Consider the following 113,528-nt stretch of genomic DNA (forward strand, 5'->3'; position numbering starts at 1 on the left):
ACTGAAACCGCAGATCATACTGGTAGGCAGCAGCTTCGTCAATTTTACAGTACACCGCGGCGGCAGCGGCAGAAGCGTAGGAGATGGCCGGCAGCGTCAAATGTGTATAGGCGACCGCGACTGGGGAGGGCAGCGGCCCCAAAAAAACGATGAGCGCTGCGCACTCAAGCGGGAGCAAGCTCCCTCGCCACAAAAGCTTTCCCAGCCATCACGGCACAGATTGATCCACGGTAAACACTGTGGAGCAAGCCCGCTCCCACAGGGTTTTGTGTTGTTCGGATGTTAGAGGTCGAGGACCAACACCGGTGTCTTCGACCTGGAGCAACACGGGGTGAACTGGTCGTTGCAGGCCTGCTCAGCTTCGGTCAGAAACATGTCCCGATGTTCCGGCACACCTTCCAGCACCCGCGTCAGGCAGGTGCCACACACCCCTTGTTCGCAAGAGATCGGGATCTCGATGCCGTGGCTTTCCAGCACCTGCACCACGCTGCGGTCCGCCGGTACATCAAACACCTGGCCACTGCGGGCGAGCTTGACCGAAAAGCTGCCATCGGCGCGGGTATCGGTGGGGGCGGCGGCGAAGTACTCGCGGTGCAGGCAGTCTTCCTGCCAGCCCTGGCTCTTGGCGGTGTCGAGGACGTGCTGCATGAACCCCCCAGGGCCGCACACGTAGAGGTGCAGGTCGCTATGGGGGGCGGCCAGCGCTTTGGCGGCGTCCAGCAGGGTTTCGGGTTCTTCATCGAAATGCAGGAACACCCGGTCGGCATAAGGTGCTTGGCGCAGGCGTTCGATAAAGGCCGCACGGTCCCGGGAACGGGTGCAGTAATGCAACTCGAACACCGCGCCGCTCTGGGCCAAGTGCTCGGCCATGCACAGGATCGGCGTGATGCCGATGCCGCCAGCAAACAGTAGGCTGCGCCGGGCGTGGGGAGCCAGCGAAAACAGGTTGCGCGGTTCGCTGATGTGCAAACGCATGCCGGGCTGGATCAGCTCATGCAAGCTGCGTGAGCCACCCCGGGATGCCGGATCCTTGAGCACGCCAATAAGGTAGCGATGCCGTTCCTCGGGATGGTTGCACAGCGAGTACTGGCGAATCAGCCCGCCGGGCAAGTGCACATCGATATGGGCACCGGCGGTAAAGGCGGGCAATGGCTCGCCGTCGACCCGGGTCAACTCGTAGCTGCAAATATCGAGGGCTTCGCTGTTTCGCGCCGTGACCTGGACTTCGATCATGGCCGTTGCTCCGCCAGTTGCGGCTGATGAGTGCTGGCGATCAACCCGGCTGGAGCCTCGCGCTCCCGTGCGATCCAGCGCTCCAGCACCCGCCGGGACTGCACGCCACCGGCGTCGATGTTGAGCTTGAGCAGGTTGCGCTGCGGATGGTCCAGCAGGTTGCGCTGTTGGCGTTCGAGCATCTCCAGGTCTTCGCTGAAAATCTTGCCTTGGCCTTCGCGAATGGACGCGGTGAGGGCTTCATCCTGCGGCTGGAAGTGCCGGGCCATGCCCCAGAAGTACCAGATCGAGGTCTCGGTTTCAGGCGTGATGAAATCCACCACGATGCTTGACGCCTTGAATTGCGGCGCGGCTTGATAACCGCCGTTGCCGGCATGGGCCACGCCCACTTCGATCAGCACGTGGCTGGGTGGGGTGAAACGGCAGATCTGCCAGCGGTCCACCGGCACATCATCGGCCAGGTTGTTGCCGCGCAAGGCCATGCGCCAGAACGGCGGGGCCATGATGTTTTCCATATGCCGGGCGGTGACCACTTCATCGCCCTCGACGGTGGTGACCGGCGGCGCTTCGTCGATTTCCTTTTGACCGATGCTCGACGCATGGACGTAGGTTTCGTGGGTCAGGTCCATCAGGTTGTCGATCATCAGGCGATAGTCGCACTGGATGTGGAACAAGCCGCCACCGTAGGCCCATTCGTCGCTTTCGGCCCATTCCAGATGATGGATCTGCGCCGGATCGGCCAGCGCCTGGTCACCGGGCCAGACCCAAATGAAGCCATAGCGTTCCTGCACCGCATAGGTCTTGTTGCAGGGAAATCCCCGTACCCGTTGCCCTGGCATCTCGACGGTCTTGCCATCACTGCCCATCACCAGGCCGTGATAGCCGCACACCAGGTTGCCGTTTTCGACGTAGCCCAAGGAGAGCGGGGCGCCGCGATGGGGGCAGAAGTCTTCCACGGCTGCGACCTTGCCTTCATGCCCTCGGTAGAAAACCATCTTTTCACCACAGATCTGGCGACCCAGGGGTTTGTCGGCGATTTCATCGGGGGTGCAGGCAACGTACCAGGCGTTCTTGGGGTACATGACGGATCTCCAGGCGGATGTTGTTCTTATCTGTGGATCCATTAACTCTCTTAACTAATTTCTTTGTCAATGATTTTGATGTGTGAGCGGACGATTGACTCGATCAGTGGATCCATTGGGGTCTGGAGTGAGCCGTTCAGAATCGGTAGGCCGCCGGCACCTGTGCTTCGATGAAACGCTGCATGTGCTCCAGAAAACTGGCTTGCAGCCGGGAAACCGGCCCTTGAATGGGCAGGAGCATGCTGAAGTCCATTTCTATCGCCGGCTCGAAGGCCCGGAAGACGATGCCGTGGCCGCGATATTCGACAGCGCTGATGGCGTCCACCAGCGCCACGCCCAGGCCTTGTTCGACCAGCACGCACATGGGCAGCGAGAGTTGGGTTTCAAGGCGCAGTTCGCGATCTACGCCATGGGCGGCGAAAATCGCATCGATCTGCTGGCGCGAGGCAATCGATTGCGGGTAGGAAATGAACGGTTCGCCCCGCAAGTCTTCCGGGCGGATCGTCTCCAGGTCTTGCAAGCGATGGCCGGCGGGCAGGGCGCAAAGCATGCGCGTCGCCAACAGCTTTTCGGCGCGGGGGCTGGGGTAGGTGTTGGGCAGCACGATCAGGCCCAGGTCGCAGCGTTGGCCCACCACCAAGTCCACCACCTCCCTGGACGAATGCACCACCAGCGATATCTGCACCTGATCGTGTTCGGCCATGAACGCGGCAATCGCCCGGGGCACGAATGACAGGCCCATGGCCGGTGCACAGGCAATGTGCAGCGAGCCGCGCTTGAGGGTGCGGATGTCCTGTGCGGTCCGCGCAATGCGTTCCACGCCCAACAGCGAACGCTGCACTTCCTGATACAGGGTCATGGCCTCGGCGGTGGGTTGCAGTCGCCCCTTGACCCGGTCGAACAGACTGAAACCGATGTCCTCTTCCAGGCTGGCGATCAACCGGGTCGCCGCCGGTTGCGAGATGTGCAGCATTTCGGCAGCGCGGGTCACGGTCTGGCCCAGGATCACGGCGCGAAAGGCTTCCAACTGACGGAGGTTCATGGTGCGGACCCATCCATAACAAAAAGACATGAGGTTGCCAAAATAAAGCATTTTTCAAGGTGTTGTCAGCGCCCTAGGATCGATCGAAACCAATTGATCCAGCCATGGGCTGGCGCCTGATTGAACGGTCGGCGTCAAAAACAGCGATAACAAATCCATGCAAAAAACTGATGTCATTGTCGTAGGGGGTGGCCTGGTGGGGATGTCCATCGCCTATGGGCTGGCCTTGCTCGGGCGCCAGGTGAGCGTACTCGACGAAGGCGACGACGCCATTCGCGCCGCCCGGGGTAACTTCGGTTTGCTCTGGGTCCAGGGCAAGGGCTACCGCATGAGCCCGTATGCGCAATGGACGCGAGAGTCGGTGGCCCTCTGGCCGCGGTTCGCCGCGGCGTTGCAAGCCGATACCGGCATCGACATTCATCTGCGCCAACAGGGTGGTTTCCAGCTGTGCCTGAGCGACGCGGAAATGGCCGAGGAAAGCCATCGGTTGGGTTGGCTGCGCGAAGCCTTTGCTGGCAACTACCCTTTTGAACGGCTGGACAACGCGCAACTGCGCACTCGTTTGCCCGGCATTGGACCGGATGTGGTCGGCGGCTGTTTTTCGCCCATGGACGGCCACGTCAATCCGCTCAAGCTGCTGCGCTCGCTCTACGCCGGCTGTCAGTCGCGCGGAGTCAGGCTCATCAACGGTCATCACGTCGACGCTATCGACACGGGTGCCACGGGCTTCGAATTGCGGGCTCGCGACCAGCGCTGGTCCGCCCGCCAGGTCGTGCTGGCCGCCGGCCTCGGCAATCGGGCGTTGGGGGCCCTGGTCGGGTTGGACGTGCCGGTGCAACCGAATCGCGGGCAGATCCTCATCACAGAGCGGCTCGAACCCTTTTTGCAATACCCCACTACCTATGTGCGCCAGACCGACGAGGGCACCCTGCAACTGGGGGATTCCCACGAGTCAGCCGGCTTCGATGACGGCACCGGCAGCCAGGTCATGGCCACCATTGCCCGGCGCGCGGTGCAGTGTTTCCCACGGTTGGGCCAGGTCCGACTGGTGCGGGCCTGGGGCGCGCTGCGGGTGATGAGCGCCGACGGCTTTCCAATCTACGAAACGCCTCAAGGTTGCCCGGGGCTGTCGATTGTCAGCTGCCACAGCGGCGTGACCCTGGCCGCCGCCCATGCCTTGCGCCTGGCGCCGTGGATCGTCGGCGAGTTCGATGATCCGGCGGTGAAGCTGTTCGGGCTGCAACGTTTCAACCGGCATGCCGAGGTGCGCCATGTCGGCTGACCGTCTATTCCGGCCGCTGGCCCTGGGAGACCGCACTGTGCAAATCGAGTTCGAAGGTACGCCGCTGACGGTGCCCGCCGAGATATCCCTGGCGGCGGCCTTGCTGGGCTGCGGTATCCTTCACACCCGCGAGAGCGCTATCAACGCTCGTCCCGGCGCACCTTACTGCATGATGGGCGTGTGCTTCGAGTGCCTGGTGGAGGTGGACGGCCAAGCCAATGCCCAGGCGTGCCTGGTGCCGGTGCGTGCCGGCATGCGCGTACGTCGCCAACGCGGGGCCGCTTGCCTGGCACCGTGGGGGGAGGGTGGCGATGAGTAACGCAGCCATCGACCTGATTATCATCGGTGCTGGCCCGGCGGGGATGAGCGCTGCCCTTGAAGCCAGGACCCATGGCCTGTCCGTGGTTGTGCTGGATGAGCAGGCCAGCCCGGGCGGGCAGATTTATCGCCAAGTGCTCCAGGCGGACCCGCGCAGCCGCGCCGTGCTGGGTGACGACTACGCGGCCGGGGCGAAGTTGGCCGCCAACTTTCTGCAATGCGGTGCCCGCTATCTGCCCAACGCAGCCATCTGGCAGGTGACGCCGCGATGCGAGGTGCATTACCTGATCGACGGCCGCGCCGAAGTCTTGCAAGGGCGACACTTGTTGATCGCCACGGGGGCTTTCGAGCGGCCGATGCCGATTCCCGGCTGGACCTTGCCGGGCGTCATGACCGCAGGCGCCGGGCAGATATTGCTCAAGAGCGCGGCCATGGTGCCGGCCACCCCAGTCGTCTTGGCCGGCTGTGGTCCATTGCTTTACCTGTTGGCGGTGCAATACCTGCGTGCCGGGATCGTCCTTGAGGCGCTGGTGGACACCAGCCATCGAAGCGATCTGCTGCGAGCCTGGCGGCACATTCCCGCGGCGCTGCGCGGCTGGCGCGACCTGCTCAAAGGGCTGGGGCTGCTGGCGGAACTCAAGCGGGCCGGCGTCCGGCATTTTCGCGGTGCGTGCAACCTGCGGGTGGAAGGCACGGATCGGGTCCGCGCCTTGTGCTTCGACAGCCAAGGCGGCCCCCAGCGCATTCGCGCCGAGTTGATTCTGCTGCACCAAGGCGTGGTGCCGAACACCCAGGTCAGTTGGTCGTTGCGCCTGGCCCACGACTGGAGCGAACAACAACTGTGCTGGGTGACGCGCCGCAATCAATGGGGGGAAAGCAGCGCGCCGGGCATTTTCATTGCCGGTGACGGTGGTGCCATCGGCGGTGCCCAGGTGGCGCAACTTGAGGGGCGGCTGGCTGCGCTGGCCATCGCCGGTCAGCAGGGCAAAGCCGGGCGGCTGCAACAAGCCTTGCGCCGCGCTCGCGCCGCACGACCACTGCTCGACGCCCTGTATCGCCCCCGGACACAGAATCGCATCCCCGCCGACGACGTCACGGTGTGTCGCTGCGAAGAAGTCAGCGCCGGCGACATCCGTCGGTACGTCGACCTGGGTTGCCTGGGCCCCAACCAGACCAAGGCCTTCGGCCGTTGCGGCATGGGCCCGTGCCAGGGGCGCCAGTGCGGTCTGAGCGTCACCGAGATCATCGCCGAACGCCGCCACGTCGCGCCCGCCGAGGTGGGTTATTACCGCATCCGTTCCCCCCTCAAACCCATCACGCTCGCCCAATTGGCCGGCGAGCATCTCTCTGTCGAGGAACCTTCATGAGTATTCAACGCATCGAAAGCAACCCACGCCTGAGCCGCAGCGTCGTGCATAACGGCGTGGCCTGGCTCAGTGGTGTCGTCGCCGCCGACTGCAGCCAGGACATCCAGGGCCAGACCCGCCAGGTGCTGCAACGGATCGATGAACTGCTGGCTGCGTCCGGCAGTGACAAGCACCGGCTGCTCAGCGTGCAGATCTGGATGAAAGACATGAGCCGGGATTTCGCGGCCATGAACGCGCTGTGGAGCGAGTGGATCGATGCCGCGCAGACGCCAGCGCGGGCCACGGCCCAAGTGGCCTTCGACGACCCGGAGATTCTGCTGGAGTTGATTGTCACCGCGGCCGTCTGAGGCCGCTGGCCGGATCACCGTTGTGCCGTCACCGGGCAGGCGACCACCAGAGTCATCGCCCGGGCTTGTTCACATTTCTGCTGCCATAACGGACGACTTCTGTGGAGCGTCCGAAATCAATAACATCGCACTTGGAGCAAATGAATGAACGTTAAACGCATCGCCCTGAAACTGGGTCTCGTCTCGCTGCTGGCTTTCGGCGCGAACCTGCAGGCCGCCGAAACATCGCTGCGCATCGGCATTGAGGCCGCTTACCCACCCTTTGCCTCGAAAACCCCGGACAACGCCATCGTCGGCTTCGACTACGACATCGGCCAAGCGTTGTGCGCCGAAATGAAAGTCCGTTGCGTCTGGCAGGAACAGGAGTTCGACGGCTTGATCCCCGCGCTCAAGGTGAAGAAAGTCGACGCGGTGATTTCCTCCATGTCGATCACGCCCGAGCGCTTGAAGTCGGTGGACTTCACCAATCGCTACTACCGGATCCCGGCGCGCCTGGTGTTTCGCAAGGGCAGCGGCATCAACGATATTCCGGCACAGCTCAAAGGCAAGCGGATCGGCGTGCAGCGGGCGACCAACTTCGATCGTTATGTCACCGATCACTTTGCCCCGGCGGGCGCCGAGGTCGTGCGCTATGGTTCGCAGAACGAAATTTTTCTCGACCTGCTGGGCGGGCGCCTGGACGCGACCATGGCCAGCTCAGTGGTGATCGACGAGAGCTTGCTCAAGCGCCCCGAGGGAACGGAATTCGAATTTGTCGGGCCTAACTTCACCGAGGAGCAATACTTCGGCACGGGCATCGGCATTGCGGTACGCAAGAACGATCCGTTGGCGAGCCGCTTCAATCAGGCGCTGGCGACCATTCGCGCCAACGGCACTTACGACAGGATTCGCCAAAAGTACTTTGATTTTGATATCTACGGCGAATAATCCTCGGCCCGTGGGGTTTATCTCGCGGGCTTGTTGTTGCACAACACGGAGTGATTCATGAAAACCAAAGCGGTACTCACTGAGCAGGACGTTGCACAATTGCTGGTGGCGGCAAAAGAACTGGCTCACCAGCGTCAATGGGCAGTGTCGGTGTGTGTGGTGGACGACGGTGGTCATCCCCTCGGGCTGTTGCGCCTGGACGATGCCTCGCCGCTCTCCGCCTATATCGCCACTGAAAAAGCGCGCACGGCCGCTATGGGGCGGCGTGACAGCAAGGTTTTCGAGGACATGATCAACGGCGGTCGTTACGCGTTCCTCAGCGCTCCGCACTTGCAGGGCATGCTTGAAGGTGGGGTGACCATTCGTCATGACGGCCAGTGCATTGGTGCTATTGGCGTGTCAGGAGTCAAGGCTGAGCAGGATGCTGAGTTGGCTCGTTTGGCGGTTGAGACCGTGTTGCCGGTGATTACGCCGGATGCCTGAAGCGGTCATGATGCTATGAAATTTCCCTGTGGGAGCAAAAGCCTGCTCGCGAAGGCGGCACATTCAGCATTGATTCAAGCAGGCCCACCACCATCGCGAGCAAGCTCGGCTCCCATAGGGCTTGCACAAATCTTCCAGACACCCGCCTCTCCAGCAGTTAATCTGCCAAGAGCACATTCACTAGACGGGACAGGGCATGACGGCGCGCAACTGGATCGATCTCAAGCAGGACGCCACGTCCGGTATCGAGACCGTGCGCGCGCATTTCGAGGGTCATGCCTATGATCCCCATTGGCATGATACTTATCTGGTGGGCGTGACCGAGCAGGGGGTGCAGCAGTTTCATTGTCGCCGCCAGCAGCACAACAGTACGCCGGGCAAGGTGTTCCTGCTCGAACCCGGTGAGTTGCATGACGGCAACGCGCCCCACGATCACGGGTTTACCTATCGCACGTTGTACCTGGAGCCCCAATGGCTGGAGCGCGAGCTGCGTTCTTTGTTCGATGTGGCGCCGGACAACGCCCAGCTGGGATTCGCCGCCACCCTGACCGACGATGCGCGATTGGCGAGTGCCACGGCGCTGGCGTTCCAGAGCCTGCATGAGCAAGAGATCCGCATCGTGCGCCAGACGGCCCTCGATACTCTGTTAGCCAACCTGACCCAACACCTGCACTGGCGCACGCGGATCAACCCGGATCCGCGGCTGCCATTGGTGGCGCAGCAGGCCAGGGATTATCTGCACAGTCACCTGAGCGAAGACATCGGCCTGGATGACCTGGCACGGGTCACCGGCGTGGATCGTTTCCGCCTGACTCGTGCCTTCAAGGCCGCTTTCGGCCTGGCGCCCCATGCTTATCTGATCCAGTTGCGCCTGGCCCGTGCCCGGCGTCTGCTGGCCGGTGGCGAGAGCGCCGTGGCGGTGGCGGCCATGCTCGGTTTTGCCGACCAAAGCCACCTGGGTCGCTGGTTCCAGCGTGCCTATCGCCTGAGCCCGGCGGACTACCGCAAGCGCTGCTCAATTGTTCCAGACTGAGCCCGGCAACATCGGGATGATCAGTTCTACGATCATTCACCGAGACGTTGCGTCATGGACCAGTTGTTGCCGTTTGCCTTGTTTGCCTTTGTCGCCTCCATCACCCCGGGCCCGACCAATATTCTGGTGCTGAGCCATAGCTCGCGCTTCGGCCTGGCAACCACCATGCCGATCATCCTCGGTGCCTGTGCGGCAGCGGCCTTGCTGGTGCTTCTGGTCGGCACCGGATTAGGCGATGTACTGGCGCGCCATGCCACGATTCAGACGCTGCTCTCATGGGCGGGCATCGCCTGGCTGAGCTGGATGGCTTGGCAGATTTTCCGCGCACCGGCTGAGGCCATCGACCCGGACCGTCCGGTCGAGGGGCCGCGCCTGGGCCTGGCGGGGGCGGCCGGGTTGCAGTTGGTGAACCCCAAGACCTGGATGATGGCGTTGGCGGTGGTGAGCGTATTCGCCGGTGCCGAGGCGGACCGTACGCAGAGGGTGCTCTGGTTGTCCCTCGCATTCTTTGCGATTTCGATTCCCTGCATGACCGCTTGGGCCTACCTGGGGCGCGGCGCCGCAAGGTTCTGTCGTTCCGCCGCGGCGATGGGGCGCTTCAACCGCGTCATGGCGGTATTGCTGTTGGTGTCGGCATGGCTGACGCTGGTGGTCTGAGCGGCTGACAAAATTGTAATTATTCTCCCGAAACCTCCGGATTGACGGCCGAGTCGGACCTTATACCGCCCCTGTTTTCATGTGCGGTACCCCCATCGACCTTTGCAACAGGAGATTCCCATGAACAGTCGTTACGAGGCCTGTATAGCCGAATGCACCGCCTGCGCCCTGGCCTGTGAAGCCTGCGCTGCAGCCTGCCTGCGTGAGCAGAACGTGCAAATGATGGCTAAGTGCATAGAGCTGGACCGTGACTGCGCTGACCTATGTCGGCTCGCTGCCACGCTCATGAAGCGCGACAGCAGCGTCGCCGCCCAACTGTGCAATGTGTGCGCGGCAATTTGCCGAGCGTGTGGCGAGGAGTGTGGCAAACACGAACCGGCGCACTGCCAGGCGTGTGCAAAAGCTTGCCGGTCATGCGCCGAGGCGTGTGAGCGAATGGCCGCCTGATTGGCGTGGCGTGGCGTGGCGTGGCGTGGCTTGGCCAAGTGCTGGTCCTGGAGGACTGGCGCTTGGCCGGTCGCGATGCAGGTGCAGGCTTCTGCTCGAAAGCGGCCTAATGGCTGATGGACGCAGCCTGTTTGAATACCAGTACCTTCAATCCGCAAGTCACATCGGCGTCTGGGAACTCCGGAGGGTTCGCCAGCCGCTGTTCGAATTCGAGGCCTGGCGCCTCACGCATGACGCCGTCGATAAGGAAATCCGGGCCGGTGGCCGGGTCGTTGCTGCACGCCAGCACCGTGCCGTGGGCGGCCAGCAGTTCCGGCAGGCGGCGCAGTACTCGTTGATAGTCCTTGGTCAGCAGGAAGCTGCCTTTTTGGAACGTCGGCGGGTCGATAATGACCAGATCATATGGACCGCTGTTGATCACCTTGCCCCAGGACTTGAACAAATCGTGGCCGAGGAAACTCACCTGGCTCAGGTCATGGCCGTTCAGCCGATGGTTGTCACGACCGCGGCTCAGGGCCGCCCGGGACATGTCCAAGTTGACCACATGCTGCGCGCCCCCGGCGATCGCCGCCACGGAGAAACCACAGGTATAGGCGAACAGGTTCAGGACACGTTTACCCTGGGCGTTGGCTCGCACCCAGTCGCGACCGTAGCGCATGTCGAGGAACAGGCCGTTGTTCTGCTTTTTGCCCAAGTCGATCCGGTAAAACAGGCCGCCTTCGGTCAGGGTCCATTCGTCAATGGGTTCGCCCACCAGCCATTGGGTGAGGCTCTGCGGCATGTAACGGTGTTGTACGGCAAGCGTATGGGCGTTGCTGTGTTGCCAGGCCGGCGACGTGGTCAGCGCCAGCAGCATTGCGCTCAAATCGTCCAGATGCTTGGAGTCCGGTTCCTTGAACAGCGAAACCAGCAGCACCCCTTGCAACCAATCGACGGTGATCTGCTCCAGCCCTGGCCAGCAGCGCCCACGGCCATGGAACAGACGACGGGTTTCTTCCGGCGCCGATTCCAGGGCTGTCAGCAAATGGTCGTGAAGGGTTTGAAGGACTACGCAATTCATTCAGGCAACGCCAGGGATTCGAAAGGCCGGCATTTTAACCGCAGGCGAACCCGACGCAATCCCTATGGCGAGGGAGCTTGCTCCCGCTTGAGTGCGAAGCACTCACATGCTTGGGGCTGCTACGCAGCTCAGCGGGAGCAAGCTCCCTCGCCACAGAGATGCTGTTAACCGCCGCTGGTAGCCAAGATGCTGGCAACCTGTTGCGGCTGGCAGTTGAGATAGGCCGAACGCTTGAGCCAGCTTGGGTCGGGGTACCAGGAAAACATGAATTGACCGCCCTTGAGCTTGTCGATCACCTGGCGCGCCACCTGCGGACGTACGGCAGGGCAGCCCTGGCTGCGCCCGATGCGTCCCTGGCGCACGCTCCACAACGGGTTCACGTAGTCGGCGGCATGGATCACGATCGCCCGATCACGGGCCAGGTCATTGAAGCCCGGCTCCAGGCCGTCCATGCGCAGCGAATAACCGTGGGCGCCCTGGTAGCTTTCCTGGGTACGAAACAGGCCCAGGCTGGATTGGTAGCTGCCCAGACGATTGGAAAATTGCGTCGCGAAGTTTTCTCCGGACCTTTGCCCGTGGGCCACCAGGTCGCGTAGCACCAGCTTCTTCTGGCGCAGGTCGAAGATCCACAAGCGCCGGGCCGTGGAGGGTTGTGAGTAGTCGATGACCGCCAGGTGGCGAGCCTGGCCGGCACCATTGGCGACCGCGCATTGCATGGCGCTCAAGGCACTTTTGAGCGCCAGGGGATTGAGTTCCGGCGCTGCCTGGGCGAGGCTGTGGTAAAGCGTTTTCGACTTTGCCTTTTTTTCCGCCAATGCCGGGCTGCAAATGACACCCAGGCCCAGCATGACCAGGCAGAATAGGCGCAAAAAGCCCGATACAGGCGAAGCGGTTCCAGCGTAGTGTTCGTTCGCGGCATCCCGTCCGATTTCGTTTGTTTGCATGATGGCGGGTCGTACCTGTCGCAAAATTCACCGTCAACGAGACGGCCATGGATTGGAGTAAAGCAGTTGTTCAAAAAGTCCGCATGTTACCTGAGCCTTTTATTGCTCACTGCGCCATTGGTCGCCACAGCTGAAGACAGCGACCCGGCTCTCGTGCAGGCCGCACTGACGCAACTGGCGATCGCGTGCCCGGACGTCGCGGTGGGTGTCGACTTTCCGACGTTGCTCGACTTGCAGGCGTTCTATCAGCAAAACGCAGGCCAGGATGTCTGGTCGGACGATGAACGACGACAGGCGTTGCACGATCAGTTACAGCTACTGGCGGATGACGGCCTGGATCCGACCCACTACAACCTGCCGGCCGAGGGCTCGCCCCAAGGTGCTCGTTGCGCCGACATCGCCATCAGCCAACGTTACCTGCGAGCCTTGCATGACCTGCGTTTCGGTTATCTGTCTCAAGACCGACTGGAACCGGTATGGAGGGCCAACCCGTCGCCCCAGGATCACCAGGCCGTGGTGCTGGCCATCGCCGGGCGGGGCCTGCAGAACGTGGCGGATGCCTTCGATCAGGCCCGACCGAACCTGGACCTTTATCGCAACCTGCGCAGCCTTTATGCCCGGTTACGGCAACAGCCTCTGGCCGAATGGCAAGCGGTGCCGGGCGGGCCGTTGCTGCAACCGGACAAACAGGACGCCCGCGTGCCGGCCCTGGCCCAGCGGCTGTTCAACGAGGGTTACCTGAGTGCGCCGCCGCCAGTGAGCGACGAGCACTACAGCCCGATGCTGGTGGACGCCATGAAGAGCTTTCAGGCCCAGCATTCGTTGCAGGCCGATGGCGTGGTCGGACCGTGGACCGTCACCGAGCTGAACATCAGCCCGGCCATGCGCCGCGAGCAGTTGCGCATCAACCTGGAACGCATGCGCTGGCTGGCCCAGGATGTGGAAACCGACAGCATCTTGGTCAACGTGGCGGCAGCGCAGTTGACGGTTTACCAGGGCGGCGCGCCGATCTGGCAAACCCGCACCCAGGTGGGCCGTGCGCAACGGCAGACACCGTTGCTCAAATCCCATGTCACCCGCCTGACGCTCAATCCGACCTGGACCATTCCGCCGACCATCATGCGTGAGGACAAACTGCCCGAGATTCGCCGTGATCCGGAGTTTCTCACCCGCCATAACCTGCGGATCCTCGACAGTGAAGGCCTGCCGTTGCTGGCGGAGGACATTGACTGGGAGCACCCTGGCAATCTCATGCTGCGCCAGGACCCAGGCCCGAAGAACCCGTTGGGCAAAATGGCGATCCGCTTTCCCAATCCGTTCTCGGTGTACCTGCATGACACACCGAGCCAGTCTTTGTTCAGCAAAGGCCCGCGGGCGTTCAGCTCAGGCTGCGTGCGGATCGAGCAGGTGATGCACCTGCGCGACCTGCTGGTCAGCCCGGCCGAACGGGTCCGCACCGACACCTTGCTGGCCAGTGAGTCGACCCATGAATTCAGGCTGACCCGGCCCGTGCCGATTCTGCTGGGTTACTGGACGGCACAGGCGGACAGCCAGGGCCAGGCGGTGTACATCCCGGACATCTACGGGCGTGACACGCCACTGTCGGCCGCCCATGGTCGCGCGCTCTGAGCGCTGGGTCCTGGGCGAATGCCGTCGCGGGCGCGGGTCACGTCGAGCGTTGAGAACAACCGCTGGCCAATCACGCTGGCGGCTTGTAAATGCATCTGCGGATCGGCGGTTTCCGAGTCGAGTAAACGCTGGGAACTGACCACTTGGGCACCGCAATAACCGAAAATGCCATGATCGATCTGGGTGACCATCGCCTCGTCGTAGCCGTGGCGCTGGAAGCTGTCGGCATCGGCGCCACCGACGCCCACCAGATGAACGCGCATGTGTTGCAGCTTCTGGATAAATGGCTTGTCCAGGCTGAAATCGAATGCCCAACCGTTGGAAAACACCCGGTCGATCCAGCCTTTGAGCAGCGCTGGCATCGACCACCAATAAATCGGATAGACCAAAACCAGTGCGTCGGCACGGTCGATTCGGGCTTGCTCGGCCAGCACATCGGCAGGCGGCGGGGCCTCGCGATGGTGCACCGCATGGTCGGCAAAGCCGAAGCGTGGATCGAAGCTTTCGGCAGCCAGGTCGGCGATCTCGAACGTATCGGCGGGGTTGGCGCGGGTGACGCCCTCGGCGATTTTTCGGGCCAGGCTGTGGGTGAGGGAGCGCGGATCGTGGTGAGCCACGACGATAAGTGCATGCATGGCGAAACTCCTTCTGGTCACGGGGTCTTGAACACAGGTATGCTTAAGTTACGCTTAGTAAGTTACGGTTGGTAAAGTTAGCATGTCAAGCACTGACGAACATTCACAGCCTTCACCTCGTCGTCGTTTATCCCGGCACGACCGGCAGCGCCAATTGTTGGAGGTCGCCTGGCGGCTGGTGCGCGAGGAGGGCAGCGATGCCCTGACGTTGGCTCGACTGGCAGACCAGGCCGGGGTGACCAAGCCCATCGTCTACGATCACTTCATTACCCGGTCCGGGCTGCTGGCGGCGCTGTACCAGGATTTCGATGCGCGCCAGACCGCGCTGATGGACGCTGCCCTGGATGCCAGCGACAACACCTTGCAGAGCCGGTCGGCGGTGATCGCTTCTTCCTACGTCGAATGCGTGCAGTTGCAAGGTCGGGAAATTCCCGGGGTGATCGCAGCGCTGACCAGTTCGCCGGAGCTGGAGCGCATCAAGCGCGACTACGAGGGCATTTTCCTCGACAAGTGCCGCGCGGTGCTGGAGCCGTTCGCGGGCCCGAAGGGCATCGGTCAGGCGGGTTTGCGGGCGATGCTGGGGGCGGCGGAGGCGCTGTCCAACGCCGCAGCTAGCGGCGAAATCAGCGCTGACGAGGCGAAGGACGAGCTGATGGTCAGTATCGTTGCGATGGTGAACAGGACCGTCGACATCTCCTCAAGCTGAGCCGCCGCAATCGCGAGCAAGCTTTGCTCCCACGGTTGTTTTGTGCTGCGCCAGCCCCAATCCCCGCTGTGGGGGCATCTGGGGACCTTATAGCCGGCTTGGCTTTGCGGTCATACCCCGATCCATTTGTGGGAGCAAAGCTTGCTCGCGAAGCGGTGTCACAACCGACCCATCTCTGCGACCTGCCCCGATCCATTGTGAGAGTGAGCCTGCTCGCGATAGCGACAGCCTATTCCTTTCGGTCCTGCCGGGCCTCCCTCAAGAAAAAAACGAACCCCGAGCGCGTTATCCGGTTCTTAATTTATGTTCCGCAACAAAGGAACATCCGGCGGGGCTGCGGTCTTGCCCACCAAACACCGCGATCAAAGGAGGCGACATGCCCAACTCCTTCCCTTCGCCCTGGTGGAAGAACGCTGTGATCTACCAGGTTTATCCACGTTCCTTTGCCGATGCCAACGGCGATGGCATCGGCGATCTTCCCGGCTTGACCGCACGCTTGGATCACCTGCAACGCCTGGGCGTCGATGCGTTGTGGCTGTCTCCCGTCTTTCGTTCCCCCATGTGTGACGCGGGCTATGACATCTGCGACTACACCGAGGTCGACCCGCTGTTCGGCACCCTGGCTCATCTGGACGAGCTGATCGCCCAAGCCCACGCGCGCGACCTCAAGGTATTGCTGGATTTCGTGCCCAACCACACTTCGGACCAACATCCCTGGTTCATCGAGTCGCGCGCAAGCCGCGACAACCCCAAGCGCGACTGGTACATCTGGCGCGACCAGCCGAACAACTGGCGTGCCTCGATCGATGGCGGCAGTGCCTGGACTTGGGACGAGACCAGCCAGCAGTACTACCTGCATTTTTTCCTGCCGCAGCAACCCGACCTCAACTGGCACAACCCCGACGTGGTGGCGGCCATGCACCAGGTGTTGCATTTCTGGCTGGAGCGAGGCGTGGACGGGTTTCGCGTCGATGTCGTGCATTGCGTCGGCAAGGACCCAAGCTTCGCCGACGATCCGCGGTGCATGGCCGGCGAAACCATGGTCAAGATCAACGACCAACCGTACAGCCATGAAGTGTTGCGCGGCTTGCGTCGGTTGGTGGACAGCTACCCCGGCGAGCGGGTGTTGATCGGCGAGGTGAACATTCGCTCCACGGCCCAGGTGGCGGCCTATTACGGTGCCAGCGACGAGCTGCACATGTCGTTCAACTTTCCGCCTCTGGACGCCCCTTGGGACCCGGTGGTGTTCCGCATGTGCATACGCGAGGTGGAGAACGACCTTGGCCCGTTGCAGGCCTGGCCAACCTGGGTGCTGTCCAATCACGACAATAGCCGACACCGCAGCCGCTACGGCGGTTCGTTGCGCCGGGCCCAGGCCGCTGCGGTCCTGCTGCTGACGCTGCGCGGCACGCCGTTTATCTATCAAGGCGAAGAACTGGGCCTGGAAGACACCGTGGTCACGGCCCAGACCCGCGTCGACCCGGGCGGCCGGGATGGCAGTCGGGCGCCGTTGCCCTGGACTGTCCAGGCGCCCCATGGCTGGGCCGGGGCGGCGCCATGGTTGCCCTTTGCGCCACAGGCCGGCGTGTTGGCTGTCGAGGCGCAGGAACGAACCCCCGATTCCACCCTGGCGCTGTACCGGCGCCTGCTGGCCTGTCGTCGCGCCAGTCTGGCGTTGCGCCTGGGCGCCTGGGAGGAACTGCCATCGCACCCGCAAGTACTGGCCTATCGTCGCCACTGCGATGGCGATGAGCGGCTGGTCTGCATCAACTTCGCCGACAGCGAACATACGTTCCCCCTGGCCGACGCCTGGCAGGTCGAAATCGCCAGCGACGGGGTGGACGAGGGTCGAGTGTTCAGCGGCCGGCTGGCCGCCGAGCAGGCTGTGATCCTGTGCCGATGAGGAGTGACCGATGAAAGCCAACTGGCACCGAAACACCCTGATTTACCAGATTGATCCATCCTTGTTTTCCGACAGCAATGGCGACGGACGCGGCGACCTGAAGGGCATCATCCAGCGCTTGGATTATCTGAAGGCACTGGGTGTTGGCGCGCTCTGGCTGATGCCGGTGTACCGCTCGCCATTCAAGGACGCGGGTTATGACGTCAGCGATTTCATGGCCCTGGACCCACGTTTCGGCAGTGAAGAGGACCTGCGCCAGTTAATCGTCCAGGCCGGGGAGCGTGGCATGCGCGTCATCCTGGAACTGGTGGCGCAACACACCAGCGATCAACATCCCTGGTTCCAGAGGGCGCGGCGCGACAGGGAGAGTGTCTACCGGGATTATTACGTGTGGTCCGACACACCAGTGGATGATGGCAACCAGCCGATTTTTCCGTCGGTGGAAGACAGTATCTGGCAATGGGACGAACAGGCCGGGCAGTACTATCGACATCTGTTCTATCGTCATGAGCCGGACCTCAACCTGGCGAACCCGCGTGTGGTCGAGGAAATGGAGCGCATCATGGTCCATTGGCTCGAACTCGGCATCGCCGGTTTTCGCCTGGATGCCGCTTCGCACTTGGTGGAACAGGCCGGTGGCGAAAATGAAGAGCGGGGTGTCTGGGTACTGGACCGGCTGTTCAAGTGCATGACCGCCATCAATCCCGAAGGCGTGTTGCTGGGGGAGGTCGACGTCGAACCGGAGCGCTACAGCCATTACTTCGGAAACGGCGAGCGCTTGGGGTTGGTGCTGGATTTCTGGGTCAACAACCATATGTTCCTGGCGTTGGCCCGCGGCCAGGCCGAACCCCTACAGCGTGCCATCACCCGCCGTCCCGCTCCGCCGGACGGTGCCAACTATGCCGTGTGGCTGCGCAACCACGACGAACTCGACCTGGAGCGCTTGAGCGAAGAGGAGCGTGAGGAAGTGATGCAAGTGTTCGCCCCAGAGCCGGACATGCGCCTGTATGGCCGGGGCATTCGCCGACGCTTGGCGCCAATGCTGGAGGGTGATGTGCGCCATCAGGCGTTGGCCCAGGCGCTGTTGTTGTCGCTGCCGGGCACGCCCATCGTGCGTTACGGTGAGGAGATTGGCATGGGCGACGATTTGTCCCGTCCCGAGCGTCTCTCGGTGCGCACGCCCATGCAATGGAACACCCAGGCCAACGCTGGCTTTTCATCGGCCCAGCGCCTCGTCGCGCCAGTGATCGATCAAGGAGCCTTTGCCTACACGCAGGTGAACGTCGAGGACCAGCTGAATGCCCCTGAATCGTTGTTGGGGCGGGTGCGGCCCCTGCTGCTGGCCCGGGCCGGCCTGGCGGAAGTGGGGGACGGCGAAGTCCGGCTGCTGACGGTCGATCATCCGGCGGTATTCGCCATAGCCCATGAGGGCGAGGCTACTTCAGTGATGTTGGCCAACCTGAGCAACGACACGCTGAATGTGAAGCTGGCCGGCCTGGACTTGCAAGGCTTCAAGGAAATCATCTCGGACAGCCAATATCCGACTGCGCACGATCTGCAACTGACCTTGAATGGCTATGGCTATCGATGGTGGCGCCGCACCGGTTCAGAACAATAGGAGCACCACGGCCAGCAGACCTCCGGTCACCAGCAGCAACGTCGAGACCTGGGTGGAACTGAGGGCCAGCGCCGAATTCCGCGAGCGGCCAGTGAAGCGCCCGCGGGTGCGGTGCGAGAGCTCCTGCGATTCGTACAGGTTGTCCGGCCGTTGGCTGTTATCGTCCTCCTGGGTCATTTGCCCGGTATAGGCGCTGCGGGCCATCAGGCGATCGAGCAGTCCCGGCATCAAGCAGGTGCCGACGATGGCCTTCACGGAGGCGGCGCCGAGCCACAGCTCCCGGGGTGTGCGCTTGACCACGCTGAAAATCGCCCGGGCGGCCACGTCCGGGTCATGAATGGGCGGCACGGGTTGCACGCGCTTGCTCAACTTATTGCGCGCCCAATCGAACTGCGGTGTGTTGATCGCCGGCAGTTGCACCATGCACACCCGGATGTCGCTGTGGTCGTGGAGCAGTTCGCAGCGCAGTGAATCGGTGAAGCCCCGCACCGCGAACTTGGCCGCGCAATAGGCCGCTTGCAGCGGAATAGCGCGGTAGGCCAGGGCGGAACCGACCTGGATGATCACCCCGCGATTGCGCCGGGCCATGAGGTCCAGCGCCGCCAGGGTGCCGTGCACGGTGCCCAGGTAAGTCACCTCGGTGACTCGGTGGATCTCCTCGGCACTCAGTTGGCGAATGGGAGAGAACACAGTGACCATGGCGCAATTGACCCAGACACCGAGCGGGCCGAGTTCTCGCTCCATTCGCTGTGCCGCGTCGGCTACCGCCTGGGCATCGGCGACGTCGACGCTGATCGCCAGGCAGGTCGCCCCCAATTGCGTCAACTCTTCTGCCGTGGCCGCCAGCGCCTGTTCGCCCCGGGCCAGCAGCCCCACCCGGTAGCCGGCGACGGCAAACCGATGTGCCGTGGCGCGGCCAACGCCGGCGGTGGAACCACAGATGACCACGACAGGAGGGCTTTGCTCATCCATTGCGCTCGCTCCACAACTCCTTGGGAGGGATCAGTGTGGCCGTGCGACGCCGCGCAGCAGGTTGGCGCTGAGCTTGTCGGCATTGCAACTGGCGACATTGGCCAGCGAGACCATGCCTACCAGACGTTTGTCGCGATTGACCACCGGCAGGCGGCGTTTTTCGATCTGGGCCATGTTCTTGGCCACATGGTCGATCTCTTCGTCGTCGAAGCAGTAACGCACCTCATCGCTCATGATCCGGCTGACCGGGGTGTTCAGGTCCATGCCGTCGGCCATGGCCCGGACCACCAGGTCGCGGTCGGTGATCATCCCGGCCATGCGGTCGTCCTGATTGATGATCAGCGCGCCGATGTCGGCCTGGCGCATGATCTGCGCCACTTCGCTCAGGGGCGTATCGGGGGAGATCGTGCGTACTTCCCGACTCATGATTTCATTGATTTTCATCTTTGAATCTCCTTTCTCTCGGGTTTGACAGCAAGCCACGGCCCTGGCGTCGTGATTGGCTTTACAGCGACCGGACGGGCTCCTCACTTATTGTGAAAATCGGGGTTGGCGATGGTTCAGGATTTTTGCTGGAGGGGTTGAAAGGCTGCACTTTTATGAAGCCGCTCGTGCAGGCTCGCACCATCGCAAGGCAGTTGTTGGCGCTAGCGAGACCGAAGCGAATACCGCTCGGCTTGCGGTGACTGGGCGGGCGTCTTCGCGGGCAAGCCCGCTCCCACAGGGGATTGTCGGTGGAGGGGAGGGCGTGGATAGGGTTGCCGATGAGGTTTGGCACGCTCGCTGCAAGAGGCTATCCAGGCCCACCGCGAACACAGTCGAGTGGGCAGCCCCGTCGGTCAACGAAGATCGAGTGCCAGCAGGCCGGGGGATAACGGTAGGTCAGGGCGCAGTCGCCGGACCGATACCGCACAGAACAGGCAAAGACGCCTGGAACCGCAAGGTTTCAGGCGTCTTTTTTTTGCTTCCAAAATCGTGATGGGCTTTTGTCGGGTGCTTTTTATGAATTCCAACGTTGCTTCTCTGAACAAGCTGCAAACGCTGATCGTGATCGGCAATGGCATGGTCGGCCATCACTGTGTCGAGCAATTGATCGAGCGCGGTGCCCTCAATCATTACCGCGTGCATGTGTTCAGCGAAGAGCCGATGCGTGCCTACGACCGCGTGCATCTGTCCGAGTATTTCTCCGGGCGTGATGCCGAGTCCCTGGCCTTGGGCGAAGCGTCGTTGTACCAGACCCCGGGCGTCACGTTGCACCTGGGTGTACCTGTGTTGGAAATCGACCGCCAGGCCCGTGAAGTCGTGACTGTCCGCGAGCGTCTCAGCTACGACAAGCTGGTGCTCGCCACGGGTTCCTATCCCTTCGTGCCGCCGATCCAGGGCGCTGAAGGCGATTCCTGCCTGGTCTATCGCACCCTGGAAGACTTGGACGCGATCCGCGCCGCCGCCAGCAACGCCCGCCGTGGCGTGGTGGTCGGTGGAGGTCTGCTGGGCCTGGAAGCGGCCAACGCCCTCAAGACCCTCGGCCTGGAAGCCCACGTGGTGGAATTCGCCCCACGGCTGATGCCGGTGCAGTTGGACCCGCAGGGTGGTTTGGCCCTCAAGGCGCGCATCGAAAGCCTGGGCGTCGGCGTGCACCTGTCCAAGGGCACCCAGTCCATCAGTGCCGGTGAGCAGTACCGCTATCGGATGAATTTTGGTGACGACGATTTCCTGGAAACCGACCTTATCGTGTTTTCCGCCGGCATCCGCGCCCAGGATGCCTTGGCTCGTCAGAGCGACCTGCAGATCGGCCCACGCGGTGGCGTGGTGATCGACGATCATTGCCAGAGCAGCGATCCGGACATCTACGCCATCGGCGAATGCGCGGCCTGGAACGGCAGCATTTTCGGCTTGGTCGCACCGGGCTACCAAATGGCCCGCAACGTCGCGGCCCGCCTGTGCGGCGAAAGCTCGGAGGCCTTCACTGGCGCCGACATGTCCACCAAGCTCAAGTTGCTCGGTGTGGACGTCGGCTCCATCGGCGATGCCCATGGCAACACCCCGGGTTCGCGCAGCTTCCAATTCATCGACGAAACCAGCGCCAGCTACCGGCGCCTGGTGGTGGATGCCGCCGGCAAGCGCGTGATCGGCGCAGTGCTGGTGGGTGACAACAGCTACTACGACACCTTGCTGCAATACATGCAGAACGGCATCGCCTTGCCCAAGGATGCCGCCAGCCTGATCTTGCCATCATCCGAAGGTGCTCCGACCCTGGGCCCGGCGGCGCTCCCCGAAACCGCCACGATCTGCTCGTGCCACAACGTCACCAAGGGTTCGATCTGCTCGGCCATCGACGGCGGTTGCACCGATCTCGGCCAGCTCAAATGCGACACCAAGGCCGGTACCGGTTGCGGTGGCTGCGCGGCCCTGGTCAAGCAGGTGTTCGAGCATGAATTGATTGCCCGTGGCGTCAGCGTCGACAAGAGCCTGTGCGAGCATTTCGCCTACACCCGCCAGGAGTTGTATGCACTGGTGCGGGTGGAAGGCATCATCAGTTTCGAAGAACTGTTGGCCAAGCACGGCCGTGGCCACACCGGCTGCGACCTGTGCAAACCGGCGGTGGGCTCGATCCTGGCGTCGTGCTGGAACCAGCCAATCATGGACCCGTCCCTGGTGCCGTTGCAGGACACCAACGACACCTTCATGGCGAACATGCAGAAAAACGGCACCTACTCGGTGGTGCCGCGGATTGCCGGTGGGGAGATCACCGCCGACAAACTGATCGCCATCGGTGTGGTCGCCAAGAAATACGACCTCTACACCAAGATCACCGGCGGCCAGCGCATCGACCTGTTCGGCGCCCAGTTGCACCAGTTGCCGGACATCTGGGCCGAGCTGATCGAGGCCGGTTTCGAAACCGGCCACGCCTACGGCAAATCCACGCGCACGGTGAAATCCTGCGTGGGCAGCACCTGGTGCCGCTACGGCGTGCAAGACAGCGTGCAAATGGCGCTGACCATCGAGGACCGCTACAAAGGATTGCGCTCGCCGCACAAGCTCAAGTTCGCGGTGTCCGGTTGCACCCGCGAGTGCGCCGAGGCCCAGAGCAAGGATGTCGGCGTGATCGCCACCGAGAAGGGCTGGAACCTCTACGTGGCCGGCAACGGCGGCATGCGTCCACGCCACGCCGAACTGTTCGCCACCGACTTGGACGACGCCACGCTGATCCGCTACATCGACCGTTTCCTGATGTTCTACATCCGCACCGCCGACAAGTTGCAACGCACATCGGTCTGGCGCGAAAGCCTGGAGGGCGGCCTGGATTACCTCAAGGACGTGGTCATCCACGACAGCCTGGGCCTGGGCGCCGAGCTCGAAGCGCAGATGCAACTGGTGGTCGACCGCTACGAATGCGAATGGGCCAACGCCTTGAAGGATCCGGAGAAGCTCAAGCGTTTCCGCACCTTCGTCAACGACAAGCGCGGCGATCCGGACGTCCATTTCGTCCGCGAGCGCGGCCAGCGTCGGCCGGTGCATGCCCATGAACTCCACTTGATTCCCGTTACCGAGGAGGTGCTCTGATGAGCCAGTCAAACGTCGTTCGTATCGCTCAAGAATCCTTGCAATGGCGCGTCCTGTGCAGTCGCGAGGATCTCGTGCCCAACTCCGGCGTGGTCGCCTGGCACGATGGCAGCCAAGTGGCGTTGCTCTATCTGCCGGAGCATGAGGACAAGCCGCTGTACGCCATCGACAACCGCGACCCGAAGTCCGGCGCGAACGTCATCGGCCGCGGCTTGCTCGGCAGCATCAAGGGCGACCTGGTGATTGCCTCGCCGATGTACAAGCAGCATTTCCGCCTGGAAGACGGCCATTGCCTGGAATACCCGGAACAAAGCCTGCGGGTGTGGCCGGTGCGGCTCAACGGTGATGTGGTGGAGATTGGCGAAGACTGATCCGCGCAATGGCTGCGTTTATGGGTGCTTTTGTGGCGAGGGAGCTTGCTCCCGCTGGGCTGCGTAGCGGCCCCAAGCTTTTGCGGTCACTGCGCAACCGAGCGGGAGCAAGCTCCCTCGCCACGACAGCGGGTCACATGTTATTGAAATTCGGGGATGAACAATGAAAACCGCCGCCCAACTGGTGAGACTCAAGAGTGTGCAGAACCAGCAGGTGCATAGCATCGCCCCCGAGCAGACGGTGCTCGAAGCCCTGCAGATCATGGCCGAGAAAAATGTCGGCGCATTGCCGGTGATAGAAGACGGCCAGGTGGTGGGTGTGTTCAGCGAGCGGGACTACGCACGCAAGATGGTGCTCAAGGGACGCTCATCGGTGGGCACGACCGTACGGACCATCATGAGCGCCCCGGTGATCACCGCCGACAGCCAGCAGAGCATCGACCGCTGCATGGAAGTCATGACCGACAGCCACTTGCGGCACCTGCCGGTATTGGATAACGGGCAATTGATCGGCCTGTTGTCCATTGGAGACCTGGTGAAAGAGGCGATTGTCGAGCAGGCGGACTTGATCCGACAGTTAGAGCATTACATTCGCGGGCATTGAACCCATAGCGAGTTTATCTGTGGGAGCAAGGCTTGCCCGCGATGCAGACAACGCGGTCCTTGGTGAACCGAGGCGCCTGCATCGCGGGCAAGCCTTGCTCCCACAGTTCAGCCCAACATCAGCAATTGCCGGACCAGATTCGGCGTACTGCCAGTCCAGCGCTTGAACGAGCGGCGGAAATTCGCCGTATCGTTGAAGCGCAAGTACTGCGCCACTTCCTCGTTGCTGAACCCCTTGACCTGATACAGATACAAGGCCACATGGGTGTGCACCCGGTCCACCTGTTGCTGGAATCCGGTGTGGTGCTTGTGCAACTTGCGCTTGAGGGTCGCCGGGCTCATGGCGAAGGCCTGGGCGGTCTGTTCCAGGCTCGGCGTCTGCTGCACATGGGCGTGCAGGTAGTCGTAGAGGCAATCCAGGAAACTTGAGGCGAAACCCAGCTGATCGAGTTGGTCCCGGGCTTCGATCCGCGCCACCTGGCCGGCGGTGGCCGAGACGTTGGGCCAGGGCTGGGCGAGGCAGTGGCGGGGCAGGCGCATCAGGTCCAGGGGACGGTCGAATTGCGTGTGCTCACCCAGGTGCACCCAATATTGCTCGACGTAACGCGGCTCACTGTGGCGAAAGCTGCACTGCCAGGGCAGGCGCTCGCCGCTGAGCCAGGCACTCATCGCCACCATCGAGGTCATGCTCGCTTCCAGCACGAAGCGCCATTGATCGTAGGCACCGCAGCTGTCCAGCCAATGGACATAGGCGTAGTGCTCGTCCAGTAGCAGCCGAGGGGCCGCCAACGGGCTGAGCAATGCCTGCTGGTCGATCAGGGTCTGCAGGGCTTGGTGCAGATTCTGCGCGTGGCGCAAGGCGTGGCTCGCGGGGCCGTAATGTCCCGGCAACAGCCGCTGGCCAAACAGGAAACTGCTGTCGCTGGCATCCAGCAGGCGCCGGCTGTTGTCGATCAGGCCGAGGAATTGCTGTGGGCTGACGCGGCTCTGTCCGGCGAGGATATCGTCGTGAAACAGCCCAGTGCCGCGCAGGAGGCGGTGACTGTCGATGTCCCGCGACAACGCCAGGTCGATCAACGCGGCTGGTTGATAATGTCCGGGAATGAAGCGGCTGTCGGTTTCGTACCAGCAGGTCTTGAGCGTCATGCGCTTTTCGCCAACGTGGTTCGTGACTGGGCCAGCGCCAGGTTTAGGCGTTTGAGCAAGGCGTCGGGGGATTCGTCGAACGCCATCACCACCGCCGTGCTGGCGGCTAGCTGCAGCCGTTCGCTGTGTTGCCGGGTCTTGTGGGCCAGGCTGCGCACTGCGATTTCCAGCTCCAGGGCCAGGCGCCGGGCCTGGCTTTCGCCAGTGTCGGGCAGCAGCACCACGAAGCGATCACCGGCCAGGCGGCACAGCAGGTCCTGGCGCCGCAGGTTCAAGACCAGCAACTGGCTCACCGCCTGCAATACCGCATCGCCTTCGCCGTGGCCGAAACGCTGGTTGATGGCGGTGAAGTTATCCAGGTCCAAGGCCAGCAGCGACAGCGGTTGTTGGCGACGGCGGCTGTCCTCCAGGCTGGCGGACAGCTCATGCTTGAGGAAATCCGCGCCACCCAACGGCGTGAGCTTGTCGAACAGACGGTGCTCGCGGAACAATCGCTCGCGCTTCTCCATCTGTCCGTTGATTGCCAGTTGCTCGCGGTGCCAGTGGTAGATGCCGAGGGTCAGCAGGATCATACCCACCGGCATCGGCCCGGATTCGAGCCAGTGATCCCAGGTGATGCCATCGGGCAGGCGGATGAACTCGTCGAGGCTGTCGATCCACCAGGAAAAGAAGATGCAGCCCAGGCCCAGGACCAGGTAGTTGGTGACCCGTCCGGCCGGGCGACTTTTCAATACCAGCCCCAACCAGACCAGCGCCAGCAGCGCCGAGCCACCTTCACCGAGGATGTCCAGCCAGACCCATTCGGCGATGGGTTTGAGCTCGCCGCTGGCCAAGTGCAGGAGCAACCCGAGGTTCGCCGCCAGCAGGAGCAGGGCGAGTTTGAAACGGTGCGGGCGGAGCACGGAGAACATGGCCGGAGTCCTTTGCCAGAAGCGGAATGCGGCCCAGCACAGCAGATGAATGTGACAGTGCGGTGACGGTGGGTAATGGGGTGGGGGAGGTCGAATCAGCTCATCGGTTATCCGGATTTTTATTCATGAGATCGCCAGTTATCTCATTGTGGCGAGGGGATTTTGTGGGAGCAAAGCTTGCTCGCGATGAAGACGATGCGGTTTTTCAGGGAATCGAGGCGCCTGCATCGCGAGCAAGCTTTGCTCCCACAAAGGTGATTCCCTCGCCCTTCAGATTCCCTGAGCCTGTAAAACAGGTCATTTCAGCTCATTCCGGCTCGCGAGCCCCCCTAAATCAGCCGATTGCAGTCCCTCCAGCCAAGCCCTGTCACAGAACCGTCATTCCTCACCCCTAGCGTGCCCTCCCAGTTGCCGGGCCATTGCCTGGCGGATTTCCGGATTCCTGGGGAGGATCACCATGTATCACCGCACAAGCACTGCCGGGCTCGTCGGTTTCACCGTCACCGCGTTGGCCATGGCCATGGCCATTGCCAGTGAGCGACTGAGCGCCGCCGAGCAAGCGTCCGGCGCCACTGAACACGTTGAAGTGGTCGGCCAGGCGGCCAGTATCGACCAGGCCCTCAAGGAGCAGCGCAGCGCCGACAGCATCAAGAGCGTGGTGCATGCCGACGGCGTGGCACAGCTGCCGGATGAAAACGTCGCCGAAGCGGTGCAGCGCCTGCCGGGCGTCAGCGTCGAACGCGACCAGGGCGAAGGTCGGTTTGTCAGCGTGCGCGGCCTCGGGCCGGACCTCAACAGCGTGACCATCAACGGCACCCTGGTGCCGGCACCGGAAAGCGAGCGTCGCGCCGTTGCCTTGGATGTGCTGCCCGCGGAACTGGTGCAGTCGCTGTCGGTGATCAAGACCCTGACGCCGGACATGGACGCCAACTCCCTGGGCGGCACGGTGGACGTCAAAAGCCTCTCGGCCTTCGACCACAAGGGCCTGTTCTACACCGGCAGCAGCGAAGCCAGCTATGACAAGAACACCAGCCAGACCAGCCCGAAATTCTCCGGCGCCATCAGCGACCGTTTCAGCCTGGGCGATGGCATCGACAACTTCGGTGTGGCCGCGGCGCTGAGCTGGCAGAAGCGTGACTTCGGTTCGGACAACGTCGAAACCGGCGGTGCCTGGGATTTCGAGCAAGGCTCACGCCTCGAAGAGTTCGAACAGCGCGACTACGACATCCGTCGCGAGCGGGCCGGTGGTGGGTTGAACTTCGACTACAAGCCCGATGACGTCAGCAGCTATTACCTGCGCACGCTTTACAGCCGCTACAAGGACAGTGAAACCCGCAACGCCGCCAGCATTGCCTTCGAAGACCCGCAAGCGGCGGGCGAGTTGGGCGATGCCGAGGGCGAGCGCAAACTCAAGCAGCGTGAAGAAACCCAGGAAATCCAATCCTACGTACTCGGCGGCGAGCGCCTGTTCGGGCTCTGGACGCTGAGTGGCCAGGGCGGCTATAGCCAATCCAGCGAAGACAGCCCCGGCCACATCGCCGGTGCCACCTTCAAAGGCATCGATGGTTTCAACGGCGGCTTCTACGACAACGACAAGCCACGGCCGATCATCGGCTCGGGGTTCTACGATCCGGCCAACTTCAGCCTCGATAAAGTGGACTGGGAAGAGCAAAAAACCACCGATACCGAGAGAAACCTGCGCCTGGACCTGGCCCGGGACTATGACCTCGGGGGTTATGCCTCCCAGGTCAAGTTCGGTGGCAAAGTCAGCCGACGCGAGAAGGACAACGACCTCGATGCCTGGGTCTACGAGGACTTCGACGACCTGGGTTTCACCGACGAGCAACTGAACCTTGGGCAGTTCCAGAAAGGCAACGTGGACTATCGCCTCGGCCGCTTCGGCCCGGGCATCAGCGCCGATGCCATCAAGCAGTTGTTGGGCGGCCTCAATCGCGATGATTTTTTTGACGAGCAAGAGTCCCGTGTCAACGACTTCAAGATGAGCGAGGACATCAACGCCGGCTACCTGATGAACACCGTCGACATCGATGACTGGCGTCTCATTGCCGGCATGCGCTACGAAGGCACCGAGTTCGAAGCCAAGGGCACCGGCGCCACCGATGGGGTATTTACCGATACCGAGACCCGACGCAAGTACCATCACTGGCTGCCGGGCCTGCATGCACGTTACCAACTGGACAAGAACACCCAGGTGCGTGCGGCGTGGACCAAATCCGTGGTGCGTCCGACCTTCGGGCAACTGGCGCCGGGTTTTGTCATCGACGATGACGAGGCCACTTTCGGCAACCCGGACCTCAAGCCGCTGGAATCGAGCAACCTGGACCTGGGCATCGAGCACTTCATGGGTCACGCGGGCACGGTCTCGGCCTTTGTGTTCTACAAGGACATCAAGAACTTCGTCTACAACACCGACCTGGCCGGCACTGGCGCCTGGACTGATTTCGCCGAAGCCCACAGTTACGCCAACGGCGACAGCGCCAAGCTGTATGGCCTGGAATTGGCCTACTCACAAAAATTCGACTGGTTGCCGGCGCCTTGGAACGGGCTGCTGTTAGGCGCAAACACCACCTTCAGCCGTTCGGACGCCGAGATCGAAGGTTTCGACCAGGCCAGTGGCACCCAGCGCAAGCGCAGCATCGACTTGCCGAATCAGTCGGACACGGTCGGCAACCTGATGTTGGGTTGGGAAAACGACAAGCTGAGCCTGCGGCTGTCGGCCAACTACAAGTCTGCGTACCTGTTCGAGCTGGCGTCCATCAGCGACCGCGATCATGACCTGCACGTCGACGCCCAGACCTTCGTCGATTTCAGTGCGCGTTATTCGCTGACCAAGAACCTGCAAGTCAGTCTCGAGGCCCAGAACCTCACCGACGAGTCGTATTTCGTCTACACCGGCCATCGTTCCTATAACGGCCAGTACGAAGAGTACGGCCCGACGTACAAGCTGGGGCTGACGTTTACCCATTTCTGAATCGCGAACCTGATCACTTGTGGCAAGAGGATTTGGCTGTGGGAGCAAAGCTTGCTCGCGATGCAGGCGCCTCGGTTGCCTGGAAAACTGCTTCGTCTGCGTCGCGAGCAAGCTTTGCTCCCACGGATGAGTTCCCTCGCCACGGAAGTGAGCAACACGCCCATTTGAGTTCGGCCCAACGACAAGGATTCTTCCGTTGAACACGATGTTGTCTCTACCCAAGCGCTGCCTGCTGACAATGCTGATCAGCCTGGCATCGGTCACCGCCCTGGCCGCTTCCCCAGCGCCCAAGCTGAAGCTGCAACCCTGGCCCCAAGCCCAGCAACTGTCGCTCAACGCCCTGGGATTTTTGCCAGGCGTTGCCACCACCGAGCGGCTGGCCAGTGCCCGCGAAGGTTTGTTCTTGCTCGATGACCAAGGTCGCGAATTGACGCGCCTGAAAGGCACCTTCGACGGCCTCGACAGCCGGGCCCTGGGTTCGAACGTGCTGGTCGCCAGCCTCGACAGCTCGCGCCAGCAAGCGTTGGTCGTCAGCCTCGACCCACAAAACCGTCAGTGGGGCATGCCGTTGTACCTGCCCGCGCGGGATTTCCCGGTCAATGGCCTGTGCCTTTATCGCGATGAGGCGAGCAACCTGTTTGTGTTCCTGGTCGGCGAGGAGGGCAAGGGCGAGCAATGGCTGGTCGGCAATGGTGAGCGCCTGAGCGACAGCGCTCAACGGGTGCGCGGCCTGCCATTGCCGCCGGACGCCAAGACTTGCCAGGTGCAGGACAGCGCCAATCAATTGTTCGTCAACGAGGAGCGGGTGGGTTGGTGGGCCTATCCGGCGTCCTCTGAGGCCGAGTCCGTGCGGGTGCCCGTGGCGATGCGTGCACCGTTCGGCGACCTCCAGCAAAGCGCCGGGGCCATGGCCGTGCTGCCGGGAGGCCTGTTGGGGCTGGACCCGGAAGCGGCGCAACTGCATGTGTATCAGCAGCAGGAAGCGGGTTGGAGCGCTAAAGCCAGTCTGCCGTTGGCAGGCCTGAAGGAGCCGGAAAACCTCGCGGCGCGGCTGACGAAAACCGGCATCGACGTGCTGCTGCGCGACGATGACACCGGACAGCTGTACCAAGGCCAAATCAGCTGGAAACCCACGCCGCTGCCAGTGCCGCCGGTACTGCCCACTGTAGCTGCCATCGCCCAGAGCGAACCGGTGGCCCGCCAGGGCGATGCCGCCGATGACCCGGCGATCTGGGTTCATCCGACGACGCCCGGGCTGAGCCGAGTGTTGGGCACCAACAAGAAGCAAGGCTTGCTGGCCTATGACCTGCAAGGCAAGTTGCTGCAGGAACTGCCGGTCGGGCGCCTGAATAACGTCGATGTGCGGGCGAACTTCAAACTGGGCACGCAAACCGTCGACCTGGCGGTGGCCAGCAACCGCGATCGCAACAGCTTGAGCCTGTTCAGCATCGACCGCACCAGCGGCGAGTTGCGCGAAGCGGGGGAGATTGCGACCTCCTTGAAAGACATCTACGGCATCTGCTTGTACCAACCGGCCGAAGGTGAACTGTATGCCTTCGCCAACGGCAAGGACGGGCGCTTCGAGCAGTACCGCCTCAGCGCGCCGGACGGTGTAGTGCGCGGCCAGTTGGTGCGTCAGTTCAGCGTCGCCAGCCAGCCCGAAGGGTGCGTGGCCGATGAGCAGCGCCAGCGCTTGTTTCTGGGTGAGGAGGACGTAGGCGTCTGGACAGTGGATGCCCGGGCCGAACAGCCGGCCACCTTGAACAGTGTGATCAAGGTCGGCCCGCCGTTGCACGCCGACGTCGAAGGCATGGCGTTGTATCAGGCCAAGGGCCGCGACTACCTGGTGATCTCCAGCCAGGGCAACGACAGCTACCTGGTGCTCGACGCCGAGCCGCCTTTCGCCGTGCGCGGCGCCTTCCGAGTCGGCCTGAACGCGGCCGCAGGGATTGATGGCGCGTCGGAAACCGATGGCCTGGAAGTGACCTCGGTGAACCTCGGCGGGCCTTGGAGCCAGGGCATGCTGGTGGTCCAGGATGGCCGCAAGCGCATGCCCGAGCAGACCCAGAACTTCAAGTTCGTGCCCTGGGCCGACGTCGCGAAAGCGCTGGGCCTGCCTTGAGCGACGTTGTCATCAACCGGTCACGAACATTTCATCGAATAACCGCCAGACAGGAGTTTCAACCATGCAAGCCACTTTGGAACACATGACGATCTGGGGCCTGATCAGTGACGCGAGTCTGCTGGTCAAGGCGGTCATGCTCACGTTGCTACTGGCCTCGTTATTGAGCTGGTACCTGATTATCCAGCGCAGCGCCGTGCTGCAGCGCTACGAGCGGCAGCTCAACGGTTTCATGCAGCGTTTCCGCGGCGCACAGGACCTGTTGCCCTTGTACCGGGAACACGCACAAGCGCGCGAAGAAGACGGTGGCGTCACGCCGATTTTCCAGGCGGGTTTGCTGGCGTTCACTCAGCTCAACCAGCCTTCCAGTACGCCCGAGGTGGTGCTGGAAGGCGTCGAGCGGTCGCTGCAGGTGGCGATCAGCGAACAGGAAGTCCACTTGGAAAAGGGTTTGCAGTTTCTGGCCACCGTGGGCTCGGTCAGTCCTTACATCGGTTTGTTTGGCACGGTATGGGGGATCATGAATGCGTTTATCGGCCTCTCCCAAGTGCAGCAGGCCAGTCTCTCCACCGTGGCGCCGGGCATTGCCGAGGCGCTGATCGCCACGGCCATCGGCCTGTTCGCGGCGATCCCGGCGGTGATTGCCTATAACCGTTTCGCGGCCCGTGGCCAGACGCTGCTGACCCGTTACTACGCGTTTGGCAACGAGCTGCAGGCGCGTCTGCATCGCAAGCTGCACGGTGCCCCGGCGAACTTGGCCGCGGCCGCTTGAAAGGAGAGGGCACATGCTCGTCAAGCCACAACGAAAGCACGGCCCCAAGGCCGAGATGAACGTGGTGCCGTACATCGACGTGATGTTGGTACTGCTGGTGATTTTCATGGTCACCGCGCCGATGCTGACCCAGGGTGTGAAGATCGAACTGCCCAAGGTCGCCAGCGAAGCGTTGGCCACCGACAGTCGCCAGCAAATCCTCACCCTGTCGGTCAAGGCCGAGGGCGGTTACTACTGGAACCTGGGCGGTGAACTGGACACCCACCACCAGACCGACAGTGCCGTGGACCTGGAGCAGATGCGCGCCAAGGTGGCGCAGGTCGTGGCCGAGCGCAGCGATACCCAGGTGTACATCCGAGCCGACGAGCATGCCGATTACGGCCGGGTCGTCGCGGCCATGGCCGCGTTGCAGCAGGGCGGCGTGAGCAACCTGGGACTGGTGACCGAGGCACCGCAATGACGGCGACGATCATGCACAGTCCTTCCTTGAGCGTGCCTGCGCTGGGTCGCAGCTTTTGGAAAAACAGCCTGGCGGCGGGGCTCGCCGTGGCCCTGCATGCGGGTGTGGTGGCGTTGTTGGTACTGGGTTGGAGCGTGGAGAAGCCCTCCGCCGAGGTGCCCCGGGTGTTGCGCACGCAACTGGTGATGTTGCCGGCGGCACCGATACCCGAAGCGCCTGCACCGGCCGCTGTTATTCCTGTCGCATCGCCGGTCGAGCCGACCTCGGCGCCGGTAGAAGCGCCGCGCCCCGCTCCCACCCAGCCTGTTGTCGATCCGCGTGTCCAGGCGCAGAAACTGGAACAGGCGGCCCTGGCCCGTAAACGCGTCGAGGCGCAAAAGCGTGAGCAACAGGCCCAACAACAGCAGCGCGAACGCCAGGAAAGCGAACGCCGCAGGCAAGACGCCGAGCAGCAGGCCGCCGAACAACAGCGCCAGGCCCAGCAGGCACAAACACTCGCCGAGCAACGCCGAGCCGAGCAAGCGCGCCAGGCCGCCGCCGACAGCCGTAGCTACCAACCGCTGAGCAAACAAGCCCCGGACTATCCGCAACGCGCCCTGGACAAGGGCCTGGAAGGCGATTGCACCGTGGAATACAGCGTGACACCGGACGGGCGGATCGATAACCCCAAGGTCATCGACGGTTGCCACCCCTTGTTCATCCGACCGTCCCTGGCCGCTGCCCAGACGTTTCGTTATCAACCGCGAATCATCGATGGCAAGGCGGTGACGGTGCCGGCGGTGCGCAATACCTTTCACTACCGGATCAAGTAAGCGCCGTATCTCGACATCGGCCAAGAACCCCATTGTGGCGAGGAGTCCCCGCCGCGTCTTCGACGCTGCGCTGTCGCGCAGGGAACAAGGCCCTGTGGCGAGGGGATTTATCCCCGCTGGGGCGCGCAGCGGCCCTAAAGCAGTCAACTCAATCTTCCTGGCACACCGAGTTGCCTGGTTTTGGGGGCTGCTGCGCAGCCCAGCGGGGATAAATCCCCTCGCCACAAAGGGAGTGTTCTTACCTACCTGAGACACATGGCCGATTTATTTCAGCAGAAATTTTTTATTAAAAATCAGCAAGTTGTAATTTGTTCCATGAGAGCTTGCTCCCGCTGGAGCGCGCAGCGGTCCCAAAATCTTGCGGTCGCTGCGCAACCGAGCGGGAGCAAGCTCCCTCGCCACAGGGGATGCGTGGTCCTTACTTACGGTAATGACTCGGCGCCACGCCCACTTCGCGGCGGAAGATCTGCGAGAAGTGACTGGCGCTGCCATACCCGACTTCCAGGCCGATATCGATAACGCTGCGCTCGGTTTCCATCAGCAATTGGCGGGCTAGGGCCATTCTCAGTTGGATGAAGTACTGGGAGGGTGAGCGGCCGGTGGCGCGCTTGAACTGGCGGCTGAAGTGGTATTCGCTCAGGTCAATGGCGTGGGCCAGGTCAGCGAGGCAGAAAGGTTCGGCCAGACGTTGCTTCATCAAGCCGATGACGCGCTTGAGTTTGAAGGCGGGCAGGGCGTTGCGGCCGGACATATCCTCGGCTTCGGCATCCAGGTAATGCCGCGCCAGATGCACCGCCACGCATTGCGCCACGCCCTGGATCAGCAAGGCACTGGGTTCACCGCGTCGGGTCAACTCCACGCGAATCTGTTCGAGCAAGGCCGAAAGGACTTCATCCTGCCCGCCAGAGACTTCCCGCAACTGGATTGCGCCGCTGCCGCCGGTTTCGGCAATGGCGCGTTCCAGCAACGCCAGGCCCAAGTAAACATGCATGACCACGAACGGCTCAGGGCTGGTTACTTGCCAGCGCATCTCATAGGGATCAGGGGACGTGGTCAGGAAAAAGTCCGCGCGGCGCACCGTATTCGTTTCCCATTCGCCGTGGCCGGCGCGCTCCTCGACAATGGCCTCCCCGGACAACACCCAGACGAGCAACGGTTCAGCCACCGCTGGCACGACGATGTGGGCTTCGTTGCGCTCACGAACAAAGATCTCCACCAGGATCTCCTGGCTCGATACGCCGTCGGAAGTGGCCAGGCGCTCGCCGCGAATGTGCGCTTGCAGGCCGTTTGCCGATGTGCGTTCGGTGACTTCCATGCTTCGATGGCCTCGCTGAAATGGCCGCCAGGCTAGACCGGGCCGGCGGCGGGACGGTGCTGGCGCAACAGTTCGATCTGCTGGGCCGGGATCAACTCGCGCAACGCCTTATAGAGCGCCCGGGTTTCCAGCAGGTTCCAGATGCGCAGCATGGTTTCCAGCGCATCCAGGGGTTTGCTGATGAAATCCCGGGCACCGAGGGCCAGGGCCCGCAGGCGCGTGTCACGGGTCGCGTCGGCGGTGAGGACCAGGATCGGCAGGTAATCGTTGGCGGGGATGCGCCGGTTCAATTGCTCCAGCACGGCAAAGCCGTCGAACGCCGGCATGTGCAGGTCGAGGATGACCAGGTCCGGCTCGAAGCTGTTGAACAGGTCCAGCGTGCGCAGCGGTTCCGTACTGCTCAGCACATTGTGCAACCCTTCGCGGGCCAGCAGTTGTTCCATCAGGTCCAGGTTGGGGCGCTGATCGTCGACGATCAGGATGCGCAAGTCGCGATTCATGCGGGCTCCGGTAGATAGTGTTCGAGGTGGCCGAGGAAGGCCTGGATGTGGATAGGTTTGGTCAGGATCGCCGTGGCTCCGGCGTCACGCAGGGCACGATGGGTCAGGTCGCTGGCATCGGCGGTAATCATCAGCACCGGCGTGGCCGCGGTGGCCGGGGACTGACGCAAGCGTCGCAAGACCTCCAGGCCTTCCAGGTCCGGCAGGGTGACGTCCAGCAGGATCAGTTGCGGGCTGTGCTGGCGGGCCAGGTCCAGGCCCATTTGGCCCTGCATGCTCGACAATAACTGGATGCCGGGTCGGCGTTGCATCAGGGTCTCGATCAGTGCGAGGCTCGACAGGTTGTCTTCGATGCAGAGGATTTTGCCGTGAAAGTCCACGGGCGCACGCGTCACGGCCAAGGCGGCGATGGGTGGCAAGTGCGTGCCGATCACCTGGGTGGCGGGCAGTTGCAGGGTAAAACAACAGCCGTGCCCGGGCTCACTGTGGACCTGCAGGTTGCCCTGCATCATCTCCAGCAGGTTCTTGCTCAAGGACAAGCCAAGGCCGGTGCCTTCGACCTGCGGATCGGCGCCCAGGCGTTCGAAGGGCTTGAACAGTTGGTCCAGTTGTTCCGGGGCGATGCCGTGGCCGGTATCGTGGACGGCGATGCTCACCTGATGGGCCTGGACGCTGACTTCGAGGCGTACCTCACCGCCAGGCCGATTGTACTTGATGGCGTTGGACAACAAATTGAGCAACACCTGCACCAGGCGCTGGCGGTCGGCAAGCACACCGCTGTCGTCGGGCAATGCGGGCAGGTCGACCAAGTGGATCCCGGCGTCGGCGGCCATGGGTGAGACCAGCGTCAAGGCTTCGTGCAGCACCGTCGCCAGCGCGATCGGTTCGATGTTCAGGGGCAGGCGCCCGGCCTCGATCCGGGCGATGTCCAGCACCTCGTTGATCAACGCCAGCAAGTGTTGGCCGGCCCGCAGGATGTGGCTGACCTGGGGGCGTTGGCCGGCGGTGGAATCCATGTCCAGCAGTTGCGCGAAGCCGAGGATAGCGTTCAACGGCGTGCGCAGTTCGTGGCTCATGCGCGACAGGAATTCGCTCTTGGCCCGGCTGGCGCTTTCCGCTTCCTCGCGGGCGGTGCGCAAGGCGATTTCGGCGGCGCGTCGGTCGGTGATGTCGCGGGTGATCTTGGAAAAACCGCGCAACGCGCCCGTGGCGTCGTATTGGGCAGTGATGACCACGCTGGCCCAGAAGCGGCTGCCGTCCTTGCGGCAACGCCAGCCTTCTTCCATATAATGGCCGTCGCGGGTGGCTTCGCGCAGGGCCATGTCCGGGTGCGCCGGGCATTCCTCGGGCAAGTAGAACAGGGAGAAGTGCTGGCCAAGGATTTCCTGCTCGGTGTAGCCCTTGATCCGCTGCGCGCCAGCGTTCCAGGTGGTGACGTAGCCTTGGGCATCCAGCGCGAAGATCCCATAGTCCTTCACCCCGTCGATGATCAGCCGCAAGCGTTCTTCGTTATCGCGCAGGGCCCGCTCGCGTTCGGCGAGCAACTGCCCGGCCTCCACCAGGCGCGTGCCGAGTTGACCGATTTCGTCCTGCTCCGGCGGTTGTGGCAACAGGGGTTGACCCAAGGCCAGGCGCTGGGCGTTGCCTTGCACCTGTTGGACCCGGGCGACGATGCCCTTGGACAGGAACAGCACCGCGACGATGGCCCCCAGCAACCCGCACATCGCCGCCAGCAACGTGGCGAACAACAGCCGCATGCGCGTGGCCGAGGCAGCGGCGCTGCGCTCGGCGAGCAGGCCATCCTCGCGTATGCGCATGGCGCTGATCTGCTCGCGTAGCACGTCCAGCACCTGCTTGTTTTCGATCAGGATCGCGGTGATGGCCTCGGGGTCGTCGCGCTTGCCGTTGCGCAAGGCGACCAAGCCGTCGAGCTTGTCGGCGATCAGCGGGGTGATGGTCTTGAGGTGCTCGCGCATCCTGGCATCGCGAATGTTGTGATCCAGGCGCTGCAAGGCAGCCTGGATCAGCGGAGTGGCCTGTTCGTAGCTGGGCAGGAAATCTTCGCGCCGGGTCAGCAGGTAACCGCGCACGCTGGCCGCGGCCTCGGCCAGCAGGGTATGGACCGTCTGGATATCACCCTGGACCAGCAGCACCCGGCGCACATCTTCTTCGGCCCGTGCGGTCTGGCGTTCAGTGATATAGATCAGCACCAACGACAGCAACAGCACCACCAGGGGCAGGGAAATCACTACCAGGGCCTTGCCCCGCAATGGCAGGTCGGCCCAGCGGCGGGCGGCGAGAAACCTCATGGCCATTGCCCGGCGTGCGCGACCAGCCCCAGGGCCATGCCGCGTACGGCGGCCTGGGTCCGGTCGGCGGCGCCCAGCTTGCCGATGACGCGCTCGACGTGGGCCTTGGCCGTGCCGGGTGCGATGCCCAGCTTTTCACCGATTTCACGATTGCTGAAGCCGCTGGCCACCAATCCCAATACCTGGCGCTCACGGGCGGTCAGGGCCTGGACCTGTGGGGCGCCACCGGCACCGCGCTCGGCCATGCGGCGCAACAGGCGCGCGCTGACTGAGCTATTCAGCGCCTCGTCGCCTTGGGCAACGCGCCTGAGGGCGTCGAGCATTTCATCGCGACTGGCATCCTTGAGCAGGTAGCCGACCGCACCCGCACCGATGGCGGCTTCGAGATGGTCGGGGCTGTCGTCCATGGTGAAAATCACCACTTTGACCCCGGGCTGGCGCTGCTGCAGGATCCGCGCCGCGCCCAGACCGTTGAGGACCGGCATGCGGATGTCGAGAATTGCGATGTCCGGTTGTAGCCGCTCGCATAGGTCGAGGGCTTCCTGGCCGTCCCGGGCTTCGCCGACGACTTCAAATCCCGGGTTGCCGGCGAGCATGCTGATAAACCCGGTGCGAGTGACTTCATGGTCATCGGCCAGAAGCAGGCGCAAAGGTCGGTTCATGGCTGTACTCCGTGGGCCGGTAGCGGCACGCTGGCAAGCAATCGGGTGCCCCCGCCGGGCTGGCTGCGACAGGTCAGGTGGCCGTCCAGCAAGTTGGCACGCTCCTGCATGGCAGCCAGGCCCAGATGGCAACTGCCGTTGGTCTCGATGGGTTGCTCCAAAGCGAAGCCACGCCCATCGTCCTCCACCCGCAGGCACGCGTGGCCATCTTTCACTGCCAGCCCCAGGTGCACGTGGCTGGCCTGGGCGTGCTTGAGGATATTGTTGATGCCCTCCTGTGCGATGCGAAACAGGGCGATCTCGGTGTTGCCCGGCAGGCGCGCGCTGCTCTGTTCGGCCCAACTCACGGTCAGGCCCGCGTCACGCAGGCGATCGGCCTCTTTGTCGACGGCTTTGAACAGGCCGAAATCATCCAGGACGTGGGGGCGCAGGCCGCCGATCAATTGTCGGCCTTCGCCGACACAGCCTTGGGCCAGATCAAGGATGGCCTGCAACTCGCTCGCCAGTGCAGGCGGCAGCGACGGGCAGCGGCCGGCGAAACCCTGCAAGCGTTGGTGCAACCCGGCCAGGTTTTGCGCCAGGCCGTCGTGCAGGTCGTAGGCCACGCGCTTGCGTTCGTCTTCCTGGGCGCTGAACAAGCGGTGGACCAACTCGGACATGGTCCGCTCGCGGGCTTGCAGGGCTTCGAGCAGGCGGCTGTTCTCCAGGTGCGCCGCCAACAGCGTCGCCAGTAATTGCAGCGACTCGATGTCTTCGTTGTCTGGCGCGCCAAGGGCGACGCTGTTGCCCAGCAGCAACGCCCCGAACGCCACGCCATCGGAGCTACGCAATGGAATCCGCAAAGCCTGGGGCAGGGCGCTGCCGGGGGATTCCAGCCAATTCGGGCCGGGTGTCTGCGGCTGGGCCAGTTTGGCGAGCAGGTCGACGCGGTCCGCACTGCCGTGGCTGGCGAGGGTGCGCAACGTGTTGTCCGGTGTCCACTCCAGCAGCAGCCCATGGTCCATCGCCATGAACGCGCACGCCCGTTGGAGCGCCCGCTGACGCATGGCCGGCAGTGGCAACTGCGTCAGTTCATGACCGGTGCCCAGCAACAACCCCAGGCGCGCGGCGCGGCTTTGCGACTGGCGATACTGACTACGGATGGCCAGGGCACTGCCGGGATCATGGGGTGGGTTTTGCATGGGGCACTCCAGCGTGAAAAAGATCGGGCGGTTCGCGGTGGCGTCATTAAAACGTGTCACCGGCACCGGGCCTATCTGCCGAATGGCATAGGCGATTGGCACCGGTTGGCCGATGGCGAAGGCGGGGAAGGCCGGCAAAGTGGGCTCATTGAAACCCAAAGGAGCCTTCTGATGAAAATGAAAACCTGTGCCATCGCTGCTTTTTTCCTGCTGACCGCGCCGCTTGTCCAGGCTGTCGAGGCCACACCCTACGTGTATCGCACCGTGGCGGAGCAGCCCAAGAACGTGAATGATCGGGAGGTCGCCGCACTGTTCGACCGCTGGAACGCCGCGCTGCAAACCGGTAGCGCCACCGCCGTGACCGGCCTCTATGCCCCGGATGCGATTTTGCAACCGACTGTTTCGAACAAGGTGCGCAACACGCCGGCGCAGATTCAGGATTACTTCGAGCATTTCTTGGCCGGCAAACCGGTCGGACAAATCAACTACCGGGAGATCCGCCACCTGGGCCCCGATGCGGCGATGGACAGTGGCGTCTATACCTTCACCCTGACCCAGGTCGATGGTTCAAAGCGCGAAGTCCAGGCGCGCTATACCTTCCTTTACGAGCGCCTCGATGGCCAGTGGAAGATCATCAACCACCACTCTTCGGCCATGCCTGAGGTGGCGAAGACCTTGCACGCCAGCCACTGATAGTACTGGCCCGCAAAAGACCTGCCTGTGGGAGCAAAGCTTGCTCCCACAGGGCCCTCTATCAATTCCTATCCCCGTGTTTAGACACACATTGCATAAAGAGCTTGGATTAACGCGCGAACATTAATTAGAATCAGTCTCATTTAAGACTTTGCGCAGGCTCTGGACATGTGTGATGCAGTTACGCCCACGGAGCATTCCCTCCATGCGTTGTACCGTGACCACGGGAGTTGGCTGGAAGGCTGGTTGCGGCGGCGCATGGGCAATGCCTGGGATGCGGCGGACCTGCGTCAGGATACCTTCCTGCGGGTGCTTTCCAGCGCCCAGCCTTTGGCTGACCTGCAAGAACCCCGGGCTTACCTGCTGACCATCGGTAAACGCCTGCTGAGCAATTTCTACACCCGGCGCAATCTGGAGCAGGCGTACCTTGATGCCCTGGCGAACCTGCCTGAAGCCTGCGCGCCGTCGCCGGAACAGCGTTGGCTGCTGCTGGAAACCCTGCAAGCCCTGGACGAATTATTGAATGGCTTGCCGCCCCTGGTGCGGCGGGCTTTTCTCTGGAGTCAGCTCGAAGGCCTGGCTTACCGCGAAATCGCCGAGCGCCTGCAAGTCTCCGAGCGCACCGTGAAGCGCTACATGGCCCAGGCCTACGAGCATTGCCTGTTGGTGGACTTCTGATGTCGTCGACGCCATCACCCGAGGCCCGTGAAGCGGCACGGGCGGCTGCCCGCTGGTTGACCCTGATGGAATTCGACGGGGATACGTTCGACTCGGCGGCCCTGCAACGCTGGCGCGACAGCAGCGCTCACCACGAGGCGGCCTGGCAGAAGGCCCAGCGATTGCGCCAGCGCTTTGCCGGGGTGCCAGCCTCCCTGGGCATGGCAACCCTGGACCGTCCGGCGCTGGCCCGGCGCGCGGTGCTCAAGCGTGCATTGGGCGTCGCTGCATTGGTCCCCAGTGCCTGGCTGTTGGGGCGAGCGCTGCCGCTGGAGGTCTGGCGCGCTGACTTGCACACGGCCACGGGCGAGCAACGAAGCTGGACGCTGGTCGATGGCAGTACGCTGCAATTGAACACCGACAGCGCTGTCGACCTGGACCTCAAGGCGCGGCGCCTGGAGCTGGTGCGCGGTGAGATGGCCCTCAGGCTCGCCGGGAACACGCCGCTGTCCGTGCAGTCACCCTATGGGCTCATCACGGTCAATCGTGGCGAGGTTTGTGTGTACCTGGCCGACGGCGACTGCCGGGTGTCGGTGCTCAGCGGTTCGGCGCAACTGCAACCCTTGCGCGGGCCTTCGCTGAGCTTGGAAGAAGGCCAACAGGTCAATTTCCAGGCCTCAGGCGCGGGGCGGGTGCGGGCGTTCGACGTGGCCCAGCTCGGTTGGCGTGACGGGGTACTGGTTGCGCAGGACCAGCCGCTGGGGCATTTCCTGCGGGAGCTGAGCCGCTACCGCCCCGGCGTGCTGCGCTGGGACGACAGCCTGGAGCCGTTGCGAATTACCGGCAGCTTCCGCTTGGATAACACGGATCGAATCCTCACGCTGCTTGCCGCCAGCCTGCCGTTGGACGTGCACATGCGCACTCGTTACTGGGTGACGTTGACGCCTCGCAAAAAACTGGCCTGAGGCCGGTACGCAATAAAGACGAGTAGTCATACCCCTGTGGCGAGGGAGCTTGCTCCCGCTGGGTTGCGCAGCAACCCCAAACCAGCCCCCGTGGTGTGTCAGGTTGATGTTATTCGCTTCATTTTGGGGGCGCTTCGCACCCCAGCGGGAGCAAGCTCCCTCGCCACAGATGGGGGGTGAAAGTTTTGTCAGGAATCGAGCCTGAGGCCTGTCCCCTTTTTTTGTCTCGTTTGTCATTCAAGGCAACTGAACAAAAACGAGAGCGCTTTCCAATGTCCGCAGTTGTACCTTTGCGTTTGCGCCCAGCCTTTGCCGGCTGGCGTCCGCTGTTGAACCTGAGCCTCATGTTGAGCCTGAGCGCCAGCCCCTTCTTTATCTCCTCGAGCCTGGCCGAAGAGGCCACCCGGCGCAGCTATAAGGTGCCGGCGGGCAGCCTCAGCGCGGCGTTGACCCGCTTTGCCGGGATGTCGGGAGTCAACCTGTCGGTGGATCCGGCCCTGGTGAGTGGTCGCAACAGCGCCGGGCTCTCGGGGGAATTTGGCGTGGAAGAGGGGTTTGCCCGGCTGTTGCGCGGATCCGGCCTGCAATTGCAGCCGGTGGGGGAGCAGGCGTACATCCTGATGCCAGCGCCGGAAGGCGGCAGCCTGCAACTGGCACCCACCTCGATTTTCGGCGCCGCGGCGGCGACGGACAGTCCGGCGTATGCCGGCGGCCAGGTGGCACGGCGCGGTTCCCAAGGCTTGCTGGGCTCGCGGGATTTCATGGAAACGCCGTTCAGCATGACCACCTACACCAGCACCACGGTCAAGAACCAGCAGGCGCGGACCCTGGGCGACCTGATCGCCAGCGACCCCTCGGTCCGCGCCACCAACCCGGCGGGCGGACGCTACGAGCAGTTCACCATTCGTGGGTTCAGCCTGTTCAACAGCGATGTCGCTTACAACGGCCTCTACGGCATCCTGCCGACCTACACCATCGATATGGAGATGGCCGAACGCGTCGATATCCTCAAGGGGCCGAGCCAGCTCATCAACGGTGTCTCGCCGCGGGGCAGCGTGGGGGGCGGGATCAACGTGGTGCCCAAGCGCGCCACCGACAAGCCCATCACCTCCTTCACCGGCAGCTACGCCTCCAATAACCAGCTGGGCGGGGCGGTGGATGTCGGTCGGCGCTTTGGTGAGGAGGACAAGTTCGGTATCCGCTTCAACGGCGTGAAGCAGGCAGGCGACACCGAATGGGATCACCAGAGCGTGGACCGCGAGATGGCGGTGCTGGGCCTGGATTTTCGTGGGGAACGCCTGCGACTGTCGACCGACATTGGCCACACCGAACGTAACACCGACGCGCCCCAGGAACGTGTGCAGGTTGCCGACGTCGCGCCAGTGCCGCATGCCAGCGATGTAGATCGTAACTACGCGCAGCCGTGGAGCAAGGCGCGTACCAAAGATACCTTCGGCGCGGTGAATGCCGAATTCGATGTCAACGACACCGTCATGCTGTACGGCGGCGTGGGGGCGCGCAAAAGCAATCATGAGTTCCTTCGGCATGCCGTTTCGGTCCTCAATGAGGCTGGAGATTTTCGCGTCCAACCCCGAGATTTCACCCGCGACGAGAATGTCCGCACGGCCAATGCTGGGGCGCGAAACTGGTTTCATACGGGTCCGGTAAGCCATGAGGTCAACCTGGTCGCCAGCTATTTCTACATGGACTTCACCAATGGCGGCGCTCGCTATGGTCAGTCCAACAGCAATCTGTATGATCCAGTGGAAACACCGACTCCGAGTGTAATCACCCGGCCTGATCCCAAGGTCTATACCGAGAACCACTTCAGTGGAGTGGCGTTGTCGGACACATTGGGCTTCTTCGATGACCGACTGCTGCTGACCCTTGGTGCCCGCTGGCAGCGAGTCGAAGTTGACGACTGGTCGAACGGCGTCAAAGGCCGTACTGCCTACGACGAAGAAAAGGTTTCGCCGTCGGGCGGCATCCTGTTCAAGGCGACCGACAAGCTGTCGCTGTATGCCAACTACATGGAAGGCCTGAGCCAGGGCAAGATCGCGCCATCCACTTCCGTGAACGAGGATGAGATTTTCCCACCGTTCATCAGCCGTCAGGTCGAGGTGGGCGCCAAGTATGACGCCGGCCCGTTCGCCGTCACCGCCGCAGTGTTCCGGATCAAGCAACCGGCCTACGCAACCGATGCCACGACTCGCGTCTTCGGCCCCAACGGCAAGCGCGAAAACATCGGCGTCGAATTGAGCGTGTTCGGCGAGCCGCTGAAGGGTACCCGCTTGCTCGGCGGTGTGATGTTCATCGACAGCGAACTGACCGACACTACCAATGGCGCCTTCGATGGCAACCGTGCACCGGCCACGCCCAAGTACAACGTCAACCTCGGTGCCGAATGGGACGTGCCGACTGTCCAGGGCCTGACATTGACCAGCCGAGGCATCTATTCCAGCGCGCAGTACCTGGACCAGTCCAACACCAAGGAAATCGATGCCTGGACGCGTTTCGACGTGGGCGCTCGCTACGGGTTCAAGATCGACGAGAAGAACATCACCCTGCGGGCCAACATCGAAAACGTGGCCGACAAGCGCTATTGGAGTTCGGCCGGTGCGTCGGATGACAGTGAGCCAGGGTTGACGCTGTCGACCCCGCGCACCTACCTGCTGTCCGCGACGGTGGATTTCTAGGTCGAGGTGCCGCTCCAGGGAGGGGGCCGCTCGGGTTCAGGTATCGCGAAACAGGTCGTGGGCATCCAGCAGTCGCCAGGCGATCTCGGGACGTTTTTCCAGGCCACGGCGGATCGCGGCGGGGATGGATTGGCGAATTTTTCGACACAGGCCGGGCTGGTCCTGGAATTCGATGGCGATGCCGCGCATGGTCCGCACTTCGTTGTAGCCGGGCTCGACGGTCAAGCGGATACCCAGGTTCTCTAACAAGCGCTGTTGCAGGCGCTGGAGTTCGTCGAGGCTCTGGATGTTCTCCAGGCGTTCGAGCAGGCGTTTTTCTTCCTGGCGGTTCAGGCAAAGGATGCGCAGGTCGCTGCCGGGCGCTTGCAGCAACGCATCACGCCCGCAATCGCAGACGCCGGGCGGGCAGGGGGGACGGATCGGAATCGACGCGGTCATGGGCTCCACAAAAAATGCTGCACAACGAAACAGCGAGCTTATCGCCGGCCCAGGCAATGTGATGCCTGGCGGCATGTGGGTCAAGCCTGTTGGAGGGGCCGCTGGTCTGGCGCTGCTGTGGCCATTGCACAACTGTGGGAGCGAGCCTGCTCGCGATGGCGGTGGGTCAGTTGCATTGATGTCGGATGTGCTGCCGCCATCGCGAGCAGGCTCGCTCCCACAGTATTTGGGGACCGCCTCCAAATTTCTGCCCACGGTAAATCCCTGTGGAAGCGACAATGGGTTGCAGCGAGCCTACATGTTGTGCCGGCAAGGAACGCTGTGGGAGCAAAGCTTGCTCGCGATGGCGGTGGGTCAGCCGAGGAAATTAGAGCCCCAACTCAGACAACCCAGGATGATCATCCGGCCGGCGGCCCAGCGGCCAGCGGAACTTGCGCTCGCTTTCCTTGATCGGCATGTCGTTGATGCAGGCGTAGCGGTTGAACATCAAACCTTGCTCGTCGAACTCCCAGTTTTCATTGCCGTAGGAACGGAACCAGTTGCCCGAGTCGTCGTGCCATTCATAGGCGTAGCGCACGGCGATGCGGTTATCGGTGAAGGCCCAGAGTTCCTTGATCAACCGGTAATCCAGCTCCTTGGCCCACTTGCGGGTCAGGAATGCCTTGGCTTCTTCGCGGTTATGGGCGAATTCGGCGCGGTTACGCCATTGGGTATCCAGTGTGTAGGCCAGGGATACTTTTTGTGGGTCGCGAGTGTTCCAGCCGTCTTCGGCCAGGCGAACTTTCTCGATTGCCGATTCACGGGTGAATGGCGGCAACGGCGGACGAATTTCAGAAGAGGCAGACATGGCGGATCTCCAGTAAGGTGATGATTTGCACAGGGTTCGACGGGTCAGGCGTGTAACAACTTCTTCAGCATGTCCTGGGCGTGGTCAGCCGCGCTGTGATCGCCCATGACCAGCGCCACGGTAATTGCGCCATCGATCAGGATCAGCAGTTGGCGGGCCAGGGTGTCCGGGGCTTCGACACCCTGTTCGACGCATAGCCGGGTCATGTAATCGAGCAACTTCTGTTTGTGCATCTTCGCCACTTGGCGAACGGGATCCTGCGGGTCACCGGTTTCGCCGCTGGTATTGATGAAGGCACAACCGCGAAAACCGTCGCTGTCGAACCAGCCCTTAAGCACGGTGAACAGATTGAGCAGCCGCGCGGTGGGGGTGGGCGCCTTGTCCACCTCGGTGCTGAACCAATGCATCCAGCGCTCGTCCCGTCGCTTGAGGGCGGCCACGATCAGGTCGTCCTTGTTGGCGAAGTAGCGATAGACACTTTTTCTGGAGACGCCGGCGGTTTTCACCAGTAGATCCATGCCGGTGGCCGCGATGCCACTTTTATAGATCAACTTTTCGGCGACATCGAGGATGATGTCTCTTGTTTCATTACCAGTGATTTCGTTCATGAAACAAAAGTAGAATGATCGTTCTCCTTGGTCAAGTCTTTTTTCTTTAGGACAGGAAGACCCGAACCCATCCATGGTGTAAGCTCATCCGTTCTTCGGAATCGACTTTTTGCGAGCCCTATGCCGTCGCTCTTCAAACGCTCCCAGCTGCCCAAGTTGCGCAGCTTTGCACTGACCGCCGACGCGGTGACCATCCTTGATGGCGCTGCTCAATTCCGCCGTTGCCTGCTGGAGAAAATCGCCCAGGCCACCCAGCGCATCTACATCGTCGCCCTGTACCTGCAACAGGACGAGGCCGGCCAGGAAATCCTCGATGCCCTGCATGCCGCCAAAGCGGCGCGTCCGGAACTGGACGTGGTCGTGGTGGTGGACTGGCTACGGGCCCAGCGCGGGCTGATCGGCGCCAAGAAGCAGCCGGGCAACTCGGCGTGGTACCAGGAGCAGACCCGCACCCATGCCAGCGAAGTGCCGATCTACGGCGTGCCGGTGCAGACCCGCGAGCTGTTCGGCGTGCTGCATTTGAAAGGTTTCGTGATCGATGACTGCGTGCTGTACAGCGGCGCCAGCCTGAACAACGTGTACCTGCACAAGTTCGACAAATACCGCTACGACCGCTATCACCTGTTGCAGAACGCGGCATTGGCCGACTCGATGCACCATCTGGTGCAGCATGGCTTGGTCACTTCCCGGGCCGTGCACCGCCTCGACCTGCCGAACCTGCCCAGCACCCGCAGTTTGCGCAAGGACATCGGTGACCTGCGTAGTCGCTTGAAGTACGCGACCTATGACACCAGCGCCGGCAGCCTCGACAAAAGCGGCCTGTCAGTGAGCCCATTGCTGGGCGTGGGCAAGAACAACCCCTTGAGCCGGGTGATTGGTGAACTGATCGCCAGCAGCCGCCAGCAACTGACCATCTGCACCCCGTATTTCAACCTGCCCCTGGCCGTGACCCGGGAGCTGAACCGTGCCCTGGCCCGCGGGGTCAAGATCGACATCATCGTCGGCGACAAGACCGCCAACGATTTCTACATTCCGCCAAGCGAGCCGTTCAAGATCATCGCGGCGCTGCCGTACCTCTACGAAATCAGCCTGCGACGCTTCGCCAAACGGCATCAGCGGGCGATCGACAGCGGTCAACTGAACCTGCACTTGTGGCGCGACGGCGACAACACCTATCACCTCAAGGGTATGTGGGTCGACGAGCGCTACACCTTGCTGACCGGCAACAACCTCAACCCGCGGGCCTTTCGCCTGGACCTGGAAAACGCACTGCTGCTGGACGACCCCAAGGGCGAGCTGCTTGCGCCGCGCCAGGCCGAACTCGAGCAGATCTACCGCCACACCCAGCGGATAGAGCGTTACCTGGACCTGGAAACCCTGCCGGATTATCCCGAGGCCGTGGCCCGGTTCCTGAAACGGGTCAGCCGGGTGCGGATCGAACGGCTGCTCTACCGGATCCTGTGAACACCCGCGCCATGTCGGAAAAAGACACCATCTCCATCCAACTGGTGCGTGAGGCGTTGCTGCAAAGCTGCGCCCCCGGAGCCGCTACCGATGAGGTCCTAAGCAAGGTCGGCATAGCCCCGGCGCTGCTCGACGATGCCCAGGCACGGGTCCCGGCCCATGCCTATGCGCGGCTCTGGCGTTTACTGGCCCGGCGCCTGGATGACGAGTTTTTCGGCATGGACCCGCGCAAGCTCAAGTCCGGTAGCCTGGCGTTTCTCTGCCAGTGCGCCATGGCCCAGCCCACGCTGGCGAGCGGCCTGACGGCGGGGCTGGGGTTTCTGTCGTTGATGCTCGAACACTTGCCGGCCCAGTGGGTGCGCCAACAAAGCCTGGCGGAGATCGTGCTGCTGGAAGATGACCAGGCGCCGCGCCGGGCCTTTACCTATTTCACCTACTGGATGATCGTTCATGGCGTCGCCTGTTGGCTGGCCGGCCGGCGAATTCCCATCCTATCCGTCGAACTGCGCTGCCCGGCGCCGGATTTCTGCGACGACTACCGGGTGATGTTCTCCCAGAACCTGCGCTTTGACCGGCCCCGCACGCGGATGATTTTCGCTGCCGAATGCCTCGACCTGCCCATCCGGCGTAACGCTGATGAGCTCAAGCGCTTCCTGGCCCAGGCCCCAGCCAACATCCTGGTCAAGTACCGCAACCCACAAAGCCTGGCCAGCCGCATCCGCCACGACCTGCGGCAACTGCCCGCCGACCAGTGGCCGGAAACCGAGGCCCTGGCCCAGCAGTTGTGCGTGTCCGCCTCGACCCTGCGCCGACGCCTGGCAGAAGAGGGCCAGACCTACCAAGGGCTCAAGGACAGCGTGCGCAAGGACCTGGCGATCACCTGGCTGGCCGAGCCCTCCATCAGCTTCGTCGAAATCGCCTCGCGCCTGGGCTTTGCCGATGCCAGCTCCTTCTACAAGGCGTTTCGCAAGTGGTCCGGGTCCAACCCGGGGCACTATCGCAGCCTGATTCTCAACGACATCAACTGACCTGTTGCCGGGCAGCGCCAGATCCTGGGGGAGCGGGCTTGCTCGCGAAGAGGCCGGCAAATCCAACATCCCTGTGACTGACACACCGCTTTCGCGAGCAAGCCCGCACACAGGGGCTTTCGCTTGGCGCACACTGGCACGCTCATAAAACCGTCATTTTTCTTTGATACAAGCCTGTGCAGGTGCCGGAAAAGCCGGGCCATCCATCAGGGTAATGTATGCAAGTGACCGTTTTGGGCAGCGTATGAGCGTTCTGGTCACCGGCGCTGCGGGGTTTATCGGGTTTCATACCGCCAGGCGGTTGTGCCGCGAGGGCCATCAGGTCATCGGCATCGACAACCTCAACGACTACTACAGCGTCGAGCTGAAACAGGCACGACTGACGCAGTTGGCCGAATGCCACAACTTCCGCTTCCAGCAGCTGGACGTCGCCGACAAACAGGCATTGCTGGATTTGTTTGCACAATACGCATTCGAGCGCGTCGTCCACCTGGCGGCCCAGGCCGGTGTTCGCTACTCCATCGATAATCCCGACCTGTATGCGCAAAGCAACCTGGTGGGGTTCCTCAACGTGTTGGAGGCCTGCCGTGCCCATCGGCCGGCGCACCTGGTTTTTGCCTCGAGCAGCTCAGTGTATGGCTTGAACGATCGCCTGCCGTATGCCACGCACGACCCGGTGGATCAGCCGGTGTCCTTTTATGCCGCGACCAAGCGCGCCAATGAGCTGATGGCCCACGCTTACTCGCATCTCTACGGTATTCCCACCACCGGCCTGCGGTTTTTTACCGTGTATGGACCTTGGGGACGACCCGACATGGCGCCCTTCAAGTTCACCGACGCCATCCTCAACGGTCGTGCGATAGACCTCTACAACGACGGCGCGATGTCCCGGGACTTCACCTACATTGACGACATCGTCGAGGCCGTGGTGCGGCTGCTACCGCTGCCGCCTGCCAGCGATGCCGGGGTTTGCCACAAGATTTACAACATCGGATTTGGCGGGCCAGTGAAGCTTTTGCGGTTTGTCGAGTGCCTTGAAGAGGCACTGGGTATTCGTGCGCTGAAGCGATTCTTGCCCCTGCAACCGGGCGACGTGGTCGACACATGGGCGGACACCCGCGAACTGGAAGAACACATAGGGTTTCGTCCCCAGGTCGCTCTGCCCGTAGGCGTGCAGTCGTTTGTCGATTGGTACCGCGCGTATTACCGCATTTAACCCCCTAGCTGTTACTGGAGCGTCATGCACGAAAGCCCTTATGTGTCGGTCCTGATCCCGGCAAAAAACGAAGCCGGCAACCTTATTCCGCTATTGGAAGAAGTGCGAGCCGCGCTGGTGAACGAGGCCTTTGAAGTCATCGTCGTCGACGATGGCAGCACCGATGCCACCGCCGCTGAATTGCATGCGCTGCAAGGCAAGGGCTATCGCCAGTTGCGGGTGCTCAGCCATGCCCGTTCCCTCGGGCAAAGCACCTCGATCTACCACGCCGCTGAAGTGGCACGCGGGCATTGGTTGGCCACCCTGGACGGCGATGGCCAGAACGACCCGGCCGACTTGCCGAAGATGCTCGATCTGGTGCGCGGTTCGGAGGGAACGCCCGCAGGCGTGAAGCTGGTGGCGGGGCACCGCGTCAACCGCCGGGACACAGCCAGCAAACGTTGGGCTTCGCGGTTCGCCAACACACTGCGCGCCAGTCTGCTCAAGGACCAGACGCCCGATACCGGCTGCGGCATCAAATTGATCGAACGCGAGGCATTCCTGCGCCTGCCGTACTTCGACCACATGCACCGCTTTATTCCGGCGCTGATCCGCCGTCACCACGGCCGGATGCTGGTGCACCCGGTCAATCATCGTGAGCGCGGGGCCGGGGTATCCAACTACGGCAACCTGGACCGGGCACTGGTGGGGATCGTCGACCTGTTCGGAGTGTGGTGGCTGATAAGGCGCACCCGCCTGGACATCAATGCACAAGAAACCGAGGTGTGACATGGGCAGAGAGACGCTGTGGCTGGCGGTTGGTTTCGGCGGGCAATTGGCCTTCACCGGGCGGTTTGCCCTGCAATGGCTGTACAGCGAGTACAAGAAGCGCAGCATGATTCCGGTGGGTTTCTGGTACCTGAGCATCATTGGCAGCGCGCTGTTGTTGGCCTATGCCATTTACCGCGAAGACCCGGTGTTCATTGTCGGCCAGTCCTTCGGTTTCATCGTGTACCTGCGCAATTTGCAGTTGATCGCCAAGCATCACGGGCAGGAAAACCGCGAATTGGCCGAGAAGGGCTGAGGCGGTGCGGATACGCTTATCCTCCTCGCGGCGCGAGCTCCTGGCCCTGGTGGTATTGGCCTTGGTCATGGTGGGCGCCGGGCTGGGTTGGCGCCAACCGATGAACGTCGATGAAGAGCGCTTCCTCGGCGTTGCCCTGGAGATGCTGCAGAACGGTTCATGGTTCGTTCCTCATCGCGCCGGGGAAATCTACGCCGATAAACCGCCGCTGTTCATGTGGGCGGTGGCGCTGTTCGTGCAACTGACCCACCTGCCGAAAGTCGCCCTGTATTTACCGGCGCTGTTGGCCGGCGCCGTTACCACCGCGTGCCTGTATGACCTCGGCCGGCGCTTGTGGGGGCGACGCGTGGGGGTGATCGCCGCGCTGTTGTTTCTCGCCACCTACCAGACCTACAGCATCCTGCGCACCGGGCAGATCGATGGTTTCCTTGCGCTCTGGACGATTCTGGGGATCTATGGCTTGTGCCGGCATTTGCTGCTCGGCCCGGCCTGGCGTTGGTATTACGTGGCCTGCGCGGCGATGGGGCTGGGGATCATCAGCAAGGGCGTGGGTTTTCTGCCGGTGTTGATGCTGATTCCCTATGCTTATGGGCTGCGTCGGGGGTGGAAAGGGCTGGTGGCGATGCCGGGCAGGGCGGGGGCCTGGTGGCTGGGGTTGGCCGTGGCGTTGGCGACTATCGCGCTGTGGCTCGGGCCTTTGTTGTGGATTGTCTGGCAGGGCAGCCCCGATAGCGTGGCGTACGCCCAGGAAATCCTGCTAAAGCAGACGGCGGGGCGTTATGCCAATGCTTGGGAGCACCGCGAACCTTTCTGGTATTTCCTCGTCCAGGTGATTCCGAAGTATTGGCTGCCGATCTTTTTCATGCTGCCATGGCTGGTGCCGGCCTGGCGCAAGCAGTTGCTCAAGCACGACGGTCGCGTGCTGGTGCTATTGGGGTGGGTGGTGCTGGTACTGCTGTTCTTCAGTCTGAGCAGTGGCAAGCGCAAGCTGTATATCTTTCCCGCGTTGCCGGCCTTGATCCTGCTGGTGGCGCCGCTTGTGCCGTGGATGCTGCGGCGCTGGTTCAGTCGGCGGCCGCGGGGCAGGGCGGTATTTGCGGCCTTGACGGTAGTGTGGCTGTGCGCCTGGTTTGTGCGTGGTTTTCTTGAGCCCTACAAAGAACGCGCCAATCCACATGAAGCCCTGATGCGCGACGTGGCGGGGCTGACATCGAATGCCGAGTTGGTGCTGGTGGGATGGCGTGAGGGGCATTGGTTGTTTGCCCGGCAGCCCATCGTGCACTTCGGTTTTCACGACCGCGAATCCTTGGACCGATCCGCCACCTGGCTGCGCAGCCACCCACAGGCCTTCGCCCTGGTGCCCGGGCGGGATCTGGCCCGTTGCTACGACCCGCAAAAGGCGCGCCGGGTCGGCAATACCTCGCGGGCCGAGTGGTTCCTGGTGGGGGCGGATGCGGATAACCAGCGTTGCCAATCCCCGACGCCGGAGAAGGTGTATTCATTTGCCTGGCAGCAACCCTTGTAGCGTCTGACCCACCGCTATCGCGAGCAGGCTCGCTCCCACATTGGGGCTTGGGCGCTCCCGGGATCGAGGCCCATCACAAATCCCCTGTGGGAGCGAGCCTGCTCGCGATGACTGCCCGACAGTCGATCATGATGTGACTGAACCACTGCTATCGCGAGCAGGCCATTACAGACGACACATCCGCCAAACCATGGCCAAACCAGTCAAGCAACTTGATGGCTTTGACCATTGCCGCCAACGCCCTTCGGCGCGAGTATTTACCTGCTCTTCACGGTTCCCCCACCCAATAAAAAGTACAGAGGGATTCTGGTCATGCGCGATTATTCGTCCGCCACGTCGCAGTTCGATTACCTGCACACCGTCAACGCCGCATTGCACGGCTCGCTCGAGGCGCTCAATGCCTGCGTCGAGTGTTGCGACCGGCATGCGTTGCCGGGGCGCGTCGCCTTGTTCTGGGAGGGCCGTGACGGCAGCGAGGCCACCTGGACTTACCGTGACCTGCAGGACAACGCCGCGCGCTTCGCCAATTTCCTACGTGCCCAAGGTGTCGGCAAGGGCGACAAAGTGGCCGGCCTGCTGCCGCGCACCGCTGAACTGCTGATCGTGGTCCTCGCCACCTGGCGTATCGGGGCGGTGTATCAACCGCTGTTCACCGCGTTCGGGCCCAAGGCCATCGAGCATCGCCTCGGCAGCTCGGGGGCACGCATGGTCGTCACCGATGCGGTCAACCGTCCCAAGCTCCAGGAAATCGCCGGTTGCCCCACCGTCGTCACGGTCGGCGGCGAAAAGGGCCAGGGCATCGTGCGCGGCGACTACAGTTTCTGGGCCGAAGTGGCGAACCATTCCAACCAATGCGAACCGCTGATGCTTAGCGGTGAAGACCCGTTCCTGCTGATGTTCACCTCTGGCACCACGGGGCCTGCCAAGGCGCTGTCGGTGCCGCTCAAGGCCATCGTGGCGTTCCAGAGCTACATGCGTGACGCGGTGGACCTGCGCCCTGAAGACGCTTTCTGGAACGTCGCCGACCCGGGTTGGGCCTACGGCATCTATTTTGGCGTGACCGGACCGCTGGCCATGGGGCATCCGATCACCTTCTACGATGGCCCGTTCACCCTCGAAAGCACCTGCCGGATCATCAACAAATACGGCATCACCAACCTGACCGGCTCGCCCACGGCCTATCGCTTGTTGATCGCCGGCGGCGAGCAGTTCGCCCGCTCGATCAAGGGCAAGCTGCGCATCGTCAGCAGCGCCGGCGAGCCGTTGAACCCGGAGGTGATCCGTTGGTTCGCCGACAACCTGAACGTGGTGATCCACGACCATTACGGCCAGACCGAACTGGGCATGGTGCTGTGCAATCACCATGGGCTGGAACATGCCGTTCACCTGGGCGCCGCCGGTTTCGCCTCGCCGGGACATCGGATCGTGGTGCTGGATGAAAACCAGCGCGAACTGGGCGTAAGCCAGCCGGGTATTCTCGCGGTGGACCGCAGCCAGTCGCCCATGTGCTGGTTCGCCGGTTACGAAGGCGGACCGACCAAGGCCTTCGTCGGTGACTACTACCTGAGTGGTGACACCGTGGAGCTGAACCCGGACGGCAGCATCAGTTTCGTCGGCCGCAGCGACGACGTGATTACCACCTCCGGTTACCGGGTCGGTCCGTTCGATGTGGAAAGCGCGCTGATCGAACACCCGGCCGTGGTGGAAGCGGCGGTAATCGGCAAGCCGGACCCGGAGCGTACCGAGTTGGTGAAGGCCTTTGTGGTGCTCGGCGCCCAATACCGTGCCTCACCGGAGCTGGCCGAGGAGCTGCGCCTGCACGTGCGCCAGCGCCTGGCGGCCCATGCCTATCCCCGTGAAATCGAATTTGTCAGCGACTTGCCGAAAACCCCAAGCGGCAAGTTGCAGCGCTTTATCTTGCGCAACCAGGAGATCGCCAAGGTCCAAGAGACCGCGGCGCAGAACGTTTCAGCTTGAATCCAAGGAAACCATGATGCAGATCGACAACAAGATTTTCCTCGTCAGCGGCGGTGCTTCCGGCCTCGGCGCGGCCACCGGTGAAATGCTGGTCAAGGCCGGTGCCAAGGTCATGCTGGTGGACCTCAACGGCGACGCCGTAGCCGCCCAGGCGCAAAAATTGGGTTGCCAGAGCGTGGTGGCCGATATCAGCAACGAAGCGGCGGCTGAAGCGGCGGTCAAGGCCACCGTCGATGCGTTCGGTGGTTTGAATGGCTTGGTGAATTGCGCCGGTATCGTGCGCGGCGAAAAGATCCTCGGCAAGAACGGCCCCCACGCACTGGCCAGCTTCAGCCAGGTGATCAATGTCAACCTGATCGGCAGCTTCAACCTGCTGCGCCTGGCCGCTGCGGCCATTGCCGAAACCGACGCCAACGCGGACGGCGAGCGCGGGGTGATTATCAACACCGCTTCGGTGGCGGCCTTCGACGGTCAGATCGGCCAGGCGGCTTACGCGGCCTCCAAAGGCGCCATTGCCAGCCTGACGTTGCCGGCCGCCCGTGAGTTGGCGCGCTTCGGTATCCGGGTAATGACCATTGCGCCGGGGATTTTCGAAACCCCGATGATGGCCGGCATGACCCCGGAAGTGCGCGATTCCCTGGCCGCCGGCGTGCCGTTTCCGCCGCGCCTGGGCAAGCCTTCCGAGTACGCGGCGCTGGTCCGGCATATCATTGAGAACAGCATGCTCAACGGCGAGGTGATCCGTCTCGACGGCGCCTTGCGCATGGCAGCCAAATAAGTCAGGAGGATTCATGATGTCCAACGATCCTATTGTTATCGTCAGCGCCGTCCGCACCCCCATGGGCGGTTTCCAGGGCGAACTGAAAAGCCTCACCGCGCCACAACTGGGTTCGGCCGCGATCAAGGCCGCCGTGGAACGTGCCGGTATTGCGCCGGACGCGGTTGAAGAAGTGTTGTTCGGTTGCGTGCTCGCCGCCGGCCAAGGCCAGGCACCGGCGCGTCAGGCGGCGCTGGGCGCCGGGCTCGACAAGTCGACCCGCTGCACCACGCTCAACAAGATGTGCGGTTCGGGCATGGAAGCGGCGATTCTTGCCCATGACATGCTCATCGCCGGCAGCGCCGAGGTGGTGGTGGCCGGTGGCATGGAGAGCATGTCCAACGCACCGTACCTGCTGGATCGTGCCCGCAGCGGTTACCGTATGGGCCATGGCCGGGTGCTTGACCACATGTTCCTCGACGGCCTGGAAGACGCCTACGACAAAGGTCGGTTGATGGGCACCTTCGCCGAAGATTGCGCCGAGGCCAACGGTTTCAGCCGTGAGGCCCAGGATGCCTTCGCCATTGCCTCCACCACCCGCGCCCAGCAGGCGATCAAGGACGGCAGTTTCGACGCCGAGATCGTGCCATTGCAGGTCATGGTCGGCAAGGAACAAGTGACCATTCGCCACGACGAGCAGCCACCGAAAGCGCGGATCGACAAGATCGCCTCGCTCAAACCGGCGTTCCGCGAGGGCGGCACGGTGACGGCGGCCAACGCCAGTTCCATTTCCGACGGCGCCGCTGCCCTGGTGCTGATGCGCCAGAGCCAGGCAGCCGAGCGTGGTCTCAAGCCTTTGGCGGTGATCCACGGCCACGCGGCGTTCGCCGATACCCCGAGCCTGTTTCCCACGGCGCCGATCGGCGCCGTGAAGAAACTGATGCAAAAGACCGGTTGGTCGCTGGATCAAGTCGATCTGTTTGAGGTCAACGAAGCCTTCGCCGTAGTGGGGCTGGTGACCATGGACAAGCTGGAAATCGCCCATGACAAGGTCAACGTCCACGGCGGTGCCTGTGCGTTGGGTCACCCGATTGGCGCGTCTGGCGCGAGGATCCTGGTGACATTGTTGGCGGCCCTGCGCCAGAAAGGCCTGAAGCGCGGCGTCGCGGCGATCTGCATCGGCGGCGGCGAAGCCACGGCCATGGCCGTCGAATGCCTGTATTAAGGAATCACCATGCTCCCGACTGAAGAACAGACCCAAATCCGTGACATGGCCCGGCAGTTCGCCGAGGAGCGGCTGAAACCGTTCGCCGCCGAATGGGACCGCGAGCACCGTTTCCCCCGGGAAGCCATCGCTGAAATGGCCGAACTGGGCTTTTTCGGCATGTTGGTGCCGGAGCAGTGGGGTGGCTGTGACACCGGTTACCTGGCCTATGCCATGACCCTGGAGGAAGTCGCCACCGGCGACGGCGCGTGCTCGACCATCATGAGCGTGCACAACTCGGTGGGCTGCGTGCCGATCCTCAAGTTCGGCACCGATGAGCAGAAGGCGAAATTCCTCACGCCCCTGGCCAGCGGCGCGATGCTGGGCGCTTTCGCCCTGACCGAGCCCCAGGCCGGGTCGGACGCCAGTAGCCTCAAGACACGGGCGCGGCTGGAGGGCGATCATTACGTGCTCAATGGCTGCAAGCAGTTCATCACCTCCGGGCAGAACGCCGGGGTGGTGATTGTGTTTGCGGTGACCGATCCGAGCGCCGGCAAGCGGGGCATCAGTGCCTTCATCGTGCCGACCGATTCGCCGGGCTACAGCGTGGCGCGAGTGGAAGATAAACTCGGCCAGCACGCGTCCGACACCTGCCAGATTCTGTTCGAGGATGTGAAGGTGCCGGTGGGTAATCGCCTGGGCGAGGAGGGCGAGGGCTACAAGATCGCCCTGGCCAACCTGGAAGGCGGCCGGGTGGGCATCGCGGCCCAGGCGGTGGGCATGGCCCGCGCCGCGTTCGAAGCGGCCCGGGACTATGCGCGGGAACGCTCCAGTTTTGGCAAGCCGATCATCGAGCATCAGGCCGTGGCGTTCCGCCTGGCGGACATGGCCACCCAGATCGCCGTGGCCCGGCAAATGGTGCATTACGCCGCCGCCCTGCGGGACAGCGGCCAGCCGGCGTTGATGGAGGCGTCCATGGCCAAGCTGTTCGCCTCGGAAATGGCTGAAAAAGTCTGCTCGATGGCGTTGCAAACCCTCGGCGGTTACGGTTACCTCAACGATTTCCCGCTGGAGCGTATCTACCGCGACGTACGGGTCTGCCAGATCTACGAAGGCACCAGCGACATTCAGCGCATGGTCATTTCGCGCAATCTTTGAACAGGAGTCCTGCATGAGCTACGAAACGATTTTATTGGAGATCAAGGACCGCGTCGGCCTGATCACCCTCAACCGTCCCCAGGCGTTGAACGCCTTGAACGCGCAGATCGTCAGCGAGCTGAACCAGGCGCTGGACAGCCTGGAGGCGGATCCGAAGATTGGCTGCATCGTGCTAACCGGCTCGAAAAAAGCCTTTGCCGCCGGGGCCGACATCAAGGAAATGGCTGAGCTGACCTACCCGCAAATCTACCTGGACGACCTGTTCAGCGACAGCGACCGGGTGGCCAACCGCCGCAAGCCGATCATCGCCGCGGTGAACGGTTTTGCCTTGGGCGGTGGCTGCGAGCTGGCGCTGATGTGTGACTTCATTCTGGCCGGCGACAACGCCAAGTTCGGGCAGCCGGAAATCAATCTCGGCGTGCTGCCGGGCATGGGCGGCACCCAGCGCCTGACGCGTGCGGTGGGCAAGGCCAAGGCCATGGAAATGTGCCTGACCGGGCGTTTCATCGACGCGGTGGAAGCCGAGCGGTGCGGCATCGTCGCGCGGATCGTACCGGCCGATGAACTGCTGGACGATGCGCTGAAAACTGCCGCGTTGATCGCCTCCAAGTCGGTGCCTATCAGCATGATGGTCAAGGAAAGCGTCAACCGTGCTTTTGAAGTCAGCCTGTCCGAAGGCGTACGCTTCGAGCGCCGGGTCTTCCACGCGGCGTTCGCGACGCAGGACCAGAAGGAAGGCATGGCGGCGTTCGTGGCCAAGCGTGCGGCGGAGTTTCAGGACAAGTAAGGCGGCGGTACATTCAGCATTGTTGTGACTGATGTACCGCTATCGCGAGCAGGCTCGCTCCCACAATGGATCGGTGGTGTACGCAGTATTTGTGTACGCCACAACTCTCTGTGGGAGCGAGCCTGCTCGCGATTGGGCTAGAACATTCAGCCTCTTAGTGACAGATACACCGCTATCGCGGGCAAGCCTTGCTCCTACAGGATCCAGGACCTGACACAGCATTCTGTGTGCAGCGCAGGTTCAGTGGGAGCAAGGCTTGCCCGCGATGCTGTTACAGCCATTACACCAGGTAGTGCTTGAGCTCCCGGGCGATGACCATCCGCTGTATCTCGCTCGACCCTTCGTAGATCTGGGTAATCCGCGCATCGCGGTAGTAGCGTTCTACCGGATAATCCTCGAGATACCCATACCCACCATGAATCTGTATGGCCGAGGAGCAGACCTTTTCGGCCATTTCCGAGGCGAACAGCTTGGCCTGGGAGGCTTCTGACAGGCACGGTTTGCCGGCGCTGCGCAGGCGGGCGGCGTGGAGGATGAGCAGGCGGGTGGCGTTGATGCGGGTGTGCATGTCGGCCAGCAGGTTGGCGATGCTTTGGTGTTCGATGATCGGCTTGTCGAACTGCACGCGATCACGCGCATAAGCCAGCGCCGCTTCGAACGCTGCGCGGGCGATGCCCAGGGCTTGCGCCGCGATGCCGATGCGGCCGCCTTCCAGGTTGGACAGGGCAATGGCCAAACCCTTGCCACGCGCGCCCAGCAGATTGGCCTCGGGGATCGTGCAATTGTTCAAGGTAACCGCGCAGGTGTCCGAGGCGCGAATGCCCATCTTATGTTCAGTGCGATCGACGATGAACCCCGGCGTATCGGTAGGCACCAGGAATGCCGAAATGCCTTTCTTGCCCAGCTCCGGGTCGGTCAAGGCAAACACGATGGCCAGTTTCGCCCGTTTACCATTGCTGACGAACTGCTTGGCGCCGTTGATCACCCACTGGCCATCGCGCAGTTCGGCGCGAGTACGCAGGTTGTGGGCTTCGGAACCGGCCTGGGGCTCGGTCAGGCAGAAGCAGCCAATGGCCTGGCCACTGGCGAGCTCCGCCAGCCACGTCTGCTTCTGTTCATCGGTGCCGAAATTCAGCACCGGCCCGCAACCCACCGAGTTGTGGATGCTCATCAGCGCCCCGGTGGCACCATCACCCGCAGAGATTTCTTCCACCGCCAGGGCATAGGCCACGTAGTCGACATAAGTGCCGCCCCATTCTTCCGGCACCACCATCCCCAACAGGCCCAGTTCGCCCATCTTCGCCACCAGGCCGTCGTCGATCCAGCCGGCCTTTTCCCAAGCCTGGGCATGGGGAGCGATTTCACCACGGGCGAAGTCCCGGGCCATGTCGCGGATCATCACTTGTTCTTCGGTCAGTTCGAGGTCGTGCATGGCTCAGTTCCCGTGGTCGTCGAAGCCGTCGAAGAAACTCGCCACATGGCCGGCGTCCAGCGCCTCCAGGGTCGGCGGGTTCCAGCGCGGGTTCTTGTCTTTGTCGATCAGCAAGGCGCGCACGCCTTCGATCAGGTCTCCGCGTTCGAACCATTGCCGGTCCAGGTGCAGCTCCAGGGCAAAACAGTCTTCCAGGCTCAAATGCCGGCCGCGCCGCAGCATTTGCAAGGTCACGGCCATGGCCAGGGGCGAGCGGCTGTCCAGCAGGTCGGCGGTCTTCACCGCCCATTCATGGCTGTTGGCGACGGTGACCTGGCGCAACTGCTCGACCATGCTCGGTACGTCGGGCAGGGCGAAGAAATGGTCGATGGCTGGGCGCAAGTCGGCTAGGGGCGGGGCAGGGAGCTGTTGCTGGCCGAGTTTGGCCAGCAGGCTTTGCAGATCCTTGAGCGGCGTGTCGTGCCATTCCAACCGATCGAGGCGTTCGTCCAGTTGCTTGAGCTTGTGGCTGTCGAGGTACCAGTCGGCGAGCCCGCAATACAACGCGTCGGCGGCGCGGATCTGTACACCGCTGACCCCCAGGTAAATCCCCAGCTCACCGGGAATGCGCGGCAGGAAATAACTGCCGCCCACGTCCGGGAAATAACCGATGGCGACTTCCGGCATGCCCAGGCGACTGCGTTCGGTCACGACCCGCAGATCGGCGCCTTGCACCAGGCCCATGCCGCCGCCCAGCACGAAGCCGTCCATCAAGGCGAGGATCGGCTTGCGGTAGTGGTGGATCGTCAGGTCGAGGGCGTATTCCTCGACGAAGAAATCTTCATGCAGGGTATCGCCTTGTTTGTGACTGTCATACAACGAGCGGATATCACCGCCGGCGCAGAACGCCTTGTCGCCGGCGCCACGCAGTACCACAGCGCGGATCTGTGGGTCGAGTGCCCACGTATCGAGTTGTTGTTGCAAGCTGCGCACCATGCCCAGGGTCAGGGCATTGAGGCCGGCGGGGCGGTTCAGGGTCAAGTGGCCAACGTGATTGCGAACGTCGACCAGCACCTCATGGGCCACGGCTTCGATGGTTTCCGCAGCTTGGGATGAAACCTGAGCTGTCATCGCTAACTCCCTGCTTTTATTGTTTTTTATGAATTGTGTCGCGCGTACCCGTTCAGGATCGTACCAGTGCAAATTTGCCTTGCACAACCGGGATACGTGCAGGTCCTGTCTGCATATTTATAGCAGCCACAGGCTCAACCGCGACTTGAAAGGACCTCCGTGATGCTGCGGCGCTTGGCATTTCGCTCGCTGACGTGGATGAGTTGCTCCAAGTCTTGAGGGGTGATGTCGAAGAATGCCTCCATTTCTGCCAACGCCAATTTCAGGTCTTCGGCGGTGATGGCTTGGCGGTCGACGGGAGGGTGGTCCGCTGGTATGACGGGCACCGGTTCGCTGGCGCGCTTGGGATAGCGCACCCGCGTCAGGTTGTTGTAGGCCAGCGCAAAGGCGAGCAACCCGGAGCCGGCCAGCATGGCAGCGCCGACTGCCTGCCAGTCCAGGGCAATGATGGACGGATCCGCCAGCACCAACGTCGCCGCCAGGGCCCCGGCCGGCGGATGCAGGCAACGCAGCCAGCACATCAGCACCAGCGCCATGCCGGCCGCCAGGCAGGCGCTGCCCAGCGTACGTCCCAAGACATGGGCCACCAGCAGCGCCACGACCGACGCACACAGGTAGCCGCCGACAATCGACCAAGGCTGGGCAAGGGCGCCCGACGACACGGCAAACAACAGCACGGCCGAGGCGCCGAGGGGACCGATCAGGTGTTGCGCCACCTCAAGGCCAAAGACCTGGCCACATAACCAGACACTGAACATTGTGCCCAACGCCATGCCAATGGCGGCGCGGCTCCATTCGGTGGGACGGGTATTGATAGCGGCGGGAATCCAGCGAGAAAGCATTAAGCGAAAATCCAAAAAACGAACAAAAAAAGGGGCTTACGGGGAGGTCCCAGAAAGCCCTTTAAGTGTTCCAACAGTTGGGGGAGGAACGCTGCACAGTGTGCCGATCACGCCCCTCGCTTACAAATTCATATTAATGCTGCTTGAGTGCATTAATTTTGAGGTAAAGGTTTGGCTCAAGCACTTCTTGAGGCGGGAAACCAGTTCTGCTGGGCAATGGGCAAGCTGCGGGATTGCCCACGACCCATCGGGAAATAGGTGAAGCCTTTGTCGGCCATGCGCTCCGGGTCGAACAGGTTGCGACCGTCGAAAATCACCGGGGCCTTGAGTCGCTGCCGGAGCAGGTCGAAGTCCGGCGCCTTGAAGGGTTGCCATTCGGTGCAGATGACCAGCGCGTCGGCCCCCGGCAGCACCGACTCCGGCGTGCCCATCAACATGAGTCGGGTCTCGTCGGGGTAGAGCAGTTGCGTCTGCTGCATCGCCTCCGGGTCAAACGCACGGACGCTAGCCCCCGCGGCCCAGAGCGATTCCAGCAAGGTGCGGCTCGGTGCATCGCGCATGTCGTCGGTGTTGGGCTTGAAGGCCAGGCCCCACAGCGCGAAAGTCTTGCCGCGCAGGTCGCCCTGGTAGAACGCGTTGATCCGCTCGAACAGTTTGTGTTTCTGCCGCCCGTTGATGGCTTCCACCGCTTGCAGCAGGTCGCTGGAGCAGTGGGCCTGCTCGGCGGTGTGGATCAGGGCGCGCATGTCCTTGGGAAAGCACGAGCCGCCGTAGCCGCATCCCGGGTAGATGAAGTGGTAGCCGATGCGCGAGTCGGCGCCGATGCCCAGGCGCACGGACTCGATGTCGGCCCCCAGGTGTTCGGCCAGTTCGGCGATCTGGTTGATGAAGCTGATCTTGGTCGCCAGCATGCCGTTGGCGGCGTATTTGGTCAGTTCGGCGCTGCGCAGGTCCATGAACAGGACCCGGTCGTGGTTGCGGTTGAACGGTGCGTACAGGTCGCGCATGGTTTCGCGCACTTCATCGCGCTCGCAGCCGATCACGATGCGGTCCGGACGACGGCAATCGGCGACCGCCGAGCCTTCCTTGAGAAATTCCGGGTTTGAGACGATATCGAACTGCAGCAAGCGACTGGCCTTGAGCAGGCATTTGTCGATGTGCGCCCGCAGAACGTCGCCGGTGCCCACCGGCACGGTGGATTTCTCCACTACGATGAGCGGTTGCTCGCGGTAGCGGGCGACGGCCTCGCCAACGGCCAGGACCTGGCTCAGATCTGCGCTGCCATCGTCCCGGGACGGTGTGCCCACCGCGATAAACAGTACCTGGCCATGTTGCACGGCAAGCTGTTCGTCGCAAGTGAAGTGCAAGCGCCCGGCCTCCAGACCTTCACGCACCAGCGCGGCCAGGCCGGGCTCGAAAATGCTCACCTGACCTTGCCGAAGGCTGTCGACCTTGCGCTCGTCGATGTCCATGCACACCACGTCATGGCCCACCTCGGCCAATACGGCGGCTTGCACCAAACCTACGTAACCACTTCCGAATACACTGATCTTCATGGCGGATTCCCTGGATCATTCCGAGCGAGCGACATGCACAACCAGCGTTCGCCGCAGTGCGCTTGGCTCAGAATAAGTCGGGGATATTGCAGTTCACTTACAGCCCGCTGAAGTCTTGCGCCGTCAATCGGTACGCGGCGGGCAGTTGCGCGACAAACTCGCCAACCACTTCCCGGGTCAGGCTGACGATGTCTTCCACTCGCTCCATGCCGGCACCGGTTCGCCAACTGGCGACGATGTCCATGACCGAGGGCAGTGGCACGCCATTCACCAACGTCAAGGTGCCTTGGGCCAGTTCACCGACCACCAGCGCCGCGGGCATGGCACCGATGCCAAAGCCGTCGCGAACCAGGCGGGTGATGGCCGATGCCGAGTTCACACAGTTGATGCGTGGCGAGACGACGTTGGCCGAGTGCAGCAGGTTGAGGATGTCCTGGTGGGGCCGTGAGTTGCGCGAAAACGTCACGATGCGTTCCTGGGACAAATCTTCCAGCGACTCATAGGACCGGTCGTAAACGGAGCCGGTGCGTACCACCCAGTGCATCGGATAACGGGTCAGCAATGCATTGCGCACGCTGTCCAGGCGCAGGATGTCGGTCTGAAAAATGATGTCCTGGTAGCCTTTTTCCAGTTGCGAACACAGATTGCTCGCGGTGTCGGCCGACAGTTCGATTTCCAGGGCCGGGTAGCATTCCATCAGGCGTGTGACCAAGGGGCTGAGCCACGTATGGATCACCGTATCCATTGCACCGATGCGGATCCGGCCGCGCACCTGGCGCGGGTCCTTGATCACGGCTTTCATGCTTTGCATGGTGTCCATGATGCGCTCGGCGTATTCCAGCACGCGCTGGCCTTCGGAGGTCAGCGACACCCCTTTGGAGTCGCGCACGAACAGGCGCACGCCCAGTTCGTCCTCCAGCGCGGCGATCCGGCTGGAAATGGACGCCTGGGTGGTGAAGAGCTTTTCCGCAGTGAGGCGAAAGCTCTTCAGGCGGGCGACCCAGACGAAGGTTTCGAGAAACTTGATGTTCACTTGGGGCGGTTCCTTGGCGCAGTCATGGAAAGCATAGAAACTGTGGCGAGAGGAGGATCACCCACCCCCTGTGGGAGCAAGGCTTGCTCCCACAGGGAAGTCCCCTCCCACAGCTGCTAGGCAGGTTTCATATTCTTCACTGCTCGGAATTAGCCATATACAAGACCTCTTCTTGCAACTCATGCAGATCCGGCATGTTATCGACAGCCGCTTCCGGCAGGCACCACGGATAGTCCAGCCTCGATGCCCAGGCCATGATCCTCGGCAGATCGGTCGCCGGCAGGGTCTTCATGTGTTCAATGGTGATGGTCAATCCTTCGGCCAATCGCGACTGCGGATCGAACTGCCAGTCATACCGGCCACAACCGACCCGTGCCTCGCCGCTGTTCTTGTCCGACATCGCCACCAGCCATCTGCACTGGAACGCTTCGGCGTCTACTGGCGGCGGGGCGGCCAGGCAGAACGTGTAGACGTTTTCGAAGGACTGGCCGAAGCGGCTGACCAGCACATCGCCAATGGCGGTACGGCCTTCAACGTGTCCAGGAAACGTGATGGAGCCGGTGCGCACGACAATGTCCAGAATAGCAGTCGGCGTAAAGGCCTGGTCCAGCAGGTGCGGGCGGTTGCCGTCCTTGGCATTGATGTACTGTTGAATCGATTGCTGAGCCGTGTTCATCGCGTATCCCTTCAGATTGTCGTGCGTGGCTTACAAATCACTGTTCCACAAGTCCGTCACCAGCATGCAGCCCGGGGCGTGGGTGATGCACAACGGTGGGCGCGAGGCCTGGACCACCGATTGAGGCGTCACGCCGCAGGCCCAGAATACCGGGATCTCGTCCGCTTCCACTGGAACGGCGTCGCCGTAATCCGGTGTATCCAGGGAGCGAATGCCGATCAGTGACGGATCGCCGATGTGCACCGGGGCACCGTGAACGTTGGGCATGCGCCCGGTAATCTGGATCGCCTGAATGGCCGCGGCGGCCTTCATCGGCCGCATGGAGACCACCATCTTGCCAGACAGGCGGGCGGTGGGGCGCGTGTCGATGTTGGTCTGGAACATCGCCACATTGCGCCCCAGCTCAATGTGCCGCAAACGGACCCCGGCCTCCAGCAAGGGTTGCTCGAAGGAGAATGAGCAGCCAAGGGCGAAGGCCACCAGATCGTCCTGCCACAGGTGCTCGATGTCCACCGGCGATTCGCGCCACTCGCCGTGGCGGTAGACGCGGTATTGAGGCACCTCATGCCGGATATCGATGGCGGCGCCCAGGTTATGGAAAAATGGATCCCCTGGCTCGGTCACGTCCAGCACCGGGCAGGCCTGGCGGTTGAGGGTGCAATAGCGCAGGAATTCATTGGCCCAGTCGCCGGGCAGAATCACGATATTGGCTTGCACGCGACCTTGGCCCAGGCCGCTGGTATGGCCTTGGTATTGGCCGGCGGCGATGCTTTGGCGCAGGGCAACGGGTGAGCATTGTTGTAATTGTTCGAAGGACGTCATCACGGGTTCTCCAAGTGGTCGTTCGCTACTTTGGGAACAGCGTGGCGATGACGTCCAACAAGGAATATTGGTACCCCGCGACAACTAAAAGTTATTCGAGAGGCGCTTGGCTGTTCAGCCCGGGGGCCGCCACCATGCGCAATGGCCCGACATCGACGGCGTACTGGCTGACCACCTGGCGGCTCATCTGGACGATGTTTTCGACCAGCTCCAGGCCGACGCCCGCGCGCCAGGACGCAACGACGTCCAGTTGGGGCAGGGCGGTGCCCGGTTCGAGCTGGATCAACTCGCCACTGGCCAGGGGCTTGGCCACCAGCGCGGCCGGCAAGGCGCCGATGCCGAAGCCGTCGCGAATCAGCCGGGTCATGGCCGAGACCGAATTGACGCAACTGACCCGCGGCGCGCTCACGCCGTGGGCGTACAGCAAGTTGAGCACGTCCTGGTGCGGTCGCGAATGCTTGACGAAGGTGATGATGCGCTCGCCGGCCATTTCCATCAGCGACGCATAGGGCCGGGCATAGATCGACTGGCTGGCGGCGATCCAGTGCATGGGGTAGTGACCCAGCTCCAGGTTGCGCACGCTTTCGTGGCGGACCAGATCGGTCTGGAACACGATGTCCAGGTAGCCTTTCTGCAACTGTTCACAGAGGTTGCGCGCGGCATCGGCGGTGATTTCGATTTCCACGGCGGGGAAGGCTTGCATCAGCATCGACATCAGCGGGCTGAGCCAGGTGTGGATCACCGTATCCATCACGCCGATGCGCACCAGGCCTTGCTGCGGGCTGCTGGTGTCCAGTGACTGCTTCAACGCGCGCTGGACGTCGAGCATCTGCTCGGCGTAATCGAGCACCTTGAGGCCTTCGGGTGTCAGCGAGACCCCACGGGAATCCCGCACGAACAGGCGCAGGCCCAACTCCTCTTCCAACGAGGCGATCCGGCTCGAGATCGCCGCCTGGGTGCTGAACATCTTCTCGGCGGTGAGGCTGAAGCTTTGCAGCCGGGCAACCCAGACGAAGGTTTCGAGGAATTTGAGGTTCATGAAGGCTCTCTGGGTGCGTGTGGTTCTTACGATTGCAATTGTTACTCCAGATCGGGCCATCGGGCGCATCAAATTTTCTTATGGCCGATCCGGCTTTTTTCCCGTTTGACGCTGCGCGGACCCGACGCGAAGAATCCGCTCCACGAAGCAGGCCCACTGCGCCGGCATCCCAATGACAACAATAACGAGGCGTGCGCTCAGCCCTTGGCGGGTTCGCTCGCGCCCATAAAAAGGAGCGCGCCATGCAACACGCCACATTCCCTCGATGGACCTGGACCTCGGCGGGCACCTTGCTCGGCCTGAGCCTGATCGGCGTGCCGAACGCCCAGGCCGATTTCATCGCCGACAGCAAAGGCAGCCTGGAGGCTCGCAACTTCTACTTCAACCGCGACTTCCGCCAGCACGGCGCACGGGACAAGGCCGAGGAATGGGCCCAGGGTTTCCTGCTGCGAATGGAATCGGGATACACCGCCGGAACCGTGGGTTTCGGCCTCGATGCCTTGGGCATGGCCGGTTTCAAATTGGATTCCGGGGGCGGCACCGCTGGCACCAACCTGTTGCCAGCGGATTTGTCTGGAGGGTCGCAAGACCGCTATGGCGAACTGGGTCTGGCCGCTAAGGTGCGCGTATCCAATAGCACCTTGAAGCTCGGGACGTTGCAGATCAAGGACCCGGCGGTGAGCTCCAACGACACGCGCCTGTTACCGGGCACGTTCAAGGGCGGCTTGCTGAGCGTGCAGGAAATCGACCGCTTGAAGCTGACCGCCGGGCAACTCACGCAGATCAACTTTGTCGACTCCACCGACTATCAGGACATGACCGCCAACCGCATTGGCGGCAGCAGCGACAGGTTTCAGTTCGCCGGGGCGGACTATCAGTTCCTGCCCAACCTCACGGTGCAATACCGCTATAGCCAGTTGGAAGACATCTACCAGCAAAACTACCTGGGGTTCGTCCACACCCTGGACCTGGGCGCAGGCCAGTCATTCAAGAGTGACGTGCGTTATTCACGCAGCACCGAAGATGGAAGTTTTCGTGAGCTCGACAACCAGGCCTTTGGCGCCATGTTCACCTACAGCCTGGCGGGCCATGCGTTTGGCCTGGGCTACCAGCGCATGGGCGGCGACGATCCGTTCCCCTACATCGGCCGCAGCGATCCCTACCTGGTCAACTTCGTGCAAATCGGCGACTTCGCCAACATCGACGAGCGCTCCTGGCAAGCACGTTATGACTACAACTTTGCTGCCGTTGGCGTACCCGGGTTGACCTTCATGACCCGCTACATCACTGGCGACAACGTCCAGCGCACTGCGTCAGGCGAAGGCAAGGAATGGGAGCGCAACACGGACATTGCCTATGTGGTGCAGGACGGCACGTTGAAGGGGCTGGGCTTGAAATGGCGTAACGCGACGGTGCGCTCGAATTTTGGCAATGACTTGGATGAGAATCGGTTGATCGTCAGCTATACCGTGGCGCTTTGGTAAGAAACCCTGCGATATATTGTGGCGAGGGAGCTTGCTCCCTCGCCACAGATGTATCCCCTGGATAAATGGCATGGCACTCGCTGAATGGCGTCTTTGCCTGTATACAGGTGCGCTTCGAAAGGGATTTGCCAGGAAACAAGGAGCTGTTGCCGTGATTTACCTGATACGCCATGCCACGCCGTTGATCGATTACAAACCCTGCAATGCCCGTTCGGCCAAGCTTCGGCTGGATGAATACAACCAGACCTCATCCATCGATGAGGCTGAAATTGCAGCCTTCCTGAGCCAGCCGGACGTGTCCCAACTGCTCCTGGCGAGCGAGGCCAGCATCATGTCCTCGCCCGTCAACAGAGCCTACGCGACGGCATGCAGGTTGTTCGACATGGGGCGTATCCAACAGGATGCTCGATTACGTGAGTTTGACCTGCGGCTAAGCAGCATTCCCGTCCTGAAGATGGGTTTGAGGCATTGGTTCGCGTTGCACAGGATTCTGTGGTTGCTGGGAATTTCACTGGGAGCTGTCAGCCGAAAAGCCGAACACCAGCGGGCGCTCGGTGTTGCCGATGAGCTTTACGCAAACGAGGCTGGGAAGACCACGATCATCGTCTCCCACGGCATGTTCCTCAGAACCGTTCGCAAAACCCTGCAAAAGCGCGGCATGCAGGCGCGGCTGGTTTATCGCTCGGGGTGCTTCACCGTCGAGTCGCTAACGCCATGAGGCGGATCGCTCGGCCAGCAGCAGTAACGACTGCGGCACCGGGCTTTGTGGGTGTTGCGGCTCCTGCAGGCTGACCAGTCGGAAACCCGCCATGTCCAGGGCATTGAGCCAACTGGACAAGGTGCGGAAATACCACGGCATGGGTTGCCATTGGCCCTTGAATCCGTCGAAGGTTTCTTCTCGCCAGCCGTCCTGATAATCGCCTGCCGCCACGGCCCACGGATGCAGAGTCTGGACCACCAGCGCGCCGGCTGGGCTGAGCAGGGCGTTCATCGCAGCGAGCAATGGGATGATGTCCTGGTGCAACAGGGCAAAGTTGGCGCAGATCAGGTCGTAGCCGCTGCCGACGTCCAGCTTCGCCTCCGCCAGCGCTTCATAGCTGGCCAGATGTACCGACGAGGCACCCGCCGCCCGGGCCGCATCGACCAGCGTCGCGTCGCCATCCACCCCGACTGCTTCGATGCCCCGTTCAGCCAGCGCCCGCAACAGCCAGCCTTCGCCACAGCCCAGATCCAGGACGCGTTCGGGCTGACGGCTCTGTATTGCCAGCAGCATGGCCTGGTCAGTAACCGTTTGGCGACTTTCGATGGCGCCCGTGCGGATGGCTTCGATCCAGGCCCGGGCGTTGTGGTGCCAGCTTTGGAGGAGGGTGGTTTCCGAGGACGACATCGATCCAGCTCCGCAATGGATGGGCTAAGCATAGGCCAATCGCTGACGCAGGAAAGTCGCCGGTCAAAGCGGTCGATCAAGGAACAACAGGCGTGCCGCCAGCGCGGCCATGACCCCGGCGAAACCATACGTGCCCAGGCGTCTAGAAATCCCACCGTTCGCCAGTTTCGCTCTGAGCTGCGCGGCGCAAACACCCAGCAGCGTATGAAAGACCAGTGCGATCAGTGCCAGCAGCGCACCCAGGAAGATCAATTGCAGGCTCACGCTGCCGGCCTTGACGTCAACGAACTGGGGCAGGAACACCATGAAGAACAGCAGCGCCTTGGGATTCAAGAGGCTGTTGAGGGCGCCTCGGCAGAAGATTTTCCACAGCGAAGCCGCTTGCAGTTGGCTGTCCTGAGTCGCGGCCGGCGTTCTCAGTGCCTGCCAGGCCAGCCACAGCAAATAACCGGCCCCGGCCAGGCGAAGCACGTCGAACGCCGGCGCCCAGCTCATTACCAACGCACCAATGCCCGCGCTGACCATTATCGTCATCAGCAGATCAGAAAAGGAGATGCCGAGGGCGGCCGCGACGCCAGCACGCCAGCCGTGGGCCAACGCATGGCTGGTGACGAAGGCCATGTTGGGCCCAGGAACGATCAGCAACAGCACGACAGCAATGACAAACAGGTAGAGATTGGCGGTGTCCGGCATGGGGATCGCTCCGGTGGGATGAGCCACGACGGTAAGCGAAGGGCGAGGAGGGCGTCAGCTACAGTCCGGGCCTATCTGATAGCAACAGTCGTCCGGACATGTAAGCATCCCGGGGCCGTTACCGCAGCGCCTAAAGCTACGCCACCGTCGGCTTTACGACGCTGAGAATCAGGGACGCGAATGCGCCAATGACCTTGTCCTCGTCGTGTCGCCCCCGCACCAACGCGCCGGACAGGGCTTCTCCCGCGCCGATGAGGCCAATGCAGCATCGCTCAAGTTCGTCAGCCGACCACGTTGTGTGAGGCTCGAGCACGGTCATGAACATCTGCACACAGTTGTCCAGAAGCTCTTGGAACACCGCCGCCTTTTCTTCGCTGCCTGCCAGGGCTGCGCCCACTGCATGGAATTCGTCGGTGTTATCGGCCGCGCAATGAATGTAGGCGCTGGCCAGGACGAGGGCCGTTTCCTCCAGGCTCCGCGCAGTGTTGGACATGGCGTCACGAAAAGCGGTGACCCGCTCGGTATCGATCCACTTGTAAAGCTCGATCAACAGACCCGAGCGAGTGCCGAAATGATCGTAGACAACCGGTTTGGACACGCCGGCGCGAGCAGCCAAATGCCCCAAGGTCAACCGATCGGCATCTTCCTCGCGCACGATCAATAGCGCGGTATCCAGCAATTGTCGCCGCCGTTCGGCTTTCGCAAGCCGGCGGGGAGGGGCGCCGAGAGGGCTATGCTCAGTGTTTTTCTGCACGTTTTCGTTCCTGGCCGATAAAAACCTACCAATGGTAGGTTTAAGTGCGTGATGGTGTGCTAGCTTACCTACTGAAAGTAGGTTTAAACCAGAGACAAGGAGAACACACCATGTCACTTGATCCTATCTTGCTAATGGGCGGTTCCGGCGCTATTGGCCATCACACCGCCCGGGCGCTACGAGCCGCCCATCCCGACGTACCCCTGCTGATTGGTGGCCGCGACCTTGCCAAGGCTCAGCGGGCCGCAGAGCACATTGGCGGGGCAGAGGGCGTGGTGATCGACGCCGCCGCAGACGACCTCGGTCTCGGCGATCACCCGGTCAGCGCCGTCGTGGTCTTTTACATGGACCATGCCCTTGCCGGATTACGTTTTGCGCAAAAGCGCGGCGTGCCGCACCTCAGCATTTCCTCCGGTGTCTTCGAGATCGCGCCGGAAATCGCAACGTACATGCACACGCCTGATGCCTCACCCATTGTCCTCGGTTACGAATGGATGGCCGGCGCGACGACCGTGTCGACGCTGAGCATTGCCCGAGCCTTCAGCCGAGTCCAGGACATCCGTATCAACGCCCTGGTCGATGAGCAGGATACTGGCGGTCCGACCGTCGCCACCGACTTTGAACATTTGAACAAAATGCTGCCCGCCGCGCTGACACGGCGCGACGGTGTGTTCGTCTGGCGCGAAGGAGAGGATTCCAAGGCCGGATTCCACGCGGTGGATGGTACGAAGATCGAGGCCACCGGCTTCTCGTCCATTGATGTCGTTGGCCTGGCGGCTGCGACGGGCGCGCCGAATGTCCAGTTCAACCTGGCCACCGCAGTGAGCTCAACCCGACGCCAGGGCAGGCCGATGTCCACCGAGATCATCATCGAACTCATTGGCGAAGACCGTCAGGGCGAGCCGCTGCAGACACGTCATGCGCTCATCCATCCGGCAGGCGCGGCCCCCTTGACCGGCCTCAGCGTCGCGATGATCGTTGAACGACTGATCGGGTTGGACGGCCAGCCACCGACTCCACCAGGGCTGTATTTTCCTTATCAATTGCTGGATGCCACTGCGTATCTGGAGCGTCTGAAGCAGGAGGGTGGCGAATTGCGCAAGCTATAGGGGCCTCGCTGCAGGCCCTTTCAGGACTGCAGCGATGGCATGGTCAATATCACTCTGTCGGTGGTTTGTAGCCCGCAAGCATGTTCAATATCTCATCATGCGAGCCGCTCGCCTCAGCAAACCGCAAGGGTTTTGCGCGCTCGACGATAAGCTCTTGTGGGGTTGGAGAGATCTCGAACAGCTCGAAGATTTCATTCAAGAACTCATCCAAAGGCATGGCGTGTTCGTCATTTTCCTGCCCAAGCAGCGTGGTGCGCACACCTGGCGGTGCAAGCTCGATCACCTCGACGGGCGAGGCTTCCAGTTGCACGCGAAGACTTTGAGTGAACGAATGAACGGCCGCCTTGGTTGCGCTGTAGGTCGGTGTCGCAGGTAGCGGGACGAATGCCAAAGCTGAACTGACGTTGATGATTGTCGCACTGGGCTGCTTGATCAGTTGGGGGATGAATGCGTACACCATGCGAATCGTGCCGAGCAGGTTCGTTGTCACGATATTTTCGGCGATGCTCAGGTCTTGCGCAGCGGTTAGATCCTCCCAGTGCATGATGCCGGCGTTGTTGATGAGAACGTTCAGATTCGGGTGACTGATCGCCAGCGTTTCGCAAGTGCGCTGGATGGATTGCGGATCAGAGACGTCCAGTAATACCGATTCAATACCTGGATGTTCTGACACGATCTTGTCGAGCAGTGCCTTGCGACGTCCCGCGATGATGACGGTGTTACCCGCCTTGTGCAGCTTGAGCGCCAAGCCAAGGCCTATGCCTGAGGTGCTGCCGGTGACCAGGATCGTGTTGCCCGTGCTGTTCATAGTAAACTCCGGTAAGGGTATGCAAGCGGACAGCTGTCCACTTGCTAAAAAATCTACCGGACACTTGTCCGCTTTGCAATGCAACGAAGGAAAAACTTTGCCCAGGAATGACGAATTGGCGATGCGTTCTGACGCCAAGAAAAACCGAGAACGAATTCTGAAGGTCGCTGTGGCAGAGCTGACACTCGATCCTGCGGTCCCGCTGAGCGCGCTTGCGAAGAAAGCCGGCGTGGGGCAGGGCACGTTCTATCGCCATTTCGCCAATCGGGAGGAGCTGGTATTTGAGGTTTATCAATTCGAAATGCAGCAAGTGGCCTCGTTGGCGCAAGAGCTGCTCGCGACAAGACCCCCGAAGCAAGCCCTCCGGGAATGGATGGACTGTCTCGCAGAATATGCAATGACCAAGGCGGGGCTTGCGACCGCGATACGACAAGCCGCGTCCACTTACGAGTTCCCAGGGAAGTCGGGATACGCCCCCGTCCAGGCCGCGGCCGAGTCGCTTTTAAGGGCCAATGAAAAGGCCGGAACGATTCGTAGCGGGGTTACCCACGATGACTTTTTCCTAGCCACTGCCGGAATTTGGCAAATCGATTCCCAGAGCGATTGGCGCTCGCGTCTCGCCAGATTGATGGACCTGGTCATGGATGGTCTCTGTGCTGGCAGTCCCGAAAGCCTGAAGGATAAACCGCCCAGCACTTGACTCCGGGGCTGGCGAACAGTTGGCCTACAATGGGCGATGCAAAGGCGCTAGCATGAAGGTTTACTCATAGAGGGGACCTTCAGGCGAAACTACACCTCGGCGGCGCGGTGGAGTGCGAAAGTCTCGGCGAAGTTTGCTTGTCAAGAGGTCGGGGAGTGGAGCAAGCCTGGTTAAATGTGACGCCGTTCAATCAGCTCACGGACGTGCTGGGCAATGCTCAGGCAGGACGTCAGGCCCGGAGATTCTATGCCGAACAAATTGATCAGCCCCGGGACGTCATGCTCGCGCTGGCTGCTGATCATAAAATCCCGGGCAGGCTCGCCAGGCGCCGAGATCTTCGGGCGAATCCCGCTGTAGCCTGGTTGCAGGCTACCGTCCGGCAAGTCGGGCCAGTAGCTGCGAATGGCCGCATAGAAACTGTCTGAGCGAGCCGGATTGACTTGGTAGTCCTCGGTTTCGACCCATTCGGTATCTGGACCAAAGCGTGCTTGTCCGCCCAGATCGAGGGTCATATGCACCCCGAGACCGTCGGCTTCCGGCGCCGGGTAAATGAGATGGGTGAAGGGCACTCGCCTGGAGACATTGAAGTAACTGCCCTTGCACAAATAGTCACGCGGCACCGCGTCAGACGACAATCCGTCTATGCGCCGTGCTAATACCGGAGCCTGAAGGCCCGCCGCATTGATTAGCCGGCGGCAGGAAAGCTTCATGGGCGCGTTCCCACCCACCTGAAGGAAAAAACCGTCCGCTGTCACCTCTGCACCGAGCAGCGGGGCATGGAACGCGATGCTGGCGCCGGCCGCCTCGGCGTCCCCTTGCAACGCCAACATCAGCGCATGGGAGTCGACGATACCGGTCGAAGGTGAATACAACGCAGCGATGCATTCCAGCGCAGGCTCCAGCGCCATGGCCTGATTACGATCAAGCAGACGCAGATCATCCACACCGTTGTCATGCCCTCGCTTGAGCAAGAATTGAAGCTGATCTACCTGCGCGTCAGTGTTGGCGACGATCAGCTTTCCAATTCTGCGCGTACTGACACCGTGGCTATCGCAATACTCGTAAAGTGCCTGCCGGCCCTCGACGCACAGCCGGGCTTTCAAACTCCCGGGAGGGTAATAGATCCCCGCATGGATGACCTCCGAATTGCGCGAGCTTATGCCGATACCAATTGCCGCCCCAGCTTCAATCACCAGGACTTCGTGACCTGCCAGGGCCATTTCCCGCGCGATGGCAAGCCCGACGACACCCGCACCCACGACTACGCAATCGATATCAACACTCACCGTCAAGGCTCCTTTCAAATCGTTAGACGTCATCGAGAAGGTACCTCCAAAGGGTGGCCGTTGACGAATGTTGTCAGCGGCTTGCTCGCGACCATCAGTTTGTTGAGTGTGAGCACAACTGGCATCGGCTTGACTTTGCTATTGAGAAGGGTATCGCTCATACTGGGTGGCGATGTGCTACCCGTCATGAACGCCACCTCTGCGTTGGCTCGCTCATAATTTAGAATAGGATATTCAGATGAAAGATTGGTTCGAGGCCGGTAGTAAACCCCTTGCTCTTGTGAGCGCAGTAGTCGCAGTCATCGCGGCGTTGGTTTGGCATCTTTCTGCGAATGCGCAGGAGGCCCTGAATCTAGCTACTAATACAAACTCCGAGGCTTTCAAGACAGCCCTGAGCATGTCTTTGAAATTAAACTCGCAAGCGGCGATTCTCTCTGCTGTGTCTGCAGCGCTAGCCGCACTCTCGGTGTTAGCAAGTAAATAATTCGCTACTGCTGCTGGACCGTCTGCCTTTTTTCGCATAATTTTTGCCCTTGGCTGGACTACCGAACAGATCTATTTCATTGGAGGAGAACTTACATGGATCCATTTTCATCATTGCTCTGGGACATCTTTAAGAATGTCCTCGGTAATCGAGTTGACGCTCTTATTTTCGGCAAGCAGAAAAATGAACCGCAGCCTGGCGCGTCGGGGCAGACAACTGAGCGCAAGGAGATCGTTGAGGCCCCTCTGGTCAAACCGCGTAGATTCAAAACGTTTGACGCCGTCTATGATCTTGAAAAGCTCTTGGCTTACGTAGACAACCCAATCGTCTATCTGTTGGTCGAAGACAGTCCAAGCTCTGCCTACAACCTTCCAAGTTATGTACTCGAATCCGGAAATACGGGAGAGTGGTTCGTCTTTACTCGGGGACGTCTTGCACTTCAAGGCAGCGGGGGCGGTCATCAAAATACCAAAGGTGTTTTCGAAATCCTGTTGCAGAAGAAAACTAAAATCGGGGCTTGGGTAGTTGAAAAAACACTACTTGACCAGCTCGATAATGGCCAAGCTTTATGGCCTGAAGTGAAACAGCTTTCAGTTCCGTTGTTAGCAGTCCTATCAGAAGAGTATTCATGGTCTGAAATCCAACGCCAATTTGAAGCCCTCAGTGCAAATAAAACCTGATAGGGCTGGCACGTTGATTTTCTGAATGCGATCAGTGCAGCTGCGGCAGTAGCCACGGCGCCGATCGCATTCCAGTCAATTTTCCAGAGTGAAAGCAACTGCGTTGCTAAAGGCCGGCTTTCACGCATGCAAGGGAAGCAACGCCAAACAATGCTTGGAGAGCTGTAGCCACGGCGCCGATCGCATTCCAGTCAATTTTCCAGAGTGAAAGCAACTGCGTTGCTAAAGGCCGGCTTTCACGCATGCAAGGGAAGCAACGCCAAGCAATGCTTGGAGAGCTGTTGTGCAGTGTTAGCGGCGAGTGGTCAGACTTCAAATCTGTCCACCCGAGGCTCCGGTAACTCACTATGACAGTACACATAATGTATATTATGTTAAACGATATGTTTACGTATCGCCGCAAACCTCAGCCCCCCCCCATTGATGGCTTAAGGCTATCCATCGATAATCACCCCCTTCTCAAAAAGCACATAAGGATTTGCTGTGAAGAAGCTCTACCTGGCGCTACCGTTCTGCGCGCTGCTGCTTCAAGGTTGCGGTGTGACCATGACCCGCTATGAACCCAATTTCCAGAATGTTCAGCAGCTCAAAAAAAATGAGCCCATGCAACACCTGCGTGAAACACAGGTGAATGCTGATTCTGGCCAAGGCTCTTTGATGGTTCGCCTGAACCCGATTTCTTCGCCCGTGGGCAGCGTTCCACTGCACATCCAGGCAGCGATCAACGATGAGCTCCGTCAGGCTGGGTTGCTGGACCCTCGTGCTGACCGGCAACTGCAGATCCAATTGGTAAAGAGCCAGCTCACCGCTGGCATGAGCAACGGCCATGGCGAGCTGACTGCGCGCTTCACATTGCGTAAAGGTGACCAGGTTTTGTACGAAACCACCAAAGACGTGCAGCGTGATTGGGACAGCAGTTTCTTCGGCCCGATCGCTATTCCGGCTGCGGCGAACAACTACAACCCTATGGTGCAAGACTTGCTCAAGAGCTTGTACAGCGATCCGCAGTTCACTCAAGCGTTGAAGTGATCAAAAAAGAGCCGCGGTTGCGGCTCTTTTTCTGTCGGCTGTCAACCCCGTGGAATGCGGGTGTCGACGGCGGAGTATTTCATGCGGTTGTTGTCGACCCAGTTTTTCAACAGCGCATTGACCTGCCGGTTGAAGGTGTCGGTGATGGCGGCCTTGGGCGTATTACCAGCCAGGGGCAGGAACCAGATACCCAGCCACGTGTTGACCGCATCATGGTTGCTGGTCTTGCCCACCGGCTGACCCTGCTCGTCCAGGGTCTCCAGGCTCACGGTGTACTGGTCGGTTGCCAGCGCAGGAATGATCGTGAACGTGAAGCCGCTGATGAATGCCAGGACCATTTGCCCGCCGCCTGGCGCATGGTTGTAGACCTTCAACCGCAGACTGTAGTCGCCTGGTTGCTTCTGGAACTCGTCGAAGACTACGCGCCCAAAAAGCCCTGACTCATCGAAGGTACGCTTCAAGTCGGGCTTGAGCATGTCTCGAGCCTGAGGCACTTCGGTGGCTTTGGCATTGCCGGGTTCGCCCTGATAGAAATCGAAGTCGACATAGACGTTCGGCTTGTTCGAGTAGCTGGCCATCGAAGGCAGATCCACGGGGGCTACTTCATCTTTGGTGAAACTGGCGCATCCACTGAGGCTCAAGACCAAGGCGAGGCCCACGGTTTTTACAAATTGCATATCGACTTCCTTGCGTAATTTTTACTAATACCGCTCACAGAGAGGGGCACGAATTCTAGCGGGATCCGTTTAAAAGCAAAAGGCCATCACTGTGGATGGCCATGTTCATCCCCTAGCATTGAATAAGCAGCCCCCCTCCTCCCTGACTGACTCAGCCTTACGAGTCAGCCACAGCTTCCTCTGCCAATGGCTTGGCAGACGTGGTCGACCCAGCCCCTTTGGCCGGCTTGGCGGGCGCAACCTTCAAATCCTTGGCAAACGTCCCATCCACCTCGCCCTTGAAGAAATTCTTACCGTAGATCAGCAAGCACAACACAACGCCAATCCCGAAGGCCCAGCTCGCGCCTTTGATGGCCAGTACCGCGCCAATCACCCCCGCGATACCCAAGTCGCGCTGGCTGCGCGCTTCAAGGATGCCCAGGCGCACGCTTACATAACCCTGGATCAACAAGGTCAGCGACAGCGCAACACCGAGAATCGGCTGCACCAGGGTCACGACCGGCAACAACAGCAGGCCGCTGTTGGTCCCCCAACGGAACGACCCGACACCGCCGATGATCGACTTCATCGCCTTCGGCCCACCTTTGAAACGTTCGATCACCACCACTAGCATCGCCGCCCATTTCGGGCCGCACATGGCGACATCCGGGCCAAAGACACTCATGAACGCATTACGCGCCCCGAAGATCAGGTGAGAGCGATCGGCGTTGTAGTCGACGACTTCATCAGTGCGGACAGTTTCTGCCTCATCGAGGAGCGATTTCGCACTGAGCACGTCGCCGAAGACAATGATGTACACCGCCAGCATGGTCGGCAGCGCGGAGATGAACATCGACAGTGGCGGCATGCCCAGACCGAACACGGTGTAGTTGCTCCACAGCCCGGCGAAATCCGGTTTGCTGATGCCCCACTGAATGGTTGGCCATGGCGCCTCACCGAACAGCGGCGCAATCACCACGGCCAACAGAACGATCGGCAAGATGCCGAGCTTGGCGAAGTTCCACCAGAAGCGGTTGCGCTGCTTGAGCTCATTAAAGTGCTGGGAAAAGATCAGGTAGAAGGCGATGCCGACCGCAATGGAAATGGTCCAGGGCAGCACGTTGAATTTACCGCCCACCTGGAACACCGCGATCACCGCACTCAAGCCCGCACCGACGATAATCCCGGACTTGATCGCCGCGGGCACATATTCCACCACCTTCTTTGCCATCCCGGTCGCCCCCAGGGCGATTGAAAAAATCCCGAGCATCAACTGGAAGGCAATCAAGGCGTGGACACGCTCCGGGCCCATTGGGAATTGAGCGCAGTAGGCCATCAACAGCGGTACTGCCGGAGTGATCCAGCCAGGTACGGTGGGGTCACCGAGTAAATGGTGCGCCAGGTACAGCAAGCCGTTGAGCATCACGACGGCAAGTGCGACCTCGAATGGCATGCCGAGCAGTTCGGTCATCAGCGGAATGGCCGCCAGGTCCACGGCACACATCAGCAAGCCCTGGAGGTAGTCCGGAAGCTCGATCTTGTAGTGAATAAACGGCAGCCGGACCTTGAAGGGGCCCAGCGGGATGTACGGGCTTTCGCTCCGTTGCGCAGGAGTGTTGGACATTGAGTTCACCTGTTTTATTGGTTTTGTACGGGCGCACGCTCCGGTACTACCCGGAGTCGTGAGTGACGGAGTTCAATAGGCTGCGCGATAGATCTTCTCGATATCAGCGGCGGACAGCTTGCGCGGGTTGTTGCGCATCAAGCGGTCGATCTGGCTGGCCTCCTCGGCCATCGCCGGAATCGAATCTTCAGGCACGTTGAAACTGCGCAGGCCGGTCGGGATATCCACGGCGGCACAGAGATCCGTCATGGCTTTAACGGCCTGGTCAGCCGCATCCTTGTCGCTCAGGTGCGCGACGCGCACGCCCATGGCTTCGGCGATATCACGAAAGCGTTCGACGCAAGCCGTCTTGTTCCACTCCATCACGTACGGCAACAGCAAGGCGTTGCTGACGCCGTGGGCTATGTTGAAACGTCCGCCCAGTGGATATGCCAACGCGTGCACGGCCCCTACTCCGGCGTTACCAAATGCCATGCCGGCCATCAGGCTGCCGGTGGCCATATCTTCCCGAGCTTGCAGGTTGGATGGGTTGGCGTAAGCCTTCGGCAGTGCCCTGGCGATCAACTTGATAGCGCCTAACGCGATAGCGTCAGTGATGAGCGAAGCGTTGAGCGACAGATAGGACTCGACCGCATGCACCAGCGCATCGACACCGCTTGCCGCCGTTACACTGCGCGGGCAGGTCAATGTCATGGTCGGACAGACCAACGCCAGATCGGGTAGCAGGTAGTCGCTGACAATGCCTTTTTTCAATTGCGCTTGCTTGTCGGAAAAAATCGCTACGTTGGTAACTTCCGAACCCGTGCCAGCGGTCGTTGGAATCGCAATCAACGCAGGGCCTTTACGCTTTACCAGATCGACACCGAACAGTTCGCTCAGCGGACCGTCATGCTCGGCATACGCCGCGACCCCCTTGGCGATATCGATGGCACTGCCGCCCCCCACGGCTATCAAGCCGTCATGGTTACCCTTGCGATAGGCGCGGGTGCAGTCCTCTACGATGGCGATTTCCGGCTCCGGTTTAACCTCATCGAAGACGCCGTAGTGGCGGCCGCCCAGTTGCGCCAGCGCCAGGTCAACGGTGCCGGATTTCAGCAGAATGGCGTCGGTGACGATCAGCGGGTTCTGGACATCGAGGCGAGTCAGTTCAGCCGAAAGCTGCTCGATAGCGCCCTGTCCAGTGATCAATTTGTTCGCGATTTTAAAAGCAGAGATATTCATCAGGCTCGTCCAGTTGATGTTGTTTTATTGGAAGACGTGCCATACGAGTTAGCGAAAGACGTGCCAATGCCCGCAAAGGCCCGTGGCGTGAGGCTTCTGCACGATTTACAGGATAATAGGAGGGGTTTTACCGGTCAGTCCCGATTAGGTTTCTGATCGATTCAATCGAGGCTGATTAGAATTCTAATCAGAATGTTCCCAGCGCTTCATTTTCTGCACCACGGTCGCCTGACTCACGCCCAACGCCTTGGCTGCAAGGCGCGTGGTCTTGTGCACACGCATCGCGGCACGAATCGCATTGCGCTCGGCATTTTCCAATACCTTGCGCAGCGGTAAGCCAGTGTCATCGGTATTGCGCGGAGTGAGGTCGAGGATCTCCTCGGGCATGTCGAGTGCCTCGATAGTCCCGGTCTGATTGGTCACCACCAGCCGTTCGACGATGTTGATCAACTCGCGGATATTGCCGGGCCAGGCGTACTCGCACATCAGATCGAGGGCTTCGAGACTCCATTGAACCTGACGTTCATATCGGACATTGAATCTATCGAGGTAGTAATGCAGAAGGGGCGGAATCTCCTCCCGACGCGCGCGCAGTGCCGGAATGTGGATTGGCACCACATTGAGCCGGTAATACAGGTCGGCCCGAAAACGACCCTCTGCCACCAACTGCTTGAGGTTATGGTGGCTAGCGCTAATGATGCGTACATCGACCTCCTTAAGCTCCAGGCCACCGACGGGAATGAAGCGGTTTTCTTCGATGACCTTGAGTAACTTGACCTGCACCGGCAGCGGTAAATCACCAATTTCATCGAGAAACAAGGTTCCGTGATGCGCCAGCTCCAGCAGGCCTCGCTTGCCTTTGGAGCCCGCGCCGGTGAACGCTCCAGGCGCATAGCCAAACAGCTCGGCTTCGATCAGATTCTCGGGCAGCGCACCGCAGTTGAGGGCGAGAAATGGCTCGCCGGCACGGGCACTGGCGTTGTGAATGAATTGCGCTACAAGAGTCTTTCCGACGCCGGTTTCGCCCTGAAGCAAAACCTTCACCGAGCTGTTGGCCACCTGCCGGGCCAACGAAAAGACGCGTCCGGAAACCTCCTGATCGGCCATGAGCGGAGAATTCAGGAGGTTGTCGCGTTGGCCGGCATGAAGTCTGGCGGTGCTGTTGCGCAGTTGCTTGAGTTGCTGCAACTCATCGCGCTCGTGTTTCATGCGCAGCAGTTCAGTCATGTCACGCACGGTACTGACCACATAGGAAACCCGATTTTCAGCGTCGAGGATCGGAGTGGCGCTGACGAGCAATTTCTTGCCCTGACTCAGGCTCTGCATCACCGACACCGGTCGACCTCCCTGCAATACACGTAGCGTGGCCGATTGCGAGATAACGCCCTCCTTCACCAGTTCCTGCATTGGTCGGCCGATGAGATCGGCACCACGGAGCCCGCTCAGGCGCTCATAGGCTTGGTTGACCTTCAGCGTCCTGCCGTCGCCATCGGTAATGTAGACGCCATCATGCAAAGCGTTGAGCAACTCTTCGAAACTGGCGTCGTTGACGTTCACAGGGGGACGGTCCTTCGTGGGTTCGGATCGGTTGAGTTTAAACGGTGTGCCCGGGGATGGAGAACGCCCGCCCGGTGATCATCGAGAGGCTGAGGGCTGTACGAAGCACCTGCCCTCCTCACTGGGTGCCGTCGATCAGAATCAAGTCCTGGTCCATCGCGTCACCCCTTCACACATACGACTTGGCGCAGCGTATGCACCACTTCAACCAGGTCGCGTTGTGCAGCCATCACCGCATCGATGTCCTTGTAAGCCATCGGTATCTCGTCGATAACAGCCGCATCCTTACGGCACTCCACATGAGCGGTCGCCCGCACCTGGTCCTCGACCGTAAACACCGCCTTCGCCTTGGTGCGGCTCATCACCCGGCCCGCACCGTGGGAACAACTGCAGAACGCCTCCTCGTTCCCCAGGCCGCGCACGATGAAACTCTTTGCGCCCATTGATCCAGGAATGATCCCCATCTGCCCTTTCTGTGCGGAGACTGCACCTTTACGGGTGAGAAGAATGTCCTCCCCAAAATAAGTGCCCCGCTCCACGTAGTTATGGTGGCAGTCGACAGCGATCAGCCGTGACTCAAAAGGCTTGGTGATAATCGACCGGACGGCGTCCAACACCGCCACCATCATCACCGCGCGGTTCTGTTTGGCGAAGTCCTGGGCCCACTCAACGGCCTCGACGTAATCATCGAAGCTGGAGGTGCCTTCTCGAAGGTAGGCCAGGTCCCGGTCAGGCAGGTTTACCATGTGTTTGCGCATTTCCTCGCGGGCCTTCTCGATGAAGTAGGTACCGATCATGTTCCCTACGCCACGGGAGCCAGTGTGCAGCATGACCCACACGTGGTCGGTCTCGTCCAGGCACACCTCTACGAAGTGGTTCCCTGTACCCAGCGTTCCGAGGTGTTTGCGGTTGTTGGATTTTTCCAGGCTGGGGTGTTTGTCGGTGATGAGCTTGAAACGCCCCTCAAGGGCCGACCATGCCTGATCGACAAGCGCCGGGGCGGTCTCCCAAGCCCCTTTATCCCGGCCACTACGCCCCGAGGTGCGGCCGTGCGGTACAGCCTTCTCGATTGCGCTACGCAGGCCAAACAGACTGTCGGGAAGATCGCCGGCGCGCAGCGAGGTGCGCACAGCCGACATCCCGCAACCGAGGTCGACCCCGACGGCAGCCGGAATCACCGCGCCCTTGGTAGGAATCACACTCCCGATAGTCGAGCCTTTCCCCAGATGAACGTCGGGCATGACAGCCATGTGTTTGAACACGAACGGCATCTGCGCCGTGTTCATCAGTTGTTGCCTGGCCTCTGGTTCAATCGGGACGCCTCGGGTCCACATTTTGATGGGCTTGCCGTTTTCGACTTCAAGCAGCTCGAAGGTTTGAGTGGTCATTATTTTCGCTCCTGTGAGTTTCTGTTTGGAGCTCTAGCTGATGCCCGTCGTGAGCTCTTTCCACAGAGCCGATCAGCCTAGGCAACGCCTAACGGTTCCCATAAATTTTGGCTCGATTGGACATTATCGAAGCTGAATACGACCAAGTACAGGTAGCAGCTACTTTCACGTTTGAATCCTCCCGATTACAAACGTGAGAAACGCAAAGCCGATTTTTATGGAGCAGCTCGGCGATAAGAAAACCCAACAGTGGATTCAGCACGCCTAAGCTTCTCGAAGCCTCCTCTAGTTCATCACCAATGCGCGAGGCGTCGCCACCATCCCGGGTCAAATCTGGAGGGCAAACAATCAAGCCGAAGCCTTCAAGTCCACGCCCAATGCTTGGGCAAATGCCTTGACCAAGGGGCTGCGCACAGTGTTATGGCGCAGTATCAGGCTGAACGGTGTGACGATGTTGAACAGATCCGGACGCACCGCGCGAAACTCTCCTCGCGCCACCATCGACGCGGCGTAATGCTGGGGCAGGAATCCCAGGAAACGCCCCGTCTTGATCAGCAATGCAACGGCTTCCACCTGGGTTGCCGAGGCGGAAAAGCTGTCGTAGTGGGCAAACTTCAGTTTGTCGCGGTGAATCGCGTAGCGATGGTTGATGCACTCATGATCCTTGAGTACGTGCTCACCCATGTCCGCATCCGCCATGGAGAACAAGGGGTGGCCAAGCGCGCAATAAACCTCTGAGCGTTCTTCGTATAACGCGTAGTAATCGAACTCTTCGCGCTTTTGATAAATCGGCACAATTCCCGCTACCAGCCGCCCCTCGACGACACCTCTTTCGACCTCATCAAGTTGCGTCGCCTGAAGTTGGAACCTGACCTTGGGAGACTGCTCATTTATATGCCTAAGTGCGGCAACTAACGGGGAGTTTGAATCGGTGATCGTGTTATCAATAACGCCCACACCAAGGTCGCCGACAAGTTCATTTTGCGCCGAACTAAGACGATCGCGAAAGTTGTCGACCGAGGCAAATAAATCTATCGACGCCTGATAGACCAGACGCCCTTCTTCCGTCAGATGAAATCCCTCCCGACCACGCGTGCAAAGGCGCATGCCGATACGGATTTCCAAGTCGGAAATCTGTTTGCTAATGGCTGCCAGCCCTACATTCAGCTCATTTTGCGCAGCACTGAAACCTCCCGCTTCGACGACGGCCTTAAATACCTTGAGCAGTTTGAAGTCCAGCCCACTGAGGGCTAACGGTGCCCGTTGCGGCGCTTTCGGTGGCGGGTTTCCGGAATTGGAAAGTGGGGTTTCCATAATGGTTATTTACCTCTGGCGCCCTATTCAACACGCTGTGTCCAACAACAAAAACTATGGCTGGCCTAATAATAATGAACACAGAAAACCAGGCTTGGCAACCGCCAATAAATCCCGAGCATCAGCGCCAATCCGCTGATCTAGAAACAGTAAAAGCTGACACTTCGATCAGCTCTCGCCCCGTTGCAACTGCCCTCTTGAATACTGCCCTGACCTGATTTCGCTCACTTATTTTTTGCGACGTTTCGGCCCGGCATACCCCTTTCAGTTCGCCTTACCGACGAGGAAAAACAACAATGTCCCAACCCACCGACCGTCTCTGGGGGGCTCGCTTTACCAGCGGTCCATCCGAAGCCTTGGCGGCCCTGTCCCGGTGCCCAGAGCGCTACTTCCGACTCACTCCGTACGACCTCGCCGGTTCCAAGGCCCATGCCCGGGAATTGCAGCGTGCCGGCCTGCTGAGCGAGCAAGAAACCCAGACCATGCTTGACGCCCTGGAGCGTATCGGTGCGGACTACCGCGCCGGCGACATCGCCCCGACCCTGGATGACGAAGACGTCCATACCTTCATCGAGCGCCTGCTGACAGAGCGCCTCGGCGCCCTGGGTGGCAAGCTGCGTGCAGGTCGTTCACGAAACGACCAGACCGCCAACGACCTGCGACTGTTTCTGCGTGACCATGTACGCACCGTGGCGGCTGAAGTGCTGGGCTTGCAGAACGCACTGGTGGACCAGGCCGAGCAAAACATCGAGAGTATTTGTCCCGGTTTTACCCACCTGCAACAGGCACAACCGATCGTGTTTGCTCATCACCTGCTGGCCCACGCCCAGTCGATGCTGCGCGACGTGCAGCGCCTGGTGGACTGGGACGTGCGCACTTCGCTGTCGCCACTCGGTGCGGCGGCTATGGCCGGCTCGGCGATAGCCCGTTTGCCTCAGCAATCGGCAAAAGAAATGGGCTACAGCGGTGTTTGCGAAAACTCCATCGATGCCGTGGCCAGTCGGGATCATGTCGCCGAGTTCCTGTTCATCGCCAGCATGCTCGGCATCAACATCTCGCGCCTCGCTGAAGAGTTTTGCCTGTGGTCGTCGCGGCAATTCCGCTGGGTCGCGCTGGACGATGCCTATGCCACTGGCAGTTCGATCATGCCGCAGAAGAAAAACCCGGACATCGCCGAACTGGCGCGGGGCAAGGCGGGTCGGCTGATCGGCAACCTGACCGGACTGCTGTCCACCCTCAAATCCCTGCCGTTGTCCTACAACCGCGACTTGAGTGAAGACAAGAACGGCGTGCTCGACAGTGTCGACACCCTGTTGCTGGTGCTCCCGGCCATGGCCGGAATGGTCGCGACCATGAAGGTCAATGTCGAAGAACTGCGTCGCCAGGCACCGCTGGGCTTCACCCTCGCCACCGAAGTCGCCGACTGGCTCGCGGTGCGCGGCGTGCCGTTCAAGGAAGCTCATGAGATCACCGGCGCGCTGGTCCAGGCTTGCGAGAAACACGACATTGAATTGTGGGAAGCGTCCCCGGCTCTGCTGGCCGAAATCGATCCGCGCCTCACACCGCAAGTACGCGAGAGCCTGACCCTGGAAGCCGCCATCGCTGCCCGCAGCGGCTGGGGCGGGACCGCGCCACACCAGGTACGCGAACAGATCGGCCGCCTGAAAACCGCCCTCGCCGTCCAGCGACAATGGACCGAGGACTATCACGGCTTCCGCCTCTGAGGTTGAACACCGGACCTGTGGGAGCGAGCTCGCTCGCGATTACGGTTTCACCTTCAACATCAATGTGGACTGACCCACCGCTATCGCGAGCAAGCTCGCTCCCACAGCGATAGCGCCGAAACCGAGTACGGAGAACTACCATGAGCCAGACACAGGCAGAACGACTCCAGGCGGAGCGCAAGCTGGCGGAAAACCAGTTCGACATTACCCAATACGATCATGTGCCCCGGCGTTACTACGGGCGAATTTTCTTCGCCACGGTGATCGTTATCGCCATTATCGGCCTGGTGCGCGCCTTCGCCGACGGCAAGATCGAATGGTCGTACATCGGCCAATTCCTGACCTCCCAGGCGATCATGTGGGGCCTGCTCAACACCATCGTCATGGCGGTGCTGGCGATGGCGCTGGGTATCGTGTTCGGCGTGATCACTGCGATCATGCGCATGTCGGCCAACCCGATCCTGCGTTATGTGGCGTTGACCTACACCTGGCTGTTTCGCGGTACGCCGTTGATCCTGCAACTGCTGTTGTGGTTCAACCTCGCACTGATCTTCCCCACCATCGGAATCCCCGGTCTGTTCGAGATCGACACCGTGAGCCTGATGACGCCGTTCGTGGCGGCGTTGTTTGGCTTGAGCATCAACCAGGGCGCCTACACCGCCGAGGTGGTGCGTGCCGGCCTGCTCTCGGTCGACACCGGTCAGTATGAAGCCGCCAAGTCGATCGGCATGCCGCGCCTGCAAGCGCTGCGCCGGATCATCCTGCCCCAGGCCATGCGCATCATTATTCCACCGGTGGGCAACGAGTTCATCAGCATGGTGAAGATGACCTCGCTGGCGAGCGTCATCCAGTACTCGGAGCTGCTCTACAACGCCCAGAACATCTATTACGCCAATGCCCGCGTGATGGAGCTGCTGATCGTTGCCGGTATCTGGTACCTGGCCACTGTCACCGTCCTGTCCTTTGGCCAAAGCCGCCTGGAGCGTCGTTTCGCCCGCGGCGCCGGCAAGCGTTCTTGAGGAGCCGCACATGAGAAGCATCGTCAAGGCCGTGAGCCTGAACAAATACTACGACCAGTTCCACGCACTCAAGGACGTCAACATCGAAGTCGAGCAAGGCGAAGTGCTGTGCATCATCGGCCCGTCCGGCTCAGGCAAAAGCACCTTGCTGCGCTGCGTCAACCAACTGGAAAAAATCGACAAGGGCGGCCTGTGGGTCGACGGCGAACTGGTGGGTTACCGGATCGTCGGCAACAAGCTGCACGAACTCAACGAAACGCAGATCGCCCGCCAGCGGCTGTCCACCGGCATGGTGTTCCAGCGTTTCAATCTGTTCCCGCACATGACCGTGCTGCAGAACATCATCGAAGGGCCGTGCCAGGTGCTCAAGCGTTCACCCAAAGAGGCAAACGACGAAGCCTTGGAACTGCTCGCCCGCGTCGGCCTGGCCGACAAGCGCAACAGTTACCCGATCGAGCTTTCGGGTGGCCAGCAGCAGCGTGTAGCCATTGCTCGAGCCTTGGCCATGCGCCCCAAGCTGATGCTGTTCGATGAACCCACTTCGGCACTCGACCCGGAACTGGTCGGTGAGGTGCTGTCGGTGATGCGCGATCTGGCGCAGACCGGCATGACCATGATCGTCGTCACCCATGAACTGGGCTTCGCTCGCGAGGTTTCCAACCGCATGGTGTTCATGGACGGCGGGCAGATCGTGGAGGCTGGAAGCCCCGAAGAAATACTAATAAGTCCGCAAAACCCGCGCACCCAAAGCTTCATTTCTGCCGTTCGAACCTAGGCGCCTGGCTCGTAAATCAAGAGCTGCCTCACAACACTCAAAAGAGAACGACCATGAAGAACTTCGTTATTCCAGCATTGCTCGCAAGCGTTATGGCATCCGGTTTCACCTTCGCGGCCGAATTGCCGGCCAGCATCAAGGCCAAGGGCGAGATCGTCGTAGCGATCATGCCGAACTACCCACCGATGGATTTCAAGGACCCAGCCACCAACACCCTCACCGGCTTTGATTACGACCTGGGCAATGCCCTGGCGGAACGTCTGGGCGTGAAGATCAAATGGCAGGAAACCGGCTTCGAACAGATGATCAACGCCCTGACCACCGATCGTGTGGACATGGTGCTGTCGGGCATGACCGACACCGCCGAACGGCAGGCCAGTGTGACCTTCGTCGACTACTTCACCAGCGGCCCACAGTTCTACACCCTGCAGAAAAACAAGGACACCAACGAGATCGTCGACCTGTGCGGCAAGAAAGTCGGCACCAGTCGCCGCACCACCTTTCCGACGGAAATTGCCGAGTGGAGCAAGGCTAACTGCGAAGCCGCCGGCAAGCCTGGAATCAATGTGGTTGGCACCGAGGGTTCAGCCGATGCCCGAGCGCAACTGCGCCAGAGCCGCATCGATGCGGCGATGCAGGGCAGCGAAACCCTGCCCTACCTCAAGACCCAGGAAAAAGACATGTACAAGACCGTGGGTCTGCCGATCTCCGAGCAGTACACCGGGATGGGCGTGAGCAAGAAAAAACCCGAGCTCAGCGAAGCGGTGAAGGTCGCGCTGCAGAGCATGATCGACGATGGCACCTACCACGCGATCCTGAAGAAGTGGGACCTGGAATTGGGGGCAATCAAGACCGTGACCATCAACGCCGGGAAGTAACCGCGCAGCCTCCCCTAATCAAATGTGGGAGCGGGCTTGCTCGCGAAGGCGGTGTGTCATTCAACGTCAATGTTGCCTGACTTGACGCCTTCGCGAGCAAGCCTGCACACAAGGGGCTGGTGTTTACAGATAAACAATGGAGCACTACAGATGTCCTCCTCGCCCCAACCCACCTGGCCCGGCAAGCACAACGCCTGCCTGGCCCTGGCCTTCGACCTCGATGGCCCGACCGGTGACGCCATGCTCAACGGCTCGATCTGGCGCAAGCCCGAGTACTTCGGTTTCGGTGGCTATGGCCCCTACCGGGCACTGCCACGGCTCTTGGATTTGCTGGACGAATTCCGGATCCCAACGACGTTCTTCGTCCCGGCCTGGGTCGTAGAAAACTGGCCGAGACAGTGCCAGGCGATCGTCGAGCGCGGACACGAAGTGGCTTATCACGGCTACAAGCACGAATCTTTTTACGCCCTGACGCTGGAGCAGCAAAAGGACGTGATGAACACCTCCCGCAAGGTGTTCTGGAAACACCTGAACATTCGCGCCGAAGGCTTTCGTACACCGTCCGGTGACTGGCGTGCCGAAACCCCGGCAATGCTGGTAGAGGCGGGTGTGACCTATTCCAGCAGCATGCGCGGCGACGACCGGCCGTACCTGGTGAATGTGCCGGGGTTCGATACGCCGCTGGTGGAAATTCCTGGTCGCTGGGAAATGGACGACTACGCCTCCCTCGCCTACACCCGTGCGCCGAACTTCCCTTCGGGGCTGGACCGCACGGCCAGCTACGCGTTGACGTTGGATAATTGGTGCCGCGAATACGACGGTGCGATGGACGAGGGGTTATGCCTGACTACCCTCTTCCACCCCAAGATTACCGGTAAGCCGGGGCGCATCCTGTTGCTGGAAAAACTCTTCGAATACATGCGCCTGCGCGACGACGTGTGGTTCGCCACGTGCCGCGACGTTGCCCAATGGTGGCTGAAGGAACATCACCATGGCTGAATCCCCTGTCTGGCCGAAAGGCTATCGCTGCGCCGTGGTACTGACCGTCGATTACAACGACATCCACGGCATTCTCACGCAAGCCCCGGAAGTGGCCGGGCGCGACAAGACCTTGTCGGTATGGCGCTACGGCACCCATCGCGGCGTCGAGCGTTTGCTCGGCCTGTTCAAGGAACTCAGGGTCTCCAGCAGTTGGTTTGTCCCGGGTATCGTGGCCGAGGAAAATCCCAGACACATCCAGGCGATCCAGGCCGATGGTCATGAAATCGCCTGCGCGGGTTATCGTCATCAGGACTACGACACGCTGGACCTGGCGGCGCAAAGCAATGACATCGCCAAGGGCTGTGAGGCCCTGGCCGGGCTGATGGGCCAACGCCCGGTCGGCTTTCGAATCCCGGCGGGCAGTGGTGCGCCGGGATTCGTCGAGGCCTTGAAAGACCAAGGCATTCGCTGGTCTTCGTCGTGGCGCGGCGATGATTTGCCATTCGCTCATCCGACCGCCCCCGGCGTGATTGAACTGCCTTTGCATTATGAACTGGAAGACGAGCCCTATTTCGCCTTCAACTTGAGCCCGGCGGTGCCGCCGGCGCAATCGCGGATCGCGTCCTACAGCCACACCTTGGGCAACCTGCAAATGGATTTCGCCGGGTTTCACCGGTTTGGCCTTTGTTACGTGCTGCGCCTGCACCCGGAGATCATCGCCACGCCGGGACGGATAGGCGTGTTGCGCGAGTTGATCGAGGGCATTCAACAGCACGATGACGTGTGGGTCGCCACGGGTGCCGAGGTCGCGCAATGGTGGGCAGAGACCGCAGCGCCGGTCGCCGAGGATCATCCCGCGTCAGTTTACGAGCGCCATTATCGGGATTACGTTTCATGAGCGAACGTCTGCAACGTCTGGTGCAATTTTGCGTTGATCTGCGCTTTGTAGATTTACCACCTGCGTTGGTGGCGCAAGCCAAGCGACACATTCTCGATACCTTCGGCGCAACGCTGGGCGGAGCCGACAGCGCTGTCGCGGAACAGGCGCGCAAAGTATTCGCATGTGAGGCCGGCGAAGTGTCGGTTTGGGGTACTGACTTGCAGGTTGGCGCAGCACAGGCAGCGATGCTCAACGGCGTCGCCGCCCATGCCTTGGAACTGGACGACACCGGCGGCTGCGATCATTCCGGTGCCGTTGTGCTGCCGGCAGTGATGGCAGCCGTTTCGCTACTTGCTCGCCCGGTGAGTGGCCATGAGTTCATCTGCGCCGTAGTGGTTGGCTATGAAGTGGGCCGTCGAGTACTCGAAGCCTGCGGTGGCTATTCAGCCCACAACGGCGCCGGCTGGCATTCCACCGCGACCTGTGGAGTGTTTGGCGCAGCAGCAACCAGTGCGCGAATCCTGGGCCTGGATGTGCAGCAAACCTTGGCAGCGCTAGGCATTGCCGGCAGCTTCAGCGGTGGCTTGTGGGCCTTCATCCACGACGGCTCGCAAAGCAAGAAACTGCACAGCGGACGCGCCGCAGAAGGCGGGCTACTGGCGGCACGGTTTGCCCAACAGGGAATCACCGGCCCAACGCAGCTGTTCGATGAGGTCTGGGGTGGCTTTCTCAACACACTCGCCCCAGCGACCTCCACACCCGAAGCCCTGGATGCAGGCCTCGGTGTCGTCTGGAAACTCGCCCGGTGCTCGATCAAACCCTATGCGTCCTGCCGCGGCACCCATTCGGCCATCGACGCCCTGGGTTTACTGCTGGATCAACTGAATGTACGGGTCGATCAGGTCGAAAACGTACAGGTCTCGCTCAGTGGGTTTCTTCACAACATGTGTGGCGGTCAGGACGTCAGCACCCTTGCGGCCGCGCAAATGAGCCTGTCGTATGCCTTGGTCGCGCGGTTGGTGCAAGGGCATTGTCAATTGCACGCCTATGACGATCTACAGCGCAACGACCCGCGTATGATCCGATGGTTGTCGCGCATTCATCTTGAAGTGGACCCGCGACTGTCCGAGGATGGCGAGCCTGTGGTGACAGTGCGAACCGTGGAGGGTCGGCAGGCGAGCCTGCGTGTAGACGTGCCATCGGGCGCGCCAGGCAATCCGCTGTCCGATGCGGATCTGGAGGAGAAGTTTTACAGCCTGGCGACGCGGGTGATGTCGCACGAACAGGCTACAGGCCTACTCAAGCAACTGTGGCACATTGAAGAAATGGAATCGGTACGCACGCTGGACCAGTGGCTGGCTTGATCATGGCATCGGTCGGTCGGACATCACCGCGGCGCACGCCAACATCTGAATAAGGACATTTGCCTCACCGTGGCCACTTACTCGCTCGTTATTCGACGCTTGATGATCGCCTCACTGACCATCGTCGTCAGCCGCGCCATTACCAGTCCATTGCTCACGCTATTCTTGAGCAACAAGTTGGGCCTCAACCAACAGGACGTCGGCTTGTTGCTCGGTATCGCGGTGTTCATCGCCACCCTGTTGGCCCTGTATGGCGGCTATGTCATCGACCGTCTGGAAAAGCGCCGACTGCTGATCGTGGCGATGTTCTCCAGCGCTATCGGTTTCGTGCTGCTGACCTTTGCCGAAAACCTCTACCTGACCACCCTGACTGTGGTGATCACCGAGACCGCCTCAGCCCTGTTCCTGATCGGTTCCAAAGCGATACTCAGCGAAAGCCTGCCCATTAGCCAGCGCGCCAAGGCGTTTTCCCTGCGCTACACCTTGACCAACATCGGCTATGCCATCGGTCCAATGCTCGGCGTGGTGATTGCCGGCGTCTATCCGATTGCCCCCTTCCTGATTGCCGGTGGTATCGCTTTTTTCAGCATATTCCTGATGACGGGCATCCCAGGGGGCGCCGCGCCAACAGTGGCGATGGGGCCCCCGCCGAGCTTTCTCAAGACACTCAAGACCCTGAAAAACGACCGTACCCTGATCATGTTTACCTGTGGTTGCCTGCTCAGCACCGTGGTGCACGGACGCTTCACCCTCTACCTGTCGCAATACCTGCTGGTGACTCACGATTCCAAGCGCGCGCTGGAAATCATGGCCGCCCTGCTCGCTTGCAACGCCATTACCGTCATCCTGCTGCAATACCAGATCGGCCGGTTCCTCGATCGCGAGAAGCTGCGCTACTGGATTGCCGCGGGCACCAGCCTGTTCATCCTCGGCCTGATCGGCTTCAGCCTGGCGGATGACATGGTGAGCTGGTGCGTGGCGATGTTCATTTTCACCCTCGGTGAAATGATCATCTACCCGGCCGAATTCCTTTTCGTCGATACCCTGGCCCCCGAAGAACTGCGCGGCAGCTACTACGGCGCGCAAAACCTGGCAGCGCTCGGCGGGGCACTGAGCCCGGTGATCTGCGGGTACCTGCTGATGCAAACCCCGGCACCGACGATGTTCTATGCCTTGAGCGCATTGACCGCCATGGGCGGGCTGCTGTGTTTCATGAGCGGTCGTCGGATGGCTATTGTCCGATAAGCCGCGGTTGCTTATTTGATGGTCGACAGATCGGCCGCGCCCAGGCGCAACGAAGCCCGCTGCACAGGCCTCTGCTGCCAAGCCAACTGCGCCTGGACAATGTCGACCGCATCCAGCACTTTCTGCGCCCAACCCTCATCTTCCGGATGCACCACGACCACGCGAAACCCGTGATCATCACCTTCAATCTGTACGCCCTCGGAATCATCGACGTGCAAATCGATATCGAATGCCGGCGGATACTTCGAGGGCGCATTCGACAGCCCATGGACCGTCAGCGCACGGTTGTGCAACACGCTGTTGACCACGCCATCGACGCGGATGCCGTAGAGCAACAGCCAGCGCCGGATATAGGACGGCGTGCGACCGGACGAGGTATAGACCCAGATGCTGCAATCCTGGCGGCGCAGTTCTCGGATCAAGGAACGTGTGCCCCTGCGCAACGGTTCACCCAACCAACGATGGACACTGGCCGGCAGCCTGCTGTGCTCGACTTCGCAGTGGTGGAGTTGGCAGGCGAGCGTGTCATCGATATCAAACGAAATGCGGATGCGTTGGCGCCTGGACATTTGCAGCGGGACAGCGCTGCGAATGGCCTGCCCTACCCGGCTGCCGAGGGTTTTGCATTTGGCGAGCGCATGATACCTGCTCATCAATGGCCACCTTGAGAGAGGGACGACGGCTTGCCTTTGAGAAAGAACTTCATCGGGTCAGGCGCTTGTTCTTCCAGGAACGCCGCGTATTTTTTCTTGATCTTGGGCAATTCGTACAACGCCTTGACTCCATGTTTGGCAGAGTTGCGTATGACTGATGAGGGGTTGAAGTAGCCCTCGGCGTTTTCCAGCGTCAACACGAAAGGCGGCAAGCCCGCGCGCATGAGCAGATAGCTGACGATGAGCGATCCGCTGCGGTTGTTACCTTCAATGAACAACTGCGGCTTGCTGAGAATGCGCACATAGACGCCAGCCGCACGCTTCCAGACGGATTCGCTGCGGTACGCACAATACCAGTTGTACAAGTCCTTGATGCCTCCCTCAACATTGTTGAAGAAATGCGCCTCGGTCGCGGCCAGGTGCTGGGCGTACTCCAAGCGGCGCGCCGGGTCTCGGCCACACAGCACCGTGGCGTTGATCTCGAGCATCAGGTTCAGTTGCTGGAGGTCGAACAGATCAACGCCGCGGGCAACATAGTCGTCAACCAGCGCATAACCTTCAAGCACATTGTGCAGCACCTCGTCGGTCAAGGGATCGCGCGGCTCCGTGAAGTGCCGGCTCAGCGCGGCGAAGCGCTCTTGCACTTCCCGCAGTGCACGTTCAATCGCAGGCAAATCAAGGCGGTGCGTAGCAGGCATTGGTGCTCCTTGGAAACGCTTGGTAAATGTCTACCGGATGCCCGCCAAATCCATTTGGCTTCTGCAGGTATGCGGCCTTGACCGGAAGTGGACTCAGCTGAACTTGCCGCTGATGTAGTCGCCGGTCATCTGTTCACGAGGGTTGTCGAAAATCTGCGTCGTCGGGCCCATTTCGACCAGGTAGCCGGTGCGCGTGCCCTGGGAAATATCCACCGAGAAGAACGCCGTGGTATCAGCGACGCGGATGGCTTGCTGCATGTTGTGGGTGACCAGCGCGATGGTGTAATCCTTCTTCAACTCGACCATCAACTCTTCGACCCGACGGGTAGCGATCGGATCGAGTGCCGAACACGGCTCATCCAGCAGCAGGACTTCCGGCTCGGTGGCGATGGCGCGGGCAATGCACAGTCGTTGTTGCTGGCCGCCGGACAGCGACAGACCACTGACCTTGAGCTTGTCCTTGACCTCATCCCACAGCGCGGCGCCTTGCAGCGCATGTTTGACCCGATCGCCGATATCGCCCTTGTAGCGATTGAGGCGCAGGCCAAACGCGACGTTGTCGAAGATGCTCATCGAGAACGGGTTGGGCTGTTGAAACACCATGCCGATGTAGCGGCGCACGACCACCGGATCGACGCCCTTGCCATAGACGTCCTGGCCAAGGAAGTGCACGTGGCCCTCGAAACGGAAACCTTTCACCAGATCGTTCATTCGGTTGAGGCTGCGCAGCACGGTGCTCTTGCCACAGCCGGAAGGCCCAATGAAGCCGGTGATCTTGTTTTTTTCGATCGGCACATGGCTGTCACGTACCGCCATGAAGTTGCCGTAGAAAATCTTGTCCAGTTTGCAGTCCATGACGACAGGGGCCTGGGTGACAAACGGAGCGGCTATTTGCGCAGTGGATACGTTCACGATCAGATGCTCCCGTTCTTAATACTTGGGCTTGCCGAAAATACGGCTGATGATGTTCACGACCAACACGATCATCACCAGCACCAGGGAGGCCGCCCATGCGAGCTCAAGCTGGTTGTCGAACGGCATGCCGGAGAAGTTGTAGATCAGTACTGCCAGCGATGCCGTCGGGTTCATGACCTCGAGGCTGCCTTGGTGGTAGATCCAGTAGTTGCTGAACAGCGCGGTAAACAACAACGGCGCTGTCTCGCCCGCGGCACGGGCCACGGCCAGCATGACGCCGGTCAGGATCGCTGGCATGCCGGTGGGCAAGATGATTTTCCAGATGACCTGCGAGCGGGTGCAACCCATGCCGTAGGCGGCATCCTTCATGATCTTGGGCACCATCCGCATCGACTCTTCCGCCGTCAACACGACGATAGGCAGCATCAGTACCGCCAGCGCGACGCCGCCCGCCGGTGCCGAATAAGTACCGGTGGTCATCACCACCAAGGCGTAGGCAAACACCCCGGCCAGGATCGACGGCAGCCCCGTGAGCATCTTGGCCGCAAAGCGCGCGGCATTCGCCAGCTTGCTGTCCGGCCCCAGTTCAGCCAGGAAAATCGCCGCCATGATGCCGACCGGCACCGCGATTGCCGCCGCGATGCCCACCATCACAAACGTACCGGCCAGCGCGTTGCCGAAGCCCCCACCCATCTCGAAACCGGTCGGCGGCAGTTCGGTAAAGACTTCCAGGTTCAGGCGCGCGCCGCCGCGGGTGATCAGCATGTAGAGCACGGAAATCAACGGCACGCTGGCCAGCAGCGCCCCGCTCCAGACCAGTGTGGTCAAGATCAGGCTGCGCAGGGCACGGCCCTCGAACTTGCGCTGCAGGCTGGGCATCGCGCCTGCTGGAGCCGTCAAGTCTGTTGCAGCAGTGAGATCGGTCATCACTTATTACCCCGTTGGGCATACATCATGATCAAGGAGCCGAAGACGTTCACGATCAACGTGATGAACATCAGCACCAGTGCGGCATACATCAGGACTTCAATCTCGTTCGGTCCGGCTTCGGGGAAGTTCAACGCCAGCAAGGCCGCCAAGGTGTTGGCCGGGGCGAACAGCGAAAGGGAAATGTTGTTCGCGTTGCCGACCAGCATGGCCAGTGCCATGGTTTCACCCAGCGCGCGTCCCAGGCCCAGCACCAGGGAGCCAAAGATGCCGGTGGCGGCGGACGGTACCATCACTTTGAGAATCGCTTCCCAGTGGGTGGTCCCCATGCCGTAGGCGGCCTGCTTGGTTTTCATCGGCACGGCCGTGAGCGCATCCTGCGAAACTGCGGCAATGGTCGGCAAAATCATGATGGCAAGCACCAGCGCCGCAGGAAGCAGTCCAGGCCCGCTCAAGGACGTGCCGAAGAACGGTATCCAGCCGAGTTCGCTGTTCAACCAGGTCGTGAGCGGCCGAATGGCCGGGATTACCACATAGATCCCCCACAGGCCGTAGACAACGCTGGGGATGGCCGCGAGTAATTCGACGATGGTGCGAAAAATGGCGGCAAGCTTGGGGGGCAGAAAGTCTTGGGTGAGGAAAATCGCCATGCTGACGCCGAAAAAACCGGCGATCAGCAACGCGATAAAGGCGCTGTAGAGCGTGCCCCAGATAGCCGGCAGGATGCCGTATTTACCCTGGTTAACGTCCCAGACAGTGCCAAGCAGCACATCAAACCCGTGCTTTTCCATGCCGGGAAGTGCCTTGCGTCCCACCTCGAACACGAGAGCGAAGACGAGCGCCAGAATCAGTACCACCCCTATGCGAGCAATCGCACGAAAGGTGCGATCGACCAGGAAGTCCTTCGCGGACGGTGGCTGGCAGGCAGAATCTGGATTAACCGGTACGACAAAAGGAGTGTTCATTGGCTAAGTCCGGAACAGGGGGAAAACTCTCCCGGCATGGCTTGCAGCACACACCGAGAGAGGCCTCAGGTGTTACTGAATGTTGGCGGACGCTTTGCGAACCTGTTCGACGACCGACTGCGGCAACGGGATGTACCCCATCGAGTCGGCAATTTTCTGGCCTTCGGTCAGGCTGTATTCAACCATTTCACGCATGGCCTTGGCCTTGGCCGGGTTGCCGTTGTCCTTGCGGAAGATCATCCAGGTGTAGGACGTGATCGGGTAGGACTTGGCGCCGTCTGGATCAGGCAACCAGGACACCAGGCTTTCCGGCATCTTCACTGCCGCCAGGGCCTCGGCACCACTCTCGGCGTTTGGCACGACGTATTGGCCGGCCTTGTTCTGCAACTGGGCGAAGTCAACCTTGGCGAGCTTGGCGAAGCCGTATTCGATGTAGCCAATCGCGCCCGGGGTCTGGCGCACGGTAGCGGTCACACCATCGTTCTTCGGCGACTTGATGAACTTGTCACTGGCCGGCCAGTTGACGGTGTTGCCCTCCCCCAGCGCCTGTTTGAAGTCTGGGTTGATGGTCGCCAAGTGCTTGGTGAATACCGCGGTGGTACCGCTGGAGTCGGCACGCACGACAACCGTGATCGGCGTATCGGCCAGTTTCAGGTCCGGGTTGGCCGCCACGATTTGCGGATCGTTCCAGCGAGTGATCTTGCCGAGGAAGATGTTGGAGTACACATCCCGTGGCAACTTCAGGCCCTTGGGATTACCCGGCAGGTTGTAGGCCAGCACGATTTCCCCAGCGGTCATCGGCAACAACTGCACGCCTTCGGCCACCTTGGCGATGTCTTCGTCTTTCATTGCCGAGTCGCTGGCGGCGAAATCAACGGTTTTATTCAGGAAGTCCTGTACACCCGCGCCGCTGCCCTTGGATTGGTAGTCCACAGTGACACCTTCGGATTTCTTGCTGAAATCCTTGAACCAGGTCAGGTAGATCGGTGCCGGGAAGCTCGCGCCAGACCCCGTCAGACGGACACTTTCTGCAGCGAAGGTCGCCGAAGTGGCACAAAGAGAAAGCGTAACGGCGAGCGCAGCAGACTTCATCAAACTTTTCATTGAAAGAAATTCCTTGTGATGACGGGCCGGAGAACTCTGCAACAGTTGTGTTACGGTTTTATGAAAAACGAATGGCAAAAGGGAGTAATGCCCCTGTGTGTTGCCGCACCCATGTGAAAAGCCGCGCACACGCATGCCCTCCAGTGTCTCTGGAGTGGCTGGAAAAATTGAAAGGAGAAGGTGTATTGCCAGGCCTGGGTCGGAGGATGTCCGTAGCGTGACCCTTGGAATCGATCACGCTGGCTGCTGCATTTGACGGTTTGCCGCCATGGACGGCTGTGGCCAAGACGCCTTAGTGACGCAACAACCTACGCAACGGCACCCCATCCTTGAGCACAGGGGATTTGATGACGATGTAGCTGAAGTACTTGGAAATGCCGATGTTCTTGTCCAGCAACCCTTCGATCACTTCCTGATAATGCTGGATGCTGCACGTCATGAAGCGCACCAGGTAATCGTAACCGCCGCTGATCAAATGGCACTCCAATACCTCATCGACCAAGCGAATATTGGATTCGAACTTGGCGAAGTCCTCGCGCTTGTGGTCGCTCAGCGTGATTTCAGTGAAGACCGTGACCGAGTCAGTGATCTTGGCCAGGTTGAGATGAGCCCTGTAGCCGGAAATATAACCCGCCGACTCAAGCCGCTTGACTCGCTGCAGGCATGGGCTGGATGACAACCCCACGGCATCGGCGAGACTGACGTTGGTCATTCGACCGTCCTTTTGAAGTTCAACAAGGATACTGATATCAATTCGGTCTAGTTTTATTAAACCTTCCATCGGGTACCCCTCGGTTGTCTTCAGGTTGACAGTGGTTTTAGCAAATTCAACGGCGCAAAGATAGCTGATGCTGAGCGACGAGGTCGGCCATGCTGGTGATGTAGAAATCGGCAGAATATTCTTGATTATCAGGCTCATGGCCACGGCGGATCAGGCACAGGCCCGCCGACTTTGGCGCTTGTGCAGGTGGCCTGGACACTTGCATGATGTTTTCAGACTTGAGCTTGTTCGCCTGCAGCCATGCCTCATCCTCCAATGGATTGCTGGCGCGGGAATGCAGGTCCTCGGGAGGGATTCCCAAACGCTCGCAGAGGGGCTCGCGATCCTCGGCATCGCGGTCGCAGTACACCAGCAACCGATAGAATTTGCGCAGGTACAACATCGCTCCGGGCGCGTCCTCGAACAGCGACCAGTTGCCTGCCGAACGGGCAAAGCTCATGCCCTCCTCCCAACTGACCTTGAGCCCCAGGCGCTCTGCCAGTTGACGATGGGCAAAGCACAACAAACCACTGAAGCCGAGTTCGGAGAAACGCGGATAAAGCCCGCGCACCGCCGCGTCGAATTCCGCCAACACCGCGTCCCTGTCTGGCAGGTCCGGGTGGTTGTCGAGCAAGGGTTGCAGGGCCGCCCAGACACCGGAGTCCCGATCCACCAGGACTTCGTCGCAATCGATCAGCAGCGCACGATAATCAGTCAGGTGCATGTGTGTCGCCTCCCATGATGCATTCATCAATCCATCTGCGCTAAATGCCCTCGGTCGGCACCTCGTTACAGGTGCCGACCGAGACCTGAGATTAATCCAACACGCGCAGCAAAGCTGCTTCAAGAATGGTCAGTGCTTCGTCGATCTGGCTTTCTTCGGTGACCAGGGGCGCCAAGAAGCGCAGGACATTTCGGTACACCCCGCATTTGATCACCAACAACCCGCCTACCCGGGCCTGGTCGATCAGTCGTTGGGTGAGTTCGGCGTCGGGGCTGCGGGCCGCATCGTCCTTGATCAATTCGATGGCGAGCATGAAGCCGGTGCCGCGTACGTCACCGATGCGTGGGTGGCGTGCCTGCAAGCGCAGCAAGCCCTGACGCAGCCGCTCGCCCAATGCCTTGCCGCGCTCGAGCAACTGCTCCTGTTCGTAAGCTTCGATCACCGCCAACGCCGCCGCACACGCCAAGGCGTTACCGCCATAGGTCCCGCCAAGGCCACCGGGCAAGGGCGCGTCCATGATGTGCGCACGCCCCACTACGCCGGAAATGGGCAAACCACCGGCCAGGCTCTTGGCAACGGTGACCAGGTCCGGCTGGATCCCGGCGTGCTGGAAACCGAACCATTTGCCGGTACGGCCGAAACCGGTCTGGATTTCATCGAGAATGAGCACGATGCCGTGTTGCTCGGTCAGGGCCCGCAGCGCCTGGAGAAATTCTGGCGGCGCGGACAGGAAGCCGCCGTCGCCCTGCACCGGCTCGATGATGATCGCCGCGACGCGATCTGGAGCGACTTGGGTCGCCAGCAACTCATTGAGGGCCTGCAACGCCATCTCGCTGCTGAAACCACGGTAGGCATTCGGGTACGGAGTATGGAAGACCTCAGGCGCGAGGGGACCGAAATTCTGCTTGTAGGGCTGGCTCATGCCCGTCAGCGTCGTACCCAGCAAGGTCCGTCCATGGAAACCGCCACGGAAGGAAATGATCGCGGGACGATTGGTGTGGGCGCGGGCGATCTTCACTGCGTTCTCCACCGCCTCCGCGCCGGACGTGAACAACGCCGCCTTATAGGCTTGCTCGCCACCCACCAGTTCGCACAGGCGCTTGACCAGGTCGAGATAGGGTTTGTAGGCCACGACCTGGAAGCAAGCATGGCTGACCTTCTGCAGTTGGGCCTGCACCGCCGCGACCACCTTTGGGTGATTATGGCCGATGTTCAAGACGCCAATGCCGCCGACGAAGTCCAGATAGCGCGCCCCGTCCACGTCCCATACTTCAGCGCCCTGGGCCCGGTCGATGACCAGCGGATGTGCGGTGACCAACCCCCGAGGCACGAATTGATCGCGTTGACGGAGCAAGCTTGGGGTTTCTTCGACTTTGCTGTTCATGGCATCTCCCACAGTGAACCAGACAACCGGGAAACGGTTGCGATGTGCTCCACAGGTTAAGCGTTCGACGCAATGGTCTAAGCCGAACTTGGCCTCTGGGAAATTCGGATCGACTGTTTTCACCCCGGCAAACAGCAGATTCCTTCAGCCGGCTCCAGCCCCATGGAATCTGCCGGCAAACGCCCCATACAACGCAGTGTCGTGGGTTTACACAGGCTCTTTTGATACATCCTGCTTTGCCACTCCGGCATGCTGGAGGCTCCCTATCCAGTACGAGAAGTGACCCATGGCCCTGCTTTATAAAGCCGACCCGGTACGCGGCGAACAATGGAAGCGTCTATTCGCCGAGCACGCGCCGGATATCGAATGGCGTGCCTGGCCGGACATCGGCGATCCGAAGGACATTCGCTACCTCGCCGCGTGGCAGGCGCCGGACGACCTCGAAACGGTGTTGCCGAATCTTGAAGTGCTGTTTGCGTTGTCGGCCGGGGTCGATCAGCTTGACCTTGACCGCCTGCCCATGTCGCTGCCGGTGGTCCGCCTACTCGATCCTGGCATCACCCGGGGCATGTGCGAGTACGCGAGTTTCGCCGTGCTCAGCCTGCACCGGGATATGCTCCGTTATCGCCAGCAACAGCTCGCCCGGTGCTGGCAGGCGCACTTGCTGCAACCGGCGGCCCAGCGTCGGGTCGGTATCATGGGGCTTGGCATGCAGGCCCAGCAGATCCTGGCCACCCTAAAGACCTTCGGTTTCGCCTTATCCGGCTGGGCACGCAGTGAACACACTATTGTTGGCGTGGATTGCTTTGCCGGTGATGAACAACTCCCGGCGTTCCTTGGCCAATGCGACATCGTGATCTGTGTCTTGCCATTGACCGAGCAGACCCAAGGGATTCTCAACCGCCAGTTGTTCGAACACCTGCTCCAGGGCGCGGCCCTGGTCAACATGGGCCGCGGTGGGCACCTGATCGAAGAGGATCTGCTCGAGGCCCTGGCCAGCGGCCAGCTCAGTGCCGCGGTGCTCGACGTCTTGCAACAGGAGCCGGCCGCACCGGATCACCCGTTCTGGCAACATCCGCAGATATTGCTGACGCCGCATATCGCGGCGATGACCCAACCCGAAAGTGCCTTTGGCGTGCTGCTGGAGAATATCCGTCGGCATCAACGCGGCGAATCTATGCTCGGCCAGATTGATCGCCAGCGACGTTATTGACCCGCGCCGCCCCTGCGTCGATGAAAAGCACCGACGAAATATCCACTGATATTTGCTGCTGGGCCGGCTGCCGATTTGAGCAATAACTGCGGCGCCTGAAGCCGCAACTTATGCAATCTACCGAATCCAGGTGTGCCCCTTGTCAGGCCTGGCGGCAGGTGAGATACCAACACTTTCAGCGGAGAAATCCGACCGGTCACGCGCCCTGTCCATGGAGATTTGTCATGTCCAACACGCAACGCCCAGCCTATGCCTATCGCCCCATGACCGCTGCCGATGTGGCGGCGGCCCATGCCTTGTCCGTGCAGTTGAAATGGCCTCACCGTTTGGCAGACTGGGCCATGCTGCAGCGTGTTTCCCAGGGATTTGTCGCAGAGGACGAAGGGCGTCTGATTGGTACGGCATTCAGTTGCCCGCAGGGTGATTATGCCACGATTGGCCTGGTGATCGTCAGCGATGAGTACCAAGGCCAGGGCATCGGGCGCAGATTGATGGAGCTGGCGCTCCAAGCGTGCGGCGCGCAGACCGCCATGCTCAATGCGACGCTGGCCGGCGCGCCCCTTTATGCCAGCCAGGGATTCGTTGACTTTGGGCATATCCAGCAGCATCAGGGCAACGTATTGCCCCCCGTCCCCACGGACCTGCCATCCGGCGAGCGCCTGCGCCGCCTGACCGACGCGGATCGAAACGACGTGATTGCACTCGCCAATGCCGGCAGTGGCCTGGATCGGCATGCCGTGCTCAACGATCTGTTCGACAGTGCTGACGAGGTCATGGGCATCGAGCGCGATGGGCAACTGCGCGGGTTTGCCCTGCTGCGTCCATTCGGTCGTGGTCGTTACATCGGCCCGGTCGTGGCAGAAAATCCGGAGCAGGCCAAGCACTTGATCGCGGTGTTGCTGGCACAAGTGCCGGAGACTTTTGTGCGCATGGATGTACCGTCCGACTGCGGCCTGGGTCCCTGGCTGGAAGCCGCCGGGCTGAAGCAGGTCGACACCGTTGCACAAATGGTTCGCGGGGCCCCGCCCCAAGCCAGCGGCGGCGTACATCAATTCGCGCTGGTAACCCAGGCCATCGGCTGACTCCTCTACACCATCCACTCTCGGAGAAACATCCTCATGCTAGAACCCACTGCCGTGCTGTTGGCCCATGCAAACGGCACTCCTGCGTCAACCGCATTCACCTCCGGCTCATTGGGAGCCAACGATCCTTTTGACCGGCAGATCGCTTATGTCGGGACGGATGACATGGCTGCCGGCATCGTCCAGGCGAGCGGGCAATTCAGCGTCGATGCATACCCCTACAGTGAAACGATCGTGGTTCACGCGGGGCACGTCACCCTGCAGAGCCAGGATCACTCGCTCCAACTCAATCCGGGTGACAGCGCTGTGATTGCCCGCGGTACATCGGTTCGGATCGAGGCGCAACCTGGCTCGCTCTGGGCATTCTGTGCCGATATCCAGCCTGTTGAAGTGGGTAACGTCGGGCTGACCGCTCTCCCCCCGCATACCCTGCTCTCCCCTTCGACGCCTCCGCCTGAGGAGTTTTTGCTGAGCCCGACACCGCAATGTCGCTCGAATAACTTGTTCGTCGAGGATGCGACCAACCTGCGCATCGGCATTTGGGATTCGACACCTTATGTCCGTAAGGCGCGGCCACATACGATGCATGAATTGATGTACCTGGTCGAAGGCAGCATCATTCTCCAAGTCGATGGGACCCAACTGGCGGTCAACACGGGCGATACAGTGTTCGTACCGCGAGGCGCTCCCTGCGCGTGGAAGAGCAGTGTCTATGTGCGCAAGTTCTATGTCTGCAAGTGATCGCCTGGTGTAGCTTTTTTTGGTGTGAATATCCATTAACCACGAGGCGGCCTTAAAGCCGACCTGCCTCTCCCAGTCATACACCCATCAGATCCGTGGGAGCAAAGCTTGCTCGCGATAACGGTGGTTCAGTCGCAATGGATGCTGGGCTGAATGGCCTCATCGCGAGCAAGTTCGGCTCCCACAGAGACCGGTGGCACAACTTTCGGGTACACCACAGCCCCCTTGTGGGAGCGGGCTTGCTCGCGAAGGCGATGGGTCAGTCACATGGATGCTGGGCCTGCTGGCCTATTCGCGGGCAAGCCCGGCTCCCACAGGGACCGGTGGCGTACACAAATTTCGCGTACACCGCAGCCCCCCTGTGGGAGCGAGCCTGCTCGCGATGGCGGTGGTTCAGTCACATGGATGTCGGACTTGCCGGCCTCATCGCGGGCAAGCCAATCAAAGCGCCATCGCCACAGCCTGACCCACCTCCTGAGTAGACCCCTGTCCGCCCAGATCAGGCGTAATCGGCCCCTCGGCAATAACCTGCTCGATAGCCCTGAGAATCCCATCATGAGCCGCACGATAACGCTCATCGCCATTGCCAAGGAAATCCAGCATCAAGGCCCCGGACCAAATCATCGCAATCGGATTCGCGATGTTCCGCCCATAGATATCCGGCGCCGAACCATGAACCGGTTCAAACAGCGAGGGAAAACGTCGCTCCGGGTCGAGATTGGCCGACGGCGCGATGCCGATGGTGCCAGCGCAGGCCGGCCCGAGGTCGGACAGGATGTCACCAAACAGGTTCGACGCCACGACCACATCGAAACGATCAGGCTGAAGCACGAAGCGCGCACACAGAATGTCGATGTGTTGCTTGTCCCAGGTGACGTCCGGGTACTGCTGCGCCATGAGGGCCGTGCGTTCGTCCCAGTACGGCATGCTAATGGAGATGCCATTGGACTTCGTCGCCGCGGTCAGGCGCTTGCGCGGCCGGGTCTGGGCCAGGTCGAAGGCGAACTTGAGAATCCGGTCCACGCCACGGCGGGTGAACACCGACTCCTGCAGCACGAACTCATGCTCGGTGCCTTCGAACATCTTGCCGCCGATCGAGGAGTATTCGCCCTCGGTGTTCTCGCGGATCACCACGAAGTCGATGTCCCCGGCTTCGCGCCCGGCCAACGGGCACGGCACACCGGGAAACAGTCGCACCGGGCGAATGTTCACGTACTGGTCGAAGTCCCGACGAAACTTCAACAGCGAACCCCACAGGGAAATATGATCGGGCACCTTGTCCGGCCAGCCCACGGCGCCAAAATAAATCGCGTCGAAGCCCTTGAGCTGCTCGAACCAGTCGTCGGGCATCATCTGCCCATGCTCCAGGTAATAATCGCAGTTGGCCCAGTCGAGCACTTCAATGCTCAAATCCAATTGCCATTTCTTTGCGGCCTGCTCCAATACCCGCAACCCTTGCGGCAAGACTTCCTTGCCAATGCCGTCGCCGGCAATCGCGGCAATTCTGAATGGTTTGCTCATCAACCGTGCCTCCTCTCTTCAAACGCTGACCGGATCACAACCCACCCATGTGGAAGGCTTTGACTTCAAGGAATTCGTCCAGGCCGTACTTGCTGCCTTCACGCCCCAGGCCCGATTGCTTGATCCCGCCAAAGGGCGCGACGTCCATGGAAATGAGCCCGGTATTGAGACCGATCATGCCAAACTCCAACGCCTCGCCGAACCGCCATGAGCGGCGCAGGTCCTGGGTGAAGAAATACGCGGCCAAGCCATAAGGCGTTGCGTTGGCCGAGGCCAGCGCCTCTTCTTCAGTGCCAAAGCGCATCAGCGGCGCCACCGGGCCGAAGGTTTCTTCGTTGGCCAGCAGCATCCCGGCGTGGGTTTCGCCGAGTACGGTCGGCTGGACGAACTGGCTGTCGCCCTGGGGAATCTCACCACAGAGTAGACGCGCGCCCTGGCTCAACGCCTCGTCAATGTGTCGAGCGACCTTGCTGACCGCCGCCGCATTGATCAGCGGGCCTATGTTCACGCCATCCTTCAGGCCATCGCCGACCTTGAGCTTGCCCACCTCCTCCACCAGGCGCTGGGCGAAGCGCTCGTAGATCCCGTCCTGCACCAGAATCCGGTTGGCGCAGACGCAGGTCTGCCCGGCGTTGCGGAATTTGCTGAGCATAATGCCGGCCACCGCCTGTTCCAGGTCGGCGTCGTCGAACACGATGAACGGCGCGTTACCCCCCAGCTCCAGGCTCAAGCGCTTGATGTGCTCCGAACTCTGGCGCATCAGCAGCCGACCGACCGCAGTGGATCCGGTAAAGGAAAGCTTGCGCACCGTTGGGTTGCCGGTCAGCTCTTCACCAATGCCGACAGGCATGCCAGTGACGACGTTGAACACCCCGGCCGGAATGCCGACCCGCTCGGCCAGCACCGCCAGGGCCAAGGCCGACAGCGGGGTCAGGTCCGACGGCTTGACCACGATCGTGCAGCCGGCGGCCAGGGCCGGCGCGCACTTGCGGGTGATCATCGCGTTGGGGAAGTTCCACGGGGTGATCGCGGCGCAAACGCCGACCGGTTGCTTGAGGGTCAGCAAGCGGCGGTCTCCGCTGGGGGCCTGGATGGTTTCGCCATAGACCCGTCGGGCTTCCTCGGCAAACCATTTGACGAAGCTGGCGCCGTAGCGAATCTCGCCCTGGGCCTCCGCCAGCGGCTTGCCCTGTTCGCAGGTCAGGATCAACGCCAGGTCGTCGAGGTTGTCGATCATGGCCTGATACCAACGATCCAGCAGCGCCGCCCGTTCTGCTGCCGGACGTGCACGCCAGGCCGGCCAGGCACGGTCGGCGGCTTCGACGGCGCGCCGGGTTTCGCTGCCTTGTATTGCCGGTACCCGGGCGAGCACTTCGCCGGTGGCCGGGTTGATGACGTCCAGGGTCGCGGCGCTGTCGGCACCGACCCACTGACCGTCGATGTAAGCGAGTTCTACCAGCAGGCTGGGGTCTTTCAGGCGATTCTTGAGCATGGCGTGGAGTCCTGTTCTGAGACAGTCTCCAGTCTATTGAGTCGCCATGGATGAGGATGCTGAAAACGCCGGTCCTACAGCCGTCGAATGCTGAAAATCAGTCTTCGACGGCAGGCTTTACCGTGACGCGATCAAACGCGCATTGAGCCCAACAGCCCCTGCAGAAAACGCTCGCCAGCGACGAGCTGGCTGATCTCGATGAACTCGTCAGGCTTGTGCGCCTGTTCTATCGAGCCTGGACCGCAGACCACCACCGGCACGTCCAAACGTTGCTTGAACAACCCGCCCTCGGTGCCGAACGAGACTTTGGCGGTGCCGGTGTCCGGGGCGGCAAAGTCTTTCAGGAAACGCACCGCTTCGATGCTCGGATGGGTATCGAGGCCCGGGTAGACATTCAAGGTCTCGATTTCGATGGCGGCCACGCTGGAAAGCTTCTTGGCTTCGCTCACGATCAATTCGGCTCGCTCGCGCATCTGTTCGAGGAACCCGTCCAGGTCGTCCGCCGGCAGGTTACGCACCTCGAAATCCAGGGTGCACAGGTTGGGCACGATGTTCAGCGCCTTGCCGCCGACAATCTGGCCAACATGCACCGTGCTGTAGGGCACGTCGTAATCGGTATCCCGTGCCCCCTGTTCTTGCAACTGCTGCTGGCTCTGGCGCAGCGCGGCGATGAAATCGCAGGCCACGTGAATCGCATTGACCGAACGCGGTGCGAGTGAGGAATGCGCTTCCAGGCCGCGACAGTAGGTGCGGTAGGAACCCTTGCCCTTGTGCCCGAGCACGAACTGCATGTTGGTCGGCTCGCCGATGACGCACAGGAACGGCCGAACCGGTGCCAGGTGCAGCACATCGAGCAAACGACGCACCCCTACGCACCCGATCTCTTCGTCATGGGACAGCGCCAGTTGCAATGGCCGGCTCAATGGCTGCTCGCTGGCATCGAGCATGGCGTCGATGGCCAGTGCGATAAACCCCTTCATGTCGCAACTGCCCCGGCCATAGATCCGCCCGTCCCGCACCGTCGCCTCAAACGCCGGGACGGTCCAGGCCTGCCCCGCCGCCGGCACCACGTCGGTATGACCGGACAGGAGGATCCCCGGCACGTCCCGGGGGCCGGTACTGGCAAACAGATTGGCTTTGTGGCCGCTTTCATCCTGGACGATCAGCGACTCGATGCCCTTGGTCAGCAGCAGATCGCGCACGTACTCGATCAAGGCCATGTTTGATTCCGACGAGACGGTATCGAAGGCCATCAGCCGTTTGAGAATTTCCAATACACGGGGTTTCATGCGTACGCCGCCACGGTCAGATTGTTCGATTGCTGGGTTTTCATCAGTTCGGCGCTGTCGTGATGGCAGAGGATTTCGCTGCCGCCGACAATCATCCGCCGCTGCGGCGCGACGCAATTGCACAGCCCGTCTACCCGCACCGGGCAGCGACTGAGGAAGGTACACAGCCCGGGCACGTTGGCTTTCGGGCCAACGGGCGGCAGCGTCTGGCAGGTCGTTGCCCCGCAGGTTTCCAGCCAGCCCTGGCGCAGCTCCGGTACGGAATGGATCAACAGGTCGGTATACGGATGGAACGGCGCCTCGGCATAGGATTGGCGGCTACCGGCCTGGACCTTGTGCCCGCTGTACATCACCACGATGTCGTCGCACAAGGCGCGCACGGTGGAGATGTCGTGGCTGATGAACAGATAAGACACTCCCAATTGCTGGCGCAGATCGCGCAGCAGTTCGAGAATCGCCGCGCCGACCACGGTGTCCAGCGCCGACGTCACCTCGTCGCAGAGGATCAGGTCCGGCTTGGCCGCCAAGGCCCGGGCCAGGTTGACCCGTTGCTTCTGGCCGCCGGACAGTTCGTTCGGGCGTCGGTCCGCCATCGTGCGCGGCAAACGCACCAGGTCCAGCAATTCGCCGATACGTTCGCGCAACGCCGCGCCCTTGAGGCCGAAATACATCTTCAGCGGACGGCTCAGGATCGTGCTGACGCTGTGCATCGGGTTGAGGGCGGTATCGGCATTCTGGAAGACCATTTGAATGCGTCGGAACTGTTCATGGGTGCGCGACGACAGGCTGCCCCCCAGGGGCTGGCCATCGAAGGTCAGCCCGCCAAGGGCCGGCACCAGCAATCCGGCCACGACCCGTGCCAGGGTCGATTTGCCAGAACCCGACTCGCCAATGACGCCAATGGCCTGGCCTCGGCGAACCGTCAGGTCGATGTCTTCCAATACGCGAATGGCTGGCATGCCCTGGGCATTCTTGTTGCCATAGCCGGCGGTCAGCCCCTGGATGGTCAGCAGTGGCGTGTCCTGGGCGACGTCGCTCGGCGGACGGATCGTCGTGTCCGGCCGCGCCGCTGCCAACAAGCTGCGGGTGTATTCGTGGGCCGGGGCCTTGAGCAAAGGCGCCGTGGCGCTGTGTTCGAAGATTTCGCCGCCATTGAGCACGACGATTTGGTCAGCCATCTGCGCCACCACCGCGAGGTCGTGGGACACATAGACCGCCGTGGCCCCCCGTTCACGCACCACTCGCTTGAAGGCCCGCAGTACATCGATCTGGGTCGTCACGTCCAGGGCCGTGGTCGGCTCGTCGAGCACCACCAGCAACGGATCGCTGATCAGCGCCATGGCCGCCATCACCCGTTGCAGTTGCCCGCCGGACACTTGGTGGGGATAGCGCTGGCCGATGCGTTCAGGATCTGGCAAGGCCAGGTCGCGGAACAATTCGATGGCCTTGGCCTCAAGCTCCGCGCTACTACCCAGGCCATGAATCAGGGCGCCTTCCACCACTTGGTCGATGAGTTTTTTCGCCGGGTTGAACGCTGCTGCAGCGCTCTGGGCGATATAGGAGACCCGATTGCCGCGCAACTTCTGCAACTGGCCTTCGCCCAACGCCAGCATGTCATGCTCGCCGATTTGCACGACGCCGCCCGCCAGCCGACACCCGCGCCGGGCATAACCGAGCAGCGCCAGGGCGATGGTGGTCTTGCCGGAACCGGACTCGCCGATCAACGCCAACACTTCACCCTTTTGCAGGGAGAAGCTGACGCCCTTGACGATGTCCACCTCACCGCGCTCGCCACAGGCGACCACGCGCAGGTCCTGTACTCGAATCAACTCGCTCATTTCAATGACCTCCCGAACGTCGGCTACGTCGCGACGACAACCGGTCGATGAACAGATTCACGCCGATGGTCAGGGTGCCGATGGCCAGTGCTGGAATCACGATGGCCGGCGCACCTTGATTGAGCCCACCGATGTTCTCGCGCACCAGCGAGCCCAGGTCGGCATCCGGCGGTTGCACGCCCAGCCCGAGGAAACTCATGCCACTGAGCAGCAGCACGATGAAACCGAAGCGCAGGCCCAGGTCCGCCAGCACCGGGTTGAGGATGTTCGGCAGGATTTCCACGCAAGCGATGTACAGTCGGCGCTCGCCCCGGGTACGGGCCACTTGCACGTATTCCAGGGCCTCGATATTCACCGCCATGCTGCGGGCGATGCGGAACGCGCCGGGGGTGTAGCTCAACACCGCCGTGCAGATCAGCAAGGTGACCGAGGAGCCGAAGGCCGAGACCATGATCAGCGCGAGCATCTTGCTGGGGATCGAAATGAACGCGTCCATCAGGCGACTGATCAACTCATCCAGCCACTTGGGCGACACCACCGACAACAGTGCCAGACTGGTTCCCAGGGTGCTGGACAACACCGCGGCCACCAACGCCAGGCCGACGGTGAAGCGCGCGCCGACGAGGATCCGGCTGAGCATGTCGCGGCCCAGGTAATCGGTGCCTAACGGGTACGTGGCGCTGAGGCTGTCGAACACGTTGTCGGAGACCACCTCCCCCACCGGATGTGGCGCCAGCCACGGGCCGAAGATGGCCACCAGCAACCAGATCACACACATCGCAGCACCGACCAGGCCCAGCCAGGACTTGGCGTGGGCGTCTTTGCCCAACCCCAGCGCAACGGCCGCCGTCGGGGACTTCACAATGAGGTTGTTCATTGGTTTCTCAGCCTCGGATTGGACAGTATCGCGCACAGGTCGGCAATCAAGACCAACGCCAGGTACGCCGTACAAAACAACATGGTGCAGGCCTGGACCAGGGCCATGTCGCGGTTGGTCACGGCATCGACCATCAGGCTGGCGATGCCGGGATAGTTGAAGATCGTTTCGACGATCACCACCCCGCCCAACAAGTAGGACAGGCTCAGGGCGATGGCATTGGCGATGGGGCCGATGGCATTGGGCAAGGCATGCCGAAGTACGATGCGGATATTGCTCACGCCTTTGAGCCGGGCCATTTCCACGTAAGGGCTGTCGAGCTGATCGATCACCGCCGCCCGGGTCATGCGCGACATTTGCGCGACAATCACGCAGCACAGCGTCATGACCGGCAATGCGTAGGTGCGCATGAATTGCCAGGGTGAGGTGATGTCACTGGCGTAGGACAGCGCCGACAACCAGCCCAGGTTCACCGCGAAGATCAGCACCGCCAAGGTGGCGACCAGGAATTCCGGCACCGCCACCATGGTCAAGGTGAAAAAACTCAGGAAGCTGTCGATGCGCCCGCCCCGGCCCATGGCCGAACCGATGCCCAGGGCCAAGGCCACAGGCACCGACACCAACGCGGTGGCAGCCGCCAGCATCAGGGTGTTGGGGACCCGGCCGGCCATCAGATCGATGACCGGCATGGCGTTGGACATCGACATGCCCAGGTCACCGCTGAGCAGGCTCGTCAGCCAGTGCAGGTATCGCAACACACCGGGCTGGTCCAAACCCATTTTCGTCCGCAGGGCCGCCACTTGTTCTGGCGTAGCGAACTGCCCCAGCGCCTGTTGCGCCGCGTCTCCCGGCAGTACCGCCGTGATGGCGAATACCACCATGGAGACAATCAACAAGGTCACGGCCGCCGCCCCCAGGCGGCGGCCAATCAACCAGAGTGTGTTGCTGTTCATCATCCGACCCTCATGCAATATGGCCCAAACCCGACGTTCATCAGGCGTCCAGCCAGACTTGCTCGGCAAACATGTAGCCCATGAAACCGCCCAGGGGGTTGGCGCCGTAGCCCTTGACGCGCTGATCGGCACCGTCGATGTTGCTGATGAACACCGGGACGCCAATACCACAGTGCTCATGCACCAGCACTTGCATGTCGCCGTACATCTTGCCGCGCTTGGCTTCGTCGGTTTCACCGCGGGCCTGGATCAACAGCTGGTCGAACTGTTCGTTTTTCCAGCCGGATTCATTCCACGGCGCACTCGACTGGAAGAACTGCGAGAACAGCATGTCGGCATTCGGCCGTGGGTTGA

The 113,528-nt window shown here is 61.3% G+C and carries 107 protein-coding genes (1 of these 107 running past the window's edge); 54 read left to right on the forward strand and 53 right to left on the reverse strand.

The genetic code is table 11. The features are described from left to right. Positions 1-282: 282 nt before the first annotated feature. From J3361_RS17120 to J3361_RS17130, 3 genes are all read right to left on the reverse strand, one after another. Complete coding sequence (locus J3361_RS17120) at positions 283-1,233, reverse strand: PDR/VanB family oxidoreductase (RefSeq protein ID WP_207965561.1); 951 nt, start codon at positions 1,231-1,233, stop codon at positions 283-285. Beyond that, complete coding sequence (locus J3361_RS17125; RefSeq protein ID WP_207965562.1) at positions 1,230-2,315, reverse strand: aromatic ring-hydroxylating dioxygenase subunit alpha; 1,086 nt, start codon at positions 2,313-2,315, stop codon at positions 1,230-1,232. Before J3361_RS17125 ends, J3361_RS17120 begins: the two co-directional genes overlap by 4 nt. 136 nt (positions 2,316-2,451) lie before the next feature. Next, complete coding sequence (locus tag J3361_RS17130) at positions 2,452-3,357, reverse strand: LysR substrate-binding domain-containing protein (RefSeq protein ID WP_207965563.1); 906 nt, start codon at positions 3,355-3,357, stop codon at positions 2,452-2,454. A gap of 157 nt (positions 3,358-3,514) precedes the next feature. On the opposite strand from J3361_RS17130, the gene J3361_RS17135 reads away from it, so the two are divergent. From J3361_RS17135 to J3361_RS17175, 9 genes are all read left to right on the forward strand, one after another. Beyond that, entirely contained in the window at positions 3,515-4,639 is a 1,125-nt protein-coding gene (locus tag J3361_RS17135; RefSeq protein WP_207965564.1) for an FAD-dependent oxidoreductase, read from the forward strand. Beyond that, positions 4,629-4,958 carry a (2Fe-2S)-binding protein gene (locus tag J3361_RS17140; protein WP_207965565.1) on the forward strand — a complete coding sequence of 110 codons (330 nt, stop codon included), beginning with the start codon at positions 4,629-4,631 and terminating at the stop codon, positions 4,956-4,958. Before J3361_RS17135 ends, J3361_RS17140 begins: the two co-directional genes overlap by 11 nt. Next, positions 4,951-6,324, forward strand: a complete 1,374-nt coding sequence (locus J3361_RS17145) for an FAD/NAD(P)-binding oxidoreductase (protein WP_207965566.1) — start codon at positions 4,951-4,953, stop codon at positions 6,322-6,324. The genes J3361_RS17140 and J3361_RS17145 overlap by 8 nt, the downstream gene beginning before the upstream one ends. Continuing rightward, a complete protein-coding gene (locus J3361_RS17150) occupies positions 6,321-6,671 on the forward strand; it encodes a RidA family protein (protein ID WP_207965567.1) in 351 nt (116 codons plus the stop codon). The genes J3361_RS17145 and J3361_RS17150 overlap by 4 nt, the downstream gene beginning before the upstream one ends. Positions 6,672-6,815: 144 nt before the next feature. Further along, positions 6,816-7,598, forward strand: a complete 783-nt coding sequence (locus J3361_RS17155) for an ABC transporter substrate-binding protein (RefSeq protein WP_207965568.1) — start codon at positions 6,816-6,818, stop codon at positions 7,596-7,598. Positions 7,599-7,655: 57 nt separating this feature from the next. Continuing rightward, positions 7,656-8,081, forward strand: a complete 426-nt coding sequence (locus J3361_RS17160; protein WP_014338265.1) for a heme-binding protein — start codon at positions 7,656-7,658, stop codon at positions 8,079-8,081. A 196-nt stretch (positions 8,082-8,277) separates the two neighbouring features. Then, on the forward strand, positions 8,278-9,114 hold the full coding sequence (locus J3361_RS17165) for an AraC family transcriptional regulator (RefSeq protein WP_207965569.1): 837 nt from the start codon (positions 8,278-8,280) through the stop codon (positions 9,112-9,114). Positions 9,115-9,168: 54 nt separating this feature from the next. Beyond that, entirely contained in the window at positions 9,169-9,771 is a 603-nt protein-coding gene (locus tag J3361_RS17170) for a LysE family translocator (RefSeq protein ID WP_207965570.1), read from the forward strand. 120 nt (positions 9,772-9,891) lie between these two features. After that, a complete protein-coding gene (locus J3361_RS17175; RefSeq protein ID WP_207965571.1) occupies positions 9,892-10,218 on the forward strand; it encodes a four-helix bundle copper-binding protein in 327 nt (108 codons plus the stop codon). A 106-nt stretch (positions 10,219-10,324) separates the two neighbouring features. On the opposite strand, the gene J3361_RS17180 is transcribed toward J3361_RS17175, so the two are convergent. Then, a complete protein-coding gene (locus tag J3361_RS17180; protein ID WP_207965572.1) occupies positions 10,325-11,278 on the reverse strand; it encodes a class I SAM-dependent methyltransferase in 954 nt (317 codons plus the stop codon). A gap of 164 nt (positions 11,279-11,442) precedes the next feature. Beyond that, positions 11,443-12,126, reverse strand: a complete 684-nt coding sequence (locus J3361_RS17185; RefSeq protein WP_207965656.1) for a murein L,D-transpeptidase catalytic domain family protein — start codon at positions 12,124-12,126, stop codon at positions 11,443-11,445. A gap of 162 nt (positions 12,127-12,288) precedes the next feature. Between J3361_RS17185 and J3361_RS17190 the strand changes: the two genes are divergently transcribed. Then, positions 12,289-13,851, forward strand: coding sequence for a L,D-transpeptidase family protein (locus J3361_RS17190; protein WP_207965573.1), 1,563 nt, complete (start codon positions 12,289-12,291; stop codon positions 13,849-13,851). Here the strand turns inward: J3361_RS17190 and J3361_RS17195 are convergent. After that, positions 13,803-14,486, reverse strand: a complete 684-nt coding sequence (locus J3361_RS17195) for an NAD(P)H-dependent oxidoreductase (RefSeq protein ID WP_243458909.1) — start codon at positions 14,484-14,486, stop codon at positions 13,803-13,805. The genes J3361_RS17190 and J3361_RS17195 overlap by 49 nt on opposite strands. A gap of 82 nt (positions 14,487-14,568) precedes the next feature. Between J3361_RS17195 and J3361_RS17200 the strand changes: the two genes are divergently transcribed. The 3 genes from J3361_RS17200 (at position 14,569) to J3361_RS17210 (ending at position 18,713) form a co-directional block, all read left to right on the forward strand. After that, positions 14,569-15,192, forward strand: coding sequence for a TetR/AcrR family transcriptional regulator (locus tag J3361_RS17200; RefSeq protein ID WP_207965574.1), 624 nt, complete (start codon positions 14,569-14,571; stop codon positions 15,190-15,192). A gap of 376 nt (positions 15,193-15,568) precedes the next feature. Then, a complete protein-coding gene (locus J3361_RS17205) occupies positions 15,569-17,095 on the forward strand; it encodes an alpha-amylase family glycosyl hydrolase (protein WP_207965575.1) in 1,527 nt (508 codons plus the stop codon). A 10-nt stretch (positions 17,096-17,105) separates the two neighbouring features. Further along, entirely contained in the window at positions 17,106-18,713 is a 1,608-nt protein-coding gene (locus tag J3361_RS17210) for an alpha-amylase family protein (protein WP_207965576.1), read from the forward strand. Here the strand turns inward: J3361_RS17210 and J3361_RS17215 are convergent. Then, entirely contained in the window at positions 18,702-19,685 is a 984-nt protein-coding gene (locus tag J3361_RS17215) for an SDR family oxidoreductase (RefSeq protein WP_207965577.1), read from the reverse strand. The genes J3361_RS17210 and J3361_RS17215 overlap by 12 nt on opposite strands. 30 nt (positions 19,686-19,715) lie before the next feature. Further along, positions 19,716-20,129 carry a CBS domain-containing protein gene (locus J3361_RS17220; RefSeq protein WP_207965578.1) on the reverse strand — a complete coding sequence of 138 codons (414 nt, stop codon included), beginning with the start codon at positions 20,127-20,129 and terminating at the stop codon, positions 19,716-19,718. A gap of 558 nt (positions 20,130-20,687) precedes the next feature. Here J3361_RS17220 and nirB point away from each other — a divergent pair. From nirB to J3361_RS17235, 3 genes are all read left to right on the forward strand, one after another. Continuing rightward, positions 20,688-23,249 carry a nitrite reductase large subunit NirB gene (gene nirB / locus J3361_RS17225; RefSeq protein ID WP_207965579.1) on the forward strand — a complete coding sequence of 854 codons (2,562 nt, stop codon included), beginning with the start codon at positions 20,688-20,690 and terminating at the stop codon, positions 23,247-23,249. Continuing rightward, on the forward strand, positions 23,249-23,620 hold the full coding sequence (gene nirD / locus J3361_RS17230) for a nitrite reductase small subunit NirD (RefSeq protein WP_207965580.1): 372 nt from the start codon (positions 23,249-23,251) through the stop codon (positions 23,618-23,620). The genes nirB and nirD overlap by 1 nt, the downstream gene beginning before the upstream one ends. 163 nt (positions 23,621-23,783) lie before the next feature. Continuing rightward, on the forward strand, positions 23,784-24,224 hold the full coding sequence (locus J3361_RS17235; RefSeq protein ID WP_018610425.1) for a CBS domain-containing protein: 441 nt from the start codon (positions 23,784-23,786) through the stop codon (positions 24,222-24,224). 107 nt (positions 24,225-24,331) lie between these two features. Here J3361_RS17235 and J3361_RS17240 read toward each other — a convergent pair whose 3' ends face one another. Together J3361_RS17240 and J3361_RS17245 are read right to left on the reverse strand one after the other, a co-directional pair. Further along, the gene (locus J3361_RS17240) at positions 24,332-25,369 is read right to left on the reverse strand and encodes an AraC family transcriptional regulator (protein WP_207965581.1); all 1,038 of its coding nucleotides are present in this window, start codon (positions 25,367-25,369) and stop codon (positions 24,332-24,334) included. Continuing rightward, on the reverse strand, positions 25,366-26,280 hold the full coding sequence (locus tag J3361_RS17245; protein WP_207965582.1) for a GGDEF domain-containing protein: 915 nt from the start codon (positions 26,278-26,280) through the stop codon (positions 25,366-25,368). Before J3361_RS17245 ends, J3361_RS17240 begins: the two co-directional genes overlap by 4 nt. 457 nt (positions 26,281-26,737) lie before the next feature. On the opposite strand from J3361_RS17245, the gene J3361_RS17250 reads away from it, so the two are divergent. The 5 genes from J3361_RS17250 (at position 26,738) to J3361_RS17270 (ending at position 33,438) form a co-directional block, all read left to right on the forward strand. Continuing rightward, positions 26,738-29,272 (forward strand): TonB-dependent receptor, encoded by a 2,535-nt coding sequence (locus J3361_RS17250; protein ID WP_207965583.1) that lies wholly within the window; start codon positions 26,738-26,740, stop codon positions 29,270-29,272. 238 nt (positions 29,273-29,510) lie between these two features. Next, positions 29,511-31,394: a phytase gene (locus tag J3361_RS17255; RefSeq protein WP_243458913.1), complete on the forward strand. Its 1,884-nt coding sequence runs from the start codon at positions 29,511-29,513 to the stop codon at positions 31,392-31,394. Between the two features lie 64 nt (positions 31,395-31,458). Beyond that, on the forward strand, positions 31,459-32,166 hold the full coding sequence (gene tolQ, locus J3361_RS17260; protein WP_207965585.1) for a protein TolQ: 708 nt from the start codon (positions 31,459-31,461) through the stop codon (positions 32,164-32,166). A 13-nt stretch (positions 32,167-32,179) separates the two neighbouring features. Then, the gene (gene tolR / locus J3361_RS17265; RefSeq protein WP_186706804.1) at positions 32,180-32,626 is read left to right on the forward strand and encodes a protein TolR; all 447 of its coding nucleotides are present in this window, start codon (positions 32,180-32,182) and stop codon (positions 32,624-32,626) included. After that, positions 32,623-33,438 (forward strand): energy transducer TonB, encoded by an 816-nt coding sequence (locus J3361_RS17270; protein ID WP_207965586.1) that lies wholly within the window; start codon positions 32,623-32,625, stop codon positions 33,436-33,438. Before tolR ends, J3361_RS17270 begins: the two co-directional genes overlap by 4 nt. A 418-nt stretch (positions 33,439-33,856) precedes the next feature. Here the strand turns inward: J3361_RS17270 and J3361_RS17275 are convergent, their stop codons facing one another. From J3361_RS17275 to J3361_RS17295, 5 genes are read right to left on the reverse strand one after another with little or no spacing between them, the layout of a single operon-like run. Beyond that, positions 33,857-34,753: a helix-turn-helix domain-containing protein gene (locus tag J3361_RS17275; protein WP_207965587.1), complete on the reverse strand. Its 897-nt coding sequence runs from the start codon at positions 34,751-34,753 to the stop codon at positions 33,857-33,859. A gap of 32 nt (positions 34,754-34,785) precedes the next feature. Continuing rightward, the gene (locus J3361_RS17280; protein ID WP_207965588.1) at positions 34,786-35,253 is read right to left on the reverse strand and encodes a response regulator; all 468 of its coding nucleotides are present in this window, start codon (positions 35,251-35,253) and stop codon (positions 34,786-34,788) included. Beyond that, positions 35,250-37,562, reverse strand: coding sequence for an ATP-binding protein (locus tag J3361_RS17285; RefSeq protein WP_207965589.1), 2,313 nt, complete (start codon positions 37,560-37,562; stop codon positions 35,250-35,252). The genes J3361_RS17280 and J3361_RS17285 overlap by 4 nt, the downstream gene beginning before the upstream one ends. Beyond that, on the reverse strand, positions 37,559-38,224 hold the full coding sequence (locus J3361_RS17290; protein ID WP_207965590.1) for a response regulator transcription factor: 666 nt from the start codon (positions 38,222-38,224) through the stop codon (positions 37,559-37,561). The genes J3361_RS17285 and J3361_RS17290 overlap by 4 nt, the downstream gene beginning before the upstream one ends. Then, entirely contained in the window at positions 38,221-39,405 is a 1,185-nt protein-coding gene (locus J3361_RS17295) for a sensor histidine kinase (RefSeq protein WP_207965657.1), read from the reverse strand. Before J3361_RS17295 ends, J3361_RS17290 begins: the two co-directional genes overlap by 4 nt. Before the next feature lie 171 nt (positions 39,406-39,576). Here J3361_RS17295 and J3361_RS17300 point away from each other — a divergent pair, with 171 nt between their 5' ends. The 4 genes from J3361_RS17300 to J3361_RS17315 all read left to right on the forward strand — a co-directional run bounded on the left by J3361_RS17300 (position 39,577) and on the right by J3361_RS17315 (position 44,416). Next, entirely contained in the window at positions 39,577-40,098 is a 522-nt protein-coding gene (locus J3361_RS17300) for an SgcJ/EcaC family oxidoreductase (RefSeq protein WP_207965591.1), read from the forward strand. Positions 40,099-40,266: 168 nt separating this feature from the next. Continuing rightward, the gene (locus J3361_RS17305; RefSeq protein ID WP_207965592.1) at positions 40,267-40,776 is read left to right on the forward strand and encodes a sigma-70 family RNA polymerase sigma factor; all 510 of its coding nucleotides are present in this window, start codon (positions 40,267-40,269) and stop codon (positions 40,774-40,776) included. After that, positions 40,776-41,720, forward strand: a complete 945-nt coding sequence (locus J3361_RS17310; protein WP_207965593.1) for a FecR family protein — start codon at positions 40,776-40,778, stop codon at positions 41,718-41,720. The genes J3361_RS17305 and J3361_RS17310 overlap by 1 nt, the downstream gene beginning before the upstream one ends. 272 nt (positions 41,721-41,992) lie before the next feature. After that, on the forward strand, positions 41,993-44,416 hold the full coding sequence (locus J3361_RS17315; protein ID WP_207965594.1) for a TonB-dependent receptor: 2,424 nt from the start codon (positions 41,993-41,995) through the stop codon (positions 44,414-44,416). Between the two features lie 36 nt (positions 44,417-44,452). Here the strand turns inward: J3361_RS17315 and J3361_RS17320 are convergent, their stop codons facing one another. The 3 genes from J3361_RS17320 to J3361_RS17330 all read right to left on the reverse strand — a co-directional run bounded on the left by J3361_RS17320 (position 44,453) and on the right by J3361_RS17330 (position 46,309). After that, positions 44,453-44,854, reverse strand: a complete 402-nt coding sequence (locus J3361_RS17320) for a hypothetical protein (RefSeq protein WP_207965595.1) — start codon at positions 44,852-44,854, stop codon at positions 44,453-44,455. Between the two features lie 367 nt (positions 44,855-45,221). After that, positions 45,222-45,701, reverse strand: coding sequence for a nuclear transport factor 2 family protein (locus tag J3361_RS17325; RefSeq protein ID WP_207965596.1), 480 nt, complete (start codon positions 45,699-45,701; stop codon positions 45,222-45,224). A 44-nt stretch (positions 45,702-45,745) separates the two neighbouring features. After that, positions 45,746-46,309, reverse strand: a complete 564-nt coding sequence (locus J3361_RS17330; RefSeq protein WP_207965597.1) for a TetR/AcrR family transcriptional regulator — start codon at positions 46,307-46,309, stop codon at positions 45,746-45,748. Positions 46,310-46,429: 120 nt separating this feature from the next. Between J3361_RS17330 and pssA the strand changes: the two genes are divergently transcribed. The 11 genes from pssA (at position 46,430) to J3361_RS17385 (ending at position 58,488) form a co-directional block, all read left to right on the forward strand. After that, positions 46,430-47,773: a CDP-diacylglycerol--serine O-phosphatidyltransferase gene (pssA, locus tag J3361_RS17335; protein ID WP_207965598.1), complete on the forward strand. Its 1,344-nt coding sequence runs from the start codon at positions 46,430-46,432 to the stop codon at positions 47,771-47,773. Between the two features lie 11 nt (positions 47,774-47,784). Then, a complete protein-coding gene (locus J3361_RS17340; protein WP_207965599.1) occupies positions 47,785-48,801 on the forward strand; it encodes an AraC family transcriptional regulator in 1,017 nt (338 codons plus the stop codon). 244 nt (positions 48,802-49,045) lie between these two features. Beyond that, a complete protein-coding gene (locus tag J3361_RS17345) occupies positions 49,046-50,017 on the forward strand; it encodes an NAD-dependent epimerase (protein WP_207965600.1) in 972 nt (323 codons plus the stop codon). A 24-nt stretch (positions 50,018-50,041) separates the two neighbouring features. Then, positions 50,042-50,785: a glycosyltransferase family 2 protein gene (locus J3361_RS17350; protein WP_207965601.1), complete on the forward strand. Its 744-nt coding sequence runs from the start codon at positions 50,042-50,044 to the stop codon at positions 50,783-50,785. Between the two features lies 1 nt (position 50,786). After that, a complete protein-coding gene (locus J3361_RS17355) occupies positions 50,787-51,080 on the forward strand; it encodes a lipid-A-disaccharide synthase N-terminal domain-containing protein (protein WP_207965602.1) in 294 nt (97 codons plus the stop codon). 67 nt (positions 51,081-51,147) lie between these two features. Beyond that, positions 51,148-52,605 carry a glycosyltransferase family 39 protein gene (locus tag J3361_RS17360; RefSeq protein WP_243458914.1) on the forward strand — a complete coding sequence of 486 codons (1,458 nt, stop codon included), beginning with the start codon at positions 51,148-51,150 and terminating at the stop codon, positions 52,603-52,605. A gap of 312 nt (positions 52,606-52,917) precedes the next feature. Further along, positions 52,918-54,582, forward strand: coding sequence for an AMP-binding protein (locus tag J3361_RS17365; protein WP_207965603.1), 1,665 nt, complete (start codon positions 52,918-52,920; stop codon positions 54,580-54,582). 16 nt (positions 54,583-54,598) lie between these two features. Then, the gene (locus J3361_RS17370) at positions 54,599-55,360 is read left to right on the forward strand and encodes an SDR family NAD(P)-dependent oxidoreductase (protein WP_207965604.1); all 762 of its coding nucleotides are present in this window, start codon (positions 54,599-54,601) and stop codon (positions 55,358-55,360) included. A 13-nt stretch (positions 55,361-55,373) separates the two neighbouring features. Next, a complete protein-coding gene (locus J3361_RS17375; RefSeq protein ID WP_207965605.1) occupies positions 55,374-56,564 on the forward strand; it encodes an acetyl-CoA C-acyltransferase in 1,191 nt (396 codons plus the stop codon). Between the two features lie 9 nt (positions 56,565-56,573). Next, positions 56,574-57,701 carry an acyl-CoA dehydrogenase gene (locus J3361_RS17380; protein WP_207965606.1) on the forward strand — a complete coding sequence of 376 codons (1,128 nt, stop codon included), beginning with the start codon at positions 56,574-56,576 and terminating at the stop codon, positions 57,699-57,701. A gap of 13 nt (positions 57,702-57,714) precedes the next feature. Then, positions 57,715-58,488 (forward strand): enoyl-CoA hydratase, encoded by a 774-nt coding sequence (locus J3361_RS17385; protein WP_024617255.1) that lies wholly within the window; start codon positions 57,715-57,717, stop codon positions 58,486-58,488. 280 nt (positions 58,489-58,768) lie between these two features. On the opposite strand, the gene J3361_RS17390 is transcribed toward J3361_RS17385, so the two are convergent. The 8 genes from J3361_RS17390 to J3361_RS17425 form a co-directional block, all read right to left on the reverse strand. After that, positions 58,769-59,920, reverse strand: coding sequence for an acyl-CoA dehydrogenase family protein (locus tag J3361_RS17390; protein WP_207965607.1), 1,152 nt, complete (start codon positions 59,918-59,920; stop codon positions 58,769-58,771). Positions 59,921-59,923: 3 nt separating this feature from the next. Further along, a complete protein-coding gene (locus J3361_RS17395; protein ID WP_207965608.1) occupies positions 59,924-61,030 on the reverse strand; it encodes an enoyl-CoA hydratase/isomerase family protein in 1,107 nt (368 codons plus the stop codon). A 134-nt stretch (positions 61,031-61,164) separates the two neighbouring features. Further along, positions 61,165-61,872: an HPP family protein gene (locus J3361_RS17400; RefSeq protein ID WP_207965609.1), complete on the reverse strand. Its 708-nt coding sequence runs from the start codon at positions 61,870-61,872 to the stop codon at positions 61,165-61,167. 176 nt (positions 61,873-62,048) lie between these two features. Continuing rightward, positions 62,049-63,428 carry a UDP-glucose/GDP-mannose dehydrogenase family protein gene (locus tag J3361_RS17405; RefSeq protein ID WP_207965610.1) on the reverse strand — a complete coding sequence of 460 codons (1,380 nt, stop codon included), beginning with the start codon at positions 63,426-63,428 and terminating at the stop codon, positions 62,049-62,051. 97 nt (positions 63,429-63,525) lie between these two features. Continuing rightward, positions 63,526-64,461 carry a LysR family transcriptional regulator gene (locus J3361_RS17410; protein ID WP_207965611.1) on the reverse strand — a complete coding sequence of 312 codons (936 nt, stop codon included), beginning with the start codon at positions 64,459-64,461 and terminating at the stop codon, positions 63,526-63,528. 136 nt (positions 64,462-64,597) lie between these two features. After that, positions 64,598-65,137, reverse strand: coding sequence for a hypothetical protein (locus J3361_RS17415; protein WP_207965612.1), 540 nt, complete (start codon positions 65,135-65,137; stop codon positions 64,598-64,600). 30 nt (positions 65,138-65,167) lie between these two features. Further along, positions 65,168-65,959 carry a putative hydro-lyase gene (locus J3361_RS17420; RefSeq protein WP_207965613.1) on the reverse strand — a complete coding sequence of 264 codons (792 nt, stop codon included), beginning with the start codon at positions 65,957-65,959 and terminating at the stop codon, positions 65,168-65,170. A gap of 91 nt (positions 65,960-66,050) precedes the next feature. Continuing rightward, complete coding sequence (locus tag J3361_RS17425) at positions 66,051-66,998, reverse strand: LysR family transcriptional regulator (protein WP_207965614.1); 948 nt, start codon at positions 66,996-66,998, stop codon at positions 66,051-66,053. A 242-nt stretch (positions 66,999-67,240) separates the two neighbouring features. Here J3361_RS17425 and J3361_RS17430 point away from each other — a divergent pair, with 242 nt between their 5' ends. Next, on the forward strand, positions 67,241-68,482 hold the full coding sequence (locus tag J3361_RS17430) for an OprD family porin (RefSeq protein ID WP_207965615.1): 1,242 nt from the start codon (positions 67,241-67,243) through the stop codon (positions 68,480-68,482). A 70-nt stretch (positions 68,483-68,552) separates the two neighbouring features. Then, a complete protein-coding gene (locus J3361_RS17435; protein ID WP_207965616.1) occupies positions 68,553-69,200 on the forward strand; it encodes a histidine phosphatase family protein in 648 nt (215 codons plus the stop codon). Here the strand turns inward: J3361_RS17435 and J3361_RS17440 are convergent. The 3 genes from J3361_RS17440 to J3361_RS17450 form a co-directional block, all read right to left on the reverse strand. Next, positions 69,189-69,869: a class I SAM-dependent methyltransferase gene (locus tag J3361_RS17440; RefSeq protein WP_207965617.1), complete on the reverse strand. Its 681-nt coding sequence runs from the start codon at positions 69,867-69,869 to the stop codon at positions 69,189-69,191. The genes J3361_RS17435 and J3361_RS17440 overlap by 12 nt on opposite strands. A 63-nt stretch (positions 69,870-69,932) precedes the next feature. Then, positions 69,933-70,562, reverse strand: coding sequence for a LysE family translocator (locus J3361_RS17445; RefSeq protein WP_207965618.1), 630 nt, complete (start codon positions 70,560-70,562; stop codon positions 69,933-69,935). 136 nt (positions 70,563-70,698) lie between these two features. After that, positions 70,699-71,316 (reverse strand): TetR/AcrR family transcriptional regulator, encoded by a 618-nt coding sequence (locus tag J3361_RS17450; RefSeq protein ID WP_207965619.1) that lies wholly within the window; start codon positions 71,314-71,316, stop codon positions 70,699-70,701. Between the two features lie 110 nt (positions 71,317-71,426). Here J3361_RS17450 and J3361_RS17455 point away from each other — a divergent pair, with 110 nt between their 5' ends. Then, the gene (locus tag J3361_RS17455; RefSeq protein WP_207965620.1) at positions 71,427-72,425 is read left to right on the forward strand and encodes an NAD(P)-dependent oxidoreductase; all 999 of its coding nucleotides are present in this window, start codon (positions 71,427-71,429) and stop codon (positions 72,423-72,425) included. A 49-nt stretch (positions 72,426-72,474) separates the two neighbouring features. On the opposite strand, the gene J3361_RS17460 is transcribed toward J3361_RS17455, so the two are convergent. Further along, a complete protein-coding gene (locus tag J3361_RS17460) occupies positions 72,475-73,233 on the reverse strand; it encodes an SDR family NAD(P)-dependent oxidoreductase (protein ID WP_207965621.1) in 759 nt (252 codons plus the stop codon). Positions 73,234-73,354: 121 nt separating this feature from the next. Between J3361_RS17460 and J3361_RS17465 the strand changes: the two genes are divergently transcribed. Beyond that, on the forward strand, positions 73,355-73,933 hold the full coding sequence (locus J3361_RS17465; RefSeq protein WP_207965659.1) for a TetR/AcrR family transcriptional regulator: 579 nt from the start codon (positions 73,355-73,357) through the stop codon (positions 73,931-73,933). Between the two features lie 170 nt (positions 73,934-74,103). Here the strand turns inward: J3361_RS17465 and J3361_RS17470 are convergent, their stop codons facing one another. Continuing rightward, positions 74,104-75,219, reverse strand: a complete 1,116-nt coding sequence (locus J3361_RS17470) for an NAD(P)/FAD-dependent oxidoreductase (RefSeq protein WP_207965622.1) — start codon at positions 75,217-75,219, stop codon at positions 74,104-74,106. Positions 75,220-75,457: 238 nt separating this feature from the next. Between J3361_RS17470 and J3361_RS17475 the strand changes: the two genes are divergently transcribed. The 3 genes from J3361_RS17475 (at position 75,458) to J3361_RS17485 (ending at position 77,412) form a co-directional block, all read left to right on the forward strand. Then, positions 75,458-75,703: a hypothetical protein gene (locus J3361_RS17475; RefSeq protein WP_207965623.1), complete on the forward strand. Its 246-nt coding sequence runs from the start codon at positions 75,458-75,460 to the stop codon at positions 75,701-75,703. Between the two features lie 95 nt (positions 75,704-75,798). Beyond that, positions 75,799-76,383: a hypothetical protein gene (locus J3361_RS17480; protein WP_207965624.1), complete on the forward strand. Its 585-nt coding sequence runs from the start codon at positions 75,799-75,801 to the stop codon at positions 76,381-76,383. A 483-nt stretch (positions 76,384-76,866) separates the two neighbouring features. After that, positions 76,867-77,412, forward strand: coding sequence for a hypothetical protein (locus J3361_RS17485; protein WP_207965625.1), 546 nt, complete (start codon positions 76,867-76,869; stop codon positions 77,410-77,412). Positions 77,413-77,453: 41 nt separating this feature from the next. Here the strand turns inward: J3361_RS17485 and J3361_RS17490 are convergent, their stop codons facing one another. From J3361_RS17490 to J3361_RS17515, 6 genes are all read right to left on the reverse strand, one after another. Next, complete coding sequence (locus J3361_RS17490; RefSeq protein WP_207965626.1) at positions 77,454-78,089, reverse strand: hypothetical protein; 636 nt, start codon at positions 78,087-78,089, stop codon at positions 77,454-77,456. Positions 78,090-78,246: 157 nt separating this feature from the next. Beyond that, positions 78,247-79,692, reverse strand: a complete 1,446-nt coding sequence (locus tag J3361_RS17495) for a hypothetical protein (protein WP_207965627.1) — start codon at positions 79,690-79,692, stop codon at positions 78,247-78,249. A gap of 72 nt (positions 79,693-79,764) precedes the next feature. Beyond that, a complete protein-coding gene (locus J3361_RS17500; RefSeq protein ID WP_207965628.1) occupies positions 79,765-80,913 on the reverse strand; it encodes an iron-containing alcohol dehydrogenase in 1,149 nt (382 codons plus the stop codon). Between the two features lie 183 nt (positions 80,914-81,096). Beyond that, positions 81,097-82,470, reverse strand: a complete 1,374-nt coding sequence (locus J3361_RS17505) for a sigma 54-interacting transcriptional regulator (protein WP_207965629.1) — start codon at positions 82,468-82,470, stop codon at positions 81,097-81,099. 161 nt (positions 82,471-82,631) lie between these two features. Further along, positions 82,632-83,858, reverse strand: coding sequence for an RtcB family protein (locus tag J3361_RS17510; protein ID WP_207965630.1), 1,227 nt, complete (start codon positions 83,856-83,858; stop codon positions 82,632-82,634). A gap of 348 nt (positions 83,859-84,206) precedes the next feature. After that, entirely contained in the window at positions 84,207-85,172 is a 966-nt protein-coding gene (locus J3361_RS17515; protein WP_207965631.1) for a LysR family transcriptional regulator, read from the reverse strand. Positions 85,173-85,468: 296 nt separating this feature from the next. Here J3361_RS17515 and argH point away from each other — a divergent pair, with 296 nt between their 5' ends. The 8 genes from argH (at position 85,469) to J3361_RS17555 (ending at position 94,038) form a co-directional block, all read left to right on the forward strand. Then, positions 85,469-86,896, forward strand: coding sequence for an argininosuccinate lyase (gene argH / locus J3361_RS17520; protein ID WP_207965632.1), 1,428 nt, complete (start codon positions 85,469-85,471; stop codon positions 86,894-86,896). Positions 86,897-87,036: 140 nt separating this feature from the next. After that, positions 87,037-87,915 carry an amino acid ABC transporter permease gene (locus tag J3361_RS17525; protein ID WP_207965633.1) on the forward strand — a complete coding sequence of 293 codons (879 nt, stop codon included), beginning with the start codon at positions 87,037-87,039 and terminating at the stop codon, positions 87,913-87,915. Between the two features lie 10 nt (positions 87,916-87,925). Further along, complete coding sequence (locus J3361_RS17530) at positions 87,926-88,690, forward strand: amino acid ABC transporter ATP-binding protein (protein WP_207965634.1); 765 nt, start codon at positions 87,926-87,928, stop codon at positions 88,688-88,690. Between the two features lie 53 nt (positions 88,691-88,743). Beyond that, positions 88,744-89,568, forward strand: a complete 825-nt coding sequence (locus tag J3361_RS17535) for an ABC transporter substrate-binding protein (protein ID WP_207965635.1) — start codon at positions 88,744-88,746, stop codon at positions 89,566-89,568. Positions 89,569-89,718: 150 nt separating this feature from the next. Then, a complete protein-coding gene (locus J3361_RS17540; protein WP_207965636.1) occupies positions 89,719-90,567 on the forward strand; it encodes a polysaccharide deacetylase in 849 nt (282 codons plus the stop codon). Beyond that, positions 90,560-91,447 (forward strand): polysaccharide deacetylase, encoded by an 888-nt coding sequence (locus J3361_RS17545; RefSeq protein ID WP_207965637.1) that lies wholly within the window; start codon positions 90,560-90,562, stop codon positions 91,445-91,447. The genes J3361_RS17540 and J3361_RS17545 overlap by 8 nt, the downstream gene beginning before the upstream one ends. Continuing rightward, positions 91,444-92,793: an MmgE/PrpD family protein gene (locus J3361_RS17550; RefSeq protein ID WP_207965638.1), complete on the forward strand. Its 1,350-nt coding sequence runs from the start codon at positions 91,444-91,446 to the stop codon at positions 92,791-92,793. The genes J3361_RS17545 and J3361_RS17550 overlap by 4 nt, the downstream gene beginning before the upstream one ends. Positions 92,794-92,862: 69 nt before the next feature. Then, positions 92,863-94,038 (forward strand): MFS transporter, encoded by a 1,176-nt coding sequence (locus J3361_RS17555; RefSeq protein WP_207965639.1) that lies wholly within the window; start codon positions 92,863-92,865, stop codon positions 94,036-94,038. A gap of 11 nt (positions 94,039-94,049) precedes the next feature. Here the strand turns inward: J3361_RS17555 and J3361_RS17560 are convergent, their stop codons facing one another. The 9 genes from J3361_RS17560 to gabT all read right to left on the reverse strand — a co-directional run bounded on the left by J3361_RS17560 (position 94,050) and on the right by gabT (position 102,168). Further along, positions 94,050-94,691, reverse strand: a complete 642-nt coding sequence (locus tag J3361_RS17560; protein ID WP_207965640.1) for a hypothetical protein — start codon at positions 94,689-94,691, stop codon at positions 94,050-94,052. Further along, a complete protein-coding gene (locus J3361_RS17565) occupies positions 94,691-95,389 on the reverse strand; it encodes a hypothetical protein (RefSeq protein WP_207965641.1) in 699 nt (232 codons plus the stop codon). The genes J3361_RS17560 and J3361_RS17565 overlap by 1 nt, the downstream gene beginning before the upstream one ends. Before the next feature lie 93 nt (positions 95,390-95,482). Continuing rightward, a complete protein-coding gene (pstB, locus tag J3361_RS17570) occupies positions 95,483-96,244 on the reverse strand; it encodes a phosphate ABC transporter ATP-binding protein PstB (RefSeq protein WP_025214260.1) in 762 nt (253 codons plus the stop codon). A gap of 75 nt (positions 96,245-96,319) precedes the next feature. Then, the gene (pstA, locus tag J3361_RS17575; RefSeq protein WP_186705613.1) at positions 96,320-97,231 is read right to left on the reverse strand and encodes a phosphate ABC transporter permease PstA; all 912 of its coding nucleotides are present in this window, start codon (positions 97,229-97,231) and stop codon (positions 96,320-96,322) included. Next, a complete protein-coding gene (pstC, locus tag J3361_RS17580; protein ID WP_207965642.1) occupies positions 97,231-98,196 on the reverse strand; it encodes a phosphate ABC transporter permease subunit PstC in 966 nt (321 codons plus the stop codon). The genes pstA and pstC overlap by 1 nt, the downstream gene beginning before the upstream one ends. 72 nt (positions 98,197-98,268) lie before the next feature. Continuing rightward, positions 98,269-99,300: a phosphate ABC transporter substrate-binding protein PstS gene (pstS, locus tag J3361_RS17585; protein WP_207965643.1), complete on the reverse strand. Its 1,032-nt coding sequence runs from the start codon at positions 99,298-99,300 to the stop codon at positions 98,269-98,271. A 292-nt stretch (positions 99,301-99,592) separates the two neighbouring features. Continuing rightward, a complete protein-coding gene (locus J3361_RS17590; protein WP_008146530.1) occupies positions 99,593-100,081 on the reverse strand; it encodes a winged helix-turn-helix transcriptional regulator in 489 nt (162 codons plus the stop codon). Between the two features lie 46 nt (positions 100,082-100,127). Continuing rightward, positions 100,128-100,784, reverse strand: a complete 657-nt coding sequence (locus J3361_RS17595) for an HAD family hydrolase (protein ID WP_207965644.1) — start codon at positions 100,782-100,784, stop codon at positions 100,128-100,130. A 91-nt stretch (positions 100,785-100,875) separates the two neighbouring features. Further along, positions 100,876-102,168, reverse strand: a complete 1,293-nt coding sequence (gene gabT / locus J3361_RS17600) for a 4-aminobutyrate--2-oxoglutarate transaminase (protein ID WP_207965645.1) — start codon at positions 102,166-102,168, stop codon at positions 100,876-100,878. 286 nt (positions 102,169-102,454) lie between these two features. Between gabT and J3361_RS17605 the strand changes: the two genes are divergently transcribed. The 3 genes from J3361_RS17605 to J3361_RS17615 all read left to right on the forward strand — a co-directional run bounded on the left by J3361_RS17605 (position 102,455) and on the right by J3361_RS17615 (position 105,204). Further along, positions 102,455-103,381 (forward strand): glyoxylate/hydroxypyruvate reductase A, encoded by a 927-nt coding sequence (locus tag J3361_RS17605; RefSeq protein WP_207965646.1) that lies wholly within the window; start codon positions 102,455-102,457, stop codon positions 103,379-103,381. A 224-nt stretch (positions 103,382-103,605) separates the two neighbouring features. Next, positions 103,606-104,463 (forward strand): GNAT family N-acetyltransferase, encoded by an 858-nt coding sequence (locus tag J3361_RS17610; RefSeq protein WP_207965647.1) that lies wholly within the window; start codon positions 103,606-103,608, stop codon positions 104,461-104,463. Positions 104,464-104,499: 36 nt separating this feature from the next. Next, positions 104,500-105,204, forward strand: a complete 705-nt coding sequence (locus J3361_RS17615; protein WP_207965648.1) for a cupin domain-containing protein — start codon at positions 104,500-104,502, stop codon at positions 105,202-105,204. Positions 105,205-105,645: 441 nt separating this feature from the next. Here J3361_RS17615 and J3361_RS17620 read toward each other — a convergent pair whose 3' ends face one another. The 7 genes from J3361_RS17620 to J3361_RS17650 form a co-directional block, all read right to left on the reverse strand. Next, positions 105,646-106,725, reverse strand: coding sequence for a tartrate dehydrogenase (locus tag J3361_RS17620; protein ID WP_207965649.1), 1,080 nt, complete (start codon positions 106,723-106,725; stop codon positions 105,646-105,648). Between the two features lie 34 nt (positions 106,726-106,759). Then, complete coding sequence (locus J3361_RS17625; protein ID WP_207965650.1) at positions 106,760-108,217, reverse strand: NAD-dependent succinate-semialdehyde dehydrogenase; 1,458 nt, start codon at positions 108,215-108,217, stop codon at positions 106,760-106,762. A gap of 131 nt (positions 108,218-108,348) precedes the next feature. Then, positions 108,349-109,506 (reverse strand): acetylornithine deacetylase, encoded by a 1,158-nt coding sequence (gene argE / locus J3361_RS17630; RefSeq protein ID WP_207965651.1) that lies wholly within the window; start codon positions 109,504-109,506, stop codon positions 108,349-108,351. Further along, the gene (locus J3361_RS17635; RefSeq protein ID WP_207965652.1) at positions 109,503-111,344 is read right to left on the reverse strand and encodes an ABC transporter ATP-binding protein; all 1,842 of its coding nucleotides are present in this window, start codon (positions 111,342-111,344) and stop codon (positions 109,503-109,505) included. The genes argE and J3361_RS17635 overlap by 4 nt, the downstream gene beginning before the upstream one ends. Position 111,345: 1 nt before the next feature. Continuing rightward, positions 111,346-112,221 (reverse strand): ABC transporter permease, encoded by an 876-nt coding sequence (locus J3361_RS17640; RefSeq protein WP_207965653.1) that lies wholly within the window; start codon positions 112,219-112,221, stop codon positions 111,346-111,348. Then, complete coding sequence (locus J3361_RS17645) at positions 112,218-113,174, reverse strand: ABC transporter permease (protein WP_186705759.1); 957 nt, start codon at positions 113,172-113,174, stop codon at positions 112,218-112,220. Before J3361_RS17645 ends, J3361_RS17640 begins: the two co-directional genes overlap by 4 nt. 40 nt (positions 113,175-113,214) lie before the next feature. Continuing rightward, positions 113,215-113,528, reverse strand: partial view of an ABC transporter substrate-binding protein gene (locus tag J3361_RS17650; RefSeq protein ID WP_207965654.1) — the 3' portion only. Its footprint extends 1,333 nt past the window's final position; only the last 314 of its 1,647 coding nucleotides appear in the window; its start codon lies off the right edge, out of view; the stop codon is at positions 113,215-113,217.

Source organism: Pseudomonas sp. OA65 (genome assembly GCF_017498305.1).
Lineage (GTDB): Bacteria > Pseudomonadota > Gammaproteobacteria > Pseudomonadales > Pseudomonadaceae > Aquipseudomonas > Aquipseudomonas zanjanensis.

What these genes read in the sequence shown, in the direction of transcription:
- tolR (WP_186706804.1), top strand. Translation starts at nt 32,180, where the DNA reads ATGCTCGTCAAGCCACAACGAAAGCACGGCCCCAAGGCCGAGATGAAC.
- J3361_RS17375 (WP_207965605.1), top strand. Translation starts at nt 55,374, where the DNA reads ATGATGTCCAACGATCCTATTGTTATCGTCAGCGCCGTCCGCACCCCC.
- J3361_RS17645 (WP_186705759.1), bottom strand. Translation starts at nt 113,174, where the DNA reads ATGAACAGCAACACACTCTGGTTGATTGGCCGCCGCCTGGGGGCGGCG.
- J3361_RS17245 (WP_207965582.1), bottom strand. Translation starts at nt 26,280, where the DNA reads ATGTTCTCCGTGCTCCGCCCGCACCGTTTCAAACTCGCCCTGCTCCTG.
- tolQ (WP_207965585.1), top strand. Translation starts at nt 31,459, where the DNA reads ATGCAAGCCACTTTGGAACACATGACGATCTGGGGCCTGATCAGTGAC.
- J3361_RS17550 (WP_207965638.1), top strand. Translation starts at nt 91,444, where the DNA reads ATGAGCGAACGTCTGCAACGTCTGGTGCAATTTTGCGTTGATCTGCGC.
- argE (WP_207965651.1), bottom strand. Translation starts at nt 109,506, where the DNA reads ATGAAACCCCGTGTATTGGAAATTCTCAAACGGCTGATGGCCTTCGAT.
- J3361_RS17130 (WP_207965563.1), bottom strand. Translation starts at nt 3,357, where the DNA reads ATGAACCTCCGTCAGTTGGAAGCCTTTCGCGCCGTGATCCTGGGCCAG.
- J3361_RS17295 (WP_207965657.1), bottom strand. Translation starts at nt 39,405, where the DNA reads ATGCAAAACCCACCCCATGATCCCGGCAGTGCCCTGGCCATCCGTAGT.
- J3361_RS17400 (WP_207965609.1), bottom strand. Translation starts at nt 61,872, where the DNA reads ATGCTTTCTCGCTGGATTCCCGCCGCTATCAATACCCGTCCCACCGAA.
- J3361_RS17275 (WP_207965587.1), bottom strand. Translation starts at nt 34,753, where the DNA reads ATGGAAGTCACCGAACGCACATCGGCAAACGGCCTGCAAGCGCACATT.
- J3361_RS17255 (WP_243458913.1), top strand. Translation starts at nt 29,511, where the DNA reads ATGCTGATCAGCCTGGCATCGGTCACCGCCCTGGCCGCTTCCCCAGCG.
- J3361_RS17445 (WP_207965618.1), bottom strand. Translation starts at nt 70,562, where the DNA reads ATGCCGGACACCGCCAATCTCTACCTGTTTGTCATTGCTGTCGTGCTG.
- J3361_RS17500 (WP_207965628.1), bottom strand. Translation starts at nt 80,913, where the DNA reads ATGAATATCTCTGCTTTTAAAATCGCGAACAAATTGATCACTGGACAG.
- J3361_RS17465 (WP_207965659.1), top strand. Translation starts at nt 73,355, where the DNA reads ATGCGTTCTGACGCCAAGAAAAACCGAGAACGAATTCTGAAGGTCGCT.
- J3361_RS17145 (WP_207965566.1), top strand. Translation starts at nt 4,951, where the DNA reads ATGAGTAACGCAGCCATCGACCTGATTATCATCGGTGCTGGCCCGGCG.
- J3361_RS17615 (WP_207965648.1), top strand. Translation starts at nt 104,500, where the DNA reads ATGCTAGAACCCACTGCCGTGCTGTTGGCCCATGCAAACGGCACTCCT.
- J3361_RS17165 (WP_207965569.1), top strand. Translation starts at nt 8,278, where the DNA reads ATGACGGCGCGCAACTGGATCGATCTCAAGCAGGACGCCACGTCCGGT.
- J3361_RS17270 (WP_207965586.1), top strand. Translation starts at nt 32,623, where the DNA reads ATGACGGCGACGATCATGCACAGTCCTTCCTTGAGCGTGCCTGCGCTG.
- J3361_RS17150 (WP_207965567.1), top strand. Translation starts at nt 6,321, where the DNA reads ATGAGTATTCAACGCATCGAAAGCAACCCACGCCTGAGCCGCAGCGTC.
- J3361_RS17620 (WP_207965649.1), bottom strand. Translation starts at nt 106,725, where the DNA reads ATGAGCAAACCATTCAGAATTGCCGCGATTGCCGGCGACGGCATTGGC.
- J3361_RS17185 (WP_207965656.1), bottom strand. Translation starts at nt 12,126, where the DNA reads ATGCTGGGCCTGGGTGTCATTTGCAGCCCGGCATTGGCGGAAAAAAAG.
- J3361_RS17430 (WP_207965615.1), top strand. Translation starts at nt 67,241, where the DNA reads ATGCAACACGCCACATTCCCTCGATGGACCTGGACCTCGGCGGGCACC.
- J3361_RS17170 (WP_207965570.1), top strand. Translation starts at nt 9,169, where the DNA reads ATGGACCAGTTGTTGCCGTTTGCCTTGTTTGCCTTTGTCGCCTCCATC.
- J3361_RS17140 (WP_207965565.1), top strand. Translation starts at nt 4,629, where the DNA reads ATGTCGGCTGACCGTCTATTCCGGCCGCTGGCCCTGGGAGACCGCACT.
- J3361_RS17210 (WP_207965576.1), top strand. Translation starts at nt 17,106, where the DNA reads ATGAAAGCCAACTGGCACCGAAACACCCTGATTTACCAGATTGATCCA.
- J3361_RS17530 (WP_207965634.1), top strand. Translation starts at nt 87,926, where the DNA reads ATGAGAAGCATCGTCAAGGCCGTGAGCCTGAACAAATACTACGACCAG.
- J3361_RS17175 (WP_207965571.1), top strand. Translation starts at nt 9,892, where the DNA reads ATGAACAGTCGTTACGAGGCCTGTATAGCCGAATGCACCGCCTGCGCC.
- J3361_RS17560 (WP_207965640.1), bottom strand. Translation starts at nt 94,691, where the DNA reads ATGAGCAGGTATCATGCGCTCGCCAAATGCAAAACCCTCGGCAGCCGG.
- J3361_RS17625 (WP_207965650.1), bottom strand. Translation starts at nt 108,217, where the DNA reads ATGCTCAAGAATCGCCTGAAAGACCCCAGCCTGCTGGTAGAACTCGCT.
- J3361_RS17120 (WP_207965561.1), bottom strand. Translation starts at nt 1,233, where the DNA reads ATGATCGAAGTCCAGGTCACGGCGCGAAACAGCGAAGCCCTCGATATT.
- J3361_RS17480 (WP_207965624.1), top strand. Translation starts at nt 75,799, where the DNA reads ATGGATCCATTTTCATCATTGCTCTGGGACATCTTTAAGAATGTCCTC.
- J3361_RS17370 (WP_207965604.1), top strand. Translation starts at nt 54,599, where the DNA reads ATGCAGATCGACAACAAGATTTTCCTCGTCAGCGGCGGTGCTTCCGGC.
- J3361_RS17510 (WP_207965630.1), bottom strand. Translation starts at nt 83,858, where the DNA reads ATGACCACTCAAACCTTCGAGCTGCTTGAAGTCGAAAACGGCAAGCCC.
- gabT (WP_207965645.1), bottom strand. Translation starts at nt 102,168, where the DNA reads ATGAACAGCAAAGTCGAAGAAACCCCAAGCTTGCTCCGTCAACGCGAT.
- J3361_RS17395 (WP_207965608.1), bottom strand. Translation starts at nt 61,030, where the DNA reads ATGACAGCTCAGGTTTCATCCCAAGCTGCGGAAACCATCGAAGCCGTG.
- J3361_RS17490 (WP_207965626.1), bottom strand. Translation starts at nt 78,089, where the DNA reads ATGCAATTTGTAAAAACCGTGGGCCTCGCCTTGGTCTTGAGCCTCAGT.
- J3361_RS17135 (WP_207965564.1), top strand. Translation starts at nt 3,515, where the DNA reads ATGCAAAAAACTGATGTCATTGTCGTAGGGGGTGGCCTGGTGGGGATG.
- J3361_RS17280 (WP_207965588.1), bottom strand. Translation starts at nt 35,253, where the DNA reads ATGAATCGCGACTTGCGCATCCTGATCGTCGACGATCAGCGCCCCAAC.
- J3361_RS17305 (WP_207965592.1), top strand. Translation starts at nt 40,267, where the DNA reads ATGTGTGATGCAGTTACGCCCACGGAGCATTCCCTCCATGCGTTGTAC.
- pstC (WP_207965642.1), bottom strand. Translation starts at nt 98,196, where the DNA reads ATGAACACTCCTTTTGTCGTACCGGTTAATCCAGATTCTGCCTGCCAG.
- J3361_RS17250 (WP_207965583.1), top strand. Translation starts at nt 26,738, where the DNA reads ATGTATCACCGCACAAGCACTGCCGGGCTCGTCGGTTTCACCGTCACC.
- J3361_RS17420 (WP_207965613.1), bottom strand. Translation starts at nt 65,959, where the DNA reads ATGACGTCCTTCGAACAATTACAACAATGCTCACCCGTTGCCCTGCGC.
- J3361_RS17310 (WP_207965593.1), top strand. Translation starts at nt 40,776, where the DNA reads ATGTCGTCGACGCCATCACCCGAGGCCCGTGAAGCGGCACGGGCGGCT.
- J3361_RS17435 (WP_207965616.1), top strand. Translation starts at nt 68,553, where the DNA reads ATGGCACTCGCTGAATGGCGTCTTTGCCTGTATACAGGTGCGCTTCGA.
- J3361_RS17315 (WP_207965594.1), top strand. Translation starts at nt 41,993, where the DNA reads ATGTCCGCAGTTGTACCTTTGCGTTTGCGCCCAGCCTTTGCCGGCTGG.
- J3361_RS17405 (WP_207965610.1), bottom strand. Translation starts at nt 63,428, where the DNA reads ATGAAGATCAGTGTATTCGGAAGTGGTTACGTAGGTTTGGTGCAAGCC.
- J3361_RS17640 (WP_207965653.1), bottom strand. Translation starts at nt 112,221, where the DNA reads ATGAACAACCTCATTGTGAAGTCCCCGACGGCGGCCGTTGCGCTGGGG.
- J3361_RS17325 (WP_207965596.1), bottom strand. Translation starts at nt 45,701, where the DNA reads ATGTCTGCCTCTTCTGAAATTCGTCCGCCGTTGCCGCCATTCACCCGT.
- J3361_RS17215 (WP_207965577.1), bottom strand. Translation starts at nt 19,685, where the DNA reads ATGGATGAGCAAAGCCCTCCTGTCGTGGTCATCTGTGGTTCCACCGCC.
- J3361_RS17525 (WP_207965633.1), top strand. Translation starts at nt 87,037, where the DNA reads ATGAGCCAGACACAGGCAGAACGACTCCAGGCGGAGCGCAAGCTGGCG.
- J3361_RS17300 (WP_207965591.1), top strand. Translation starts at nt 39,577, where the DNA reads ATGAAAATGAAAACCTGTGCCATCGCTGCTTTTTTCCTGCTGACCGCG.
- argH (WP_207965632.1), top strand. Translation starts at nt 85,469, where the DNA reads ATGTCCCAACCCACCGACCGTCTCTGGGGGGCTCGCTTTACCAGCGGT.
- J3361_RS17390 (WP_207965607.1), bottom strand. Translation starts at nt 59,920, where the DNA reads ATGCACGACCTCGAACTGACCGAAGAACAAGTGATGATCCGCGACATG.
- J3361_RS17495 (WP_207965627.1), bottom strand. Translation starts at nt 79,692, where the DNA reads ATGTCCAACACTCCTGCGCAACGGAGCGAAAGCCCGTACATCCCGCTG.
- pssA (WP_207965598.1), top strand. Translation starts at nt 46,430, where the DNA reads ATGCCGTCGCTCTTCAAACGCTCCCAGCTGCCCAAGTTGCGCAGCTTT.
- J3361_RS17350 (WP_207965601.1), top strand. Translation starts at nt 50,042, where the DNA reads ATGCACGAAAGCCCTTATGTGTCGGTCCTGATCCCGGCAAAAAACGAA.
- J3361_RS17200 (WP_207965574.1), top strand. Translation starts at nt 14,569, where the DNA reads ATGTCAAGCACTGACGAACATTCACAGCCTTCACCTCGTCGTCGTTTA.
- J3361_RS17460 (WP_207965621.1), bottom strand. Translation starts at nt 73,233, where the DNA reads ATGAACAGCACGGGCAACACGATCCTGGTCACCGGCAGCACCTCAGGC.
- J3361_RS17415 (WP_207965612.1), bottom strand. Translation starts at nt 65,137, where the DNA reads ATGAACACGGCTCAGCAATCGATTCAACAGTACATCAATGCCAAGGAC.
- J3361_RS17160 (WP_014338265.1), top strand. Translation starts at nt 7,656, where the DNA reads ATGAAAACCAAAGCGGTACTCACTGAGCAGGACGTTGCACAATTGCTG.
- J3361_RS17590 (WP_008146530.1), bottom strand. Translation starts at nt 100,081, where the DNA reads ATGGAAGGTTTAATAAAACTAGACCGAATTGATATCAGTATCCTTGTT.
- J3361_RS17290 (WP_207965590.1), bottom strand. Translation starts at nt 38,224, where the DNA reads ATGAACCGACCTTTGCGCCTGCTTCTGGCCGATGACCATGAAGTCACT.
- J3361_RS17155 (WP_207965568.1), top strand. Translation starts at nt 6,816, where the DNA reads ATGAACGTTAAACGCATCGCCCTGAAACTGGGTCTCGTCTCGCTGCTG.
- J3361_RS17610 (WP_207965647.1), top strand. Translation starts at nt 103,606, where the DNA reads ATGTCCAACACGCAACGCCCAGCCTATGCCTATCGCCCCATGACCGCT.
- J3361_RS17365 (WP_207965603.1), top strand. Translation starts at nt 52,918, where the DNA reads ATGCGCGATTATTCGTCCGCCACGTCGCAGTTCGATTACCTGCACACC.
- J3361_RS17515 (WP_207965631.1), bottom strand. Translation starts at nt 85,172, where the DNA reads ATGGAAACCCCACTTTCCAATTCCGGAAACCCGCCACCGAAAGCGCCG.
- nirB (WP_207965579.1), top strand. Translation starts at nt 20,688, where the DNA reads ATGAATTCCAACGTTGCTTCTCTGAACAAGCTGCAAACGCTGATCGTG.
- nirD (WP_207965580.1), top strand. Translation starts at nt 23,249, where the DNA reads ATGAGCCAGTCAAACGTCGTTCGTATCGCTCAAGAATCCTTGCAATGG.
- J3361_RS17240 (WP_207965581.1), bottom strand. Translation starts at nt 25,369, where the DNA reads ATGACGCTCAAGACCTGCTGGTACGAAACCGACAGCCGCTTCATTCCC.
- J3361_RS17345 (WP_207965600.1), top strand. Translation starts at nt 49,046, where the DNA reads ATGAGCGTTCTGGTCACCGGCGCTGCGGGGTTTATCGGGTTTCATACC.
- J3361_RS17285 (WP_207965589.1), bottom strand. Translation starts at nt 37,562, where the DNA reads ATGAGGTTTCTCGCCGCCCGCCGCTGGGCCGACCTGCCATTGCGGGGC.
- pstB (WP_025214260.1), bottom strand. Translation starts at nt 96,244, where the DNA reads ATGGACTGCAAACTGGACAAGATTTTCTACGGCAACTTCATGGCGGTA.
- J3361_RS17385 (WP_024617255.1), top strand. Translation starts at nt 57,715, where the DNA reads ATGAGCTACGAAACGATTTTATTGGAGATCAAGGACCGCGTCGGCCTG.
- J3361_RS17475 (WP_207965623.1), top strand. Translation starts at nt 75,458, where the DNA reads ATGAAAGATTGGTTCGAGGCCGGTAGTAAACCCCTTGCTCTTGTGAGC.
- pstS (WP_207965643.1), bottom strand. Translation starts at nt 99,300, where the DNA reads ATGAAAAGTTTGATGAAGTCTGCTGCGCTCGCCGTTACGCTTTCTCTT.
- pstA (WP_186705613.1), bottom strand. Translation starts at nt 97,231, where the DNA reads ATGACCGATCTCACTGCTGCAACAGACTTGACGGCTCCAGCAGGCGCG.
- J3361_RS17125 (WP_207965562.1), bottom strand. Translation starts at nt 2,315, where the DNA reads ATGTACCCCAAGAACGCCTGGTACGTTGCCTGCACCCCCGATGAAATC.
- J3361_RS17635 (WP_207965652.1), bottom strand. Translation starts at nt 111,344, where the DNA reads ATGAGCGAGTTGATTCGAGTACAGGACCTGCGCGTGGTCGCCTGTGGC.
- J3361_RS17220 (WP_207965578.1), bottom strand. Translation starts at nt 20,129, where the DNA reads ATGAAAATCAATGAAATCATGAGTCGGGAAGTACGCACGATCTCCCCC.
- J3361_RS17195 (WP_243458909.1), bottom strand. Translation starts at nt 14,486, where the DNA reads ATGCATGCACTTATCGTCGTGGCTCACCACGATCCGCGCTCCCTCACC.
- J3361_RS17355 (WP_207965602.1), top strand. Translation starts at nt 50,787, where the DNA reads ATGGGCAGAGAGACGCTGTGGCTGGCGGTTGGTTTCGGCGGGCAATTG.
- J3361_RS17425 (WP_207965614.1), bottom strand. Translation starts at nt 66,998, where the DNA reads ATGAACCTCAAATTCCTCGAAACCTTCGTCTGGGTTGCCCGGCTGCAA.
- J3361_RS17440 (WP_207965617.1), bottom strand. Translation starts at nt 69,869, where the DNA reads ATGTCGTCCTCGGAAACCACCCTCCTCCAAAGCTGGCACCACAACGCC.
- J3361_RS17545 (WP_207965637.1), top strand. Translation starts at nt 90,560, where the DNA reads ATGGCTGAATCCCCTGTCTGGCCGAAAGGCTATCGCTGCGCCGTGGTA.
- J3361_RS17535 (WP_207965635.1), top strand. Translation starts at nt 88,744, where the DNA reads ATGAAGAACTTCGTTATTCCAGCATTGCTCGCAAGCGTTATGGCATCC.
- J3361_RS17235 (WP_018610425.1), top strand. Translation starts at nt 23,784, where the DNA reads ATGAAAACCGCCGCCCAACTGGTGAGACTCAAGAGTGTGCAGAACCAG.
- J3361_RS17565 (WP_207965641.1), bottom strand. Translation starts at nt 95,389, where the DNA reads ATGCCTGCTACGCACCGCCTTGATTTGCCTGCGATTGAACGTGCACTG.
- J3361_RS17595 (WP_207965644.1), bottom strand. Translation starts at nt 100,784, where the DNA reads ATGCACCTGACTGATTATCGTGCGCTGCTGATCGATTGCGACGAAGTC.
- J3361_RS17605 (WP_207965646.1), top strand. Translation starts at nt 102,455, where the DNA reads ATGGCCCTGCTTTATAAAGCCGACCCGGTACGCGGCGAACAATGGAAG.
- J3361_RS17455 (WP_207965620.1), top strand. Translation starts at nt 71,427, where the DNA reads ATGTCACTTGATCCTATCTTGCTAATGGGCGGTTCCGGCGCTATTGGC.
- J3361_RS17340 (WP_207965599.1), top strand. Translation starts at nt 47,785, where the DNA reads ATGTCGGAAAAAGACACCATCTCCATCCAACTGGTGCGTGAGGCGTTG.
- J3361_RS17360 (WP_243458914.1), top strand. Translation starts at nt 51,148, where the DNA reads ATGGTGGGCGCCGGGCTGGGTTGGCGCCAACCGATGAACGTCGATGAA.
- J3361_RS17180 (WP_207965572.1), bottom strand. Translation starts at nt 11,278, where the DNA reads ATGAATTGCGTAGTCCTTCAAACCCTTCACGACCATTTGCTGACAGCC.
- J3361_RS17330 (WP_207965597.1), bottom strand. Translation starts at nt 46,309, where the DNA reads ATGAACGAAATCACTGGTAATGAAACAAGAGACATCATCCTCGATGTC.
- J3361_RS17540 (WP_207965636.1), top strand. Translation starts at nt 89,719, where the DNA reads ATGTCCTCCTCGCCCCAACCCACCTGGCCCGGCAAGCACAACGCCTGC.
- J3361_RS17380 (WP_207965606.1), top strand. Translation starts at nt 56,574, where the DNA reads ATGCTCCCGACTGAAGAACAGACCCAAATCCGTGACATGGCCCGGCAG.
- J3361_RS17205 (WP_207965575.1), top strand. Translation starts at nt 15,569, where the DNA reads ATGCCCAACTCCTTCCCTTCGCCCTGGTGGAAGAACGCTGTGATCTAC.
- J3361_RS17320 (WP_207965595.1), bottom strand. Translation starts at nt 44,854, where the DNA reads ATGACCGCGTCGATTCCGATCCGTCCCCCCTGCCCGCCCGGCGTCTGC.